Source organism: Pseudomonas cremoris, assembly GCF_014230465.1.
Genome location: NZ_JAAXCY010000001.1, coordinates 1 through 115,343, shown reverse-complemented (window position 1 = coordinate 115,343; position 115,343 = coordinate 1). Strand labels below are relative to the sequence as shown.

Annotated in this window: 96 protein-coding genes, 1 tRNA gene and 1 pseudogene (1 of these 98 running past the window's edge); 79 read left to right on the top strand and 19 right to left on the bottom strand. The window is 60.6% G+C overall.

Annotated features, from left to right (window positions below):
* The 3 genes in view from rbsK to HF257_RS00480 are tightly spaced (at most 26 nt apart) and all read left to right on the top strand, a layout consistent with a single transcriptional unit that may run on beyond the window.
* Positions 1-132: the end of a ribokinase gene (gene rbsK / locus HF257_RS00490; protein ID WP_185704156.1), read on the top strand. The gene continues 786 nt to the left of window position 1, outside the view; 132 of the gene's 918 nt are visible here — the last part of the coding sequence; the start codon falls outside the window, past its left edge; its stop codon occupies positions 130-132.
* On the top strand, positions 129-533 hold the full coding sequence (gene rbsD, locus HF257_RS00485; protein ID WP_185704158.1) for a D-ribose pyranase: 405 nt from the start codon (positions 129-131) through the stop codon (positions 531-533). The genes rbsK and rbsD overlap by 4 nt, the downstream gene beginning before the upstream one ends.
* Positions 534-559: 26 nt before the next feature.
* Positions 560-1,588, top strand: a complete 1,029-nt coding sequence (locus HF257_RS00480) for a nucleoside hydrolase (protein WP_185704160.1) — start codon at positions 560-562, stop codon at positions 1,586-1,588.
* Positions 1,589-1,621: 33 nt separating this feature from the next.
* Here the strand turns inward: HF257_RS00480 and HF257_RS00475 are convergent, their stop codons facing one another.
* Positions 1,622-1,834, bottom strand: a complete 213-nt coding sequence (locus HF257_RS00475; protein WP_185704162.1) for a hypothetical protein — start codon at positions 1,832-1,834, stop codon at positions 1,622-1,624.
* 171 nt (positions 1,835-2,005) lie between these two features.
* On the opposite strand from HF257_RS00475, the gene HF257_RS00470 reads away from it, so the two are divergent.
* Both HF257_RS00470 and HF257_RS00465 read left to right on the top strand, forming a co-directional pair.
* Positions 2,006-2,314, top strand: coding sequence for a hypothetical protein (locus HF257_RS00470; RefSeq protein ID WP_185704164.1), 309 nt, complete (start codon positions 2,006-2,008; stop codon positions 2,312-2,314).
* Between the two features lie 144 nt (positions 2,315-2,458).
* Positions 2,459-2,779, top strand: coding sequence for an I78 family peptidase inhibitor (locus tag HF257_RS00465; RefSeq protein ID WP_185704166.1), 321 nt, complete (start codon positions 2,459-2,461; stop codon positions 2,777-2,779).
* A gap of 74 nt (positions 2,780-2,853) precedes the next feature.
* Here the strand turns inward: HF257_RS00465 and HF257_RS00460 are convergent, their stop codons facing one another.
* On the bottom strand, positions 2,854-3,066 hold the full coding sequence (locus HF257_RS00460) for a cold-shock protein (RefSeq protein WP_003234260.1): 213 nt from the start codon (positions 3,064-3,066) through the stop codon (positions 2,854-2,856).
* A gap of 289 nt (positions 3,067-3,355) precedes the next feature.
* A complete protein-coding gene (locus tag HF257_RS00455; RefSeq protein ID WP_185704168.1) occupies positions 3,356-3,670 on the bottom strand; it encodes a hypothetical protein in 315 nt (104 codons plus the stop codon).
* Positions 3,671-4,036: 366 nt separating this feature from the next.
* On the opposite strand from HF257_RS00455, the gene thrS reads away from it, so the two are divergent.
* The 9 genes from thrS (at position 4,037) to HF257_RS00410 (ending at position 11,493) form a co-directional block, all read left to right on the top strand.
* The gene (gene thrS / locus HF257_RS00450; RefSeq protein ID WP_185704170.1) at positions 4,037-5,959 is read left to right on the top strand and encodes a threonine--tRNA ligase; all 1,923 of its coding nucleotides are present in this window, start codon (positions 4,037-4,039) and stop codon (positions 5,957-5,959) included.
* On the top strand, positions 5,959-6,510 hold the full coding sequence (infC, locus tag HF257_RS00445; protein WP_169850653.1) for a translation initiation factor IF-3: 552 nt from the start codon (positions 5,959-5,961) through the stop codon (positions 6,508-6,510). The genes thrS and infC overlap by 1 nt, the downstream gene beginning before the upstream one ends.
* Positions 6,511-6,570: 60 nt before the next feature.
* On the top strand, positions 6,571-6,765 hold the full coding sequence (gene rpmI / locus HF257_RS00440; protein WP_002553160.1) for a 50S ribosomal protein L35: 195 nt from the start codon (positions 6,571-6,573) through the stop codon (positions 6,763-6,765).
* A 30-nt stretch (positions 6,766-6,795) separates the two neighbouring features.
* Complete coding sequence (rplT, locus tag HF257_RS00435; protein WP_007913489.1) at positions 6,796-7,152, top strand: 50S ribosomal protein L20; 357 nt, start codon at positions 6,796-6,798, stop codon at positions 7,150-7,152.
* A 109-nt stretch (positions 7,153-7,261) separates the two neighbouring features.
* Positions 7,262-8,278 carry a phenylalanine--tRNA ligase subunit alpha gene (pheS, locus tag HF257_RS00430; protein ID WP_017737822.1) on the top strand — a complete coding sequence of 339 codons (1,017 nt, stop codon included), beginning with the start codon at positions 7,262-7,264 and terminating at the stop codon, positions 8,276-8,278.
* Positions 8,279-8,304: 26 nt separating this feature from the next.
* A complete protein-coding gene (pheT, locus tag HF257_RS00425; RefSeq protein ID WP_185704172.1) occupies positions 8,305-10,683 on the top strand; it encodes a phenylalanine--tRNA ligase subunit beta in 2,379 nt (792 codons plus the stop codon).
* Positions 10,684-10,686: 3 nt separating this feature from the next.
* The gene (gene ihfA, locus HF257_RS00420) at positions 10,687-10,989 is read left to right on the top strand and encodes an integration host factor subunit alpha (RefSeq protein WP_002553164.1); all 303 of its coding nucleotides are present in this window, start codon (positions 10,687-10,689) and stop codon (positions 10,987-10,989) included.
* On the top strand, positions 10,970-11,326 hold the full coding sequence (locus tag HF257_RS00415) for a MerR family transcriptional regulator (RefSeq protein ID WP_003174972.1): 357 nt from the start codon (positions 10,970-10,972) through the stop codon (positions 11,324-11,326). The genes ihfA and HF257_RS00415 overlap by 20 nt, the downstream gene beginning before the upstream one ends.
* A gap of 90 nt (positions 11,327-11,416) precedes the next feature.
* Positions 11,417-11,493, top strand: a tRNA-Pro gene (locus HF257_RS00410).
* Positions 11,494-11,842: 349 nt separating this feature from the next.
* Here the strand turns inward: HF257_RS00410 and HF257_RS00405 are convergent.
* The gene (locus HF257_RS00405; protein WP_185704175.1) at positions 11,843-15,847 is read right to left on the bottom strand and encodes an autotransporter domain-containing protein; all 4,005 of its coding nucleotides are present in this window, start codon (positions 15,845-15,847) and stop codon (positions 11,843-11,845) included.
* A 1,137-nt stretch (positions 15,848-16,984) separates the two neighbouring features.
* On the opposite strand from HF257_RS00405, the gene HF257_RS00400 reads away from it, so the two are divergent.
* The 5 genes from HF257_RS00400 (at position 16,985) to HF257_RS00380 (ending at position 24,787) form a co-directional block, all read left to right on the top strand.
* A complete protein-coding gene (locus tag HF257_RS00400; RefSeq protein WP_185704177.1) occupies positions 16,985-18,022 on the top strand; it encodes an AraC family transcriptional regulator in 1,038 nt (345 codons plus the stop codon).
* Positions 18,023-18,460: 438 nt separating this feature from the next.
* Positions 18,461-19,777 (top strand): LLM class flavin-dependent oxidoreductase, encoded by a 1,317-nt coding sequence (locus HF257_RS00395; RefSeq protein WP_198913445.1) that lies wholly within the window; start codon positions 18,461-18,463, stop codon positions 19,775-19,777.
* Positions 19,778-19,832: 55 nt separating this feature from the next.
* Entirely contained in the window at positions 19,833-20,954 is a 1,122-nt protein-coding gene (locus HF257_RS00390) for a dipeptidase (RefSeq protein WP_185704181.1), read from the top strand.
* A 71-nt stretch (positions 20,955-21,025) separates the two neighbouring features.
* The gene (locus HF257_RS00385; protein WP_185704183.1) at positions 21,026-22,366 is read left to right on the top strand and encodes an MFS transporter; all 1,341 of its coding nucleotides are present in this window, start codon (positions 21,026-21,028) and stop codon (positions 22,364-22,366) included.
* Positions 22,367-22,600: 234 nt separating this feature from the next.
* Positions 22,601-24,787: a TonB-dependent receptor gene (locus tag HF257_RS00380; protein WP_185704185.1), complete on the top strand. Its 2,187-nt coding sequence runs from the start codon at positions 22,601-22,603 to the stop codon at positions 24,785-24,787.
* Between the two features lie 117 nt (positions 24,788-24,904).
* Here the strand turns inward: HF257_RS00380 and HF257_RS00375 are convergent, their stop codons facing one another.
* Positions 24,905-25,852, bottom strand: a complete 948-nt coding sequence (locus tag HF257_RS00375) for a LysR substrate-binding domain-containing protein (protein WP_185704187.1) — start codon at positions 25,850-25,852, stop codon at positions 24,905-24,907.
* A 438-nt stretch (positions 25,853-26,290) separates the two neighbouring features.
* Between HF257_RS00375 and HF257_RS00370 the strand changes: the two genes are divergently transcribed.
* From HF257_RS00370 to HF257_RS00300, 15 genes are all read left to right on the top strand, one after another.
* A complete protein-coding gene (locus HF257_RS00370) occupies positions 26,291-27,904 on the top strand; it encodes a rhodanese-like domain-containing protein (protein ID WP_185704190.1) in 1,614 nt (537 codons plus the stop codon).
* Between the two features lie 128 nt (positions 27,905-28,032).
* Complete coding sequence (locus HF257_RS00365) at positions 28,033-28,836, top strand: MetQ/NlpA family ABC transporter substrate-binding protein (protein WP_185704192.1); 804 nt, start codon at positions 28,033-28,035, stop codon at positions 28,834-28,836.
* Positions 28,837-28,928: 92 nt separating this feature from the next.
* The gene (locus HF257_RS00360) at positions 28,929-30,323 is read left to right on the top strand and encodes an LLM class flavin-dependent oxidoreductase (protein WP_185704194.1); all 1,395 of its coding nucleotides are present in this window, start codon (positions 28,929-28,931) and stop codon (positions 30,321-30,323) included.
* Between the two features lie 107 nt (positions 30,324-30,430).
* Positions 30,431-31,477: a methionine ABC transporter ATP-binding protein gene (locus HF257_RS00355; RefSeq protein WP_185704378.1), complete on the top strand. Its 1,047-nt coding sequence runs from the start codon at positions 30,431-30,433 to the stop codon at positions 31,475-31,477.
* Positions 31,467-32,126 (top strand): methionine ABC transporter permease, encoded by a 660-nt coding sequence (locus HF257_RS00350; protein ID WP_408635588.1) that lies wholly within the window; start codon positions 31,467-31,469, stop codon positions 32,124-32,126. Before HF257_RS00355 ends, HF257_RS00350 begins: the two co-directional genes overlap by 11 nt.
* Positions 32,127-32,237: 111 nt before the next feature.
* On the top strand, positions 32,238-33,491 hold the full coding sequence (locus HF257_RS00345; protein WP_185704198.1) for an acyl-CoA dehydrogenase family protein: 1,254 nt from the start codon (positions 32,238-32,240) through the stop codon (positions 33,489-33,491).
* Positions 33,492-33,593: 102 nt separating this feature from the next.
* Positions 33,594-34,487 carry an ABC transporter substrate-binding protein gene (locus tag HF257_RS00340; protein WP_185704201.1) on the top strand — a complete coding sequence of 298 codons (894 nt, stop codon included), beginning with the start codon at positions 33,594-33,596 and terminating at the stop codon, positions 34,485-34,487.
* A 34-nt stretch (positions 34,488-34,521) separates the two neighbouring features.
* Positions 34,522-35,424: an amino acid ABC transporter permease gene (locus HF257_RS00335; RefSeq protein WP_198913446.1), complete on the top strand. Its 903-nt coding sequence runs from the start codon at positions 34,522-34,524 to the stop codon at positions 35,422-35,424.
* Positions 35,421-36,227: an amino acid ABC transporter ATP-binding protein gene (locus HF257_RS00330; RefSeq protein WP_198913447.1), complete on the top strand. Its 807-nt coding sequence runs from the start codon at positions 35,421-35,423 to the stop codon at positions 36,225-36,227. Before HF257_RS00335 ends, HF257_RS00330 begins: the two co-directional genes overlap by 4 nt.
* Positions 36,228-36,543: 316 nt before the next feature.
* Entirely contained in the window at positions 36,544-37,983 is a 1,440-nt protein-coding gene (locus HF257_RS00325; protein ID WP_185704203.1) for an APC family permease, read from the top strand.
* A gap of 5 nt (positions 37,984-37,988) precedes the next feature.
* On the top strand, positions 37,989-38,945 hold the full coding sequence (speB, locus tag HF257_RS00320; RefSeq protein ID WP_185704205.1) for an agmatinase: 957 nt from the start codon (positions 37,989-37,991) through the stop codon (positions 38,943-38,945).
* Positions 38,946-38,958: 13 nt separating this feature from the next.
* Complete coding sequence (locus HF257_RS00315) at positions 38,959-39,789, top strand: polysaccharide deacetylase family protein (RefSeq protein ID WP_185704208.1); 831 nt, start codon at positions 38,959-38,961, stop codon at positions 39,787-39,789.
* Between the two features lie 9 nt (positions 39,790-39,798).
* Positions 39,799-40,722, top strand: a complete 924-nt coding sequence (locus tag HF257_RS00310; RefSeq protein ID WP_185704210.1) for an NAD-dependent epimerase/dehydratase family protein — start codon at positions 39,799-39,801, stop codon at positions 40,720-40,722.
* A 23-nt stretch (positions 40,723-40,745) separates the two neighbouring features.
* Complete coding sequence (locus tag HF257_RS00305; RefSeq protein ID WP_185704213.1) at positions 40,746-41,471, top strand: SDR family NAD(P)-dependent oxidoreductase; 726 nt, start codon at positions 40,746-40,748, stop codon at positions 41,469-41,471.
* Between the two features lie 33 nt (positions 41,472-41,504).
* Complete coding sequence (locus tag HF257_RS00300) at positions 41,505-42,416, top strand: LysR family transcriptional regulator (RefSeq protein WP_185704215.1); 912 nt, start codon at positions 41,505-41,507, stop codon at positions 42,414-42,416.
* A gap of 3 nt (positions 42,417-42,419) precedes the next feature.
* On the opposite strand, the gene HF257_RS00295 is transcribed toward HF257_RS00300, so the two are convergent.
* Both HF257_RS00295 and bamA read right to left on the bottom strand, forming a co-directional pair.
* Entirely contained in the window at positions 42,420-43,271 is an 852-nt protein-coding gene (locus HF257_RS00295) for a lipopolysaccharide biosynthesis protein (RefSeq protein WP_233081214.1), read from the bottom strand.
* A 138-nt stretch (positions 43,272-43,409) separates the two neighbouring features.
* Positions 43,410-45,798 (bottom strand): annotated as a pseudogene (gene bamA, locus HF257_RS00290) (outer membrane protein assembly factor BamA).
* Positions 45,799-45,951: 153 nt separating this feature from the next.
* Here bamA and HF257_RS00285 point away from each other — a divergent pair.
* Genes HF257_RS00285 through HF257_RS00275 form a run of 3 tightly spaced genes read left to right on the top strand, consistent with a single transcriptional unit; the run spans position 45,952 to position 48,422 of the window.
* Positions 45,952-46,635 carry a response regulator transcription factor gene (locus HF257_RS00285; RefSeq protein WP_185704219.1) on the top strand — a complete coding sequence of 228 codons (684 nt, stop codon included), beginning with the start codon at positions 45,952-45,954 and terminating at the stop codon, positions 46,633-46,635.
* The gene (locus tag HF257_RS00280; RefSeq protein ID WP_185704222.1) at positions 46,632-47,915 is read left to right on the top strand and encodes a HAMP domain-containing sensor histidine kinase; all 1,284 of its coding nucleotides are present in this window, start codon (positions 46,632-46,634) and stop codon (positions 47,913-47,915) included. Before HF257_RS00285 ends, HF257_RS00280 begins: the two co-directional genes overlap by 4 nt.
* Positions 47,916-47,972: 57 nt before the next feature.
* Positions 47,973-48,422, top strand: a complete 450-nt coding sequence (locus HF257_RS00275) for a hypothetical protein (protein ID WP_185704224.1) — start codon at positions 47,973-47,975, stop codon at positions 48,420-48,422.
* Here HF257_RS00275 and HF257_RS00270 read toward each other — a convergent pair.
* The 5 genes from HF257_RS00270 to HF257_RS00250 form a co-directional block, all read right to left on the bottom strand.
* Positions 48,392-49,711, bottom strand: a complete 1,320-nt coding sequence (locus HF257_RS00270; protein WP_185704226.1) for an amidohydrolase — start codon at positions 49,709-49,711, stop codon at positions 48,392-48,394. The genes HF257_RS00275 and HF257_RS00270 overlap by 31 nt on opposite strands.
* Before the next feature lie 9 nt (positions 49,712-49,720).
* Positions 49,721-50,905: an acyl-CoA dehydrogenase family protein gene (locus tag HF257_RS00265; protein ID WP_185704229.1), complete on the bottom strand. Its 1,185-nt coding sequence runs from the start codon at positions 50,903-50,905 to the stop codon at positions 49,721-49,723.
* 20 nt (positions 50,906-50,925) lie between these two features.
* On the bottom strand, positions 50,926-52,239 hold the full coding sequence (locus HF257_RS00260; RefSeq protein ID WP_185704231.1) for an MFS transporter: 1,314 nt from the start codon (positions 52,237-52,239) through the stop codon (positions 50,926-50,928).
* On the bottom strand, positions 52,239-54,752 hold the full coding sequence (locus HF257_RS00255; protein ID WP_185704234.1) for a TonB-dependent receptor plug domain-containing protein: 2,514 nt from the start codon (positions 54,750-54,752) through the stop codon (positions 52,239-52,241). The genes HF257_RS00260 and HF257_RS00255 overlap by 1 nt, the downstream gene beginning before the upstream one ends.
* A 107-nt stretch (positions 54,753-54,859) precedes the next feature.
* Complete coding sequence (locus HF257_RS00250; protein ID WP_185704236.1) at positions 54,860-55,561, bottom strand: enoyl-CoA hydratase/isomerase family protein; 702 nt, start codon at positions 55,559-55,561, stop codon at positions 54,860-54,862.
* Between the two features lie 148 nt (positions 55,562-55,709).
* Here HF257_RS00250 and HF257_RS00245 point away from each other — a divergent pair, with 148 nt between their 5' ends.
* Both HF257_RS00245 and HF257_RS00240 read left to right on the top strand, forming a co-directional pair.
* The gene (locus tag HF257_RS00245; RefSeq protein ID WP_185704238.1) at positions 55,710-56,732 is read left to right on the top strand and encodes an alcohol dehydrogenase catalytic domain-containing protein; all 1,023 of its coding nucleotides are present in this window, start codon (positions 55,710-55,712) and stop codon (positions 56,730-56,732) included.
* Between the two features lie 2 nt (positions 56,733-56,734).
* Entirely contained in the window at positions 56,735-58,213 is a 1,479-nt protein-coding gene (locus tag HF257_RS00240; RefSeq protein WP_185704241.1) for a class I adenylate-forming enzyme family protein, read from the top strand.
* Here the strand turns inward: HF257_RS00240 and HF257_RS00235 are convergent.
* From HF257_RS00235 to HF257_RS00225, 3 genes are read right to left on the bottom strand one after another with little or no spacing between them, the layout of a single operon-like run.
* On the bottom strand, positions 58,210-59,058 hold the full coding sequence (locus HF257_RS00235; protein WP_233081216.1) for an IclR family transcriptional regulator: 849 nt from the start codon (positions 59,056-59,058) through the stop codon (positions 58,210-58,212). The two genes, HF257_RS00240 and HF257_RS00235, sit on opposite strands and share 4 nt — an antisense overlap.
* A gap of 36 nt (positions 59,059-59,094) precedes the next feature.
* On the bottom strand, positions 59,095-59,928 hold the full coding sequence (locus HF257_RS00230; RefSeq protein WP_185704243.1) for a CmcJ/NvfI family oxidoreductase: 834 nt from the start codon (positions 59,926-59,928) through the stop codon (positions 59,095-59,097).
* A 15-nt stretch (positions 59,929-59,943) separates the two neighbouring features.
* A complete protein-coding gene (locus HF257_RS00225) occupies positions 59,944-60,672 on the bottom strand; it encodes an SDR family NAD(P)-dependent oxidoreductase (protein ID WP_185704245.1) in 729 nt (242 codons plus the stop codon).
* Positions 60,673-60,965: 293 nt separating this feature from the next.
* Here HF257_RS00225 and HF257_RS00220 point away from each other — a divergent pair, with 293 nt between their 5' ends.
* From HF257_RS00220 to fecE, 10 genes are all read left to right on the top strand, one after another.
* Positions 60,966-61,634 (top strand): GntR family transcriptional regulator, encoded by a 669-nt coding sequence (locus tag HF257_RS00220; protein WP_185704247.1) that lies wholly within the window; start codon positions 60,966-60,968, stop codon positions 61,632-61,634.
* A gap of 77 nt (positions 61,635-61,711) precedes the next feature.
* Complete coding sequence (locus HF257_RS00215; protein WP_185704249.1) at positions 61,712-62,518, top strand: ABC transporter substrate-binding protein; 807 nt, start codon at positions 61,712-61,714, stop codon at positions 62,516-62,518.
* Between the two features lie 11 nt (positions 62,519-62,529).
* Complete coding sequence (locus HF257_RS00210; protein ID WP_185704251.1) at positions 62,530-63,306, top strand: amino acid ABC transporter permease; 777 nt, start codon at positions 62,530-62,532, stop codon at positions 63,304-63,306.
* Positions 63,307-63,308: 2 nt separating this feature from the next.
* Positions 63,309-64,088 carry an amino acid ABC transporter ATP-binding protein gene (locus tag HF257_RS00205; protein WP_185704253.1) on the top strand — a complete coding sequence of 260 codons (780 nt, stop codon included), beginning with the start codon at positions 63,309-63,311 and terminating at the stop codon, positions 64,086-64,088.
* A 30-nt stretch (positions 64,089-64,118) separates the two neighbouring features.
* Positions 64,119-65,729 carry a gamma-glutamyltransferase family protein gene (locus HF257_RS00200; RefSeq protein ID WP_185704255.1) on the top strand — a complete coding sequence of 537 codons (1,611 nt, stop codon included), beginning with the start codon at positions 64,119-64,121 and terminating at the stop codon, positions 65,727-65,729.
* 228 nt (positions 65,730-65,957) lie between these two features.
* The gene (locus tag HF257_RS00195; protein WP_185704257.1) at positions 65,958-68,348 is read left to right on the top strand and encodes a TonB-dependent receptor; all 2,391 of its coding nucleotides are present in this window, start codon (positions 65,958-65,960) and stop codon (positions 68,346-68,348) included.
* A 232-nt stretch (positions 68,349-68,580) separates the two neighbouring features.
* Entirely contained in the window at positions 68,581-69,501 is a 921-nt protein-coding gene (locus HF257_RS00190; RefSeq protein WP_185704259.1) for a Fe(3+) dicitrate ABC transporter substrate-binding protein FecB, read from the top strand.
* A 2-nt stretch (positions 69,502-69,503) separates the two neighbouring features.
* On the top strand, positions 69,504-70,493 hold the full coding sequence (gene fecC, locus HF257_RS00185) for an iron-dicitrate ABC transporter permease FecC (protein WP_185704261.1): 990 nt from the start codon (positions 69,504-69,506) through the stop codon (positions 70,491-70,493).
* Complete coding sequence (locus tag HF257_RS00180) at positions 70,490-71,458, top strand: iron chelate uptake ABC transporter family permease subunit (RefSeq protein WP_185704264.1); 969 nt, start codon at positions 70,490-70,492, stop codon at positions 71,456-71,458. Before fecC ends, HF257_RS00180 begins: the two co-directional genes overlap by 4 nt.
* Before the next feature lie 4 nt (positions 71,459-71,462).
* The gene (gene fecE / locus HF257_RS00175; protein ID WP_185704266.1) at positions 71,463-72,254 is read left to right on the top strand and encodes a Fe(3+) dicitrate ABC transporter ATP-binding protein FecE; all 792 of its coding nucleotides are present in this window, start codon (positions 71,463-71,465) and stop codon (positions 72,252-72,254) included.
* A gap of 44 nt (positions 72,255-72,298) precedes the next feature.
* Here fecE and HF257_RS00170 read toward each other — a convergent pair whose 3' ends face one another.
* From HF257_RS00170 to HF257_RS00160, 3 genes are read right to left on the bottom strand one after another with little or no spacing between them, the layout of a single operon-like run.
* Positions 72,299-73,231, bottom strand: a complete 933-nt coding sequence (locus tag HF257_RS00170) for a sulfonate ABC transporter substrate-binding protein (RefSeq protein WP_185704268.1) — start codon at positions 73,229-73,231, stop codon at positions 72,299-72,301.
* Entirely contained in the window at positions 73,228-74,559 is a 1,332-nt protein-coding gene (locus tag HF257_RS00165) for an LLM class flavin-dependent oxidoreductase (protein WP_185704270.1), read from the bottom strand. Before HF257_RS00165 ends, HF257_RS00170 begins: the two co-directional genes overlap by 4 nt.
* 2 nt (positions 74,560-74,561) lie before the next feature.
* Positions 74,562-76,742 carry a TonB-dependent receptor gene (locus tag HF257_RS00160; RefSeq protein WP_185704272.1) on the bottom strand — a complete coding sequence of 727 codons (2,181 nt, stop codon included), beginning with the start codon at positions 76,740-76,742 and terminating at the stop codon, positions 74,562-74,564.
* A 207-nt stretch (positions 76,743-76,949) separates the two neighbouring features.
* On the opposite strand from HF257_RS00160, the gene HF257_RS00155 reads away from it, so the two are divergent.
* Both HF257_RS00155 and HF257_RS00150 read left to right on the top strand, forming a co-directional pair.
* Positions 76,950-78,002 (top strand): LacI family DNA-binding transcriptional regulator, encoded by a 1,053-nt coding sequence (locus HF257_RS00155; RefSeq protein WP_185704274.1) that lies wholly within the window; start codon positions 76,950-76,952, stop codon positions 78,000-78,002.
* Positions 77,999-78,613: a TetR/AcrR family transcriptional regulator gene (locus tag HF257_RS00150; RefSeq protein WP_185704276.1), complete on the top strand. Its 615-nt coding sequence runs from the start codon at positions 77,999-78,001 to the stop codon at positions 78,611-78,613. Before HF257_RS00155 ends, HF257_RS00150 begins: the two co-directional genes overlap by 4 nt.
* A gap of 686 nt (positions 78,614-79,299) precedes the next feature.
* Here the strand turns inward: HF257_RS00150 and HF257_RS00145 are convergent.
* On the bottom strand, positions 79,300-82,053 hold the full coding sequence (locus HF257_RS00145; protein WP_185704278.1) for a beta-glucosidase: 2,754 nt from the start codon (positions 82,051-82,053) through the stop codon (positions 79,300-79,302).
* A 497-nt stretch (positions 82,054-82,550) separates the two neighbouring features.
* Here HF257_RS00145 and HF257_RS00140 point away from each other — a divergent pair, with 497 nt between their 5' ends.
* From HF257_RS00140 to HF257_RS00005, 28 genes are all read left to right on the top strand, one after another.
* On the top strand, positions 82,551-82,769 hold the full coding sequence (locus HF257_RS00140) for a hypothetical protein (protein ID WP_185704280.1): 219 nt from the start codon (positions 82,551-82,553) through the stop codon (positions 82,767-82,769).
* A 142-nt stretch (positions 82,770-82,911) separates the two neighbouring features.
* Positions 82,912-84,630 (top strand): type II secretion system ATPase GspE, encoded by a 1,719-nt coding sequence (gene gspE / locus HF257_RS00135; protein WP_456300214.1) that lies wholly within the window; start codon positions 82,912-82,914, stop codon positions 84,628-84,630.
* Positions 84,627-85,829 carry a type II secretion system inner membrane protein GspF gene (gene gspF / locus HF257_RS00130; RefSeq protein ID WP_185704282.1) on the top strand — a complete coding sequence of 401 codons (1,203 nt, stop codon included), beginning with the start codon at positions 84,627-84,629 and terminating at the stop codon, positions 85,827-85,829. Before gspE ends, gspF begins: the two co-directional genes overlap by 4 nt.
* 20 nt (positions 85,830-85,849) lie before the next feature.
* The gene (gene gspG, locus HF257_RS00125) at positions 85,850-86,266 is read left to right on the top strand and encodes a type II secretion system major pseudopilin GspG (protein ID WP_408635580.1); all 417 of its coding nucleotides are present in this window, start codon (positions 85,850-85,852) and stop codon (positions 86,264-86,266) included.
* A 9-nt stretch (positions 86,267-86,275) separates the two neighbouring features.
* The gene (locus HF257_RS00120) at positions 86,276-86,707 is read left to right on the top strand and encodes a type II secretion system protein (protein ID WP_185704286.1); all 432 of its coding nucleotides are present in this window, start codon (positions 86,276-86,278) and stop codon (positions 86,705-86,707) included.
* Positions 86,704-87,075: a prepilin-type N-terminal cleavage/methylation domain-containing protein gene (locus HF257_RS00115; protein WP_185704288.1), complete on the top strand. Its 372-nt coding sequence runs from the start codon at positions 86,704-86,706 to the stop codon at positions 87,073-87,075. The genes HF257_RS00120 and HF257_RS00115 overlap by 4 nt, the downstream gene beginning before the upstream one ends.
* On the top strand, positions 87,072-87,692 hold the full coding sequence (locus HF257_RS00110; protein WP_185704291.1) for a prepilin-type N-terminal cleavage/methylation domain-containing protein: 621 nt from the start codon (positions 87,072-87,074) through the stop codon (positions 87,690-87,692). The genes HF257_RS00115 and HF257_RS00110 overlap by 4 nt, the downstream gene beginning before the upstream one ends.
* The gene (locus HF257_RS00105; protein WP_185704293.1) at positions 87,689-88,411 is read left to right on the top strand and encodes a general secretion pathway protein GspK; all 723 of its coding nucleotides are present in this window, start codon (positions 87,689-87,691) and stop codon (positions 88,409-88,411) included. Before HF257_RS00110 ends, HF257_RS00105 begins: the two co-directional genes overlap by 4 nt.
* On the top strand, positions 88,408-89,433 hold the full coding sequence (locus tag HF257_RS00100) for a type II secretion system protein GspL (RefSeq protein ID WP_185704295.1): 1,026 nt from the start codon (positions 88,408-88,410) through the stop codon (positions 89,431-89,433). The genes HF257_RS00105 and HF257_RS00100 overlap by 4 nt, the downstream gene beginning before the upstream one ends.
* The gene (gene gspM / locus HF257_RS00095) at positions 89,408-90,019 is read left to right on the top strand and encodes a type II secretion system protein GspM (protein WP_185704298.1); all 612 of its coding nucleotides are present in this window, start codon (positions 89,408-89,410) and stop codon (positions 90,017-90,019) included. Before HF257_RS00100 ends, gspM begins: the two co-directional genes overlap by 26 nt.
* The gene (locus HF257_RS00090; RefSeq protein ID WP_185704300.1) at positions 90,016-90,540 is read left to right on the top strand and encodes a general secretion pathway protein GspN; all 525 of its coding nucleotides are present in this window, start codon (positions 90,016-90,018) and stop codon (positions 90,538-90,540) included. The genes gspM and HF257_RS00090 overlap by 4 nt, the downstream gene beginning before the upstream one ends.
* Positions 90,537-92,735, top strand: a complete 2,199-nt coding sequence (gene gspD / locus HF257_RS00085; RefSeq protein ID WP_185704302.1) for a type II secretion system secretin GspD — start codon at positions 90,537-90,539, stop codon at positions 92,733-92,735. The genes HF257_RS00090 and gspD overlap by 4 nt, the downstream gene beginning before the upstream one ends.
* Positions 92,736-93,975: 1,240 nt before the next feature.
* Positions 93,976-96,366, top strand: a complete 2,391-nt coding sequence (locus HF257_RS00080; RefSeq protein ID WP_185704304.1) for a TonB-dependent receptor plug domain-containing protein — start codon at positions 93,976-93,978, stop codon at positions 96,364-96,366.
* Positions 96,367-96,391: 25 nt separating this feature from the next.
* Complete coding sequence (locus HF257_RS00075; RefSeq protein ID WP_185704306.1) at positions 96,392-97,357, top strand: amino acid ABC transporter permease; 966 nt, start codon at positions 96,392-96,394, stop codon at positions 97,355-97,357.
* Positions 97,350-98,123 carry an amino acid ABC transporter ATP-binding protein gene (locus tag HF257_RS00070; protein ID WP_185704308.1) on the top strand — a complete coding sequence of 258 codons (774 nt, stop codon included), beginning with the start codon at positions 97,350-97,352 and terminating at the stop codon, positions 98,121-98,123. Before HF257_RS00075 ends, HF257_RS00070 begins: the two co-directional genes overlap by 8 nt.
* Positions 98,124-98,141: 18 nt before the next feature.
* Positions 98,142-99,065, top strand: coding sequence for an ABC transporter substrate-binding protein (locus HF257_RS00065; RefSeq protein WP_185704310.1), 924 nt, complete (start codon positions 98,142-98,144; stop codon positions 99,063-99,065).
* A gap of 12 nt (positions 99,066-99,077) precedes the next feature.
* The gene (locus HF257_RS00060) at positions 99,078-100,661 is read left to right on the top strand and encodes a flavin monoamine oxidase family protein (protein WP_185704312.1); all 1,584 of its coding nucleotides are present in this window, start codon (positions 99,078-99,080) and stop codon (positions 100,659-100,661) included.
* A gap of 11 nt (positions 100,662-100,672) precedes the next feature.
* On the top strand, positions 100,673-101,107 hold the full coding sequence (locus HF257_RS00055; RefSeq protein WP_185704314.1) for a RidA family protein: 435 nt from the start codon (positions 100,673-100,675) through the stop codon (positions 101,105-101,107).
* Between the two features lie 155 nt (positions 101,108-101,262).
* Complete coding sequence (locus HF257_RS00050) at positions 101,263-102,615, top strand: LLM class flavin-dependent oxidoreductase (protein WP_185704316.1); 1,353 nt, start codon at positions 101,263-101,265, stop codon at positions 102,613-102,615.
* Positions 102,616-102,629: 14 nt separating this feature from the next.
* Positions 102,630-104,000 (top strand): MFS transporter, encoded by a 1,371-nt coding sequence (locus HF257_RS00045; protein ID WP_332872197.1) that lies wholly within the window; start codon positions 102,630-102,632, stop codon positions 103,998-104,000.
* 454 nt (positions 104,001-104,454) lie between these two features.
* Positions 104,455-105,288, top strand: a complete 834-nt coding sequence (locus HF257_RS00040; RefSeq protein ID WP_185704318.1) for a class II aldolase/adducin family protein — start codon at positions 104,455-104,457, stop codon at positions 105,286-105,288.
* Positions 105,289-105,298: 10 nt separating this feature from the next.
* Positions 105,299-106,261, top strand: coding sequence for an ABC transporter substrate-binding protein (locus tag HF257_RS00035; protein ID WP_185704320.1), 963 nt, complete (start codon positions 105,299-105,301; stop codon positions 106,259-106,261).
* A 6-nt stretch (positions 106,262-106,267) separates the two neighbouring features.
* On the top strand, positions 106,268-108,712 hold the full coding sequence (locus HF257_RS00030) for a TonB-dependent receptor plug domain-containing protein (RefSeq protein WP_185704322.1): 2,445 nt from the start codon (positions 106,268-106,270) through the stop codon (positions 108,710-108,712).
* Positions 108,713-108,725: 13 nt separating this feature from the next.
* A complete protein-coding gene (locus HF257_RS00025) occupies positions 108,726-110,069 on the top strand; it encodes an LLM class flavin-dependent oxidoreductase (protein ID WP_185704324.1) in 1,344 nt (447 codons plus the stop codon).
* On the top strand, positions 110,066-111,640 hold the full coding sequence (locus HF257_RS00020) for an ABC transporter substrate-binding protein (protein ID WP_185704326.1): 1,575 nt from the start codon (positions 110,066-110,068) through the stop codon (positions 111,638-111,640). The genes HF257_RS00025 and HF257_RS00020 overlap by 4 nt, the downstream gene beginning before the upstream one ends.
* Positions 111,637-112,587: an ABC transporter permease gene (locus HF257_RS00015; protein ID WP_185704328.1), complete on the top strand. Its 951-nt coding sequence runs from the start codon at positions 111,637-111,639 to the stop codon at positions 112,585-112,587. The genes HF257_RS00020 and HF257_RS00015 overlap by 4 nt, the downstream gene beginning before the upstream one ends.
* The gene (locus HF257_RS00010) at positions 112,584-113,438 is read left to right on the top strand and encodes an ABC transporter permease (RefSeq protein WP_185704330.1); all 855 of its coding nucleotides are present in this window, start codon (positions 112,584-112,586) and stop codon (positions 113,436-113,438) included. Before HF257_RS00015 ends, HF257_RS00010 begins: the two co-directional genes overlap by 4 nt.
* A complete protein-coding gene (locus HF257_RS00005) occupies positions 113,435-115,045 on the top strand; it encodes a dipeptide ABC transporter ATP-binding protein (protein ID WP_185704332.1) in 1,611 nt (536 codons plus the stop codon). Before HF257_RS00010 ends, HF257_RS00005 begins: the two co-directional genes overlap by 4 nt.
* Positions 115,046-115,343 lie beyond the last annotated feature (298 nt).

Genomic DNA, 115,343 nt, shown 5'->3' with positions numbered 1-115,343 from the left:
TTGGCCGGCGGAAAAAGCGAAGCCGAAGCCATTCGCTTCGGTCAGGTCGCGGCGGCGTTGTCAGTGACCCGTGCCGGTGCGCAACCCTCTATTCCTACGTTGCACGACGTACAAGGTTTTGTGTCCCCATGAAAAAGACCCCTCTGCTCAATATTGCCCTGTCGCGTGTGATCGCCTCCCTGGGCCACGGCGATATCTTGGTGATCGGCGATGCTGGCCTGCCGGTGCCGCCGGGCGTCGAGTTGATCGACCTTGCATTGACTCAAGGCATCCCGGACTTCATCAGCACGTTGCGCGTTGTGCTCAGCGAAATGCAGGTGGAAAGCCATGTACTGGCTGAAGAAATTCTGCTCAAGCAGCCGCCGGCCCTGAGTGACCTGAATACCCTCACAGAGCACGCGGCTCTGGGTGATCGGCGCCTGGTCAGCCACGAGGAGTTCAAGCAGCTCAGTCGCAAGGCGCGGGCCGTGGTACGTACTGGCGAGTGTCAGCCTTACTGCAATATTGCGCTGGTGTCCGGCGTAACGTTCTAGCCTTTTCCAACGACAAGGAGTGCTTTATGCAACGTGGTCTCCCAACCCTGAGAAATCTGTTCCGGAGTGTTTTGCTTTTGTCCGCACTCACCGCAGCAAGCGCCCAAGCGGCGGAAAAAATCGACTTGATCATCGACACTGACCCAGGCGCCGACGATGTGGTGGCCTTGTTGTTTGCCATGGCCTCTCCGGAGGAACTGAGCATTCGGGCGTTGACCACTGTCGCTGGCAACGTGCGTCTGGACAAGACTTCCCGCAACGCAAGGCTAGCCCGCGAGTGGGCAGGGCGGGAGGACATTCCGGTGTATGCCGGTGCGCCGAAACCGCTGCTGCGCACACCGATCTACGCTGAAAATATCCACGGCAAGGAAGGTATTTCCGGCGTCACCGTACACGAGCCGAAAAAAGGCCTGGCCGAAGGCAATGCCGTTGATTACCTGGTCAAGACATTGAGCACTGCCAAGCCGCACAGCATCACGATTGCGATGTTGGGCCCGCAGACCAACCTGGCGCTGGCGCTTACCCAGGCTCCTGAAATCACCCAAGGCATCAAGGAAGTGGTGGTGATGGGCGGTGCACACTTCAACGGTGGCAATATCACGCCGGTGGCCGAGTTCAACCTGTTTGCCGATCCGGTTGCGGCTGAGATCGTGCTCAAGAGTGGAGTCAAGCTGACGTACCTGCCGCTGGACGTGACGCACAAGGTGCTGACCAGTGAAGCGCGCTTGAAAAAGATCGCCGATCTGAACAATAACGCCAGTAAAGTCGTCAGCAATATTCTCAACGAATACGTCAAGGGTGACATGGAGCACTACGGCATCCCAGGCGGGCCGGTGCATGACGCAACCGTCGTTGGCTATCTGCTCAAGCCATCGCTGTTCAGTGGCCGCCAGGTCAACATGGTGGTGGATAGTCGCGAAGGCCCGACGTTTGGTCAGACCATCGTCGATTGGTACGACGGCTTGAAGCAGGAAAAGAATGTGTTCTGGGTTGAAAACGGTGACGCCCAGGGCTTCTTCGATCTGCTGACCGAGCGCCTGGCGCGCCTGAAATAAGCGGTTTTCCGGTCGGCGTTCGCCGGCCGGTTCTTATTCGCGCTCGGGGTTGTGGGCGCCCATGTGATCGGCCGGGTATTTTTCGAATACCTGGCCGATAAACGCTTGTGCCGCTTGGGTCCCGAGTTCCTTGACCAGTAGGTCGATGCCGATGATTGCCAATTCCTCTGTGCTGCCGGGGCTGTAGGAACTCTGTCCTTGGGGCCACTTGGCTTTGATATCGGCTTGGAGCGTTACGGTGGTCATGGAGGTCTCACGGGGCTAAAAGTGCAGGGTAGTGCGCTAAAACGCGGTTCTTGCCGGCGCAGTTAACCATTTTGTATCGGGTTTGGCACTGATACTTAGGCATAAGTCACTTCGGCAAGAGGGCGTCGCTGTGCGACACTGTCTCCTTGTTTAATCACCGGGGAACACCGCGTGCAGATTGATTTGAACAACCCCGAGAGCTTGACCCTGGCCGCTGTGCGTCAGCTGATCGCGAGCGCCAGTGACGACGAACATACCCAGTTGCGGGTAACCAAGGGGGGCATTGCCTATATTTCGTCCGGGAAGGCCGTAGGCGGTGTGGATATTGATGGGCTGCTGTTTCGCCTGGAAACCTGGGCCAAGGGCTCTGGTTATGTGGGTAACGTGGCTGCCAGTGACGAAGTCTGGGTTACGCAGATTTTCAATGCGCTGAAGCAGAATTGGCCAAAACCGCCGTTTGACTACATCGATATCTACTGATCACGTTCATATCTGGTCACGATTGCCCAAGCGATTGCCGGTCGAGAGTCAGGCAGACTTGCGCATCGGCAGTTTACGTCTTGAAACCAATTCGCCAGACCGCTGTCGCACGATCTCTGTCCATTTTTTATCATAGGAGGCTTCATGCCTTGGAAGCTCGCATCATTCGGTACTTTGTTGGCAGCACTCGCGTTGGCGGGTTGCAGCACCCCGGGTGCCTCTGAGCCAGCCAAAGACGCCACCGTGGCCGATGCCGGTCATAGCCGCTGTGAGTCGAAGGCCGCCGAATTCACTATCGGCCAGAAAGCCTCGCCCCAGTTGCTTGAGCAGGCCCGTACTCGCGCCGGTGCGCAGAACGCCCGGATCCTCAAGCCCAACGACATGATCACCCTGGAGTACCGCTCCGACCGTCTCAACCTGAACACCGACGACAACCTGGTGATCACGCGGGTCAATTGCGGCTAAGTCTCCCCAGGTTTTTGCAGCGCCCATAAAAAACCCCGTCACATGGACGGGGTTTTTTTTAGCTCAGCGGAGAATTACTCGCCGCGAACCTGTGCAGCTTGCATACCCTTTTGGCCTTTCTCAGCCACGAAGGAAACGGTTTGGCCTTCTTTCAGGCTTTTGAAACCGTCGCTTTCGATAGCTTTGAAGTGTACGAACAGGTCGTCACCGCCACCTTGAGGAGTGATGAAGCCGAAGCCTTTTTCATCGTTGAACCATTTAACGGTGCCGGTTTGGCGATTAGACATGGTGTATCTCCAAGAAACATATATTTTCAGTAGTGCTGTGCTGCTCAGGCCAACTGGGCACACCGGGCTATCATAGTCGAAATGTTCGGCTTGGGAGCCCCCCCAAGGCATTGTTTGCTAATCAATAGCGTTGCGTTTAGTGCTTGGTTCAGCTGAAAGCCCCGGTCTACGGGGCTTTGCTGCGAAATATCAGCTGGTAAAAAAAGCCGTAAAAGCTGCGTAATTTGTGAGAAATGGCAGTTTTCAGGCTGTTTTTTCAGCAAAACGACCGTCTGATCATTGGCCAATCTTACTTTTTCTGCACGACTTTGCAGGACGAAATAGCAGCAACTGCTTTGTTTTTCAGTTCGGGCTTGGCGTTCTGGTTGGTCATCAGTTCCTTGATCTCCGCCGTGGTCAGTTCGGCATTGATCTTGTCGGCGCCACATTCACAGTGGTCTTTGGCCGTTTTGGCGTCGACGCTCTGCTGAGCCGCTGCACTGCAATCTTTGACAAAGCTGTCGCGAGCTCCGGCTGGCCAGTTCGACGGCGCTGCTGCCTGTGCGCCGAGAGAAAGTAGGGTCAGGGAAGCGGCGAGAGCGAGGGTCGAGGTAAAACGCATCATGGGATGCTCCTTTGGGTCGAGGACGAACGGCGATTCTCAGTGGGTTTGAGGTATTGCGTACAGCTCAAGTTCACTTTTGCAGCGTTGAAACCAGGAATTTGTCATTACATAACGTGGCGTCGGCGCGATGACCGTTCATCTGTGCTAGCATCGATGCCCTGGCTATTCCCAGGCGCGCCATTTGCCGCCTTGCCATGTTCTTTTTAGCTCACTCCAGTCACTCTGGTTCGATTATCGGTTGGCCGAAAGGCTCCTGCCGCTGTAAGGCAGGCGTTCATCAATGAACGGCCTGGTATTGGATCTTGTACTGGCTCATCCCAACCCACGTGACCTTTGGTAGGGGTCACCACTAGGAGAGGAGGCGCCATGCCAACTATTACTCTTCCCGACGGTAGTCAACGTTCATTCGATCATCCGGTTTCCGTAGCTGAGGTCGCCGCATCCATTGGTGCCGGCTTGGCCAAGGCCACTGTGGCCGGCAAGGTCGACGGCAAGCTGGTTGACGCCAGCGACCTGATCACCACTGACGCCAGCCTGCAAATCATCACGCCCAAGGATCAAGAGGGCCTGGAGATCATTCGTCACTCTTGCGCTCACCTGATTGGCCACGCGGTCAAACAGTTGTACCCAACGGCGAAAATGGTAATCGGCCCGGTCATCGACGAAGGCTTCTATTACGACATCGCCTACGAGCGTCCTTTCACGCCGGACGACCTCGCGGCCATCGAGCAGCGCATGCACGCGCTGATCGAAAAAGATTACGACGTGATCAAAAAAGTTACGCCGCGCGCCGAAGTGATCGACGTGTTCACTGCCCGTGGCGAAGACTACAAGCTGCGTCTGGTAGAAGACATGCCGGAAGAACAGGCCATGGGCCTGTACTACCACGAAGAATATGTCGACATGTGCCGTGGCCCGCACGTGCCGAACACGCGCTTCCTTAAATCGTTCAAGCTGACCAAGTTGTCCGGTGCCTACTGGCGTGGCGATGCGAAGAACGAGCAACTGCAGCGGATCTACGGAACTGCCTGGGCTGACAAGAAGCAACTGGCCGCCTACATCCAGCGCATCGAAGAAGCCGAGAAGCGCGATCACCGCAAGATCGGCAAGCGCCTGAACCTGTTCCACCTCCAGGAAGAAGCGCCGGGCATGGTGTTCTGGCACCCGAACGGCTGGACCCTGTACCAGGTGCTTGAGCAGTACATGCGCAAGGTTCAGCGTGAAAACGGCTACCTGGAGATCAAGACTCCGCAGGTCGTTGACCGTAGCCTGTGGGAGAAATCCGGGCACTGGGCCAACTACGCCGACAACATGTTCACCACTCAGTCGGAAAACCGCGACTACGCCATCAAGCCCATGAACTGCCCATGCCACGTGCAGGTGTTCAACCAGGGCCTGAAGAGCTACCGCGAGTTGCCGATGCGCCTGGCCGAGTTCGGTGCTTGCCACCGCAACGAGCCATCGGGTGCGCTGCACGGCATCATGCGCGTGCGTGGCTTCACCCAGGATGACGCCCACATCTTCTGCACCGAAGAGCAGATGCAGGCCGAATCCGCTGCGTTCATCAAGCTGACCATGGACGTTTATCGTGATTTCGGTTTCACCGAAGTCGAGATGAAGCTGTCCACTCGTCCGGAAAAACGCGTCGGTTCCGACGAGCTGTGGGATCGCGCTGAAGCTGCGTTGGCCGCAGCACTGGACAGTGCGGGCCTTGCGTACGATCTGCAGCCGGGCGAGGGCGCCTTCTACGGTCCGAAGATCGAGTTCTCGCTGAAAGATTGCCTTGGCCGCGTCTGGCAGTGTGGTACCCTGCAGCTCGATTTTAACCTGCCGATCCGTCTGGGAGCCGAATACGTCTCCGAAGACAACAGCCGTAAACACCCGGTTATGCTGCACCGGGCGATCCTCGGTTCGTTCGAACGGTTCGTCGGGATCCTGATCGAGCACTACGAGGGTGCATTCCCTGCGTGGCTGGCTCCGACCCAGGCAGTGATCATGAATATCACTGATAAACAGGCAGATTTTGCCGCTGAAGTTGAAAAAACTCTCAACGAAAGCGGGTTTCGTGCCAAGTCCGACTTGAGAAATGAAAAGATCGGCTTTAAAATCCGCGAGCATACTTTGCTCAAGGTTCCCTATCTTTTGGTTATCGGAGATCGGGAAGTCGAGATGCAGACTGTCGCTGTGCGTACTCGTGAAGGTGCTGACCTGGGCTCGATGCCCGTCGCCCAGTTCGCTGAGTTCCTCGCGCAAGCGGTTTCCCGGCGTGGTCGCCCAGATTCGGAGTAATTATTATTAAGCGTGAAATGAGACAAGATAAACGAGCTGCACCGAAAGCCCCGATCAACGAGAATATCTCGGCACGCGAGGTTCGGTTAATTGGCGCTGACGGCGAGCAGATTGGCATCGTCTCGATTGATGAAGCGCTTCGTATCGCTGAAGAGTCCAAATTGGACCTGGTGGAAATCTCCGCCGACGCAGTCCCGCCTGTTTGCCGGGTGATGGACTACGGCAAATCGATCTTCGAAAAGAAGAAGCAGATTGCTGCGGCGAAGAAGAACCAAAAGCAGATTCAAGTAAAAGAAATCAAGTTTCGTCCAGGGACGGAGGAAGGGGATTACCAGGTAAAACTGCGCAACCTGGTACGTTTCCTGAGTGATGGGGACAGGGCCAAGGTATCCTTGCGATTCCGCGGCCGTGAGATGGCCCACCAGGAGCTGGGGATGGAACTCCTCAAGCGGGTTGAAGCTGACCTGCTCGAGTACGGTTCGGTCGAACAGCATCCTAAGATGGAAGGACGCCAGCTGATCATGGTCATCGCCCCGAAAAAGAAGAAGTAATCAACAGGGCACGGCAGGCCTTCTGATTATGTTTATCAACTGAATGCGGAGTATCCGAACATGCCAAAGATGAAGACTAAAAGTGGTGCTGCTAAGCGGTTTCTGAAAACTGCTAACGGTATCAAGCACAAGCACGCTTTCAAGAGCCACATCCTGACCAAAATGTCGACCAAGCGTAAGCGTCAACTGCGCGGTAGCAGCTTGCTGCATCCGTCTGACGTGGCAAAAGTCGAGCGCATGCTGCGCCTTCGTTAATTTTTGGATCAAGAATAGAGGAAGTAACTCATGGCTCGTGTAAAGCGTGGCGTCATTGCCCGTAAGCGTCACAAAAAAATTCTGAAACTTGCTAAAGGCTACTACGGCGCGCGTTCACGCGTATTCCGTGTTGCCAAGCAAGCGGTAATCAAGGCAGGCCAATACGCCTACCGTGACCGTCGTCAGAAAAAACGTCAGTTCCGCGCTCTGTGGATCGCTCGTATCAACGCTGGTGCACGTGTTAACGGTCTGTCCTACAGCCGTTTCATCGCTGGCCTGAAAAAAGCGTCCATCGAGATCGACCGTAAGGTTCTGGCTGATCTGGCAGTGAACGAAAAAGCGGTGTTTGCCGCGATTGTCGAGAAAGCTAAAGCCACCTTGGCTTAAGTACCCCCGACAGTCACCCTGGGTTGCTCCTGCAGCCCAAGGTGGTGAACGTCTTAAATAGGGGAAGAGCCTTCAAGCTCTTCCCCTATTTTGTATCTGGAGTCTGTACATGGAAAACCTGGACGCGCTCGTCGCTCAAGCTCTTGAGGCTGTGCAAAGCGCTGAAGATATCAATGCCCTGGAGCAAATCCGGGTTCACTACCTTGGCAAAAAGGGTGAATTGACTCAGGTGATGAAGACCCTGGGGAATTTGCCGGCTGAAGAGCGTCCGCAGGTCGGTGCGCTGATCAACGTCGCCAAGGAGCGTGTCACAGAGGTTCTCAATGCGCGCAAGGCAACGATGGAGGAGGCTGATCTTGCGGCCAAACTCGCTGCCGAGTCCATTGACGTAACCCTGCCTGGCCGTGGCCAGGCCTCGGGCGGCCTGCATCCGATCACCCGGACTCTGGAACGTATCGAGCAGTTCTTCACCCATATTGGCTACGGCATTGCCGAAGGCCCTGAGGTCGAAGACGACTATCACAACTTCGAGGCGCTCAACATCCCAGGCCATCACCCGGCCCGGTCGATGCACGACACCTTCTATTTCAACGCGAACATGCTGTTGCGCACCCATACCTCGCCGGTACAGGTCCGCACCATGGAAGCGAACAAGCCGCCGATCCGCATCGTCTGCCCAGGCCGTGTGTACCGTAGCGACTCCGATATCACCCACTCGCCGATGTTCCACCAGGTCGAAGGCCTGCTGGTTGATCGCGATATCAACTTCGCCGACCTTAAAGGCACCATCGAAGAATTCCTGCGGGTGTTCTTCGAAAAAGAGCTGGCGGTGCGGTTCCGTCCATCGTTCTTCCCGTTCACCGAGCCTTCCGCTGAAGTCGACATGGAATGCGTGATGTGCAGCGGTAAAGGCTGCCGCGTCTGCAAGCAGACCGGCTGGCTGGAAGTGATGGGCTGCGGCATGGTTCACCCTAACGTGCTGCGCATGTCCGGGATCGATCCAGAAGAGTTCTCGGGCTTTGCCTTCGGCATGGGCGTTGAACGTCTGGCCATGCTGCGTTACGGCGTGAACGACTTGCGTCTGTTCTTCGACAACGACTTGCGGTTCCTCGCGCAATTTCGCTAGTCGTAACGAATCTTTAGGAGAGCAGGATGAAATTCAGTGAACAATGGCTGCGTGGCTGGGTAAGCCCGCAGGTAGATCGCGACGAGCTGGTTGCACGTCTGTCGATGGCCGGTCTTGAGGTCGATAGCGTTACGCCGGCCGCCGGCGTTTTCAGCGGCGTGGTAGTGGGCGAGGTGCTGAGCACCGAGCAACACCCGGACGCCGACAAATTGCGTGTGTGCCAAGTCAGCAATGGCGCGCAAACCTTCCAGGTCGTGTGCGGAGCGCCTAACGTGCGCCCGGGCCTGAAGATCCCGTTCGCCATGATCGGCGCCGAGCTGCCAGGTGACTTCAAGATCAAGAAGGCCAAGCTGCGTGGTGTTGAGTCCAACGGCATGCTGTGCTCCCAGGCTGAGCTGCAAGTAGGCGAGGGCAACGATGGCCTGATGGAACTGCCGGCCGACGCGCCAGTGGGCCAGGACATCCGCGTTTACCTGGAACTGGAAGACGCAAGCATCGAGGTCGACCTGACCCCGAACCGCGGCGACTGCTTGTCCCTGGCTGGCTTGGCCCGTGAAGTGGGCGCGCTGTACAACGCGCCGGTCACCCGTCCAGTAGTTGCCGCTGTGCCAGCTGTGCACGACGAAGTGCGCCCGATCGAAGTCATCGCACCAAACGCCTGCCCACGTTACCTGGGCCGTGTGATACGTAACGTCGACCTGTCCAAGCCTACGCCGCTGTGGATGGTTGAGCGTCTGCGTCGCGCCGACGTACGCAGCATCGATGCTGCTGTCGACATCACCAACTACGTAATGTTGGAGCTGGGTCAACCGCTGCACGCCTTCGATCTCGCCGAAATCAACGGCGGCATCCGCGTGCGTATGGCTGAAGAAGGCGAGAAGCTGGTATTGCTCGATGGCCAGGAAGTCAGCCTGCGTGCCGACACCCTGGTGATCGCCGACCATTCCCGCGCCCTGGCGATTGCCGGCGTGATGGGTGGCGAACACAGTGGCGTGTCCGCTACCACTCGCGATGTATTTCTTGAAAGCGCCTTTTTCGACCAGATCGCCATCGCCGGCAAGGCTCGTTCCTACGGCCTGCACACCGATGCCTCGCACCGCTACGAGCGTGGCGTGGACTGGAAGCTGGCCCGTGAAGCCATGGAGCGCGCCACTGGCCTGCTGCTGGAAATCACCGGCGGCGAAGCCGGCCCGATTACCGAGACCGTCAACGAACAGCACCTGCCGTCCGTTGCGCCGATCACGTTGCGTGCTAAAAGTGTCGAGCAAATGCTCGGCCTGGTGATCGCACCTGCTGAAATCGAGCAGTACCTGTCGGCCCTTGGCTTGGTTATTACCAAGGGTGAGGAAGGGCAGTGGAACGTAGCGGTGCCAAGCCATCGTTTCGATATCAGCCTGGAAGTCGACCTGATCGAAGAACTGGCCCGTCTGTACGGTTACAACCGCCTGCCGGTTCGTTACCCGCAAGCCCGCCTGGCGCCGCAACCGAAGGCCGAGGCGCGTGCGCATTTGCCTGAGCTGCGTCGTCTGCTGGTTGCCCGTGGTTATCAGGAAGCGGTGACCTACAGCTTCATCGATCCCAAGCAGTTCGAGCTGTTCAGCCCTGGTGTCGAGCCGCTGTTGCTGGCCAACCCGATCTCCAACGACATGGCAGCCATGCGTTCGTCCCTGTGGCCAGGCCTGGTGAAAGCACTTTCCCATAACCTGAACCGTCAGCAAGACCGCGTGCGCATGTTCGAAAGTGGCCTGCGTTTTGTCGGTCAGTTGGATGGCTTGAAGCAAGAGCCGATGCTGGCGGGCGTGGTGTGCGGTAGCCGCCTGCCGGAAGGTTGGGCGCAGGGCCGCGACGCCGTGGACTTCTTTGACGTCAAGGCTGACGTAGAAGCGGTATTGGGCTTCGCCGGTGCACTCGATGACTTCACCTTCCTGCCAGGCAGCCATCCGGCGCTGCACCCGGGCCAGACGGCACGCATTGAACGTGAAGGTCGGTTGGTTGGTTTCGTCGGTGCCATCCACCCAGAACTGTCGAAAACCCTCGGTCTTGACCGTCCGGTGTTCGTGTTCGAGTTGGTCCTGGCGGAAGTTGCTTCGGGCAAGATGCCGAAATTCAGCGAGCTGTCGCGCTTCCCTGAAGTACGCCGTGACCTGGCGCTGATCGCTGACCGTGAAGTGGCCGCCACTGCAGTTCTGGATGTAATCCGTGAAAATGCAGGGGAATGGCTGACAGACCTCAGGCTATTTGACGTCTATCAGGGTAAAGGTATTGATCCGCATAGAAAAAGCCTTGCAGTTGGCTTGACCTGGCAGCATCCATCGCGCACTCTTAATGACGATGAGGTGAATACCACGACACAAAATATCCTCACCTCGCTCGAACAAAGGTTGAACGCCACGTTAAGGAAGTGACGTATGGGGGCTTTGACGAAAGCTGAGATGGCGGAACGTCTGTACGAAGAGTTGGGTCTGAACAAGCGCGAGGCCAAGGAATTGGTCGAGTTGTTCTTTGAAGAAATCAGACACGCTCTGGAAGACAACGAACAGGTCAAATTGTCCGGTTTCGGCAATTTTGACCTGCGGGACAAACGCCAGCGGCCTGGCCGCAATCCAAAAACGGGAGAAGAAATCCCGATCACGGCTCGCCGTGTGGTCACCTTTCGTCCAGGGCAGAAGTTGAAGGCCCGAGTTGAGGCTTATGCTGGAACCAAGTCATAACGACGAGCTACCCGTCATCCCAGGCAAACGCTACTTCACCATTGGTGAAGTTAGCGAGCTGTGTGCGGTTAAACCGCACGTGCTGCGCTATTGGGAGCAGGAGTTTCCTCAACTCAACCCCGTCAAACGCACCGGGAACCGTCGGTATTATCAGCGCCAGGATGTGCTGATGATCCGACAGATCCGCGCATTGCTGTACGACCAGGGGTTCACCATCAGTGGCGCGCGCCAGCGTATGTCCGGTGATGAAGCCAAAGACGACACCACCCAATACAAGCAACTGATCCGCCAGATGATCTCCGAACTCGAAGATGTGCTGGTGGTTTTGAAGAAATAATTCCGGCTTTTAAAATACTTCCACATTTCAAAAGCTTGCGGTATATTCCTGATCGCTTCGTTGCGAAGCGAACCCAGTAACACGCCTAGTCGGGGCGTAGCGCAGTCCGGTAGCGCACTAGCATGGGGTGCTAGGGGTCGAGTGTTCGAATCACTCCGTCCCGACCATTATTCCTGAGTAAAATCAGACACTTGAGCCGATCAGCTAGATCGGCTTTTTTGTGCCTACGTAAAACCCGCGCAAAACTACCCGGTGATTTCGCTGATATTCAGGTCCGGAATCGCCTCGGACTAGATAATGTCATCGAGCTCTCGCTGGTAGTGCTTAGTTAGGCCCGCGCTCGCATGGTCCACAATCTTCTGCCCATCCTTACCGGCTTTCTTACACAGGTGCAGCGACAGCGCGACATCGGGATGTATGAACGCCGAGTGAAACCCCACGGCATCTCTCCCAAAACTGTCGAGCAGGCGCGGTGTATGACCGCGCCTGCGCTCTACCAGCCGCGTGAATAGGCGCTTAGAACGGTTTTTCCAGGTTGAACAGCAGCGATTGTGCCTGTTGATCACCTGAGCTGAGGGTGAATTGATATTCCATGCGCAGGCTCCAGTTGGAAGTGGTGCGCAGGCCGAGCCCGAGGCCTAGCAGGCCGCGGTCCTGGCCCAAGGCATCGAGTTTGGCGTGATATTGCTGGCCGCCACTGAAGTCGGCATAGCGCATTGATGCATCGCCGGCGCCCTGGAAGTCGTGCTGGAATTCCAGGCGCACGCTCGGTGTCAGCTCGCCAAGCGTGCTGGTGAACGCATATTGGCTGCGCAGGCCCAGGCTGCTGCTACTTGTTTTGACGGTCTGCTGGCTGTAGTACAGGGCATACAGGCTGTCGCCGTTTTCCTTGTAGCTGTCCAGTCTCGCATCGGCGACATCCAGGCGCAGGTAAGGGTTCAGCAGCCAGAGGCCTTTGTGGTACTCATAGCCCGCTGCCAGCGAGGCGAATAACTGTTTGCCATCGCGATCCCCTTTGGCCCGACCACCGTTGTCGGTGATATAGCGACGGGTATCGAAGCTGAGGCGCTGATAGCCGAGTACCGCGTCCAGGTAGATGTCCTTCAGGGGGCGGTAGCTGCCATAGAAGGCCACGCTGTAGCTGTCGGCTTCGCTGCGGCTGCCGTTGTCACCGATATCGGTCTTGTCGTGCCCATAGCCGAAACCTAGGCCCAGTGTCAGTTGGGGCGACCATCGATAGTCGACACCTGCCGAAAGCCCCGACGTGACGAAGTCCTGATCCTGGCTGGCAGAACCTCGCGCATCGTTACCAACGCTGATGGTGCCGGCGGTCCAGAACGCCAGGGGCGAGGCGGGGGCCGAGCCGGGCTGATTGTTCAGGGCGGGGGTGGAGTCGTCTGTGGCTTGGGCACGCAGCGTATCGCGGTCCTTGTCGTTGGCGTTCCTGACCTGCTGCCACTGTTGCATCACATCGGGCTCATCGTGTCCGCGCTGGCGGCGCAGGCCGTTCGAGGTCAGGTTGAAGCCATTGCTGAAACTGCTGACGTTGCCATTGTGAAGGGCCTCCAGGCGTTGCTGGAAGTTGCTGATCTGGCCGCTGGCGAAGCGCCGACTGCTATTTGCCTGGGCGTTAATCAGGCCTTGCACCTCGGCGTCCTTGCTGGGGTCGCTGCGTGCGATCACGTTGAAAGTGATGACACCCGCTGCCGAGGTGCCGAAGGCGTTGCTCAGGATGTAGCTCACCGCCACGCTGCCGGCTATGTTCGCATTGGCTAAGAAGCGCAGTTTATAGCTGTTGCCACTGCCGCTGATCACGGCGCTGGCGGCGTTGGCCGGTGTGATCGAGACCACGCTCGCCGCGGAAAATGGCCCGCCGGTGGCACCCGTGGTGAGGTCTATGTCGATTGGCTGTCCGGGAACAGCACTGAGTGTCTGCGAGGGCGCCAGCGGTACAGCGCCGGCTGCGTTGATGGTGAAGCTCTGGCTCACCTGAGTGGCGGGCAAATAGACACTGTCCCCAGGTTGGTTAGCATTAATGGTGCAGGTGCCGGCCGTGATGAAGGTCAGCGCACCGCCCGGTGTGATGCTGCATACGCCGGGGGTTGCCGAGCTAAAGAGCGCAGGCAACCCGGAGTCGGTCGTGGCGGTCAGGGTCGGCGGGGTATTGAAATTCTGTGTCCCCGGGTTGTTAAAGGTGATGATTTGATTGGCGGTGGGGACGACAGTACTTGAAGCGGACGACGCAGGGCCGGTGCCGGCACTGTTGGTGGCGGTGACGGTGAAGCTGTAGGCAACACCATGGGTCAGGCCGTTGACGGTGATCGGGCTGCTGGCACCGGTAGCGGTGATGCCCCCTGGATTTGAGGTAACGGTGTAGGTGGTGATGGCGGCTCCACCAGTCACCACAGGAGGGGTAAAGCTCACCTGCGCGCTGGTGTTGCCGGCAGTGGCGACAGGTGAGGTTGGCGCGCCGGGGACGATGGCATTGACGAGGAAGCTGTGGCTCACTTGCGGGGCGGACAGATAAGTACCATTGCCAGCCTGGTCGGCATTGATGGTGCAGGTGCCGGCTGTAATGAATGTCAGCGCACCATTCGAGGTGATGGTGCAAACGCCGGTGGTCGATGAGGTAAAGGTCGGCGTCAGGCCAGAGTCGGAGGTTGCCGTCAAGGTCGGTGTTGTACCGAAATTCTGCGCGCCGGGGTTGGCGAACGTGATGGTCTGGGAGGCCGGCGCACCCACGGTAATGGTAACGGTTGCTGGAGCTGAGGTGCCGGCGCCATTGGTCGCGGTATAGGTAAAGCTGTCCTGGCCGGAATAACCGGTGGTCGGCGTGTAGGTGATGCTGGTACCGCTGGCCGTTGCCGTGCCGTGCTGGGGGGGGGATGCCACGGCTACCGAGGTCGCCGCGCCGCCGCTCAGGTTCAGGTTAATCAAATTGGCGGTACTGCCATATGCCACCGGGGCACTGACGGCGCCGGTAACGGGAGCACCCGCCGCCACAGTGCCGGAATAGGTCCGCGAACCGGTGAAAGGAGCATTTGTACCGGTGCTGCTGTCGGTGGCGGTGACTGTGAAGTTATAGGGCCCCGCCGCCGTTGGCGTGCCAGACAGGGTACCGTCCGGCGCCAGGCTCAGTCCCGTCGGCACGCTGCCGGCGGTGATGGCATAGCTATAGGGGGTCGTACCGCCAGTGGCGACAATGCCCTGGCTGTAGGCGACGCCGGTCGTCATCGTAGGTAAAGCCGTTGGTGCCACCGAGATCGTCGGTGCACTGACCGTCATCGTATAGGCCTGCGCACCTGAATACGGGCCGCTGCCCGTCGAGCTGTCCGTTGCGCCCACGGTGAAGTTGAAGCTGCCCGCGGCCGTCGGTGTGCCAGACAGCAAACCGGTGGTGGCATTAATATTCATACCGGTCGGCACGCTGCCGGAGGTGATCGCGTACGTGTACGGCGCGAAGCCGTTCGCGGCAGTTATGGCTTGGCTGTAGGCCGTGCTTACGGTGGTTGAGGGCAAGGTGAACGGCGTAATCGTTACGGTCGGCGCGCTGACCGTGATGGTAACGGTAGCCGGCGCTGAGGTGCCGGCGCCATTGGTGGCGGTGTAGGTAAAGCTGTCTTGCCCGCCATAACCGGCTGTCGGGGTGTAGGTGATGCTGGTTCCGCTGGCCGTTGCCGTGCCGTGCTGGGCGCTCGATGCCACTGCCACCGAGGTCGCCGCGCCGCCGCTCAGGTTCAGGGTAATCGGGTTGGCGGTACTGCCATAAGTTATCGGGGCACTGACGGCGCCGGCGATGGCCGGCGCCGGCTGGGCGCTGACAACGATCGAATAGCTTATCGTCTTGCTATATGGCCCGCCGCCACCGGTGATGTCAGTGGATTTCACCACAAAATTATAGGTGCCCAAGTTGTTGGGCGTGCCCGACAGCAAACCGCTGGGCGACAAGTTCAGGCCGGGCGGCAACGTGCCGGATTCCACTGCGTAGGTGTAGGGCGCGGTGCCCCCGGAGGTGGATAGCTGTTGGCTGTAGGCCACTGACTGTCCCGCTGCCGTAAGGCTGGCGGGTGTGATGGCCAGTGTGGGGTGGGCGACCGTCACGGAATAGTTCTTGGTGACGATCAATGGTGCGCCTGCGGTCGAGTCGGTCACCGTTACGGCAAAAACAAAGACACCGGTGGCGGTCGCGGTTCCGGAAATCACCCCATTCGTCGACACGCTGATGCCTGCAGGCAGCTTGGTGGGGTTATACGTATAGGTGTAGGGCGCGACACCGCCAGTCGAACTCATGCTCTGACTGTAAGGCACGCCGATCAGGGGGGCGGGCACGTTGGAAGGTGTCACCGTGAAGGCGTCGTTGGCTGGCAAGACGGTGACCGTGAAGATAATGTCGCCCGCTAAGTCATCGCGCAGGGTAAAGGTGTCGCTTGTAGCGCCATCGCCATTATTCGTATAGAACACGATGCCATCGCCGTTCCCTGCCACGTTGGGGATATCCCCGTGCGAGGGCGGTACCGGCATTCCGGTGAAACCAAATGGCGTACAGCCCGACAGGTCGATTGTATGAGTCTTGCCTGAACCGACGGTGAAGCTTTGATTAGGAGGGCATTCGGTGCTTGGGCCGGCGAGCGCTGAATTCCCCAGCATCAGCAAGCATAGCCATACGATCCACTGTAAAAGGCGGCGGTTCGCTGAAGAATTGCCCGCCCCGTGAGAGGAGCGTGGTTGGCGGTTACTGAAAAATAAAGTCGAGAATAACCATGCCGAATGACCGGCCACAGCGTTGCAAAGTGGCAACATAAGTTCTCCAGTAGAGAGTAGTCGTGCTTATTGTTAAAGAGCGTTGGGCTTGGGTGTGGCGTGTACCGTGAGGCATAGGTTGGCTAGCAAACTTGCCAGCAGAGGCGTGAACACGTGGCGGGTACGGCCCAATTGTCGAAGCATTGCATTCCCCTTCCTTGAGTAGATTGCGCGCGATTAGCCGAGAGCCTAGTCCAGATTTTTTTACCTGCTGCCTAGCCTGCAAAGACTTTGGGCCCAGAGTTTTTTAATCAGGTGGCACGAACTCGCAAGATAAGGACTTCCTTGGTTGGTCTTGTCATTTTTTCGTTATAGTCGCTTTTTTTAAGCCGAAACCGAGCGTTCCAGGCAATAAATAATTGCCTGCTATTCACCGTCCAGTGCTGCGCAATGGCGCTTTTTTAATTGCAATATTCAGCCCCGGGCGTGCGCCGTGGTCACTGTAGCTGTCGCCGACCTGCCCGAGGTAACCGAGGTCTAGCGTGGCCAATCGGGCGCCCACCCCGAATAGGGCCACTGCCGAGTTCTAGGTCAGGGCGATGCCTTTGACGGTGAAGTCGAAGGGGATATATAAATATGCGACAACGATATAATCAAACGGTTGAAAGAACTTGAGCCGGCGTTCGCCGGCCAGTTAGTATTCTTTTTTTCTTATGGGGGCGACGTGTGCACGTAAGTCATCAGTTATGAGAGGGCTCCTTTGAATGATGCAGTGGCTCGATGGCAGTTTTAAAGTGATTATCCTGCACTCTTAGTTCTTCTTTATAGCGGATGTAATAAGGACTTACCACTTGGCTTGCAACCTTGTAACAGGGCAGTTTTTAGTCCTAGATGGACAGCTCATAAGGGTAATTGGCTATGCTTCCAAAAATTCAAGTGTTCTCGAAGCAAAAAGTATTTGCTCCGTATAAAATCGCAGCACTCATCAATACCGTCGCTGAGCAAGGCATCCCTTCCGATGTCGTCCTGCAAGGCACCCAGCTTGATATTACCCATATTAATGATTTGACTACGTTGACCTCCATTCGTCAGTACATCGACGCGTGCGACAATGTGATCGCGGCATCGGCAGATGCCGCAACCGCTTTCCAAGTGGGTAGGCGCCTGCACTTGTCAGCTTACGGCGTTTATGGGCACGGGTTGATGTCCAGTTCAACACTCCGCGATTTTTTTGATTTCTCCGTAACGTATCAAGCATTGGCGACGCCGGCAGTGCGCTTCAATTGGCGGGAGGAGGCTGATGTTGCCGTTTGGGTATTTTTCGACACCTACGGCCACTTGATTACCCAGCGCGCACGCGAGTTTCTGATTCGCCAGCAAATGGCACAACAGATGACCCACCTTCTGGATACGGCGGGTGAGGGGTGTCGGCCGATCAAGGCGCTGTTTGCATTTCCTGACGCCGGTGATAAAGCTATTTATGAGCAGTTCTTGGGGTGTGAGTGTGTGTTTGATTGCCCTGTGAGCGAACTGCACTATCCCCCATCGACCCTCTCCCAGGTCCCCCAGTTCGCGAATCGACTCACACACGCGTCATTGCGGGACGCATGTGATCGTTTGATGCGTCAAACCAACGCCCATTCGGGCGTGACAGGCGAGGTGCATCAGATGCTTCGGTTGACCCCTGAGCAGTTTCCAACAATGGAACAGATCGCTTCGCAGATGCACATTACCACCCGGACATTGCGCCGAAAGCTCGAAGCCGAAGGAACGGACTACGGGACGATCCTGGATGGTGTCAGAGGCAGCCTTGCGATGGAGTATCTGCAAACCACAAAGATGAGCACTGAGGACATTGCGGTAAAAGTAGGATTCAGTGATGGCTCTAATTTTCGACGGGCGTTCAAGCGCTGGACCGGGAAAACCACGCGTCAGATGCGCTATGGCGGGCTGTAGCTGAGGCCTCGATAAATGTCCGTTTATGACTTCTTTTGTTCCATTATGGATCTCGTATTGGCCCTGGGCGATTCGTAACATTGCCTGAAGAGGAGCGTGTCGGGTGGCGTATGGCTCAGTCGCTTTTTGAATAACCGATGCGTGTCAGGCGCCAGTTTTTGCGTACTAACTTATTAGAGTGCTTTGGGTAAGTTCCGCGCGAAAGTGTGCGCGTGAGTGTGCTGTTGACCCACACTAACGCTTTTGTACTCAGCCTTTAAATATGCGCTATGCCTATTTAATAACGGGGTTGGTACGCCCGCGCCGAACTTGCTGTTGCCCGTTCAGGCTGTGTTTTATCGGGACTCATAACTATTTTATAACGGAGCGCTACATGCGTTTTTCAATATGTGGGTTTTATCGATATTACCCAAGTGGGCGAGCACTATGATGCATATCATGACGTTACTTACCAATGTCGGCATGCACCTTAACGGCTGGCGACACCCCGACGCCTGGGATGACACTGTTCTTAACTTTGACCAACTGGTCGAATGCGCGCAAATGGCTGAACACGCCAAAATCGACATGGTATTCCTGCCCGACGGCAGTGGTGTTCGTGAGATGCACAATCGCGAACTCTTCGAAGCCATGACACCAACTTCCAGGCCCGCGGTGTTCGAACCGGTCACGTTGTTATCGGCCCTGTCGGCGGTCACTACTCGCATCGGTTTAGTCGCGACTGCCTCTACTACTTACGATGAGCCGTTCCATGTCGCCCGTCGCTACGCCTCACTCGACCACCTGAGCAAGGGGCGGGCGGGGTGGAACGTCGTCACGGGCTCAAATGAAGGGGATGCTCCCAACTTCAGCAGTGAACAGCATCTCGCCAAAGATCTGCGTTACGAAAGGGCTCGCGAATTCGTTGATGTAGTACTGGGCCTATGGGATAGCTGGGCGGACGACGCCTTTCTCCAAGACAAGCAAAGTGGTCGTTATCTCAATGCTGATCGGGTACGTCCGCTCGACCATGTCGGCGAATACTTCCAGGTGAAGGGGCCGTTGAACGTCGCGCGCTCGCCGCAGGGACGACCGGTGGTTTTTCATGCCGGGCAGTCAGAGTCGGGACTCGAGTTGGCTGCGCACGCTGCTGATTGTGTGTTCGCCGTTGGCGGCACCCTGCAACAGGCACAGCGCATCACTGCCGACTTGAAGGCTCGTGCGGTCAGTCATGGTCGCTCGGCAGACAGCCTCAAGGTATTGATGTCGGCGTCCATTTATCCAGGCGCTACGCAGCAGCGAGCGGATGAGTTATGTCACACGCTCGATGCGCTGACGTCGCCCGCTGTTGCGCTCGGCAACCTGTCCAAACTGGTCTCTGCCGACCTCACCGGGTATGACGTCGACGGGCCCATGCCGGAACTGCCCGAGGAAATGGAAGGTGCCAGTGCACCAAGGAAGATTATCAACGAATGGGTGCGCAAGGACTCTCCCAGCATTCGCGAAGTTTACCTGCGCTATTCGCGCACCCTCGGCAGCCCAATCTTCCATGGCAGCCCGATACAAATTGCTGATCAGTTGGAGGAGTGGTACCGCGCCGGCGCTTGCGACGGATTCCTGATCGGGCCAGCCGTCATGCCCACCAGCCTTCAACTGTTTACCAGCCAGGTGATTCCCGAACTCCAACGCCGCGGTCTGTTCCGTACCGAATACCCGGGAAAGACCTTGCGAGACATTCTTAATTTGCCAGCGCCCCCCAATAAGTTTTTCAACTGAACGCTAGCAACGCGTCACGGCAAAAATGTGTTCGCAATAAGGGCGGAGAGTACACATGGCAATTGAAAGTTATGACGGAACTTCTTTATTCATTATCGACGGTCACGCCGATGTACCCAACCCGCTGGTGGTCACTGCGCAAGGGACCATTGATACGGGAACAGCAGTAGACGTGGACTTGCTTCGCGCGGGAGGCGTTGCTGGCGTCGTACTCGCCGCCAATGTAGTGCCGGGTGAGGGCGGCGCCGGAGTGGCGTCGGACCTGGCGATCATTGACGCGAAGATCAGTGCGATCAAACAGATGTGTGCCGTTAACGCCAGCAAGGTTGGGTTGGCACTGTCTGCTGACGAGCTAATACGCATCGCCAGCGAAAGCAGAACGGCCATCATGATCGAATTGCTGGGCACACACGCCATCGGCACTGACTTGGAGGCGATAGATCGGTACTACCGCGATGGCGTTCGGGTACTGGGGCTCGCCCACGTGGGCAACAACGCATTTGCCGACTCGTCCCGTCCGCTGTCCAGCCAGCGCCCCAACGAGCATGGAGGGCTGTCGGCACTGGGCCTTGCAGCCGTTGAGAGGGCCAACGACCTTGGCTTATTGCTCGATGTATCGCACTTGTCGAGTGATGCGCTTTTTCAGGTGCTGAAGACCAGTCGCGTACCGGTGATAGCGTCCCATTCCGGGGTTCGTAGCCTGGTGGATAACCCTCGCAACCTGTCGGACCCAGAGTTGGGCGCGATTGCCCAGGCGGGTGGCGTCGTCGGCATTGTTGCTTTCGGCCCCTACCTGCGAAACCTGAGCCCGGATGAAATACAGGCCCGCGAGGCCATCGCGCAAGCCTATGGCGGGATGAAGGAAGGTTATGCGGGGCTGACGCTGGAGCAGCGCAAAGCCTATTACCAGGCAATTATCGCGGCCACCCAACCTGCCGGGTTGGATGATCTGCTCCGGGCTGTCGACTATGCGGTAGCACTCATCGGTATCGACCACGTGAGTCTGGCCTCGGACTTCAACCAGGGCGGTGGCGTCGAGGGCTGGGCACGCGCAGACCAGGCGCCGCACGTCAGCACGGCGCTGCGCGAGCGCGGCTACAGCGAAGTGGACATCGCCAAACTGTGGGGCGCCAACATCCTGCGCGTGTTGCGTGCTGCCGAGGCGGGTGCGCGGTAGATACCACCGGCAATACATCCTGACCTTCCATTTTCGCGACCTTGAATAAGGGTCGCCTTGCGAGCGCAACAATGACCACAGTCCCTGTAGATCCGGACAGCTCCACGTCCAATACGCCTCTTTCAGTGATCGACCGCGCGCCCGTCAATGGCCGTCATCGGCTGTTCATCACGCTGATTGCGTTGGCTGTTTTCTTCGACTTCTTCGATCTCATGCTGTCGGGTAGCGTGACTGCAGCCCTGCTGTCCAGCGGTTGGTCGACGCGCGAACTCAACGTTATATTTTTGTCGGTCACCGGGGTTGGCGGTGTCATCAGTAATCTGGTTTCTGGCACGCTCGCCGATCGTTTTGGTCGCCTACGCGTCTTTCGCGGCGCGTTGCTTTTGTTGGGGCTCGGCACGCTGGCGTGTGCTGCCGCACCCACGATGGAACTGTTGATCGTCGCTCGCTTCGTGGCCAGCTTGGGCATCGCGGCGGTTCCGGGAGTGGGTTTGACGCTGATGATCGAATTGCTTCCGGTGGCCGTGCGTGGACGCTGGGTGGGCATCAGCGGAGTGATCAGCAAATCCTCGTTGTTTGGTGCGGCGTTGGCCGCTTACCTGTTGCTGCCTTGGGGGGGCTGGGAGTGGATGTTCATCATTCCCGGTGCGGGCTGCGTCGTGTTGTATTTCCTGACGGCAGTGCTGCCGGAATCCCCCCGATGGCTGGCGACCCGCGGCCGGCATGTAGCCGCTCGGGAGGCGTTATCGAAGATGGGCATCGAAGAGGAGGGGCCGATTATGGCGCCCCCTACGCCTGGGCTGCCCAGCGAGGCAACGGCTGATGGGTTATTCACCGCCACCCTGGCCAGGCCTCTCATCCTGGGAGTGGTTTTGGCCGTTGGTTTTAATGTGGCGACAACCGGCTTCCTGACGTGGCTGCCCACCCTGCTGCTTGAGCGCCAGTTCTCAATCTCGAACACCTTGGCCTACAACCTGGTGATGTCCTTGGGGATTCCTCTCGGTGGGGTGGTCTGCACCTTCTTCGTCGATCACATCAGCAGGAAGGCAAGCATCGTCGGCCCCGCCGTTGTTGCATTGCTGTTGGCTGCAGCGTTTCCCTTTACCGATGGCTATACCCTGCTCGGCGTCGGGTTTCTGCTCCAGGTCACCCTCGGCGCACTGAGCAGCGTGATTATGGGGCTCTATCTGCCAGAGCTGTATCCAACCAACGTCAGGGCGCGCGCCACCTCGCTTTCGATGGCCGCCGTGCGCCTGTCGATGGTGTTTCTGCCTTTCTTGTTACTTGCGCTAATCAACGTCGCCGGTGTGGCCGGCGTGATGGCGGTGGTTGGCATCTGCTTGCTGGCCATCGTGTTTGTGATGCTCACGCTGGGTATCGAAACGTCGGGGAAATCCCTTGATCGTTTGTAACCGCTGAGCGCACTGCCCAAACCTCTCGAGAAGGCGGGTGTTGAGTGCCATGCCAATGGCCTGTGTAAGCCAGTTCACGACCGGCTATGCGCCCTACCTCTCTCGCAGCTTCGGCTTTATCAACGGCTCTTTTGAGGCGCCCCTTAAGGCGTCCTGAGCCTGTTGAACCGTGCCCGGCATCCGCTGGATCAAGGGCATGTACTTCAAAAAAACTTAGTCAATTTGGGGGGCTTCATGCGTTATACGGTTGATCGCAGTATCTTGGTTTGCAGCTTGCTCACGGCGTTATCCGTGGGGTCTTCACAGACGTTGGCCGCCGAGGCCAAGGAGCCGGACGAGGCGCAGAGCAACGATAAAAAAACAACGCTGCCGGTGGGAGCGCTGGAGACGGTGACGGTCACAGCGCAACGGCGCAGCGAAGATTTGCAGAAGGTGCCAATCACCGTGCAATCCTTTGATGCCCAGCAGTTGCAAAACGCGGGTGTCACCAGCACGGTTGACCTTGGCCGCCTGACGCCAGGGCTGGTCTACGGACGCGGAGTGGGCTTGGGCTCGCCCTTCCTGCGCGGCGTGGGCACGTCCAGTAACGGTCCTGGGGTTGAGAACTCGGTTGCCGTCTACGTGGACGGGGTTTATCAAGCGTCCAAGTCAGCCGCGATCTCGGACATCACCGACGTCGAACGGGTCGAGGTGCTCAAAGGACCCCAGGGCACGCTCTTTGGGCGTAACGCCTCCGGCGGCCTGATAAACATCATGACCAAGGACCCGACCCACGACCCCGAAGGCCGGATCAAAGTCGGTTACGGCAACTACGATACCCGAACCACAAGCGGTTACGGCAGCACGGGCCTAAGTGAGAATGTCGCTGCCAATCTGTCCTTTTCTGTGTCCGATCAGGGCAAGGGCTGGGGCAAGAACCAATTCAACGGCAAGGACGTCAACGCTACCGACAAGGGCAACGTGCGCAGCAAGCTCCTGTGGGACATCGATGATTCGACCAGCCTGCTGTTGTCGGCGGACTACGCCAAGTTCGACACGTCGGTCGGGCTGGCTATCCGACCGTTTGACGGGCTCAAACCGAGGTGGGGCAGTGTCTATACAGGTGGCGATGACGACGTCAACTCGGACGCCCAGCCCTCGCTCAAATCAAACTCCGGCGGCGTCAGTGCAAAGCTCCAGCATTATTTTGATTCCGCCGTCTTAACCAGCACCACGGCCTGGCGTGATGGTAATTACACGTTCGAGGCAGAGGGTGACGTAACACCGACACCTTTCCTTCAGACAAACATCAAGGTCAACGAGAAACAGTTCTCCCAAGAGCTGCAGCTCAGCGCGGGTGATGCCTCATCGTTGCAATGGACGACCGGGGTTTACTACTTCAACTACAGCGGCGACCAGTTGTCCGTGAGAAAGGGGCTGAACTTTCCGACGCTGCAGAGCAGCGTCACGCATGGCTGGCAAGATGCCGAGTCATTTGCCGTTTACGGCCAGGCAACGCTGCCCATCACTAGCAGCGACCGTATCACTTTCGGCAGCCGTTACACGTGGGAGTGGCGCGAGCTTTCTGGCTACACCCAGAACAACTTCCCTGACGGGCAAGCCACGCGGTCACGCGTACCCGGGCAAGATGAGACCTTCAAAGAGCCAAGCTGGCGCGTGGCGTATGAACACGACTTCTCTGAAGATGTGCTCGGCTATATCAGTTACAACCGTGGGTTCAAGAGCGGTACCTTCAACGTCTTGAGTCTCACCGCCCCTGCGGTAAAACCAGAGATCGTCGACGCTTACGAAACAGGGCTCAAGACGGTATGGGCAGACAACAGGGTTCGGCTCAACGCGTCGGTGTTCTACTACGACTTCAAGAACATCCAGTTGAGTTCTTTCACCCCCAGCGGGCAAACCCTGCGCAACGCTGCGGCAGCCGACATCTACGGTGCCGATGTTGACCTGGAAGTGGCTCCCGTTTCTCAACTGCGCCTGACCCTTTCCGGCGAATGGCTGCATGCGCGCTACACATCGTTCCCGGATGCACCGGGCGCGCGGCCGTTGTCGGGCGGTGGCAACCTAGTGACTGCCACCGATGCGTCCGGAAACGATATGGTCCGTGCTCCGCGTGTGAGTGCCAATGCCGGGATCCACTACAGCATTCCGGTCGGCACCGGCGCGGTCGATCTAAGCGCAAACTACAGCTACACCGCCAAGGTGTATCACGAGGCTGATAACTATCTCTACCAACCCTCGCTGAGCCTGGTGGGTGCAGACGTCTCCTGGTCACCGGACAACACGTTCAAAGTCTCGCTGTGGGGGCAGAACCTCACGAACAGAACCTACTACAGCCTCATCTCCGCCAACCCATTGGCCTCGCTCGCAGCGGTGGGCGAACCCAGGACGTTTGGCGTTTCTGTGGAGCAGAAATTCTAGGCGCGGTAAGAGGAGAGACTCGTAAACACTGCATGGTGCAGGACAGAGGAGCCCATGGATGGGCGATGTTCCAGCGATGGGGGGCGCTCGAGTTGCGAGTGAGCGCCAACAGGGCGATCAATATGAAACCAGTTCTGCGGGCATCGGCCGCATATGCTTGGGCAACTTGATCTCTTTTTTGCAGTGGTTCACAAATTCAGTCGTGAGGCGCGTAAGGTCTTTGTCTCTATTCCATGCCACCACGGTGCTCGACGCCACCAATGGATCGCTGAGCGACAGGGTGACGACCTTTTTACCGCTGGGGGTCTGAATCTGCTCGGGTAACGTCACCAGGGTAGACACGCCAAGTCCCTGCCCAACAAAGGCTGTGACGAGTTCAATCGACGGCACTTTATAGGCGATATTGGGCTGTAAGCCCGCGGCCTTGAACTGATCAAGGAAGTACTGATTGCTGGGCCAGATATCGAGCAAGATGAGCGGCTCGTCGGCGATCATCGCTAATGAAATTTCATCGTAAGAGGCCAGGCGATGATCGGCGGGCAGTACCGCGCGTGGATAAAGGTCTGGCAGCAGCGCGATGTATTTATGCGTGTCTCTTAACCCTGCCGAATAGGTCAACGCCAAGTCGTAGGCTCCGGACCTTAAACCGTCCGCTATTTTGTGTTGATGAACGACATGCAGCGCAATTTTGACCGCCGGGAAACGCTCTTTAAATGAAGCCAAGAGCTCCGGCAAATAGCAGGAAGCAATCGGGTCATAGCAGGCCAGTACAATTTCCCCGCTAATTTCTCCACTGTCGCCTTTCACCTGCTGTTCAAACTCTCGCGCATCGCGAAGTAAACTTATCGCGCGATCAAAGAAGCTGGAGCCTTCTGGAGTCAAAATCAACCCATTTGATTTATGGCGAATAAAAATCTGCAGGTTAAATCGACTTTCGAGGTCTTTGATGGCCGTTGAAATCGCTGGGTTAGAAATATTAAGGCGTCGAGAAGCCTCGGAGATGCTCCCACATTCAATGGTCGTGACGAGGTAGCGCAGTTGTTTAAGTGAGTAGTTAAACGCCATGACGGCCTCTTGGTGTTGCGGATACAAGCGCAATCCCCTGGGTTGACGGGATCAGCCCCTCGATGCTGTTGCCCTTTGAGTTGCTGCTCATGGCAGCAAGCAACGCCTGTGCAAAGCTGCGTGGCGTGGGTTACTCATTGTGGAAATAGTCATCAACGCGAGAACCGGTACACGAATTGCCCGCGATTATAGGAATTTCTCATATTTTATAGAAAGGCTGTTGAGAGCTATTTTTATTCCATAAAGGAATAAGTGGGCGCGGCAAAAAATGGGTGCTCCCTTCGATGCTTGGCCTGGGATACCTCGCCCTTCGGGCCGACGTTCCAGAGCGGCCCAACAGAATTTCCGATGCCTGAGAACAGAATATTCGAGTTGCTACGCAAGCGTTGTTCCCTATAAAAATGATCGACGATGAGTAGAACTTTCGGGCGACGTAATATGAAGCGGTTGCAAGTAATAAATTTCATTTCAGCCACTGATCTTCACCATGCGTTACTGCAGCGTTCCGAAATTGCAGTAATCGATGTGCGCGAAGCCAAGTTTTATGCTCAGGGCCATATCAATCTTTCTGCGCACGTTGCATTAAGCAGCCTTGAACCACAGTTGTTGACCACTGTGCCACGTCGAAGTGTTTCACTTATTGTTGTTGATGATAAGGGCGCAGTGGGAGGCACCGCCGAACGCGCGATAGAATTATTAAGCGCGCTGTCGTTCACTGATATACGTAAGCTCGAAGGTGGCCTCGGCGCATGGATTGAAAACGGCTGTCCGTTGGGCACGGGTTACAACACATTGGTTAAGACATTTTCGGACTTGGCCCATGCCCATTACGCAACGCCGACGATAACGCCCGAACAACTTCACGCGCGTCTGATTAGCGGGCAGCCCACCACGGTTATTGATTGCCGCCCCGAACAGGAATATCAAAAGACCACCGTGACCGGCGCCCATAACGTACCCGGCGTCGAACTTGCGCTTTACCATCTGAACCGGGTTGAGGCAGGGCACCTTTACGTCATTAGTTGCTTTAGCCGTACACGCGGTATTGTCGCGACCACCACACTGGCCCGTCTTAATGATGTGCCAAACGTGGTGTTCCTTGAAGACGGAATCATGGCTTCGTTTCTTCACGGGGTGCCCACGGGGCCTGGAGACTCCCGGTTGCTAGCACCGGGGCACATCGAGTCGGACCCGGTTTTGCGAGGCCACGCTGAAGGCATCATTCAGCGTCATGGTCTGAGCGTGATTGATCAGAGCCAATACAGTCGGTTCGTAGAAGAGCGAGACAGCAGAACACTCTACGTTTTCGATGTCCGCCCAGAGGCTTCCTACCTGGCCGGGCACCTTGAGCAGGCAGTGTCCGCGCCGGGCGGCCAATTGCTGATGACCTACGATGCGCAAGTACCGGTGCGCAATGCGCGGGTCGTGCTTGTAGACGATGCCCATTTAAAGCGCGCTGCGGTCAGCGCGTTCTGGCTATCACACTTCGACAACGCTGACATTCATGTACTTGCAGTGGGTTCGGAGGACTTCAACCTGGTCGGCGGGGCAAGCACCGTCGCCCTGCCGGAAAATCTTCAGTGGCTAACCTCTCAGGACGTCCATAAACGTCTCGACAGCTTCTGTGTGCTGGATGTTGGGCCGAGCTTGAATTACGAACAGGGGCATCTTCCCGGCGCGAAGTTTGTGTTGCGCCCCTCACTGTACGCATGGCTTGAAACCCAGCCACAGGGCCCATTCCTTTTCACTTCCCCCGACGGGGTCAATGCGGCCTATGCCGCGTCTGAATTCACACGGGCCTTCGGGATTGAAGCCTACGTGCTGGAGGGTGGAACCGAGGCCTGGCGCAAGGCGGGTCTTGCACTGGAAGTTGATGTCCAACCTCAACAGTTGATATCGCCTTTTGATGATGACTGGGGATCAACCATGCGCGCCAAAGTGAACCGCGAACAGATGTTCCGTAATTACCTGACGTGGGAGCGAAACCTGGGGCATGAGGTCCCCCAAGATGAAACGGTTAAATTTCTTTGGCCCTCCGTATCGAATAACTAATCGCCTCATTGCTCCAGGTAAGTTGGTGATTGGCCACGGTATAACAAGCAGTATTTAACACTTGCCTAATAGCGCGACGTCATGCCTGTAACGTCGATGCTTAACTTTATAATCAAAGGTATTCAACTATGATTTCTCGTCGCACACTTGGCGCGTTTGTCTTGGCTGCCAGTCTTGGTGGTCTGGCGATAAGCGGCGTTACCAGCGCTGAAGAAAAGCCATTAAAGATTGGCCTGGCAGCGAGCCCGGCGAACGAAGCTGTTCGTTATGCCGCACAACTTGCCGAACAGAAAGGCCTGCATGTCAAACTCTATGAGTTTACTGATTGGGTCACGCCTAACCGCGCGCTGGCCAATGGTGACGTCGATGTCAACTACTTCCAACACCTCCCGTTTCTTGAGAATGCGCAAAAAGCCAATGGCTGGAAGTTCTCCGCGGTTGCGCCCGGTTATATCAGTTGGCTCGGTGCTTATACGGAAAAACTTAAGTCGATTAACGATCTGAAGGACGGTGCGAAAATTTCGTTCGCCAATGACCCCGTCAACACCGGCCGCTCCTTGCTGTTCCTGCAATCTTTAGGCTTGGTCAAACTCAAGGAAGGCGCCAGCTACGACGCGACTTGGCAAGACGTCGTCGAGAACCCCAAGAAGCTTAAATTTATTCAGGTCGAGGCGCAGCAGGTCGTCCGCTCGCTCCCAGACGTGGACGTCGGGCTGACATTTGCCTCCTTCGTCAAACTGGCGGGCAAGGACCCTGCCGATGCGCTGGTGTTCGAGAAGCCAGACAACCTCTATGCGATCCATTGGGTCGCGCGTGCAGAAGATGCCAACGACCCGCGCATCGCCGAGTTCATCAATATCTACAACACCGCGCCCGATGTGAAAAAGATCCTGACTGACCTGTACAGCGGGCAAGTCGGGTTTTCCTGGTAAATGCAGTTGCGAAGTATCAGTGGTTGTTTGGGTCATACGGAATCACACCGATATTGGCCCGTACCACTGGCGTTCAATCGTTGGAGTACGTCATGCAATCAGGTAAAAAATTACTGCTCAACGCGTTCAACATGAACAGCGTTGGCCATATTTCCCATGGCATGTGGACGCACCCGCAAGACCAGTCGCCGAGTTATTCGAGTCTGGAATATTGGGTCTCACTGGCAAAAACACTCGAGCGCGGCAAGTTCGACGGGCTGTTTTTAGCCGACGTTATTGGCACTAACGATGTGTTTGGTGGGTCGCCAGATGCTGCGTTGCACGGGGCGGTGCAAGTACCGATTAATGATCCCATTATCCCTATTTCGGCAATGGCCTATGCAACCCAGCACCTCAGCTTCAACGTCACGGCCAACCTGACCTATGAAAAACCCTACCTGCTGGCCAGACGCTTTTCCACGCTCGACCACCTAACCAACGGCCGTATTGGTTGGAATATCGTGACCGGTTATCTGGACAGCGCGGCACGTGCGATGGGCCTGACGGAACAGATTCGACATGACAATCGCTATGACATGGCCGATGACTACCTGGATCTCGTTTACAAACTGTGGGAAGGCAGCTGGGAAGACGACGCTGTAGAGCGCGACCGCAAGACCGGGCGATTCACCGATCCTCAAAAGGTGCACCGCGTCAGGCACAACGGCCCGTTCTATCAACTGGACGCTATTCATCTGTGCGAACCATCGCCCCAGCGCACCCCGGTGCTGTTTCAGGCGGGTACCTCATCGCGTGGTCGTGACTTCGCGGCGCGACATGCAGAGTGCATCTTCATGTCGTCGAATAACCAAAACGTCGGCGTGACGAAGAGCATCGTTGACGATTTGCGACGCCGGGCAGTGGCCAACGGACGGGCTGCCGACGACATCAAGATCTTCGTCGGCGTGGTTGTGGTCGTGGACAAAACCGAGGCTGGCGCCCAGGAAAAGCTTTTGGAGTTCCAACAGTACGCCAGTGCGGCAGGCGGTTTGACGCACTTTAGTGCCTCGATTGGGGAAGACCTTTCCCGCTATGCGCTCGATGAGCCGATCACACTCCAGAGCACGCAAGCCATGGGCGCAATACTCGATTCGATCACTCGCTACAACCCCGGCGCCCCTTGGACTGTGCGGCGACTGCTAGAGCAAATGAAGCTCGGCTCGCGCAATCTGCCCCTCGTCGGTTCAGGCTCCCAGGTGGCTGATCAGTTAGCAGCTTTCGCACGAGAAACAGGTATCGATGGCTTTAACCTCATGCGTGTTGTGACCCCCCAAAGCTATGACGATTTCGTCGACCTTGTAGTCCCGGAGTTGCAACAACGCGGGGTCTATAAGACCGACTATGCCGACGGCACGCTGCGCGAAAAATTGTTCGGAAAGCATGCCGCGCATCTTTCGCATCGCCACTACGGCAGACAGTTTCGTTATGCGCCTGAGGGCAATAACTGATGGCAAGCGACTTTGCAAACGGCCACTTCGCTGCACGGGCCGGATTGCCGACGATCACCTCTCAGCCTTGTTCCGCAGCCAGCGCTCGCATCCCTCCAGAAGTCAGCATGACGTTTGTGGACATCAGCAAACGCTATGCGACGCCGTCGGGTGAGGTGAATGCCTTGGCCAACATCAATCTCTCGATCAAAAGAGCTGAAGTGTTCGGCTTTATCGGGCGCAGCGGCGCGGGTAAGTCGACGCTGATCAGGCTGATCAATCTGCTGGAGAAGCCCACACGCGGCACGATCACCGTAAATGGCACATCTACCCAAAACCTCGCAGGCGAAGGCCTGGTGCAGTTGCGTCGAGGCATTGGAATGATTTTCCAGCATTTCAACCTGATGTCGGCGAAGACCGTTGCACACAACATCGCGTTGCCACTGATCATGGCCGGCGTTCCAAAACCTCAAATCGACGCCAAAGTCACCGAGTTGTTGGCGTTGGTCGGGCTGTCGGAAAAACGCGACGCGTATCCGGCGCAACTGTCGGGCGGGCAAAAGCAACGGGTGGGCATAGCCCGCGCACTGGTGCATGACCCTCAGATACTGCTTTGCGATGAAGCAACCTCGGCGCTAGATCCGGAGAACACCCGTTCCATCCTTGAACTGCTGCGCGAGATCAACCGGCGCAATGGAATCACCGTCGTCCTTATCACGCATGAGATGGCGGTGATTCGCCAGATTTGCGACCGCGTCGCGGTGCTTGATCATGGTGAGATCGTGGAGTCTGGCGATGTATGGAAGGTTTTCGGCAGCCCTCAGCACGCGGTGACGAAATCGTTGCTGGGGCAACTCGACCACGCCATTCCCGATGACTTGGTTGCCCACCTCAGGCCCGGCTATCCGACCGGTGAAGGCACCTTGCTGATTCGCGCAACGCTGCGCCCCGACACTCCCGGCGCGCCCGATCTGCAGGCGGTTTTTCAGGTGATCAACGGGCCGCTCAAGTTGCTGGACAGTGCGGTTGATCGAATCAGCGGCCATTCGTTTGGACGGCTGTTGGTGTGCGCACCTTCGCGGGAAAACGCCCTCGAAGACATTGAACGGCGACTCAGCGCGCTTCCCTATACCGTTGATGTCGAGGTGCTTGGCCATGTTACAACTGACGTTTGATGCGCTGATCGAGATGATATTCAGCGCCGCTTGGGAAACACTCCAAATGGTCGCCGTGGCCGGCCTGCTGACACTGCTGTTCGGTTTGCCGATTGCGCTATTGCTGATCGTCACCGGTCGCGGCGGCGTGTGCGAGGCGCCAGGCCTGCACCGAATTGTCGGCTGGACCGTCAACGCCTTTCGATCAACCCCGTTCATCATTTTGCTGGTCGCACTGATTCCGGTCACGCGGTTGTTGGTTGGCACGTCGATAGGCCTATGGGCTGCAGTTGTGCCTATCACCGTGGCCGCCACGCCGTATTTTGCGCGCATCGCCGAAGTGGGGCTGCGGGAGATCGACCCCGGTCTCATCGAAGCCGCAGAAGCCATGGGTGCGCGCAACTGGCAGATCGTATGGCATGTGCTCTTGCCCGAGGGCCTGCCGGCAATTATTGGCGGATTTACGGTGACCCTGGTGTCGGTCACGGGCATGTCGGCCATGGCTGGAGTGGTCGGCGGCGGTGGCCTTGGTGACCTGGCCATTCGGTACGGCTATCAGCGATTCGACACGACCGTGATGGTCAGCGTCATCGTCATCCTGATCGCCATGGTGAGCACCATCCAATACGCCGGTAACCGGTTATCCAGCGCACTTAATCACCGTCACTAACCCTCACTACTCGCACGTGCGTGGGCACACCTTTGTCCCCTCGGCGGCCCAACATCGCTTGCTTTATAGATGCAACGTCAAGTGTGTACAACTCCGTTAAGGATGCTATCAATGACCGCTACAAAACATAAATACACCACCCACGAACTGCTTGCGATATTCAAGCCCATCTTTGAAAAAATACGCACGGATGCCTCATCGCGAGAGCGCAGTCGGACATTGCTTTTCGAACAAATTGGCTGGTTGCGAGATGCACGCTTTGGCGCACTAAGAGTTCCTGTAAGCCAAGGAGGGTACGGTGCATCAATCGTTCAGCTATTTGAAGTGCTCATTGAGTTGGCTGCTGCCGACTCCAACATTCCTCAAGCGTTGAGGCTGCACTTCTCTCGGGTCGAGCGTTTGATGGTTGGCAATGAACTCGACAAACAAAAAGTGTGGATTGAACGCGTTGCACGCGGAGAGCTCTTTGGAAACGCCACTACAGAGCCACCTGGAACACCGATAGGGGAAATTCGCACCCAGGTTCTTCCTCATGCTGATGGAAACTTTCGACTGAATGGGAAAAAGGCCTACGGGACCGGAAGCTTGTATGCGCAGTGGATCCCGGTGATTGGGGTCGACGAGCAGGGCAACCGCGTGATCATTACCGTTCCTGCAGAAAGAAAAGGCGTCACTTTGCTCGATGATTGGGATGGGTTTGGGCAACGTCTGACGGCCACTGGATCGTCGATTTTCGAGGATGTGGTGGTCTATGCCGACGAAATTTCAGCGCATATCAAAAAAACGCTGAGGGCCGGCAGTGGTTTTGCACAATTAGTACACCTTGCAACCATTGCCGGGGTAGCGCGGGCGATTGCGCGTGATGTGTCTGAAAAGGTCGCGGCACGCCAGCGGGTTTACTACACAGGCCCGGGCGGCTTGCCACGCCACGATCCGATTATTCAAATGCAAGTGGGCAAGATCGGCGCAGTCGCAAGCTCGGCTCGCGCCATTGTGCTGGGAGCTGCTCAGGCGCTTCAGGATGCCTGGCATATCTGGAACGTAGAAGGCGAAGACTCAGCCGCCACCGACGAGGCTTATGTTAAAGCCGACATCGAAATTTCATCTGCTCAAGTGACCTTAATCCCGCTGGTTCTTACTGCGGCTACGGAGCTCTTTGACACGCTCGGTGCGACTGCGATCGACGTGAAAGGGGGGTTGGACCGGCATTGGCGAAACGCCCGCGCCCTGTCATCGCATAACCCTCATCTTTATAAAGCCAGAGTGATCGGTGATTACCTTTTGAATGAAGAACTGCCGCCTATTTTTGTCGCTGGCGACGATGTGGGGGTAATCGCTGATCCGGCAGTTGCAGCATCACGTTGAATGGCAAGAAGTCACTGTCGATAACGCTGGAACGTGCGACTGAAAACACTCGCCAACTATAAACACGTGGCGCGGGAGAGCCTGCGCCACCAGGAAAGAATCATGAACATAATGAATTCGCATTGCTTTGCATCGTTTGCAAAAAAAATCGTCGTTTCGTCAGCCCTTATTGGCTCACTGGGTGTTTCACTGGGGGCTGCAGCGAGCACAGAGCCGTTGAGTACATTGTTGCCAATCGATATTAGAAACTCGAAAGTTATTAATGTGGTCACGGAGGCCAAGTGGCCGCCCTTTACGTTCGTGGGAGAAGACGGAAAGACATTCGAAGGCTTCGAAGTCGACATCCTTAAAGCCATCGGCGACACACTGGGCGTGGACATCAAGGAAACATCGATTGATTTCGCGGGCATGATCCCAGGCGTTCAGGCCAAGCGTTACGACATCGCCATGATGGCTGTCTCAGAAACCCCAGAGCGCCGCAAGACGCTGAGCTTTGTTGATTATGCCTACCTCACGATGGGGGCGTTCACGTTGGTCGACAACCCAGGCACGGAGGTGGAGCTGAGTGCTCTTTGCAATAAGACGGTGGGTGTGCAGTCAGGTACTAACTTTGTGGATTTTGTAGAACAGGATTTCTCGACGTACTGCAAATCCCTTGGCAAAGACGTGCCTAAAAAACTGGAGTTCGCGTCGGCCGATGCCGTCTATTTGTCGCTCTATTCGGGGCGTGCGGATTTCATCGTCGCCGCGACCTCCATTGCCGGCGATATCAGTGCAAAAGCCCCGCGTCCGGTTCGTGTTGTCACGGGTGAGGTCTTTCCTAAGAACCTGATTGGTATTGCGTACCTGAAGGAAAATACGCAACTGGGCGAGGCGCTTCTGGCCGGCCTTAAAGCCATCCAGGCCGATGGGACTTACGACAGGATTTTGAAAAAGTGGAACGTCGAAACCATGAGTTTGCCCGCGCCAGGTATCAACCTCGGCGCACTGCAGTAACAAGGGGCAACATCGTGTTGGGAGACGCAAAGGTATGAGCGCGGGTGAGTTGAAAACCAGGCTGAAAGACGATCCGTTCGCGGCGAGTATCCAGCCGCGAGCGAGTCTGGACGATGTGGTCTACGTGCCGGCTCGTCGTTATGGGCAATGGGCGTTGATTGTCGTCATGTTGGTTGTACTGGGGACGGTCGCTTGGGCGGTCGTCTCAAATCCGAAGATGTCCTGGGATATTGTCGGGCAGTATGTGTTTCATCCGGCGATCTTGAACGGGCTTGTCCTCACGTGTTGGCTGACGGTTGTCACGACTTTTCTGGGGCTTATTGTTGGTGTAGTGCTTGCGGTTATGCGCATGTCTCCAAATATCTTTGTTTCAGGCATGTCGGGTTTATATGTCTGGTTTTTCAGGGGGACGCCTCTGCTGGTACAGCTAATAATGCTCTACAACCTGGCGTCGCTGTTTCCCACATTGTCGGTCAGCATTCCGTTTGGCCCTACATTGTTCAGCGCCAATACAAACGCCGTTATCACGCCTTATGTCGCAGCGATATTAGGTTTATGCCTGCACGAGGCTGCCTATATGGCAGAGATTGTGCGAGGAGGTTTGCTCTCGTTCGACAAGGGCCAACGACACGCCGCGGACGCACTGGGCATGACCACGTCGCAGAAGTTTGTGCACATCGTGCTACCGCAGGTCATGCCCTCGATTATTCCTCCCATAGGCAATCAACTGATCGGCATGCTCAAGATGACCTCGTTGGTCAGCGTTATCGCGCTCTCGGACCTGCTCTATTCCGTGCAACTGATCTATTCACGAAACTACCAGACTCTTCCACTGCTCCTGGTTGCTTGTTTTTGGTACTTGGTCGCAACGACGGCTTTGTCCGGCGTGCAGCGGCTGGTTGAAAGCCGGTTTGGTAAAGGGCTCGGAGCAAGATGAAAACGTCCAATGAACGTGCGGGCTTTGCGCCTGTGACTCGGTGTGATCCGCCGGTGCTGTGTGCTGAGCGCATTTATAAACGGTATGGGAATACCGAAGTTTTGAAAGGCATTAGTTTGACCGTTGAGCGTGGCGACGTGCTTTGCTTGATCGGCCCTTCGGGCTCAGGTAAATCAACATTTCTGCGTTGTATCAACCAGCTTGAAACGCCGGACAGCGGGTTTATCCATGTTGACGGGGAGCTTGTTGGCTACACGCGCAAAGGCAATCGTTTTTATGGCCTTAAGCCTCGTGCCATTGCTCGACAGCGTGAAAAGACGGGCATGGTGTTTCAGAATTTCAACGTGTTCGGTCACTTGACGGTGCTTGAGAACCTTATAAAGGCTCCGATGCTTGTGCAGCGAAAAAGTAGAGCGGAGGCGACCGAGACTGCGCTCGCTCTTTTGAAACGTGTAGGGCTCGCCGAAAAAGTTGATGCGTATCCTCATCTTCTTTCCGGCGGGCAACAGCAGCGCGTAGCTATTGCACGAGCCCTTGCAATGAAGCCTTCGCTGATGCTTTTTGATGAGCCCACAAGCGCTCTGGACCCAGAGTTGGTAGGGGAAGTTTTAGCTGTTATGCGTGATCTTGCGGCCGAAGGGATGACCATGATTGTTGTGACCCACGAATTGCGGTTTGCGCAGGAAGTGGCTACCCAGGTTGCCTTCATGGACCAAGGTGTCATCGTCGAGGCTGGAACGCCCAGCGAAGTACTGTTGCATCCCAAGCAAGCGCGTACTCAAGCGTTCGTCGCGCGAACTTAGGATCATTTGTGAACCTGGCCAGGTGGTGTTTGGCATTGAACTGACAGAATGTGCTCAGTCCTTCCCAGCCCTTCACTTAATGACTCAGCCCAATCTGAAAGGATTGGGCTTTTTTATGCCTGGAAAATACCTGCGCATTGCATCCATGCAGATTTACGCAAGTCAGCTTTCGTCTTTGGTAATTGGTCTCCCCCCGCCATCCCCCTATCTTGAACCGGCGATAACACTCGGCAACGATCGGGTGTTGCTCAAGCGCTCAGTCCTACAAAAAGCATTTTTCGCTACCTGCCCATAAAAAACGAGCCTGGGATCAATCATGAAACTCTACGAGCTTTTCGGTTACGACCGTCACGGTACCGTCAGCGAACTCAATACGGCACTCAGCAAGGGAAAACTGGGGACCAAGGACGTCAGCTTTTCCGCACTGGGTTTCAACGCACCGGCCTGGGTGGCCGCGTCTTCGATGTCGATCCTCTATTCGATTTCCGGCCATCAGGCTCCCCTGGCGATATTGATTGCGTTCTTTTTTCCGATGTTGGTGCTGGCCGTGTGCATGGTTTCGTTGACACGCCAGGCACCGTCGGCAGGGGGCATCTTTACCTTTTGTTCGCGTTTCCTGCACCCGGATATCGGCTGCATCCTCGGCTGGACCTACGCGGTGGCCTGCATCGCGGTAACGCCGATGTGCGCGCTGATTGGTTCCGAATACATCCAGGCGCTGATTCCCTCGCTTGCGGGTGAACTCAACGCGAAGATCATCGGCACGCTGTTGATCGTGACGTTCTTTGCGGTGTCGGTGCGCGGGGTTGGGGTGACGGCGAAACTTGCCAGTACCTTTCTGATTTTCGAAATCGCCGTGGTCGCAGGGCTCGGCTTCATGGGCTTGATCCATCCCCAGGTCGAGAACCTGTCGTTTGCCTCGATGTATTCCCTGCAAGACGCGGGTGGCTTGGCGGCGATTGGTCCGGGCGTGCTGTTTGGGGTGTGGATGCTGGCGAACTTCGATTCAGCCATCAACTACATCGAAGAGGCGCGCGTGCCGGTGCGCACGGTGCAGCGTTCGTTGCTGATCGTGCTGACGTCGGCGTTTGTGATCTACAGCCTGGCGGCCATCGGCTGGCAATACGCGGTACCGGTAGAGCACTTGGCGTCCATTGTTGAAAACGGCAACGGTGGGCCGATCGCGGCGGTCGCCAATGTCTACCTGCCGCCGGCCATGGCCTGGCTGGCGCTGTTTGTGGTGATTACTTCGGCCTGTGCCGGCTTGCAGATTTCCTCCAACTCATCGGCGCGCACCCTGTATCGGATGAGTGAGGAGGGGCATTTACCCGGCGCGTTCAGCGCGGTCAATCGCTTCAAGGCGCCGTGGTTCACCCTGGGCCTGGTATCGCTGCTCGGCATCGCGCTGCTCTGGTGGAAGCCCTTGGACAAGATCGTCTGGTACTACGACGTGGTCACCATCACTCTGGTGCTGTCCTACATCTCGGCGCTGGCAGCGTTCATGGTCATGACCTGGAAGCAGCACAAGGCGTTCACCGCAACACTGCTGTCGATCCCCGCACTGCTGGCGCTCTTGGTGCTCGCCTACATCGGCTACACCGCCGGTGCCAACCCGGTTTCCCCTGACGATCTGTACACCGCCTGGTACTTGGGCGCGCTGTCGCTGTTGAGTGGCGCGCTCATCGTGCTCTCGGGCAAGCGTCGTCGCAAAGCTGCCTCTTTTACCGTCAACACATCCGCGTTTACCCAGGAGTAATACCGATGCCCCAAGATTTTCCGCAACCCATGGACGCCGCGGTCATCCCCCGGTTTGCCGGTATCCCGAGCTTTATGCGCCTGCCGATATTCTCCAACCCGGCCGACGTGCAGATAGCCTTGCTGGGGATCCCTTGGGACGGTGGCACCACCAACCGCGCCGGTGCCCGGCATGGCCCTCGAGAGGTGCGCAACCAGTCGAGCATGATGCGCAAGGTTCACCACGTCAGTCACATCGCCCCCTACGACCTGGTGCGGGTCGGCGACCTGGGCGATGCCCCCGTCAACCCGATTGACCTGCTCGATTCGCTCAAGCGCATCGAAGGGTTTTATCGAGAGGTCCATGAGGCCGGTACCGTGCCGCTGTCCGTGGGGGGGGATCACTTGGTGACGTTGCCGATCTTTCGCGCGATTGCCCGGGACCGGCCTGTCGGCATGGTGCATTTCGATGCTCACTCCGACACCAACGACCGTTACTTCGGCGACAACCTTTATACCCACGGCACGCCGTTTCGCCGGGCCATCGAGGAGGGGCTGCTAGACCCTAAACGCACGGTGCAGATTGGTATTCGCGGTTCAATCTATTCGGCAGAAGACGAAGACTTCGCCAAGGACTGCGGTATCCGCGTGATCCACATGGAGGAGTTCGCCGACATCGGCGTGGCCGCAACCATTGCCGAGGCGCGCCGTATCGTCGGTGATGAGCCGACCTATATCACCTTCGATGTCGATGTGTTGGACCCGGCATTTGCCCCGGGCACCGGCACCCCCGAGATAGGCGGCATCACCACGTTGCAGGCGCAGCAACTGATCCGTGGCCTGCAGGGCTTGAACCTGGTGGGCGCCGATGTGGTGGAAGTGTCGCCGCCCTTCGACGTGGGCGGGGCCACGGCGTTAGTGGGCGCAACCATGATGTTCGAGTTGCTGTGCATTCTTGCCGACTCAATCAAGCGTCGCTCGTGAAGGAGCCGAATGAATGACTCACTGGCCTGACAACAAACGCTTTGCCGTGACCTTGAGTTTTGACCTGGATGCAGAAAGTGCCTGGGAACCGTCCAGCCTCGGCGGCCGCCGGCTTTCACTGCTGTCGATGGGGGCCTACGGACGCCGCGTTGGCGTGCCGCGCTTGCTGGAGTTGCTGGCCCGCTACGGTGTTCGGGCGCAGTTCTACATTCCTGCCCGCGTGGCCGAAATCGACCCGCAGGTGGTACGCAACATTGCCGCAGCGGGCCATGGCATAGGTTGCCACGGCTACTTCCATGAGCGTGTCGACGAACAGACGCCGGAGCAAAACCTGCAGATTCTCAAGGACGCCAAGGCGTTGCTCGAAGCGCTCATCAACCGGCCAGTCACTCACTACCGCGCACCGCTGTGGGAGTTGACGCCGGACGTTGTTGAATCGCTGATTGCCTTGGGCTTTCACAGCGACAGCAGCTTGATGGGCGATGACCGGCCGTACCGCGTCGGCAGCGCTGGCAAGGGCCTGCTAGAGCTGCCCGTCAGTTGGTTGCTCGATGACTGGGAGCAGTTTGCCTATTCGGCAGAGCCTGCGGTTGGCAGCGTGATCGAAGACCCGGACAAGGTCTTTCGACTGTGGTCGACGGAACTGGAAGGCATGCGTCACTACGGCAGCCATTTCATCCTGACCATGCACCCGCAATTGATCGGGCGCGCCTCGCGTATCGCCATGCTGGAGCGGCTGATCCAGCAGATTCAAGGCTATGACGATGCCTGGATCTGCACGCCTGACGACGTCTATTCACACTGGCAGGCGGGCGGTTTGGCCATGCCGCTGCATCCTTACTGAGGACAGGTCATGAATATATTGGTAACCGGAGCCAACGGGTTTCTAGGCCAGGAAGTGGTGCGCCAGCTATTGGCTCAGGGCAATGAAGTGGTGGGTTATGACCGCAGCCTGGTGTGCGCGATCGAGCACGCTGCGTATCGTTACGTGCAAGGCGACCTAGCCGACCTGGCCAGTTTGCTGGAAAGCTGCCGCAGCCGGCCGATCAGCGCGATCATCCACACGGCGGCGATCTCGCACCCGGTGGACTCGCGGCGTATCCCCTTGCAAACGGTGCTGACCAATGCACTGGGCACCACCCATGTGTTTGAGTGCGCCCGGCTTAGCGGTATCTCCCGAGTGGTCAACCTCAGCTCCGAATGCGCCTACGGCCCCAATCGGGACATGGGTGTAATCGATGAGCGCGCACCGCTTGAGCCGACCACGCCGTATGGCTGTACCAAGGTGTTTACCGAAAAACTCGGCCAGGTCTACAGCGACCTGTATCAAGTCAGCGTGGTGTCGTTGCGCCCGGGCTGGATCTACGGGCCTGGCCAGTTCATGCAGTGCTACCTCAAGAGCATGCTCAGGAGTGCGATCGATAACGCGCCGTGGCATGAGGAGGAGGGCGGCGACTACCGCTTTCAATACGTGCATGTGGTGGATGTCGCCCACGCGTGTGTGCTGGCGGCCAGCGTGCAGGAAGAACGCTTGCAACAGCGGGTGTTCAATGTGACGGCCGGTGAGCAGGACAGTTACAGGTCGGTCGCGGCGCGCATTCGCAAGGTCTATCCCCATGCCCAGCTCAGCATCGGCCCCGGCACCTTGGGCGTGCTGGATGAAAACGCGCGCTTCGACATCACGGCGGCGGGCGAACAACTGGGCTACCGCCCGCAGTTCGATCTGCACGAAGGCATTGCCATGTATGCGCAGTGGCTGGAACAGCATCCTTACTAATGATCTGAAGGCCAAGGTGATTGATGAAAACCTATCTGGTAACCGGCGCTGCCCAAGGCATTGGCCGTGCGGTCGCGGTCGCGCTCGGCGAACAAGGCAGCCTCGCCGTTCTCAACGATTTGCACGAGAGCCCGGCCCTGCTGGGCCTGGCCGATGAACTGAAGGAAAAAGGTGTGCACGTGCGCTTGGCACTGGGTGATGTGTCGGATCCAGCAACCGCGGAGCGCGCCTTTGCCGGCCTCGAACGCTTGGATGTACTGGTCAACAATGCCGGGTTCTTGCAGGAGTCGCCGCTGAGCGAGATGAGCTTTGAGGCGTGGGACCGGATGATCCGTGTGCATCTCTACGGGGCGTTCCTGTTCTGCAAGCCGGCAGCGGCGCTGATGACACTCCAGGGCAGTGGCGCCATCGTCAATATCGCTTCAGACCTTGGGCAACTCGGGTGCGCGAATCTCTGCCATTATTCCGCTGCCAAAGGCGCAATCATTGCGTTGACCAAGTCGTTGGCGCGAGAGTTGGCGGCCCATGGCATACGGGTCAACGGCGTGGCCCCTGGCGGCACGCTGACGCCGATGGTCGAACGCCTGGGCGAGGCTTATATTCGTGAAGAAGCGCTGCGTTACCCCATGCAGAGGCTGGGAACGGCGCAAGAGATTGCGGCTGCGGTGATCTTTCTCGCCTCGCAGCAGGCCAGTTTCATGACCGGGCAGATACTCGGCGTCAACGGCGGCGGCGTCATGAGCGGCTGATGAGTTGGCCCCACCACACGAGGAGCAGGCAGCATGCTGGTGAATTTGACGGATGTGGACCTGCGCATGCTGCGTATTTTTTGCGCGATTGTGGATGCCGGTGGTTTTACAGCGGCACAGGTTCCGTTGAATACCAGCCTGTCGCGCCTTAGCGTGCTGGTTCGAGACCTTGAGGTCAGGCTCGGCTATTCGTTGTGCAAACGCGGGAAAAGCGGTTTCCAGTTGACCGAAGAGGGTGAAGAAACCTACGCCGCCGCCCAGGAACTGTTCGCCAACATCGGTCATTTCCGCCAGCGTACGGCGATGCTCAGTGGGCGCCATCGGGAGTTGTTGCGCATCGGCACCGTCGACAGCCTGATCACCCTTGAACACAGCCCGGTACCGGCGGCCATTGCCCAACTGCGCGCAGAACTCCCTGGCGTGCATATCGACTTGCACGTCATGCGCCCCGACGAGCTTGAGCAGGCCGTGCTTGAGGAGCGTATCCAGGTGGCTGTCGGCGCGTTTCACCACCGCTTGTCCGGGCTTCACTATCAAGCGCTGTTCGAAGAGGAACAGCATCTGTATTGCGGTAGCGGGCATCCATTTTTCACGCGACTGGACCAGAACCTGACATATGAAGAGTTGAGCACAGCGGACTATGTCGACAGAGGGTATGTCGCCGAAAACAAACGCCCGTGCGAGCTAAGGTTCGCCAGCGCGGTCAGCGCGTTTTCCATGGAGGCCATCGCGTTGCTGGTCTTTTCCGACACCTACATCGGTTACCTGCCCACGCACTACGCCGCAAGTTGGGTTGAACGCGGCAGGCTTCGATCGATCATGCCGCAACGCTTGGCTTATTCTTCAGCCTTTCATTGCATTACCCGCCAAGGCGTCGATCAGAACAGTACGGTGAGCCGGTTTCTTGAAAAGCTCATCGCTCATGCAAGCCTTCATCTGCCTTGAAGCCTAGAGGCGCATCGCCTCAACTTGTGCCAACGTCACCCGAGGAACGACACTCTCCGGAATTCTTGAACAATCAGAAAGGTTATAGACCCTGAAGTCATCCCCCATGACCTTGTGTGACATCAACTCCAACGACGGCAGTATTCGGGTGTAATAGTGCTGGTCCAGGCCGCAAGGGGAATGAGCGGATTCGCGGTTTTCATAAAACCTTCCAGACTTTTCGTTCAGATCAACGCCAACCATAAACACCTTGGAGAAGCCGAGGTGGTAGGCCAACTGAAGCGTCACGTAGGCCACGGTTCGTGCATCAAAAAAACCTTCGCTCATGTCCTTGCTGAACCCCAGAGGGCGTTGGCCAGAGCCGGGCATGGGGTGGTTGGTAACCAGCGCCGTGTGCTTGCCTCGCATCGCGTCGAGCCAGGAGGGGCGTTTGGCCTTGGACAGCGGGTACAGCGCTCCTGAAGGGCGAATGCCTGACGAGCGTGCGTGATCTTCCCAAAGCGCGACGTTCTGGCTGACAGCCATTGCGTATTTGAATAATTCCGGCTGTTGTTCCGAGAAGCTATCGTCGGTGCACGCGTAAAAGCAAGGTTTGATGTCGGTGCCCAAAAACATCGAAATAGCACCGTTCATCGTGATCATCGGCACGTGCGCAAATTGTTCCAGTGGAAACGACTTGGCCGACATGCCCGAGGCGATAATGAAAACAGCGCCTGATTCGGTGTTCCGACAATTATTAAAGTCGTGCAGGGTCAGGCGGGACCTCTGTGATCGCCACGATCCTGACACGGGTGCATACACCGCCTGCTCAGTGTTGCCAGCGTGCTTGGCGTCGACGAGGGGCATAGGTTTCATCGGACCCTACCGTGCAGTGAAATAGAAATACGTACATCAGTTGATCTTAGGTCGGTTGCAGGGTTCCATTTATGAAGAAGGTGTCAGAATCGGTCCTATACCCGAACGCCATATAACTACTGGGAATGGTTATTGTCTTCAAAACGTCTGCCCCATAGAGAACTGAAACACCTGCTTATCCGCGTTCTCAGGCGTTTTGATCGGGTAAGCCAGGTTCACGCTCAACGGCCCCAACGGGCTGTACCACGTCACGCCCACCCCCACCGAACTGGCCATCTGGCTCAGGTCCACACTGCCGCAACCTTGCGTGGAGCTGAGGTAGCACTTGTCCGAATACACCGTGCCCACGTCCCAGAACAGTGAGGTGCGTACCGACTTGTTGTCCTTGATGAACGGCACCGGGAACAGGTACTCCGCGCCGCCGGTGATCAGGATATTGCCGCCCAGCGCATCGGTGTCCCGGTCTGAGTAGTACGCTTGGCCAGCACTCGCATAGGCGCCGGTGGCCGGGGTGCTGCGCGGCCCGAGCGTGCCGCTTTCGAAGCCGCGTACCGATCCTTCGCCACCCGCAGTGTAGTTTTCGTAAAAAGGCAGACCGTCCGTCGAGCCATAGCCGTTGCCGTAGCCAAGCTTGGTATGAAAGCGCAGCGTGGTGGAATTGGTGACGGGAATGTAGGCCTGCCCCGTATAGTCGATCTTGTAGAAACTCAGGTCGCTACCCGGCACGGTTGTCGTCAAGTTGAGGTTCTGCGAGTAACCACGGGTGGGCAGCACGCCCTTGTTCAGCGTGGACTCCGACCAGCCCAGGTTGGCCTTGAAGTTGGTGAACTCCTTGCCTTCACGTTCGACAAAATCGTAGATCTCATCCGCGCTGTAGGTGCCTGGCTCGATGCTGTCGTGCTGCACCGTCAGGCCGAAGCTCAGGCGCGAGGTTTCGTTGATCGGGTAACCGAGGGTGGCGCCAAGGCCATAGCTGTTGATCGAGTAATACGACACCCCATCGTCGTAGTACTTGTTGTAATCGGTGTTGCTGTAGAACGCGTTGTACCCCAGGCTCACACCGTCGGCGGTGAAGTAGGGATCGGTAAAACCGATGTTGTACTTGCTCTGGTACGACGAACGCGTCAGCCCCAGGCTGGCGTAGTTACCGGTGCCGAGGAAGTTGTTCTGGGTGATCGAGCCACCGAGGATCAAACCCGCGCTCTGGGCGAAACCGACACTGGCGGTGATCGAGCCGGAGGCTTGTTCCTCCACGGCGTAGTTCACATCCAGCTGATCATCCACACCCGCGACCGCCGGGGTTTCGACGTTGACCTCCTTGAAATAGCCCAGGCGCTCAAGGCGCACCTTGGATTGGTCGATCAGGTAGGTCGACGCCCAGCCACCTTCCATCTGGCGCATTTCGCGGCGTAGCACCTTGTCGTCGGTCTTGGTATTGCCACGGAAATTGATCCGGTCGACATACGCCCGCTTGCCGGGGTCGACTGAGAACGTGACGTCGACAGTGTGGTCCTCATCGTGCGCCTGGGGCACGCCGTTGACGTTGGCGAAGGTGTAGCCTTCGTTGCCCAATCGGCGGGTGATCAGCTCCGAGGTGGTGGTCATCAGCTTGCGCGAAAATACCTGGCCTTTTTGTACCAGCAACAACGACTGAACCTGGTCTTGCGGGACTTTCAGCTCGCCGCTGAGCGTCACATCGCGCACCGTGTATTTCTGGCCTTCCTGGATATTCACGGTGATGTAGACGTGCTTTTTATCCGGGGTCATGGAGACCTGGGTCGAGGCGATCTCCATATTGATATAGCCACGGTCCAGGTAGTACGAGCGCAGCCGTTCCAGATCGCCGGTGAGTTTCTCCCGTGCGTATTTATCGTCGTTCTTGAAAAACGACAGCCAGTTGCTGGTCTTGAGGGTGAACTGGTCAAGCAGCACATCGTCGGGGAATACCGTATTGCCCACCACGTTGATGTGTTGGATCGCCGCCACTTCGCCCTCGTTGATCTTGATCTTCACGCCCACCCGGTTGCGTGGCTGGGCCACCACTTCGGTGTCGACCGACGCCGAATAACGCCCCTGGGCCACGTACTGGCGCTGCAACTCGTTGCGCACACCTTCCAGGGTCGCGCGCTGGAAAATCTCGCCTTCAGCCAGGCCAGACTGCTTCATGCCTTTCATCAAATCGTCGGTGGAGATCGCCTTGTTGCCCTCGAACTCGATACTGGCAACCGAAGGACGCTCGACTACATTGATAATCAGCACATCGCCTTCGCGGCTCAGGTGGATGTCCTGGAAGTAGCCGGTCTTGAATAACGCACGGGTGGAGTCCACCAAACGCCGGTCATCCGCCTCGTCGCCAACATTGAGCGGCAGAGCGCCAAACACGCTGCCTGCCGACACCCGTTGCAGGCCGTTGATTCGGATATCCGAGATTTTGAAACCTTGGGCGAGTACCACAGAGGCATTGAGCAGCAGCGCAACCGAGCAGAGCAGGCGCGAAAAATTCATCAAGATCTTTTCCAGAACACATCGACAAGCAGCGCCGGCGCGGCCGGACTGGTGAACATCCAGCTTAAGAGCGCCAGGCGTTTGGTGCGGTTAACCGAATGTCAAGTTAGGTAAAGGTTGGCCTGCAACCCACACGCAAGGCTGATAATGCGCAGCCCCCACTAACGAGCCCGCGATGATTTCCGTACTGTTGGTTGACGATGACCAGGAACTGACTGCAATGCTGAGCCAATACCTGGCCAGCGAAGGCTTTGCGGCGACTGCTGTGCACACCGGCGAGGAGGGCGAGGTCGAGGCGCTGTCGGGGCGCTACAGCGTCGTGGTGCTGGACGTCATGCTGCCCAAACGCTCGGGTATCGAGGTGCAGCGGCGCATCCGTGCGGTCAGCCAGGTGCCGGTGGTGTTGCTCACCGCCCGTGGCGATAACATCGACCGCATCACCGGGCTTGAGCTCGGCGCCGATGACTACGTGCCCAAGCCCAGCTCCCCTGGCGAACTGGTCGCACGCCTGCGCGCGATCATGCGCAGGGTGCAGCCGGTGGGCCAGCCGACCACGGAAGAGATCAGGACCGGTGCGCTGGTGCTCTGGCCCGGCAAGCGCCAGGCCCTGTGGCACGGCGTCGAGTTGGGCGTGACCAGCACCGAATTCAGCTTGCTCGAAGAATTGGCCCGCAGCGCCGGCCAGGTGGTGAGCAAAAAGGACCTGTCGCTCAACGCCCTCGGTTGCCCGCTGACCCGCTATGACCGGCGCATCGACGTGCATATCAGCAGCATCCGGCAAAAGCTCGGGCCGCGTCCGGACGCCAAGGCCTGGATCCAGAGCGTGCGCGGCCTCGGTTACTTGTTGATTGCCGAATGACCAAGCCCAGCTTGTTGTTCTGGAAACTGTTCCTGGCGTTCTGGCTGGCCACGACGTTGACGTTCCTGGTGGGGATTGGCGTTCTGGAGCTGGGTCGTTTCCGCCCGAACGACCCCCATGTGGAAGCCATCCTGTCGGCTGAGGAGAAGTTACTGCAGCAATTCGGTATCGAGGCGGCTGGCGAGCTCCTTACGGTGTGGGAGCGCCCGTCCGACGAGGGAATCGGCGTTTATGACAGTGCAGGCCAACTGCTGGTTGGGGCACCGGTTACCCACGTGGCCCATGAACGATCAGTCATCAGCAAGGAAGGCCTGGTGCTGTCGATTCGTTCCACCCATGCACCTGGCAAGGACCCCGGTCGGCCCTGGCACGAGATCCCGCTGATCATTGGTACGGTGATGAGTGCGCTATTCAGTGGTTACATGGCCTATTACCTGGCGTGGCCGCTGGCTCACCTGCGCCGTGCAATGAGTGATGCTGCCCAGGGGCGCTTCGAAACCCGAGTCAAGCCCGCCATGGGCAAGCGTCGCGATGAAATCGTCGACTTGGCCGAAGATTGCGACCGTATGGCCAACCAATTGAAGGTGTTGGTGAGTGCCCAGCAACAATTGTTGCATGACATTTCTCATGAGCTGCGCTCCCCGCTGACGCGCATTCAAGCGGCCATCGGTTTGTTTCGCCAGGATTGCACAAGGGTGGAAATGCTCGAACGCATTGAGCGCGAATCCGAGCGTATGGACACGCTGATTGAGGCGTTACTGACCCTGGCACGTCTTCAGGGCCGGCCCGAAAGCATCGAGCGCGAGTCTCTGGATATCGTCGAATTGCTAAGAATGATTGTCGAGGATGCTCAGTTCGAAGCCACGATCAAAGGCTGTCGCGTCGAGCTGCAAGCCTGCCCGCCGTTTATTGCCTGTGTCAGCGGCGAATTGCTGTATCGCTGTTTCGAAAACGTGATCCGTAACGCCGTTCGTTATACCCGCCAGGACTCCACGGTGCGGGTATCGGCCCAGACCAGCGCCGAAGGCAACCGTTTGAACGTGCGCATCACCGACCAAGGCCCAGGCGTCGCAAACGACCGCCTGCAAAGCATCTTTCACCCCTTCGAACGCGGCGTGGGCGATGCCAGCGTAGGCTTCGGCCTGGGCCTGGCCATCGCGGCCAGGGCCGTGCAAATGCACGGCGGCAGCATCGTCGCACGCAACGAGGTGGGCGGTGGTCTGACGGTTGAGATCAACCTGCACAGCGCGCGATCTTTACACGACATTACATTGGCTTGACCGCCCTGTACGTCACGCCTGATTAGACTTGCCATCACTGATTGAGTGGAGGTGGCGATGTTTCAGGTGCATAAAAAGGGCTTCGTGTCCGGCAGGAAAATGGTCGACGGCCTGGTCCCCTACGACTTCTTTTGCGAAGACAGCCCGGCGATCAACCTCTTCGTCTTTACCGGTGCAGCCACGCCGGATGCGACCGTCGAGGAACAGACCCTGTGGGGCTTCACCCGCCTTGAGCGCTTCGAAGCGATGACCAGCGCCCTGGTCACCCACAAGAAGCATGCCGGTTGGTTCCAGAGCGTCAGCGTCCTCACCGGTCCGAATCAGAACGGCACGCAAAGTGTGAAATTCCAGCGTGTGCTCAAGATCATCAAACACGCCAGCGCTACGCGCAAAGTCGACTACGAGATTCTGACCGATGAAGGCGACACCTACTTCACCCGACAATCCGTCGCCCCCGACAGCGCTCAAACCATCATCTATTCAGCAGAACCTGCGGTTGCCATGTAACTCAAGGTCATGCGGCTCAACGCCCGAATGCCTACGGCCAGGCTCGGGTCATCCACCTGGAAACCCGGCGAGTGCGTCGGCCAGACGGTCTTGCCTTCCAGCGCGGGCGGCGTCACGCCCATGCGCATGAATATCCCCGGCACTCGGCGCGCGTACTCGGCGAAATCATCAGCACCGTAGGTGCCGTTGTCGATGCGCACCGGGGTGGTCGACACCTGTTGCAGCACCGGCAGCAACTGGTCCACCAGCGCCGTGTTGTTGTAGCCGGCGCGGTAGTTTCCGGGCAGGTATTCGACCTTGGCCGACGCCCCCGAGGCCTCGGCGATTTTCTCGGCGGTGCGGGTCATGCGGTGCAGCACGTCCTCGCGCTGTTCATCGCTGACGGTGCGAATCGAGCCTTCCAGGCGCACCTCGGCGGGGATGATGTTGTGCCGGTCTCCGGCCTCGATGCGGCCCACGGAAATCACCGGCGCCGGTAACAGGCTGAGGTTCGACTGGCGGCTGGGAATGGTCTGCCACGCCAGGATCACCTGGGCTGCCACCGGCACCGGGTCGATGCCGGTCCACGGGAACGCGGCGTGGGTCTGGCGACCGATGATGTGCGCGACAAAGGTGTCCGCCGCTGCTGTGGTGCGTTGCCGACTGAGGGTGAAGGTGCCCGCTGTCCCCGCTGTCACGTGAATGCCAAAGATCACCGCCGGTACCGGGTTCTGCAGCGCGCCTTCCTTGATCATCAATTGCGCGCCGCCTTGTTCGCCCAGTGGCGGGCCTTCCTCGGCCGGCTGGAAGATCAATTTAAGCGTGCCCGGCAGTTGATCACGATGGGCCGCCAACACTTCGGCGACCCCCAGTGCCATCGCCATATGCGCATCGTGGCCGCAGGCGTGCATCACCCCAACCTCGTTGCCCCGGCTGCGAAAGTCACCGCCTTCATCTTTGCTGCGCACCGTCGAGGCGTAGGGCAGCCCGGTGTGCTCGGTCAACGGCAGCGCATCCAGCTCCGCCCGAATCGCCACCACCGGGCCGGGTTTGCCACCGCGCAAAATACCGATCACTCCGGTGTGGGCGATGCCGGTCTGCACCTCCAACCCCAGTTCGCGCAGGCGCTGGGCGATACGCTCACTGGTGTGGAACTCGCGATTGCCCAACTCCGGTTGTTGGTGAATGGCATGGCGCAGTTCTATGACGCCGGGCAATACCTGGCTGATCTGTGCATCCAGGTCCTTCCAAGGCTCGGTGGCGGACACGGAGCCGGACAGAAGCAGCAGGAACATCGGTAGCTTCGACATCGCCAGGGCTCAGTAAGTAAACGCGATCGGTGGCGCTTTCGCGTTCAGCAGGTAGTCGCCGATCGCTTTGTACTTGTAGGCCAGGGCGTCATGGGTGGTGTGGGTGCGCGCATTGCGCCAGTGCCGGTCGAAGTTGTAGCGCGATTGGGTGGTAGCGGCGCCGCCGACTTCATACAGGCGCTCGCACACAAACAACGCAGCACGGGTCGAGGCAATTTTGGCTTCCGCCACCGCAATCGAGGACTTCACCAGGATGGCTTCTAGTTCCTCACCCTCGGCCAACCCTTGCAACTGCGTACGCGCCGCCAGGTCCACCGCGCCGGCGGCTTTCTCCACCAGCGCTTCGGCGCCGTGAATGCGAGCCGCCAAGTCGCCCAGGGTGTGCAGGATGTACGGATCGTTGCGTGCCGAGTCCACGCCACTTTCCCGCACTGGCCGCGTACCGCTGCGTGCCCACGCCACTGCGTCATCCAGTGCCGCCAAGCCGATGCCGACATCCAGGGCGCAGTGGATCAACTGCGCGCTGGCGCCGATGTAGTTGCGGCGCTGGTACCACTGCGCCAGAGGGATCACCTGCTCCGGGCGCACCGGCACATTCTCCAGCAAGGTGCTGCCGCTGGCGGTAACGCGTTGGCCCATGCCGTCCCAGTCATCCAGCAGGGTAATGCCGGCGGTGTCGGCGGGCAGCATCACGTACACCGCGTTGCCGGCCTCGTCCACCGCCTGGATTTTCAGCAGGTCGGCAAACAGGCACCCGGTGCTGTAGAACTTGCTGCCGTTGAGCAGCAGTTGGTCGCCGCGACGTTCCAGGCGCGTGTGGATCTCACCGCGAAAGGTGCCGCTACGTTCGGCAATCGCCCCCGACGACAACTGGCGCTCGGCAAACGCGCCGAGGTACTCGCGCTGCTGTGCCGGGTTGGCGATCAGGCGCAGATGCTCGACAGTCGCGAAGTGCGGAAACAACGCCTGCGCCACACTCGGGTCGGCCTTGGCCAGGGTGATGAAAATCTGCGCTACTTGCAGCTGGCTGACGTCGCCGCCGCCCCACTCGATGGGCACCCGCGCGGCGCCCAGGCCCGACTCGCGGATCAGGTCGAGCTGGGCGTACGGCAAAATCCGCCCCGCGTCGCGGTCGGCGGCACCGGGTTGGATCTGCGCGGCGAGTTGGTGGGCGAGGGCAAGGTAATCGGTCATGGAAGTGTCCATCAAAAAGGTCAGGAAGCGTCGCGCAGGGCGCTGCGTGGAACGCCGAACAACAGGATCAATGTGCCGCCAGCCACCAGCGCCGCGACGATGTACAGCGCCAAGCTGATGCTGCCGGTGGAGGTCTTGATCGCACCGATCATGATCGGCGTGAGCAGGCTGCTGATCTGCCCGCAGCAATTGACCAGCGCCAGGCCAGCGGCCTTGGCGTGGTCCGACAGGTAGTACGTGGGGATGGTCCAGAAAATCGCCGTGGCCACCAGGTAGCCGCTGGTCATCAGGGTCAGCACGGCAATCGCCGAATACGGGCTGAACAGGAAGTTGGGCAGCACCAGCATCGCCAACGCCGCCGTCAGGCCGCCCAACGCGAAGTGCCAACGCCGTTCCTGGTGCACATCCGAATGACGGCACGCCCACAACATTGCGCACACGCCAACCACGTAGGGCAGGGCCGACAGCAAGCCCAGTTGCCCCAGGTTGCTCACTCCCGAATCACGGATGATCGACGGCGCCCAGATATTGGTGACGTTGCCGGTGCACATGATGGTCAGGCAGTACGCCAGGGTGATGAACCACACCTTGCGGTCCTTCAGCGCTTCGACAAAACGCGTATGCCCGCCGGGTTTTCGCTGCTGGCGTTCATGGGCCAGGGCCCGTTCGATGGCGGCTTTTTCATCCGCGCTCAGCCACTTGGCCGACGCCGGTTTATCGTCCAGCCAGTACCAGGCAAACAACCCCGCGAGCACCGGCGGAATGCCGGTGATCACGAACAGCCATTGCCAGCCGGTAAACCCGCCGACGCCTGCGAAGTGCCCCATGATGCTGGTCGACAGCGGCCCGCCGATGATCCCGCACACCGCAATCGCCATGATGAAGCGCGAGGTGATGCGCGCCCGATGGCTGGCCGGGAACCAGTAGGTGAGGTACAGGATCACCCCCGGAAAGAACCCGGCCTCGGCCGCCCCCAACAACACCCGCAGCACATAGAACTGCGCCGGGGTCTGGGCAAACGCGGTGGCGATGGTCACCAGTCCCCACAACACCATGATGCGCATCATGGTTTTTTTTGCGCCGATCTTTTCCAGCAGCAGGTTGCTGGGAATCTCGAACAGCAGGTAGCCGATGGAGAACACCCCGACGATGATGCCGAACGTGGCGTCGCTGATGTTCAGGTCGGTCTTGAACTGCAAGTGCGCAAAGCTGATGTTGACCCGGTCCAGCCAATTGAGCACGAAGCACAGGAACAGGAACGGCATGATCCGCCACGCCAGTTTGCGGTACAGGCGCTGGTCGAAGGCAGCTTGCGGGCGTTCGAAGTTAGTCATTACCAGCTCACGTCGACTTTAGCGAAGTAGTACGCGCCTTCCAGGCCGTAGGGCGAGTACCAGCTGTAGGTCGGGTTGTCGGTGGGGAAGAAATAGAAGCGCTTGGCCTCGTCATTCAACTGCTCGGGGCGTTTGTCGAAGATGTTCTCGCCGCCCACGGTGACTTTCACGGTGTCGCTCAACCAGTAACCCACGCTCAGGTCGGTAATGAACGCTGGCTTGACCACTTCATCGCGGCTGGCCGCAATCTGGTTGCGCCCGGTGACCTTGGAGTAACGGGTTTCCTTGAGATTGACCTCGAAATTCCCCAGTTGCCAGGCGGCATTCAGCGAGGTGGTGTTCTTCGGATACGCCGAGGTCAGGTTGCCCTGGCGGTCGCGGCCCACGGCGCTGACACCGGTACCGGCCAGCGCTGCCGGCTCCTTGATTTTCTCGATGGTCTGCAGGCTCTGGTTGCTGAGCAAGGTCCACTTGGTCTTGCCGTAGCGGCCCAAGTCATAGCGATAGTCCGCCACCAGGTCGATGCCACGGGTGCGGGTGTCGGCCAGGTTGCCGAAGTACGAGACGATCTGGTTCGGGTTCAGGCCGTTGGCAGCGAGCACATTGGACACGGCGGTGCCTTGCAGGTTACTGGTCTGCAGGATGCGGTCCTTGATGTCGATCTGGTACAGGTCGACGGTGACGTCCAGGTTCTCGGTGGGCGTGGCGACAAACCCGAGGCTGTAGTTCATCGAGCGTTCAGGCTTGAGCTGCTTGGCGCCCAGCGCCTGGCCGGCGGCGTCGTTGACCGTCACGTAGCGCGTGGTGGCCTGTTCCAATTGCCCGTTGAGGGGGCTGGTGCGCCAGGCCGTCAGCGACGACGAATAGAACTGCTGTTGCAGGGACGGCGCACGGAAACCGTTGCTCACCGTACCGCGCATGGCGAACTGTGGAGTGAACGCATAGCGAGTAGAGAACTTACCGCTGCCGGTGTCGCCAAAATCGCTGTAGTGCTCAAAACGCCCGGCCAGGCTGACGTCCCACTTATCGGTGACGCTCTGGCTGAAATCCACATAGCCTGCGGTGTTGGTACGCGAGTAGTTGTGCGCGTCCGCCGGGGTGAAACCTACCAACCCAGGCGCGCCGGGGTTGGGACGTTGACCGGCCAGCGGGCTGCCAGCTGGGAACACATAGCCGCCGTCGGCATAGGAGGCGTAATCGCCGGCCTGGATCTCAAAGCCGTCGCGGCGGAACTCAAGGCCGGTGGACACGTTCAGTGGCTTGGCGAACAAGCCGGTATCGAACGCGCGGGTCAGGTCGAGGTTGTTGGTCCACTGGCTGGCGATCAGGTTACCGCCGTCCATATTCTGTGGGCTGTTCGGCCCCAGTGACGGGTTCAGCGAACGTTCGTTGCGGGTGTTGGCGTTGTTGTAGCCATAACTGGTGCTCAGGTCCCAGGCCCAGCCGAGCAGGTCGTCGTTGCGCACGCCGAACACGCTCTGGAAGTCGTCTTCTTCCACGACGAAACGCGGCGAGAAACCGTCCGGGTACACCGAGACAATATTCTGTGGCGAGTTGGCCGTGCGGTAGGTGCCCCAACTGGTGGAGTTGCGATGGCTGAGGGTCGAGAACGAGTACAGCGTGTAGTCCTCATTCAGCGGCAGCTCGGCGTTGTAGCCGAAGTTATAGGTTTGCGAACGCGGCTGGCCCAACTGCTGGCGATAGCGGCTCTCGCTGGTCTCGCGCGGGTCGGGCTGGCCGTTCTGGCGGAAATAGATGCTGGTGCGATCCGGCACCGCGCCGGCCACGTTGGAGCTTTCCTGGATGCCGACGTCGGCACTGAGGCTGAAGAAACCGTCATTGGGCAACTCGAAACCCTGGTTGACCTGGCCTTGGCCCCGCGCACCGAAGTTGCCCTTGCCACCCACACGGTTGGCGTATTGACCGTACAACGCGCTGCCGCTGCCGCCGGAATGGTTGCGCTTGAGGATGATGTTGATCACCCCCGCAATCGCATCCGACCCGTACTGCGCCGCTGCGCCGTCACGCAGCACTTCGACGTGGTCTACCGCCGCGATAGGGATCAGGTCGAGGTCGGCAGGCGATTGGCCGCTGGACGTGGCGGCGGTCTGCACAAAGATCAGCGACGTGTTGTGGCGGCGCTTGCCGTTGACCAGCACCAACACATGGTTGCCGCCCAGGCCGCGCAGGGTTGCGGATTTGACCGACAGCCCGGTGCCGCCGGTAAAACCTGCCGCGTTGGTATAGGACGGAACGCTGGCGGCCAGGGCATCGCGCAGGTTCTGCTTGCCGGAACGGGCGAGGTCGTCGGCGCTGATCACGTCGATCGGCGCCAGGCTCTTGGCCACGGTGCGGCCGCTGTCACGGGCACCGGTGACCACCACGGTTTGCAGGGCGGTGTCGCTGCTCAGGGATTTATCTTCAGCCTGGGCCGCGTGTTGGGCACACAGCCCAAGGATGCCAACAGTCAGCAGGCTGAGCCTGGGACGAAAGCGGGTGTAAGGGCGAGACATGGTGAGGCTCCAATGTTTAGGTGCCGCTTTCCATTCCTGGTGGTGGGAGTTCCTGACAGTACTGGGGAGGCTTAGGTGTTGGCTGTTTCTAGTTATAGGGTGTGGGGTTAGCGCCCCAGCATCACGTCCTGGCGGGCCTGGTCGACCAGTGCCATCTGCCGGGTGAGGCGGGCCTTGCGTTCGGCCAGCAGCAGAATCTTGGTCCACTCCACCGCTTTGCCGGAGTGGCTGGCCAGTCGTGCAGCCAGTTCCAGTGAACTGGCGTAGGCGTCGTCCACCACTTGGTTGACCAGGCCGAGGGCCAAGGCCTCCTGGGCGTCGAATTTTCGCGCGCTGAGCATGATGTCCAGGGCTGCTGCTTCACCGATCAGGCTGGGCAGGGTGATCGCACTGAAGCCGGACAACATGCCGTGCTGCACTTCCGGGAAGTGAAAACGCGTGTCGTGGCGCGCAATGCGGAAATCGCAATGAATCGCCAGGCTGATGCCCAGGCCCAGGGTGTGACCGTGCAATGCGGCGATCACCGGTTTACTCAGGTCGTTGCCGACGCCGGGCAGGGCGCGGGCCAGTACGTCACTGCTGACGGTCTCGCCCGTGGCTTCAATTTCCTTGAGGTCGGAGCCGGCGCAAAACGCTCGTTCCCCAGCACCGCGCAACACGATGGCGCGCACGCCGGTGTCGGCCTGGGCACGCTGCCAGACCTCTGCCAATTCGTGTTTGGCCTGGCTGTCCAGCGCGTTGAGGCGCTCCTGGCGGTTAAGCGTGACCACCAGGATGCCATCGCCAATAGGTTGGTATTCGACTGTCATGAAGGGCTTTTCATCCGGTGTGAAAGAAAGACGCGATTGCCCCTTGAGGTCCGCGTCAAAGTGAGGAAAACTTAAAGCATGTGCACAATGCAAACAATATGTTTGTTATATGAACATATTCTTATCAGGTCAGAAACGGTTATAAAAGATGAAAGCCATAGTTCTAAAAGCCTTCGGTGGACCGGAGCAATTGCAGGTCGAGGAGGTGCCCACCCCCCAGGTTGGTGCGGGTGAAGTATTGGTCAGAGTCGAGGCCGCCGGGGTTTGCCACCATGATTTGCTGCACCGCGCCGGGCATCTCCCGGGGGCGCACACCGGCGTGGTGCTGGGCCATGAAGTGGCGGGTGAAGTGGTCGAGGTGGGCGCCGGTGTTCATCATTTGGCGGTTGGCGCCAGGGTTGTGGTGTATCAGCGCCGCTTCTGTGGCCAGTGCCGCGACTGCCTGCGCGGTCGCCAAGACCTGTGCCGCGCCCTCGGCCTGCCGTCGGTAGACACCGAGGGCGCTTACGCCGAATACCTGCGGGTGCCGGCGATTTCCGCGATTGAACTGCCCGATGGCCTGGATTACGTCCAAGCCGCTTTGGCCTCCTGCCCCATCGGCACCAGCGTCCGCGCACTGCTCGGTGAAGCCGCGCTCAAGCCCGGTGAAACGGTATTGATCAACGGTGCCAGCGGTGGCCTGGGGGCGCATCAGATTCAACTGGCGAAAGCCTATGGTGCGCGGGTGATCGCGGTAACCGGCAGCGCCGACAAGCGCGAGCTCCTGCACAACCTGGGGGCTGATGACGTCATCGTCGCCAACGGCAACTACAGCGCCGAGGTGTGGGCACTCACCGGCAAGCGCGGTGTGGACGTGGCCATGGAAAACCTCGGCAGCACCCTTGAAGACACCCTGCGCAGCATGGCCCTCGGTGGTCGCGTGGTGGTGTTGGGCAATGTCGCGCCCGCCAGCGTGCCGGTCAACCCCGGCTTGTTGATCGGCCGGCGGATTCGGCTGCAGGGCTCAGGCAGTGCCACCTTGGAAGAGGTGCGCGTGGCCTTGGCGTTGATCAAAGGTGGGCAGGTCAAGCCGCTGATTGACCGCGTGCTGCCGTTTCATCAAGTGGCCGAGGCCCATGCGCTGCTGGAATCACGCCAGGTCACTGGGCGCATTGTGTTGAGCGGGTGGTAAGCATGGATATCAGTACGCTGCTGAGCCAGGCAGCCTTCAAATGGCCTGACCGGGTCGCGTTGCAGGAAGCCGCCAGCCAAAGAACACTGAGCTTTGCCGAACTGGATCGCGCCCTCAGCGGCGTCGGCCAGGCGTTGGATCAATTGCTCATCCCGGCCGGTGCGCGGGTGGCTTTGTTGGCCGACGCCAGCCTCGATTATCTGCTGGCCGATTATGGCTGCATGGCCAACGGCCGCGTGCGCGTGCCGCTGGACCCGGCGTTGGCGCCTGACGAATTAGTCGCCCAGCTGAACGATGCGGGCGCCGCCTTGCTGCTGTATTCCGAGGCGTATGCCGAGGTGGCGCACGGCTTGGGCATTCGTTGCCTGCCCCTGCAGGCCGTCACCGACACTCAAGCCGTCGACGTCGTTACGCGCCCCGCGCAATCGCCCCAGGCGTTGGCCTCGCTCAACTACACCGGCGGCACCACCGGCACACCCAAGGCCGTGATGCACCGGCATGCCAGCCTGTGCGCGGTGTTGCAGAACATTGTCATGGGCCGAGGCGCCGCCGTGGGGGATGTCCTGCTCAATGTGCGCCCGCTGTGGCCGATTGCAGCGGTGGCGGTGTTCGCCCATGTGCTCAGCGGTGGCCAGGTGGTGCTCGGTGGGCGTTTCGATGGCAAGACCTTCATCGCCCAACTCACCGAATACAACGTGGCGTTCAGTTCCCTGGTGCCGACGCAACTGCTGCGGTTGCTGCGTGAAACCGGCTCGACGCCCGCCGATCTACCGGCGTTCAAGAGCCTCGACGTTGGCGCTGCCGCGTTGACCGGCGAAGTGCTGGAAGGCTCCTGCCGCCTGTTCAGCGAACGTATCGGCGTGCTCTACGGCATGACGGAGGCACCCTGGAGTTGCTACCTCTCGCCCGCGCAGATGCAAGCGGTGCGTGCGACCGGCGACAGTGGTGAAGGCGTGGTCGGCCGCCCGCTGTTCAGTGCCGCCATCCGAGTCGACCGGCCAGACGCCAATGGCCTCGGCGAGATCCTGCTGGGCGGTCCGCAATTGATGAGCGGCTACTGGAAGCTTGAAGCGCTCAGCGCCAAGACCCTCGACAACGGCTGGCTGCGCAGCGGTGACCTGGGCTGTATTGGCAGCGATGGGTTGCTCAAGGTACTGGGGCGCTGCAAGGACATCATCCGCACGGGTGGCAAATCCGTGCAGCCCGGCGAGGTCGAGCAGAACCTCATGAGCCACCCCGGCGTGCAGGACGTGCACGTATTCGGCCTGGCGGACCTGGAGTGGGGCGAGCAAGTGTGTGCAGCGGTGGTAGTGGACGGTTCGCAGCCACTGTCAGCGCAGCAGTTGATGGACCACTGCCGCGCTGGGCTGTCGCGCTACAAGGTGCCGCGCCGCGTCTACTTCATCGACGAACTGCCGCGCTCGCACTACGGCAAGGTCCAGAAAAACCGCCTGCTTGCCGCACTGGACCTCAAGCCCTAGAGGTTGCCCAATTGCGCCGCGATGCCTTCACAGGCGCGGCGCACGTGGCTGGCCAGGGACGAGGCGGGGTGGGTTTCGTCTTCCATCTCAAGCCCGGCGACGACCACTGCGCCGATGGCTTGGCCGGTGTCCACACGAATTGGAAACGCCACCGAGGACAGTCCCGGCTTGAACTCTCCATGGCCAAATGCAAAGTCCTGCTGGCTGCGGATCTGCTCCAACGCGGGCCGCGCCTTGGCGTAACGCGCTTCACCGAGAATCGCCTGCGCTGCCGCTTCGCTGTAGGTGGCAAGCACCGCGCGGCCACTGGGGCTGCCGTCGATGGGGAATTGGTCGGCCAGGTCGACAATCACGTTGAGCGGCGTGGTCGGCGTCCACATCCGCTCGATCAGCACCACTTGGTCGCCCACCGGCACCGACAGCGACACAATTGCCTGGCGCTCGCCGATCACCCGTTGCAGCTCAATCGCGTAGGGCAGGGCGATCTTGCGCAGGTTCAGGCGGTTCAAATACGCCGCCGAATAGATCAGGCACTCAGGCCCGATGCGATAGGTACCGCCCTGGGATTCGATCAGGCTCCAGTGGGTGAGGGTCTTGAGCAAGCGGTGGATGGTGGTGCGGTCAATGCCGGTCAGCCGCGCCAGGTCCAGCGCGCTGGCGCCGTGCTTGAGGCCCGAGAGGGTGCGCAACAGCACAATCGAACGGTCGATGACCTGAACGCGTCCGCCAGCATTTTCCTTGTTGCTGGCGGGCGGGGGAGGAGTCGAGGAAATATCCATGGTGGCAGCAGCTTCCGAAATCATGAAGTTCGGCAAGCGCGGATCGCAGGCTTGGCCGGTGGCCAAGGTTAGCCGCGATCCGTTGCGGGGTGAAGCCTTGATTTAGCTGTCGAAGAACACCAGTGCCCGCAGTTCGATACTGCGCCGGGGTGGCGCATCCTTTTGCGTGGTGGGGTCATCGAACGCGGTGTGCGCACTCAGCCTGGCCACGTCCTGCCGCGAATCATGGATCTTCAACAGCAAGGCCTCATCCGGCCGCAACAGTGGGTAGTAAAACCAGCGGTGCGCCGGGTTGGCCTTGACCGAGAACGTCTCGCCGACCTTGTCGCGGTACACCAGGTCGCTGGGCAACAGGTCACCGTCGGCCATGCTGCGCGCATCGCACAGGGCCAGGGGCGTGCTCTGGACCGCCGCGCCGATAGGGCGCCAGACGTTGATGATCGCAAAGCGCTTGAGCAGGCGTTGTTCGGCTTCATCCGCCGGCAAGTGGTCGCGCACGCGGCGGATGGCCGAGCGTTCGGTCTGGTCGTTGTGCACGTAGCGCACCGGTTCGCGCAGGCCGCGTGCTTCGCGGCCAGGGTCATCGACGCGGATTGTATGATCGAATATCACCACCTTCACCGCGCCGGTCTGCTGTTTGAGCAGGGCTTCGGTTTCCGGGTAGTAATGCAGGCGTACCTGCTCGTCATCTTCCAGGTTGGCCACGGCGCTGGCGTGATCGATTCGCTCGAAGCCTTGGCGATTGATGCTCGCCGGCTCATCCAACAGCCGTGCGTTATGGATGCTCACCTCGGTAGGGTCCAGCACTCCACTGCGCTGGGCCTCTCCGTCGGGTGGCGGGTAGGTGTAGTTCACCGGGCGCTGGCCGGTGTCCTGCAAGTAATTGAGCACGCCGCGCACGGAGGCGGGGGTGAGTTGAGTCTGGTGCGTTCCCATAAAACCACCTCCAGGTCAAAACGGTTCCTTGAACGGCCGCAGGTCCAGCTCCTGGGTCCAGGCGCTACGCGGTTGGGTGTGCAGGTACCAATAGGCATCGGCGATATCGTCGAGTTTCAACGAGCCGTCTTCGCCCAGCTTGGCCAGGTACTCCGGTGCGCGGCTTTTAATGCGTTCGCCGTCGATGGAACCGTCGATGACCACATGGGCCACGTGCACGTTTTTCGGGCCGAATTCACGGGCGAACGACTGCGCTATCGAACGCAAACCCGCCTTGCCCGCTGCGAACGCGGTGTACGGTGGCTTGCCGCGTAATGACGCGGTGGCCCCGGTAAACAGCAAGCTGCCGCCGCCATTGGCGAGCAAGGCGCGAGTGGCTTCACGGGCAAACAGAAAACCGCCCAGCGTGGAGGCGCGCCAGGTTTGCTCGAACAGTTCGGCGCTCAACTCCAGGGCCGGTGCAGACACCGCGTTGCCCACATTGAAGATCGCTGCCTTGAGCGTGCCGAGCTGATTGACCTGCGCGATCGCTGCGAGCACATCGGCTTCAACACCGGAGTCGGCCACCACCGCATTCGCCTTGCCGCCGCTGGCTTCGATCTGCGCGACCACCGCCTGCAACTTGTCCAGGCTCCTGCCGCTGACCGCCACGCGATACCCCTCGCGGGCAAAGCGCCGCGCCAACGCCGCCCCCAGCCCTGCGACCGCGCCGACCCCGGCCACCCACACCACTGACTCAGTCATTTGCCACATCCTCTGAAAGACACGTGGCTATCAATCTACTCATCGGCGAGCGTGAGGAATAAGAACATCGACAGCTAAGGTTATGCCCGCAGCCCGTTACTTCTGCCCACAGATGGGGCGTTTTCTGAGCTATTTGGTAGCAATTTCCTACGCGCGTCTTCCGCTCACTCATTGGCCATTCCCGGCTATTTCATCCGAATCAATCACTTGGCTCTGCATTGAGGCAGTTGGCACGCATTCTGCTGTTTTGCATTCGTGGATAATTGGATACAAAAATTCAAAAGGTGCTGCCGATGCAATTTGCTCCCACTTACGTTGACCGCCAGCCCCTCACCGCCGAGGAGGAGGCCTACAACTTCCTGCTCGATGCCATTTGCAGCGGGCGCTACCGCAAGGGTGACCGGCTGATTGCCGAGGACATCGCCAGTGAGATCGGCATGAGCCGCATGCCGGTGCGCGAAGCCTTCCGTCGCTTGGATGCCCAGGGCCTGGTGACCCTGCGGCCCAATCGCGGCGCCATCGTCAGCGGCCTGGATATCGACGAATTGCACGAAGTGTTCGAGATGCGCAGCGCCCTCGAAGGCCTGGCGGTGCGCGTCGCGGTGGGGCGGATTGGCGAGCGTCAGTTGGCCGCGCTGGAACGCATGCTCGACGAGATGGACGACTACCGCGACGAAAGCGCCGCCTGGGTCAGTCGCCACCGCGCGTTCCACGAATACCTGTGCAGCCTCAGCGGTCGCCCGCGCTTGATGAAACAAATCTCGGCGCTCTATTCGCTGGTGGAAGCGCCCATGCGCCTGTGGTTGCAGCACGGCGACAAACCCCTCAGCGCGCGCCAGGAACATGCGGTGATCCTCGATGCGATTCGCGCCGGCGACGCCGCCCGCGCCGAAGCCGTGGTGCGCGAGCACATCGAAGGCACCGTGCCGGCGCTGATCCAGTTTTTGCAATCGGAAAAATAATCAGAGGTGGGCCCAAGCCCGCCCGTGTTTTGACTTTGAGTCCTGCCCCGTTAACCAACGAACTGGAGTGTCTGGTCATGCATAAACGCCGCGCCTTGCTGGTGGCTCTCTCCCTCTGCCTCTGTACCCAATGGGCAACTGCTGCGCCCCAGGTACCGGAGCGCTTGCAGAAAGTCGACAAACTCACCTACTGCTCGGGGATGGACTCACCGCCTTTGGTGTCCTTCGATGAGTCCCAGAAACCACGGGGGCTCACCGTTGACCTTGGCTTGGAAATCGCCAAGCGCCTGGGCGACAAACAGGTGCAATGGCGGGTGATTCCGTTCTCCGGCCTGGTGCCTGCATTGCTTGCCCAGCAGTGCGACATGATCGTCGACCAACTGTTCGACAAGCCCGAGCGGCGCCAGGTGATCGACATCGTCAACTACATGTATTCCAGCCAGTCGGTGGTGGTGCCCAAGGGCAACCCCAAAGGCATCAAGGCGCTGGATGACTTGTCCGGGCACAAGGTCGCGGTGCTCAACGGCTCCACCATCAAGACCCTGCTGGACACGCAAAACGAAAGCCTGGCCAAGGCCGGCAAGCCACCGATGAAACTGGTGGTCTACAACACCGACACCGATGCCTTCCAGGCCCTGCGCATCAGCCAGGTCGACGCCTACGGCACCACCGTGGAAACCGCCGGTTACTACGCGGCGATGGCCCCGGACCTCTTCCAGGAAGGTGTGCCGGCATTCAGCCGCATCCTCACCGGCCTGGGCATGCGCAAGGACGACCCGCAACTCACCGCCGCCGTGCAACAGGTGATCAGCGACATGCGCAGCGACGGCAGCTATGTGGCGTTGCTGAATAAATGGCATGTCAGCAGCGACACTCTCGACTGAGGTTTCCCGCAATGAACTTCAATTGGGATGTGTTCTGGCAGTACCTGTTGCAGCCCAGCGGGGTGTACCTCACCGGGCTCTGGCTGACCTGCCTGATCAGCGTATTGGCGATGTTGTTGGGCTGCGCGCTGGGGTTGGCGGCGGCGCTGTTGCGTCTGTCGAAGAACCCACTGCTGCACCTGCCGGTGCGTTTTTATGTGTGGCTGATGCGCGGTACGCCGCTGTTGGTGCAGATCGTGTTCCTGTACACGGCGCTGGCGGCGGGCGGGCTTTTCCGCTTCGAGGATATTGAACTGTTCGGTCTGATCGTGCCGGGCAATATCCAGGCCGCCATCATCGCCCTGGGCCTAAACGAAGGCGCATACATGGCCGAGATCATCCGCGCCGGCATCGGCGCGGTGGACAAGGGCCAATACGAAGCCGGGCGTTCCCTGGGCATGGGCTTCGCCAAGCTGATGCGGCGCATCGTGCTGCCCCAGGCGTTCCGCGTGATCGTGCCGCCGCTGGGCAACGAGTTCAACGTGATGCTCAAGAACACCACGCTGGTCAGCGTGATCGGCGTGCAGGAGTTGCTGCTCAGTACGCAAATGGTCACCTCGGCGACGTTTCGCGTGTTCGAGTTGTACCTGGTGGTCGCCATCTACTTCTTGATGCTCACCACCTTGTGGGGCTTCTTCCAGCGTTGGCTGGAGGCACGTTTCGGCCAGTCCGACCGGCCTTCGGCACCGCCGCCCGCGTCCAGCCGCATGTTCGGGCGCAGCACCTTGAAACTGCTGAGGGGACGCTAACCATGGCGCACAAAAGTGACGAACTGATCATCGAAGCCCTGGACCTGCACAAGTCGTTCGGCGACTTGCAGATTCTCAAGGGCATCTCCCTGCAAGTGCGGCGCGGCGAAGTGGTGGTGCTGATCGGTGCCTCGGGCTCGGGCAAGACCACCTTCATTCGCTGCATCAACCTGCTGGAGGACATCCAGGGCGGGCGCATTCGTGTCAACGGCCGTGCCATGGGCTATCGCGAACGCAGCGACGGCAGCCTGGTGCGCGATTCGGAGCGCAACATTGCTCGCCAGCGCCGCGACATCGGCATGGTGTTCCAGCGCTTCAACCTGTTCCCCCACATGACCGCGCTGGAAAACATCATCGAAGCACCGATCCACGTGCTCGGCACACCGCGCGCCGAAGCCTTGGAACAGGCGCGTGCCCTGCTGGCACGGGTGGGCCTGGCGGACAAGGCCAGCCATTACCCCTCGATGCTTTCCGGCGGCCAGCAGCAACGAGTCGCCATCGCCCGCGCCCTCGCGATGAAACCCCAGGCGATGCTGTTCGACGAACCCACCAGCGCCCTCGACCCGGAAACCGTCGGCGAAGTGCTGCAAGTGATGAAGGAGCTGGCCGAGGAGGGCATGACCATGGTGGTGGTCACCCACGAAATGGGCTTTGCCCGTGAAGTGGCCGACCGCGTGGTGGTGCTCGACCAGGGCGAACTCATCGAACAAGGACCGCCAGAGCAGATTTTCAGCCACCCCAGCCATCCCCGCACGCGTGCGTTTCTCAGCCGCGTGTTATGACCTGAAGCCTTGTGTGGAAGCCTCTTTGCCATGATGAAATTTTCTGCTCACGAGTATCCCTATCCGTCGCAGCGCCAGAGCGTGTTTGCCCAGCGCGGCATGGTCGCGGCGTCCCAACCGTTGGCCGCCCAGGCCGGTATCGAGGTCATGCAAAAGGGCGGCAACGCCATTGATGCGGCCATCGCCACAGCCGCCGCCTTGACCGTGGTGGAGCCCACCGGCTGTGGCTTGGGCGGCGATGCGTTTGCCTTGGTCTGGTGCAAGGGCCAGTTGCACGGTTTGAACGGCAACGGCCACGCGCCGGCGGCCTTGAGCATCGAGGCGGTCAAGGCGGCAGGGCATGACCAGATGCCGCTGTATGGCTGGACTCCAGTCACCGTGCCCGGTTGCCCATCGGCCTGGGCCGAGCTGTCGCAACGCTTCGGCGCGCTACCGTTTGCCGAGCTGCTGCAACCGGCCATCCGCCTCGCGCGGGACGGGTTCCCGCTGTCGCCGGTGGTCGCCCACCAATGGCAGAACGCATTGAATGAATTCACCCCCCATCGCGACACGGTGCTGGACGCCTGGTTTGACACCTTCCTGATTGAAGGCCGCGCGCCTCGGGCCGGGGAGATGTTCCGCAACCCGGCCCAGGCCCGGACGCTTGAAGAACTGGCCGCAACCCGTTGCGAAAGCCTGTATCGCGGCGCCCTGGCCGAACGCCTGGACGCCCATTCACGTGCCAGCGGTGGCTACCTGCGCGCCAGTGATCTCAAGGATTACCGTGCGCAGTGGGTTGAGCCGATCCACGTCAATTACCGGGGCGTGGACGTCTGGGAGATTCCTCCCAGTGGCCAGGGCCTGGTGGCGTTGATGGCGCTGAAAATCCTCGAAGGCTTCGAGTTCGATCATCGTGACAGCCAGCAGACCTGGCACCGCCAGTTGGAGGCGATGAAACTCGCCTACAGCGACGGCCTGCACTACATCACCGACCCGCAGCACATGCGCGTCGCTGTTGCCGATCTGCTCAGCGACGACTACAGCCGCCGCCGTCGCGCGCAGATCGGCGAACAGGCGCAGCCGCCCAAGCCCGGCGACCCCCACGCCAGCGGCACGGTGTACCTGGCCACGGCAGATGCCGAAGGCAATATGGTGTCGTTTATCCAGAGCAACTACCACGGCTTTGGCTCCGGCGTGGTGCTACCCGACAGCGGCATCGCCTTGCAGAATCGCGGGCAGGAATTCAGCCTCGACCCGGCCCACGCCAACTGCCTGGCGCCGGGCAAAAAAACCTTTCACACCATCATCCCCGGCTTCCTTACCAAGGACGGCCAGGCACTGGGGCCGTTCGGCGTAATGGGCGGCTATATGCAGCCCCAGGGGCATGTGCAGATGGTGATGAACCTGGTGGATTTTGGCCTCAACCCACAAGCGGCCTTGGACGCGCCGCGTTGGCAATGGTTGGGTGATATGAAGGTGGGGATCGAGCAGGGCGCCTCCCGAGACCTGGCCAACGCCTTGGCGCGGCGGGGGCATCACGTGCAGATTGCCAGTGATCTCACAGAATACGGGCGTGGCCAGATCATCCTGCGTGATCCGGTTAGCGGGGTGCTGTGCGGCGGCACCGAGCCGCGGGCGGACTCGCATATTGCCGTGTGGTGAGTGCGAGATGGCGGCATGTCAGTCGGCCCATATGCCAGCTGACGCGCCGCCTTCGCAGGCAAGCCAGCTCCCACATTTTATCTGCGTCCAGCCGGGAAACTGCGCGCACCGCTAGTCTCTGGTGATCGAGGTATTTGGCCGCGTTGAAAAATAATTAAATAAACCTGTCCCTTTTTTTTGCGTCGCCGGTCATTCCAGGTATGTGAACAAAATCGAGAGCTTCCTCCCATGCCCGTCGTCCGTCCCTTGCTCAAGCTGAGCCTGTTGCTGAGCCTCAGCGCCAGTCCATTTTTCACCGCCGTCAGTTTCGCCGAAGACACCGCCGCCCGCCGCAGCTACCAAGTGCCAGCCGGCAGCCTGAGCGCGGCGTTGACCCGTTTTGCTGGCTTGGCCGGGGTTAATCTGTCGGTGGACCCGGCGCTGGTGAGCGGGCGCAGCAGCAGTGGTTTATCCGGAGAGTATGGCGTGGAAGAGGGCTTTGCCCGGTTGCTGCAAGGTTCTGGCCTGCAACTGCAGGCCATGGGTGAACAGGCCTACAGGCTGGTGCCGGTGCCGGAGGGCAGTACGCTGGAGTTGGCGCCGACCTCGATCCTCGGCACCACCGGCCTGTACGACGGCGATACCTACGCCGGTGGCCAAGTGGCACGACGCACTGCGCAGGGCATGCTGGGCACGCGGGACTTCATGGAGACCCCGTTCAGCATCACCACCTACACCGCAGAAGCGGTGAAGAACCAGCAGGCGCGCACCTTGGGCGACCTGATCGCCGCCGACCCTTCGGTACGCGCCACCAACCCGGCCGGTGGGCGTTACGAGCAGTTCACTATTCGTGGCTTCAGCCTGTTCAACAGCGATGTGGCCTACAACGGTCTGTACGGCGTGTTGCCGACTTACACCATCGATATGGAAATGGCCGACCGCGTCGACATCCTCAAGGGCCCGAGCCAGTTGATCAATGGCATCTCGCCCCGTGGCAGCGTGGGCGGTGGGATCAACGTGGTGCCCAAGCGCGCCACCGACAAGGACATCAATTCGTTCACCGGCACCTGGGCCTCTGGCAGCCAGGCCGGCGGCGCGGTGGACGTAGGGCGGCGCTTTGGCGAAGACAACAAGTTTGGCATCCGCTTCAACGGCGTGAAGCAGTCCGGCGATACCGAATGGGATCACCAAACCGTCGACCGCGAAATGGCCGTGCTGGGCCTGGATTTCCGTGGCGAGCGCCTGCGCCTTTCCACCGATATCGGCCACACCGAACGCGACACCGATGCCCCCCAGGAACGCGTGCAGGTGGCAGCCGCCGCACCGGTGCCCAGCGCCAACGATGTGCGCCGCAACTATGCGCAATCCTGGAGCAAGGCCCGCACCCACGACACCTTTGGTACGGTCAACGCTGAATACGACCTCAGCGACAACGTGATGCTGTACGGCGGTGTCGGCGCACGTAAAAGCAACCACGACTTCCTGCGTCATGCAGTCTCCGTGAGCAATGCGGCTGGGGATTTCAGTGTGCAGCCCCGCGACTTCACCCGCGATGAAAACGTGCGCACCTACACCGCCGGCGTGCGTAACTGGTTCCATACCGGGCCGGTGAGCCACGAAGTCAACCTGGCGGCCAGCTACTTCTACATGGACTTCACCAACGGCGGCGCACGGTATGCAGCGGCGCCGAGCAATTTGTACAACCCGGTGCAAACTCCGACGCCGTCCACGGCAACGCGCCAGGACGCCAAGGTTTATACCGAGAACGCCTTCAGCGGTGTGGCCCTGTCCGACACCCTCGGCTTCTTCGACGACCGCCTGTTGCTAACCCTCGGCGCGCGCTGGCAGCGGGTCAAGGTGGATGACTGGAGCGACGGCATCAAAGGCAAGACCAACTACGACGAAGAAAAACTCTCGCCGTCGGGCGGCCTCCTGTTCAAGGCCACCGACAAACTGTCGTTGTACGCCAACTACATGGAAGGCCTGAGCCAGGGCAAGATCGCGCCGTCCACCTCGCGTAACGAGGATGAGATCTTCCCGCCGTTCATCAGCCGCCAGGTGGAAGTCGGCGCCAAATACGACGCCGGCGCCTTCGCCGTGACCGCCGCCGTGTTCCGTATCAAGCAGCCGGCCTATGAGACCAACGCCACCACGCGGTTGTTCGGCCCCAATGGCAAGCGCGAAAACACCGGTGCGGAGCTGAGCGTATTCGGCGAACCGCTCAAGGGCGTGCGCCTGCTGGGCGGGGTGATGTACATCGACAGCAAACTCAAAGACACCACCAACGGCACCTGGGACGGCAACCGTGCTCCGGCAACGCCAGAGTACAACGTCAACCTGGGCGCCGAATGGGACGTGCCGGGGCTTGAAGGCTTGACCCTGACCAGCCGTGGCATCCATTCCAGCTCGCAGTACCTGGACCAGTCCAACGTCAAGGAAATCGACGCCTGGAACCGTATCGACGTGGGTGCGCGCTATGCCTTCAAAGTGGACGACAAGCACGTGACCCTGCGCGCGAATGTGGAAAACGTGGCGGACAAGCGCTACTGGAGCTCGGCCGGCGCGTCGGATGACAGCGAGCCGGGGCTGACCCTGGCGACACCGCGTACTTACCTGTTGTCGGCCACTGTCGATTTTTAACGGGTGTACACAGATCCCAGTGTGGGAGCGGGCTTGCTCGCGAAAGCGGTGTATCAGTCACTGGATGTATTGACTGACACAATGCATTCGCGAGCAAGCCCGCTCCCACATTTGAGCTGCGGTGTCAGGGCTAATGAGAATGTTTTTTGATTGCGCCGCCCCGATATGGAATAGTACCCGCCGTTTTCCCCGGTCTGTCTAGCTGGGGTGTTTTAACGCCGAGGTCCTTGTCATGCGATTGCTGCGCTCCATCCCCACCCTGGCCGCCTGCCTGCTGGCGTTCTCTTCAAGCGTGTTGAGCGCTGCTCCCATCGACCTCAACGACGGCCAGCACGCCGTGCACCTGCCGGATGCGCCCAAGCGCGTGGTGGTGCTGGAGTTTTCCTTTCTTGATAGCCTCGCCGCCGTTGACGTCACCCCGGTAGGCGCTGCCGATGATGGCGATGCCAACCGCGTATTGCCGCGCGTGCGTCAGGCCATCGGCCAGTGGAAGTCGGTGGGCTTGCGCTCGCAGCCAAGCATCGAGGAAATCGCCCGGCTCAAGCCGGACCTGATTGTCGCCGACCTCAACCGTCATCAAGCCTTGTACAGCGACCTGGCGAGCATCGCGCCGACCCTGTTGCTGCCGTCACGTGGTGAGGACTACGAAGGCAGCCTGAAATCCGCCGAGCTGATCGGCAAGGCCCTGGGCAAGAGCCCGCAGATGCAAGCGCGTATCCAGAAGAACCGCGACAATCTGAAAGCCATCGCGCAACAGATTCCCGCCGGCGCCAGCGTGTTGTTTGGCGTTGCCCGTGAAGACAGCTTCTCGGTGCACGGCCCCGACTCCTACGCCGGTAGCGTGCTGCAAGCCATCGGCCTGAAAGTGCCGTCGGTACGCGCCAATGCTGCGCCCACCGAGTTTGTCAGCCTGGAACAACTGCTCGCACTGGACCCGGGCTGGCTGCTGGTCGGCCACTACCGCCGCCCGAGCATCGTCGACACCTGGAGCAAGCAGCCGCTGTGGCAAGTACTTGGCGCTGTGCGTAACAAACACGTAGCCGAAGTCGACGGCGACAGCTGGGCGCGTAACCGGGGCGTGCTGGCCTCGGAGCAGATCGCCGAAGATGCGCTGGCGATTCTCAAAGGCGGCAAAGCCGTACTGAGCCACTAAGCGTGCCGCGCAGTTTCGCCGCCGTCAGCATTGTGTTGCTGGGGGCCGTGTTGTTCTGGTTCTCGCTGTACAGCTGGTCGCCGTTCACGCTTACCGCAACGGATGCATGGAATGGCCTGGTTCACCAGGGCAGCGTGGGCGGCAATATGGCGTATATCGTCGCCCAATTGCGGGTGCCGCGTGCCGTATGTGCAGCGCTGGTGGGTGCTTGCCTGGGCCTGGCCGGTGCGCTGATGCAGGGCATCACCCGTAACCGCCTGGCCTCGCCATCATTGTTCGGCGTGACGGCGGGAGCGGCGTTGGGCCTGGCGTTGTTCTCGACAGGCTTGGTTGCGCCACCGTTTGCCGGTGGCGCGTTGTTGATGACCTGCCTGGGCGGCGCGTTGGCCTGGGTCACGGTGTTCAGTCTCGGTGGTGCCTGGTCGCCGACTACCGCCCAAGGCCGCTTGGTGCTGGCCGGTGTGGCGGTTGCGGCATTGTGCGCGGCATTGACCCGCCTCACGGTGATCCTGGTCGAAGCCCAGGCGCAAAGTGTGCTGAATTGGCTGGCCGGTTCGTTGGCCAATGTCGGCGCCGCGCAGGTGCAATTGCTCTGGCCGTGCACCCTGATCGGCGGCCTGTGGGCGCTCTGGTGTGCGCCGCGCTTGAACCTGATCAACCTCGGTGAAGACGCCGCGCGCTCCTTGGGCGTGGGCATCGCCAGCCTGCGTTTGCAGGTGTTTGTCGCCAGCCTGTTGCTGGTGGGGGCGAGTGTCTGCGCGGTGGGGCCGATTGGGTTTGTCGGGCTGATTGCGCCGAATATCCTTCGCCAGTATCTGGGCAATGACTACCGCTGGCTGATCCCGTTGAGCGCGGCATTGGGCGCGGTGATCGTGCTGGGTGCCGACTTGCTTAGCCGCGCCGTGGCGTTTCCAGTCGAAACCCCGGCGGGTGTGGTGACTGCATTGATCGGTGCACCGTTCTTCCTCTTTCTTGCCAGGCGCGCCCTATGATCCGCCCACGATTGCGCCTTTGGTTGCTGCTGGGCCTGTTGCTGCTCGCCACGTTCATCAGCCTCAGCGCCGGTACCCAGTGGCTCAAGCCTGAAACCGTGCTCGAGCGCCTGCTGGCCCACGACGCCCTCGACTTCGAAGTATGGAACCATCGCCTGCCGCGCAGCCTGATCGCGATTCTCGCAGGTGCTGCCTTCGGCCTGGCCGGGGCGATTGTGCAGGGCGTGATCCGCAACCCGCTGGCCTCGCCGGAAATCCTCGGTGTGACCCAGGGCGCAGGCTTGGCGCTGACCGTGGCGATCATCAGTTGGCCGCAGCTGCCGATTGCCTGGCTGCCGCTGGTGGCGTGCCTGGGCGGTGCCGGCGGCGCGTTGCTGCTGGCGCTGTACAACACCGGAGTGAGTTTTTCCGGAGTGCGCTTTGCGCTGTCCGGGGTGGCGATTGCGGTGACGTTGTCCAGTGTCACCGAGTTTCTAATTCTGTCCCATCCGCTGGACATCAACACCGCGTTGCTCGCGCTCACGGGCAGCCTGTGGAGCCGCAACTGGCACCACGTGGCGTTGGTGTTGCCGTTTTTGGTGTTGATTCCGCTAGGCCTGTGCCTGGCCAAGCCGCTGAACCTGATCGCCCTTGGCGATGAGGCGGCCCACAGCCTGGGTACGGCGCTGAACCGCACGCGTTGGTTGGCGATGGCGTGTGCGGTGCTGCTGACCAGCCTGGGCGTGGGCGTGATCGGGCCGATTGGTTTTATCGGCCTGGTCGCGCCGCATATGGCGCGGCGCTTGGTGGGCGGGCATCACCAGTACCTGCTGCCGGCCGCGATGGTGATCGGTGCGCTGTTGCTGGTGCTGGCCGACACGCTGGGGCGTACGTTGATCGCGCCCAGCGAAATCCCCGCAGGGGTGCTCACAGCGGTGATTGGCGCACCGTATTTTCTTTGGTTGCTGGCACGGTTCAAGGGCTGATGACATGAGTATTTTGCAGGCACATCAGCTCGATATTGGCTACGGTGCGACGCGCATCGTGCAAGGCCTGTCGTTCACGCCGCCGGCCGGGAAGGTCACCGCATTGATCGGGCCGAACGGCTGTGGCAAGTCGACCTTGCTCAAGGCGTTTGCGCGCATTCTCAAACCGACCCAGGGCGAACTGACGCTGGATGGGCAATCCTACGCCAGCCTGTCCGCCCGCCAATTGGCGCGGCAGATCGCATTCTTGCCCCAAGTGTTGCCGGTACCGGAAGGCGTCAGCGTGCGCCAATTGGTGGCTTATGGGCGCAGCCCGCACAACGCGTTGTGGGGACGGCTGAGCGGCAACGACCAAGCCCATGTGACCCAAGCCATGCAGCGTCTGGAACTGGACGTGTTGGCGGATCGCGCGTTGGCGGACTTGTCCGGTGGCCAGCGCCAACGGGCGTGGCTGGCAATGGTGCTGGCGCAAAACGCGCCGGTGGTGTTGCTGGATGAGCCGACCACTTACCTCGACATCAGTCATCAGGTTGAGCTGTTGGACTTGATGAGGGAATTGGCGGCAGAGGGCAAGACGGTGATGACGGTGTTGCACGATATCAACCAGGCCTGCCGTTATGCCGATCACCTGGCGGTGATGCACGGCGGCAGGCTGGTGGCGCATGGTGCGCCGGGGGAAGTGATCAGTGCCGAGTTGATGCGCCAGGTATTTGATGTGCAGGTGCAGGTGATGCAAGAGCCGATTGCCGGAACCCCCATGTGCCTGATCAAGAAAAGTACCCGTAATCACGCCTGACGCGGTAAAAACTGTGGGAGCGGGCTTGCTCCCACATTTGGAGATCAGTTGGCTTCTGATCTCCACACGGCTTTTTTCACGTCGATGGCCTTGGGCAACAAGCGATTCTGGTAGAACAAATCCGCCGTCGCCTGCTGCGCCTGGATGATCTTCTCGTCAATCGGCAGGATCGGCGAAGGCGGGCGGTTGTCCATGTAGCGCGCGATCACATCCGCTGGCAGCCCCATGAAACGGGTCAACACCTTCAAACTGTCTTCACGCTGACTACGGGTCAACGCTTCTGCCGCAGTCAGTTCGCCCAGCAGGTCATGCACAAACGTGTCATTGGCCTTGGCATACTCGCGCCGCGCCGTGTACACCGGCCCCGACAATCCCACCCCTTCACCGTTGGCCAGCACATGGCTTGGGCTCTGGCTTAGCGCCAGGGATGAATAGGGTTCCCAGATCGCCCACGCATCCACGCTGCCTTGTTCGAACGCCGCACGGGCGTCGGCGGGCGGCAGGTACACCGGCTGGATATCCTTGTAGCTCAGGCCAGCCTTGTTCAACGCACGCAGGATCAGGTTGTGTGAGCTGGAGCCTTTCTGGAACGCGACTTTCTTGCCTTTGAGGTCCGCCACTGAGTGCAGCGGGCTGTCGTTGCGCACCAGGATCGTTTCGGCAGTGGGTTTGGGCGGTTCGGCGCCGATGTAGACCAGGTCCGCGCCTGCCGCCTGTGCGAACAGGGGGGGGATGTCGCCGGTGGAACCCACGTCCAGTGCGCCGACGTTGAGGGCTTCAAGCATCTGCGGGCCAGCGGGGAATTCGACCCACTTCACATCGGTCTGCGGGAAGCGTTTTTCCAGCAGGCCGTGTTCCTTGGCCAACACCAGGGCGATTGAGCCTTTTTGGTAGCCGATGCGCAGGGTGACAGGATCGGCGGCCAGGGCGGTTTGGGTCACCGCCAGCAGGGCCAGTAACAGCGCCGAAATTTTCATGCGTCGTCCTTTTTAAAGCGGTTTTCGGGGCGTGCCAAACCGAGGTTTTCACGCAAGGTAGAGCCAGTGTATTCGGTACGGAACAGGCCGCGCCGTTGCAGCTCGGGCACCACCCATTGGGCGAAATCTTCCAGCCCACCGGGCAGGTGCGGTACCAGGATATTGAAACCATCGGCCGCGCCGTTTTCGAACCAGCGTTGCAGCTCATCGGCGATCTGCGCAGGTGTGCCGATCAGGCTGTAATGCCCGCGCCCGCCGGCGATGCGCCGGCCCAGTTGTGCCAAGGTCAGGTTCTCGCGGTTGGCCAGGTCACTGAGTAACTGCTGACGGCTGCGCTGCCCGCTGTCGGTCAAGGGCAGCTCCGGCAACGGCCCGTCCAGCGGATAGGCGGACAGGTCGAAATTACCCAGCATACGGCCCAGCAATGCAACGCCGACTGCTGGTTCGACCAGATCCTGGAACGCCTCGAATTTTGCCTGTGCCTCTGCTTCGGTCTGCCCGACCACCACAAACACGCCGGGCATGATTTTCAGCGAGTCCGCGTCACGTCCGTACTGCAAGAGACGGCGCTTGAGGTCGGCATAAAACGCTTGGGCATTTTCCAGCGAGGTCTGTGCGGTAAACACCACTTCGGCGGTTTGCGCTGCCAACTCACGGCCAGCTTGCGAAGAACCGGCCTGCACGATCACCGGCTGGCCCTGGGGCGAACGCGCCACGTTGAGTGGGCCTTTGACACGAAAATGTTCGCCGACGTGATCCAGCACATGCACTTTGGCCGAATCGTAGTAGGTGCCGCTGGCCTTGTCGCGCACAAAGGCATCGTCTTCCCAGCTGTCCCAGAGCCCGGTCACCACCTGATGAAACTCCCGAGCGCGGCTGTAGCGTTCGCCATGACCAAGGTGTTCATCGCGGCCAAAATTTTGCGCTTCGGCGGCGGCGTCCGAGGTCACCAGGTTCCAGCCCGCTCGCCCGCCGGAGAGGTGATCCAGCGAGGCGAATTTACGCGCCACGTGGTAAGGCTCGTTGTAGGTGGTGGTCGCCGTGGCGATCAGGCCGATGTTATCCGTCACTGCACTCAACGCCGAGAGCAAGGTCAGCGGCTCGAAATGATCCGAACGCGCCATATGGCTGGCAATCTCACCAGTGGCCGCGGCAATGCTGTCAGCCACGAACAGCGCATCGAACTTCGCCCCTTCGGCCACGCGTGCCAGGTGTTTGTACTGGGCGAAATCCAGCCCGGCGTTCGCCGGCACGTCCGGGTGGCGCCAGGCGGCGACATGGTGACCGGTGGCCATGAGAAAGGCGCCGAGTTTCATTTGACGGCTCATGCTTAGAAGTCCTTGCGCAGTTGCACGCCGAAGTAACGTTCATCGTCACGGGGTACGGCGCGGTAGATGTAGTTGCCACCGCTGGCCAGCAGCGGCGAGTAAGACTTGTCGGCGAGGTTTTTGGCCAGCAAGGCGACGCGCCAGCCGTTGCTGTAGTCGGCCAGGGCCGCGCTGGCGTTCCAGATGCCGTAGGCGCCTTGCTGGGTGTCGACGTTCTGGCTGATGTCGTACTGCACTTCGCTTTGCCAGCTGTAATCGGTGCCCAGTTCAATGTCCAGGCCGTTATCCAGCGGGATGGTGTAGTCGGCACGTACGTAGCTTTTCCAGTCCGGGCTGAAGGGCAGGGGCTTGCCGTTCACGTTGCAGGTGGCGGCTGCACCTGCTGGGCAGGCGAACTCGTCGATGCGCGCACGGGTGTAGGCCAGCGCCCCGGAGAACTTCAGTTGCTGGGTGGCCTGCAAGGCATAGTCCAGCTCGACGCCTTCGGTGCTGACGCTGCCGGCGTTGATCAAGCGCGTTACCACTTGGCCGGCCACGGTATCGAAGAAGTTGGCCTGGTAGTTGTCGTAGTCGCTGTGGAATACCGCCAGGTTAGTGGTCAGGCGGTTGTTCCAGGCCGTGGCCTTGATCCCGGCTTCCCAGGTGTTGGAGGTTTCTGGCTTGAGCGCGTCGGTATCACGCGGCTGCATGTTGAAGAATACGTTGTACGCCGGGCCCTTGTAGCCACGCGAATAGGTCAGGTAGCTGGTGACGTTGTCCGTGATGTCGTACTGCACGCCCAGGCGGCCAGACCAACCGTCTTCATCCACCGAACCCGAGCTGGACGTGGCCGGTTGAATCCCGCTGACCGTGGTGGCTGAAGTCGAGGCACGGCGGTGATCGTATTTCAGGTCGTCACGGGTGTAGCGCAAGCCGGCGATGCCGCGAAAGCGCGAGGTGAAGTTCAGCGTGGTTTCGCCGAACACCGCGTAGCTGTCGTTGGTGGTGCTGTAGTCGGCGATGCCACGGTCGGTGCGCGTGGTGGTGGTGAGCGTGCGCTGGTAGGTTTCCTCATCCTTGCCGTGCATGTAGAACAGGCCGCCGACGTACTCCAGAAACTCACCTTTGGGCGAGGCCAAGCGCAGTTCCTGGGAGTACTGGTTGAACTCCAACTGACCCTTGTCGGCGGTTCCGGGGAAGGCAGCGGTCACGGTGCCCAGGCGGTCGCCGTCCTGGTACTGGGTGTTGTCCCAACCGCGCCAGGCGGTGATCGACGTGAGGGTGTAGTCGCCGAGGTTCCAGTCCAACTGCGCCGACAGGCCCTTGTTGGTGTCTTCCACATGGCTGCGGGTGTCGGTGTTGATGTCGCGGTTGTCGCTGGAGGCGCGCACCGGGCTCAGCGCGTTGGCGAACGCAGGCGTCAGGGACTTACTCACCACGCCATTGGGCGCGTCGTCGTGGGATTGCATGTAGTCGGCGATCAGGGTCAGCTTCACGTCGTCGTTGGGGGTGAACTCCAACTTGCCGCGAATGCCCTTGTGGTTGTAGCCGTTGACCTCCTGGCCGTTGTGCTGGTTGTCGACGTTACCGTCGTAGCTGCCGAACAAGGTGCTGACTGAACCCTTCAACACATCCGGCACCAGGCTGCCGCCGATGCCGAAGCGGGTGCGGCTTTCATTGCCGCTGTAGTAGGACTGGTCGATATAACCGTGGGTCTCGGCGGTGGGCGCCTTGCTGGTGATGTTCAACACACCGGCCGAAGCGTTTTTGCCGAACAGCGTGCCCTGGGGGCCGCGCAGCACTTCGATGCGCTCCAGGTCGAGCAGGTCGAGGGTGGCCTGGCCGGGACGGGCGTAGACCACGCCGTCGATCACCGTGGCCACCGTTGGCTCCACGCCGGGGGAGGTGGAGATGGTGCCCACGCCACGCACGAACAACGAGGTGTCCTTGTTGGACGCGCCGGTGCGGAAGTTCAGCGAGGGCACCTGCTGGGCGATGCTGGCCACGCCGTTGCGGTTGTCGCGCTCCAGCTGTTCGCCATCAAGCACCGAGACCGCCACCGGGACTTTTTGCAGCGACTCTTCGCGGCGGGTGGCGGTGACGGTCACGGATTTGAGCGTCGGCTCCTGCTCGTCAGCCGCAAAGGTGGGCAGGGCCGTCAACCCGGCCAGGATCAATAACGTAGTGCGTTGGACGTTGTACATGGTATGCCCGCTCGAAAAAAATGCCCTGAACCGTTACCGTTCTGCGACGGCGACGCCTGTGAATTCGTCTCTGGCATTCGCTTGAGCGAGTAGCAGACAAAGCGCTTTGTTAGCGCTAACATCGGCATTATTGGTAGGTCTGGTTTAGAACGTCAAATACTGAAAAATTAGTCCTATATTCCTTTTTGTTGTTAACAGGATTTCCCCGTGAGCGAAGACAAACCGCGCAAACGTCGTGGCGCCGGGCGCGTGACCCTCAACACCGTGGCGCGTCAGGCCGGGGTCTCGGCGATTACCGTTTCGCGTTACTTCAACCAGCCGGAGCAGGTTTCGCCCGAGCGTCGCGAACGCATCGCCGAGGTAGTGGCCGAGTTGGGTTACGTGCCCAACTTGGTGGCGGGTGGGCTGGCCTCGGCGCGTGGACGCATCGTGGCGATGGTGATCCCGAACATCTCCGGGCCGATTTTTGCCAATACCATCCAGGGCTTCAGCGACACCCTCAGTCGCCATGGCTATCAGCTGTTGTTGGCATCGAGTTACTTCAGTGCCGAGCAGGAGGAAAGCGCAGTGCGCGCGTTCCTCGGCTGGTCGCCGGCAGCGCTGGTGCTGACCAGCCGCTTTCACAGCGCGGGCACCGAAAAAATGATCGCCGACGCCGATATCCCGGTGGTGGAAACCTGGGACTACGTGCCTGAACGCGAGCCGTTGCAGATCGGTTTCTCCCACTACGAAGTGGGCGTCACCGCCGCGCGCTACCTGCATGGCCAGGGCTATCGGCGCATTGCCTTCGTGCAGAACAGCGCGGCCGGCGACTTCAGCGCGATGGAGCGCGGGGAGGGGTTTGCTGCCACGCTGACCGAGTTGGGTGTGCAACCCTGGGCTTTCGCCCCGGACGCCGACCGTGCGCCGTTCGAAGCTGGCAAGCAGGCAATGGAGGCGCTGATGAGCCACGCCACACCGCCCGACGCGATCTTCTTCGCCAACGACAACCTGGCCGCCGGCGGCCTGCTGGCCGGGCAGCGTGCCGGCTTGAAGATTCCCCAGGACTGCGCGGTGCTGGGCTTTGGCGATTACCCCTTCGCTGAAATGTTGCTGCCGAGCCTAAGCACCATCAAGCCACCGGCCCTGGAGATCGGCGTGCTGGCGGCGACCCGTGTGCTGGAAAGCCTCGGCGTGCTGCCGGTTGAGGATGAAGTCCAACGGTTGAACCTGTTGGACTGCCGCCTGATCGAACGGGAAAGCTCAAGGATTTCTCCATGACCGAACCCACCCCCAAGACGCGTCGCGCACCCAAGGGCGAAAGGCGTCGCGAAGAACTGCTCGACGCGGCCCTGCAGGTATTTTCCCTGGAAGGCTACGGCGGCGCCTCCATGGCCCAGGTGGCGGCGATTGTCGGCATATCCGTGGCGGGTTTGCTGCATCACTTTCCGAGCAAGATCTCGTTGTTGATGGGGGTGTTGCAGCGTCGGGATGAGGTCAATCAACGGATTGCCGATGAAGTGCGGGCGGAAAAGTCTCTGAATGGCTTGCTTGGCAGCCTGCGGGCGATCAACCGCTCGAACGCCACGGCGCCGGGGGTGGTGCGGGCGTTTACCATTTTGAATGCCGAGAGTTTGTTGGATACGCACCCGGCGTGGGGATGGTTTCAGGCGCGGTATTCGGCGATTCATCAGCGTATGCAGGGGCAGTTTGCTGAACTCGTGGCGATGGGGGAGGTGCGGGGGGATGTGGATCTTGCGGGGTTGGTGGAGGAGATTCTGGCGATGATGGATGGGTTGCAGGTTCAGTGGTTGCGGTTTCCTGAGCAGGTGGATTTGGTGGGGCGGTTTGATACGTATATTGCTCGGGTTGAGGCGGCGATCAGGGCTTGATGCCTACTGAGTGTCGGTGGGGGTACATATCCGTTGCTGCGGTAACGGCTACTTAGGGTTCCGCTCTTACAGCGGGTCACTTTTGGAAGAGCGCCAAAAGTAACCAAAAGCGCTTCGCCCCACCACTCGGTGCCTCGCCTAGGCTCGGTGTGCCCTCACTCCGGCCAGCGTGTTTGACGGGGCGCTCCTAGATCAAAAGCAAGATCGCGGCGGCCTTAGAGCCGACCGAGATTGTCAGTGGTACGGAGCTCTCACAGAAAAGCAGATTTCACAGGGTAAGGAAGCCGGACACGGTCAAAAATGTGGGAGCGGGCTTGCTCGCGAATGCGGTGGATCAGCAATGAATTTGTTGACTGACACACTGCATTCGCGAGCAAGCCCGCTCCCACATTTGGATCTCTATTTGTCAGGTAGACAGTGGTCTGCTCTGGCTCTGTTTTTGATCTTGATCTTGATCCTAGGCGCCCCGTTAAACCACGCTGGCCGGAGTTGAGGGCATGCCGAGCCTAGGCGAGGCACCGAGTGGTGGGGCAAGAGCCCTTTGCTTACTTTGGGCTGGGCCGGCATTCCGGCTTTTCCAAAGTGAGCCGCCGTAAGGGCGGAACCATAAGCAGGCGTTACCTAAATAACGGATATACACACCGCCCTCGTGAGCAAACCCCACCCAAAAACATCCCGCCTACCGCTTAGTTCCCGGCAGCACTCCCCTGAGCACTGTCATCACTCATGTCATACCCATCACCCGCGCTGGTGCCGCTATCACCTTCGTTCTGATGCAACACCCCACCCGTCTTCACCTGCGGCAACTCCCGCAACGTCGAATTCAACGCCGAGCGTGGCAGCGGATTACTGGTGGTAGTCGACAGCTCCTGACGGAACGGGTTAACCAGCTTGGCATTCAGACGAATATCCTGAGACGAAGCCCCCACCGACAGATTGAAGCTGTCAGCATCCACCACCCACTGCTTGCTCTTCACATCGTAGTAAGCCAACGAGCGGTCGTTAAGTTCGATGGTCACACGCTTGCTCTCACCCGGCTTCAAGAACACCTTCTTGTAGCCCTTGAGTTCCTTAAGCGCACGCTCGACTTTCGGATGATTCTGGCCCACATACAGCTCAGCCACTTCCGCACCCGCCACCTTGCCGGTATTGGTCAGGTCAAACGACACCTTGATCGGCGCACCCGCCACCGCGACTCCAGGGGTTACGCTGATGTTGCTGTAACCGAAGGTGGTGTACGACAAACCATAACCGAATGGATACAGCGGCTTGATGCCCTTCTTCTCATACCCGCGATAGCCCAGGAACAGATCGTCCTTATAGCTCATCGTGTCCAGAGTTTCCTGGTTGTCGAATTTGGGGAAAGTCGCATAGATCGGGTTGTCTTCGATGTTGCGCTCGATGCTGATCGGCAGCTTGGCCGACGGGTTGACCTTGCCCAGCAAGATCTCCGCCAGCGCCTGCCCACCGTTCTGCCCAGGGTAGAACGCATGCAGCGCCGCCGGTACCTGGTCGATCCAATCGCTCATCTTCAAGCCGGTGCCGCCGTGCAAGGTGACCACAGTGTGTGGGTTGACCTTGGCGATGCTCTGGATCAGTTGGCTCTGGAACTCCGGCAAATCGAAGCTGTGATCGAAGCCTTCGCCTTCGTATTCGTTGCTATTACCGGCGGCCACCAGCACCGCGTCGTACTGCGCCAGATCCTTGGGCGCCACCAGCGAGGCCCAGCTCATCTGCACGCCTACCAGGCCGCCCATGGTCGAGAGGTAGCCGTTGCGGCGCGAGTATTCAAGCTTGATGTCCACCGCCTTGCCGGCCTGCAGGTTGACCTTGGCGAACACCGGTATGGTCGGCGGGATGCTGTTGTTCGGCAGTGGCTTACCGTCACCGTTGTCGAGGATTTTCTTGCCGTCGACGTACAGGCGCACGGCCCCGTCGGCGCGGATCTTGAACACCTGCTCGCCGCTGACCGTCGGGGTGACCTGGCCGCTGTAGCGAATCGAAGTGGCCGCAGTGTCGCCGTTGACCGGCAGGCTGTCAGTGGACCAGTCCAGGTCGACGTGGCTGTCGGTACGGCTGGCAGCGGCGTCACCGGACCAGTTGGTGTTGCTGAAGAACTCGGTCTTCAAGCCCTTGGCACTGTTGCCGGCGCTGTCGGTGTGGGTCCATACCGAGGCGCTCGGGTCCAGGGACAGGCCGTCGATAAACTCGACCTTGGCCCCTGGCGCCAGTTGCTGCAGACCACTCAGTTCGCTGATGTAGTTGGCCGCCATCACGTTGGCGCTGCCGAACCCGGTGGGTGGCGCGTACTTGGCCAGGTTGCCGACCACGGCGATGCGCTTGGCTTTCTTGGCATCCAGTGGCAGCAGGTTGTCCTGGTTTTTCAGCAGCACGATGCCTTCACGGGCGGCATTCAGTGCCACGCGGTTGCTGGTGGCGCTGTTCATGTTGTGGTTGGTCAGCGGTGCCTTGCTGTCGAACTTGAACAGGTAGATCTGCTTGAGGATGCGCCGCACCTTGTCATCCAGGGTCGCGCCGCTCAGCTCGCCACTGTCCAGGTACGGCTTGAGCACCGTGCTGTTCATCTGGTAGCCCATCATGTCCAGGTCGGTGCCGGCCTGGGCGGCGGGCAAACCGTTGACCACCGCGTTGTAGTCGCTCTGCACGAAGCCCGCGTAGCCCCATTCGGTTTTCAGGATTTCGTGGATCAGGTGCGAGTTCTCGCAGGCGAATTCGCCGTTCACCTTCTGGAACGCACACATCATCATCGCCACCTTGCTGTTCTTCGAGGCGGACTCGAACGGCGGCAGGGTCATCTCGCGCAGCACGCGTTCACTGATGGTTTCGTCGAGGTGGAAGCGGTTGCTTTCCTGGTCATTGGCCGCGTAATGCTTGGCGTTGGCCCACACCCCGCGCGATTGAATGCCGTTGATCAACGCCGGCCCCAGGCTCGCGCCGAGGAACGGGTCTTCACCGGACAGGTATTCGAACGCCCGTCCGCTGTACGGCATGCGATACAGGTTCACGCCGGGGCCGGTGACGAACTGGTAGCCGCCGCTGGCAGTGTCGTAGCCCAGCGCACGGCCGACGTCGATGGCGCGGCGCGGGTTCCAGCTGGCCGCCACGTTCGGGCCGGACGGGTACACCACGCCTTGGTCGTTGCCTTCACTGGTGTAACGCACGCCCACACCGCCGTCGGCGCCGTGAATCTGCGGGATGCCGTACTGGCTCAGCGGCTTCACGTCCCAACCACCGATACCGCCGATATAGGCGAGCTTCTCTTCCTGGGTCATCTTCGCCAGGGTCTTGTCCGCCGCCTTTTCTGCGCGGCTCACCATGCCTTCATCCAGGGCCGGGCTGGTCGCCGCGTGTGCATGGGATACGGCCAGCGCCAGGAGGGCAAAAGCCGACTGGGCACCAATCATCTTGCGTTTATTCATGGGACTCTCCAACAACTGTTTATTAAACATGGCGCGCTAACAAGTGCGCGTTCGTCACTTTTCTGCAGGCAATAGTTGGCCTTTGTCGCAATTTTTGGCCGATGGCTAATTGCAATTACTTGGCGAATTTCGCTATTTTATTAGTGTAAAAATTGTATGTCTTGTTGTTGTAAGTAATGTCTATGCGATATCACACGATGGCGTTTTGAATCGCAAAAGGCCAATAATTAAGGCAATTCTTGCGGTTATAAGTCAAACAAAAGCTATTTTTTGCGTTAAATAAGAAATATTTCATTACGATTCTGAACTAAGACTAAACCTACCAGTCGATTGGTTTAACAAAATTCATGGCGGCATGGCGAACTAGTGGCTTTGCTCAATAGTTCTAAATGGCCATGTTTTATACACGCTGTCATACACAACGCTTTGGTGTAGGGTCTTGACCGAATTCAAGGCGCCACTTGAGCAATCTGCTGTTTTTGATCTGGAGAAAGTTGATGAAGATTTCCCTGTTGGGTGCCGGTGTTGTCCTGGGCGTTGCACTGACTGGTGCGGCACTGGCTGCTGAGTCCACCGACGCCGATGCCAAGTCCGGCGCTGCCGATTCCACGGTAATAACCCAGGCTCACGACGCCAAGGCGGTGAAAAAGCAGAAGGCTGAAACTACCAAGGGTGGGCGGCCGTTGCAGGATAGCCAGGCCAAGACGCCGAACTAACGGCCAGCACACAACCCCCTTGTGGGAGCGGGCTTGCTCGCGAAGGCGGAGTGTCAGCCTCCGGATTCACCGACTGATACACCGCCTTCGCGAGCAAGCCCGCTCCCACAGGAGGCTTTCATTGCTCTTCAGATAGCTGCTCATGACCCCTCTCAACGCCTCCCAGATGCACATCCCCGACACCGAACAGGTGTGCGCCTGGTTGATGCAGCAAGCCGGCTTGAAAACCGTCGACCTGGAGCGCGCCCGGCGTTTGTCCCAGGAGTCCGACGACACCGAACTGCTCGGCCTGCTTACGCGCCTGGGGCTGGTCTCCGAGGTCGAGCTGGCGCGGGCCTGGGCCGGTTTGCTCGGTGCGCCGCTGTTGCTTGCCGACGCCGCGCCGCCGCTGCTGGACCCGTTGCCGCCGCTGACCGAACGCTTCATGCGCCACTACCAGGTGGTGCCGGTGGGCTGGAACCACGGCGGCCTGCGCGTGCTGGCGGCCAACCCATCGCAGCTGTATCCGTTCCAGGCCGTGGCCTACGCCTGCGGTGTACCGGTGTGGTTGGCGATCGGCCCGCGCAATGAAGTCGACACACTGATCGAGCGCTACTACGGCCAGGGCCGCTCGGCGATGGGCACGCTGATCGAAAACCTCGACGAGCAAGGCGGCGCGCTGGAAGACATCGAACACCTCAAGGACATGGCCTCCGAGGCGCCGGTGATCCGCCTGGTCAACTTGATCCTGCAGCGCGCGGTGGAACATCGCGCCTCGGACATCCATATCGAACCCTTCGAAAGCCAGCTCAAGGTGCGCTACCGCATCGACGGCGTGTTGCACGAAGCCGAAGCGCCGCCGTCCAGTTCCTCGGCAGCGGTGATTTCGCGGGTGAAGATCATGGCGCGGCTCGACATCGCCGAGCGGCGCCTGCCCCAGGACGGGCGAATCATGTTGCGCATCCAGGGCAAGGAATTGGACCTGCGGGTGTCCACGGTGCCCACCAGCTTCGGCGAGTCAGTGGTCATGCGTTTGCTCGACCGCCAGACCGTGAGCTTCGACTTCCAGAGCCTGGGTTTCGACGGCCAGCGGCTCGCGACGTTTCTTGAAGTGCTGGAACGGCCCCACGGCATCCTACTGGTCACCGGGCCTACCGGCTCGGGCAAGACCACCACGCTTTATACCGCGTTGTCGCGGCTCAACACCGCCGAGCGCAAGATCATCACCGTGGAAGATCCGGTGGAGTACCAGCTCGAAGGCATCAACCAGATCCAGGTCAAACCCGCCATTGGCCTGGACTTCGCGGGCGCCTTGCGCTCCATCGTGCGACAGGACCCGGACGTGATCATGATCGGCGAGATCCGTGACCTGGAGACCTGTCGCATCGCAATCCAGTCGTCGCTGACCGGCCACTTGGTGCTCTCGACACTGCACACCAACAGCGCCTCGGCGAGTATCACGCGGCTGCTGGACATGGGCGTGGAAAGCTACCTGATTGCCTCGACCGTCAACGGCATTCTGGCTCAGCGCCTGGTTCGGCGGTTGGACCCGACTACCCGCGAAGCCTTTGAAGCACCGCCCGAACTGATTGCCGAGCACGGCCTCGATCGCTTCACTGACCAGCGTCCGATCAAACTCTACAGGCCGCGTGCCGACGCACCGGGCGGCGGCTATCACGGCCGCAGTGCAATCACCGAACTGCTGGTGATGAACGACGAGTTGCGCAGCCTGCTGATGCGCCAGGCCGACGCCGCCACCCTTGAACAAGCGGCCCGCCGAGGCGGTTTGCGCACCCTGCATGAGGAGGGCTTGCGCCAGGCCGTGGCCGGCGTGACCTCGCTGGAAGAAGTGCTGCGCGTCACCCGAGGCGAAGGCACGTGAGCCTGTTCAAATACCGCGCCCTGGACAGCCAGGGCACGCCGCAAAACGGCACCCTGGAAGCCAAGGACCAGGCCGCCGCCGTCGCCGCCTTGCACAAGCGCGGCCTGCTGTTGTTGCAGATCGACCCCGCCGGCAGCCAGGTTTTGCGCAACGCCTTGGGCCGCGGCCAACTGAACGGTGCGGCGCTGGTGAGTTTCACCCAGCAACTGGCCACGTTGCTCGGCGCCGGCCAGCCGCTGGAGCGTTCGTTGGGCATCCTGCTAAAACAGCCCGGCCAACCTCAAGTGCGCGCCTTGATCGAGCGCATCCGCGAACACGTCAAGGCCGGTAAACCCCTGTCCAAAGCGTTGGAAGAAGAGGGCAGCCAGTTCTCGCCGCTGTACCTGAGCATGGTCCGCGCCGGTGAAGCCGGTGGTGCGTTGGAACATACCCTGCGCCAGCTCAGCGATTACCTGGAGCGCAGCCAATTATTGAGGGGCGAAGTGATCAATGCCCTGATCTATCCGGCGTTTCTGGTGGTTGGCGTGTTGGGTTCGCTGGCGTTGCTGCTGGCGTATGTGGTGCCGCAGTTCGTGCCGATCTTCAAAGACCTTGGCGTGCCCATCCCGCTGATCACCGAAGTGATCCTCGGCCTCGGCCAGTTTCTCGGCGCCTACGGTTTGGCGGTGCTTGCCGGGTTGATCGTGACCGCCTGGACCCTGGCCGCACGCCTGCGCAATCCCCTTCGCCGTGAACGTTATGACCGCCGCGTACTCGGCATTCGCCTCATCGGCCCGCTGTTGCAGAGGGTCGAAGCCGCACGTCTGGCGCGCACCCTTGGCACCTTGCTCAGCAATGGCGTGGCCTTGCTGCAAGCGTTGGTGATCGCCCGCCAGGTCTGCACCAACCGCGCGTTGCAAGCCCAGGTGGCCCAGGCCGCCGAGTCGGTCAAGGGGGGTGGCACCCTGGCGAGTGCATTTGGCAGTGAGCCACTGCTGCCGGACCTGGCCCTGCAAATGATTGAAGTCGGCGAACAGGCCGGCGAACTCGACAGCATGCTGCTCAAGGTCGCCGACGTATTCGACGTCGAAGCCAAGCGCGGCATCGACCGCCTGCTTGCCGCCCTGGTGCCGTCCCTGACCGTGGTCATGGCGGTGCTGGTGGCGGTGATCATGTTGGCGATCATGCTGCCGCTGATGAGCCTGACCAGCAATATATGAACCCCCGAGGACTACTCCCCATGCGCTCCAAACCTGCACGCCGCCAAGGCGGTTTCACCCTGTTGGAAATGCTCGCCGTGATCGTGCTGCTGGGCATCGTCGCGACCATCGTGGTGCGCCAGGTCGGCGGCAACGTCGACAAGGGCAAATACGGCGCGGGCAAGGCGCAGCTGGCCAGCCTGTCGATGAAGATCGAAAGCTACGGCCTGGACGTCGGTTCGCCGCCCAAGGCCTTGCAACAACTGGTGGACAAGCCTGCCAACGCCGCCGGATGGGCGGGCCCGTACGCCAAGCCGTCGGACCTCAAAGACCCGTTTGGCCACGCCTTCGGCTACCGCTTCCCCGGTGAGCATGGCGCCTTCGACCTGATCTTCTATGGCCAGGATGGCCAGCCCGGCGGCGAAGGCTACAGCGCCGACCTGGGCAACTGGGAATAACCCGCGACCATGCCCGACGCCCAACGTGGTTTTACCCTGCTGGAGATGCTGGTGGTGATCGTCTTGATCAGCATCGCTGCCGGCCTGATGGGGTTTGGCCTGCAACAAGGGCTCAAGGCTGCCAAGGAACGCCAGGTGGTCGGGCAGATGGTCGATGCCCTGCGCAGCACGCGGGCACGTGCGATTGTCAGCGGCGACACGGCCAAGACCGTGTTCGACCTGCACGCCTTGAGCTTCCAGGCGCCGGATCGGCCGCTCAAGCACTGGCCGGCTGACTTGCAAGTGACCCTGCACACCGCCGAACACGCCGGCGCCGCCGTTGCGTTCTACCCCGATGGCAGTTCCACCGGCGGCAACCTGGTGTTGGCCAACGGCACGCGGCGTTGGCGCATCGATATTGGCTGGCTGACCGGCAGCGTGCAGTCCAAGGCTTTGCCATGAAGCACCAGTCGGGATTCACGCTGTTGGAGATGCTGGCCGCTCTGATGCTGATGGCGATCTGCAGCACGGTGCTGTTGGTCGCCTTTGGGCAGAGTGCGCGTTCGTTGGCGCAGGTCAATCACAGCGATCGCCTGACCCACGCCGCACTGAGCGTGCTGGATCAGGAAACCACGGGGCCGCTCGCCAGTGGCGTACATCAGGGCAGTCTGGAGGAGGGTATCCATTGGCAATTGCGCATCGCCCAGCAACCGACGCGCATCGGCCAGCCGCGCTTGTTTCGCCTCGACCTGACGGTCAGCGAAGGCCCGCGCCAGGCGCATTTCAGCACGCTTAAGTTGCGTGCCGTGAATGACAGGGCGCCGCTGTGAATCGACGCCAACACGGCTTCACCTTGCTCGAAATCATGATCGTGCTCAGCTTGCTCGGTGTGCTGCTGACCCTGGTCAGCGGTGCATTGTTGGGGGCCAATCGCGCGGTGCAAAAGGCCCAGCGCTATACGGACAGCCTGGATCAAATGCGCGCCGCACAGCAGTTCTTGCGCACCGCCATCAGCGAAGCGCTGCCGCTGGACGTGACCGAAGACGACAGCCAGACCCCCGGTTTTTTTGTCGGGGCCGCACAACGGATGCAATTTGTCGCGACGTTGCCCGGTGTACTCGGCGGCGGGATTCAGCGTTTCACCCTGCAACGGGTCGGCGGCGATTTGCAGGTGGCGTTCGCGCAATTTGAATCCGCAGCCCAGGTCAGCGTACCGGCCTCGCGCAGTGAGCCGCAGGTGCTGCTGCAAAATGTCGACGATCTGCAATTCAGCTATCGCGGTGTCTCGCCCAAAGGCCAAGCCACTGGCTGGATCAGTGATTGGCCGTGGACCAAGCGCCTGCCCTATGCGGTACGCATCGACGCGACGGTCAGCGGGCCGGTGCCGTGGGTCAGCCAGGTGGTGGCGTTGCGCTTGAACCTGTCGGGCGGGGCGTCGGATCAATGAAGCATCAACGCGGTGTCGCCTTGTTGCTGGTGCTGTGGGTTTTGGCGCTGCTGAGCCTGTTGCTCGGCGGCCTGGCCGGCTGGGTGCAGTTGGAAGCGCGTCAGGCGGCGTGGCATCGCCAGCATACCCAGGCGGCGTTGGCGGCGGAGGCGGGTGTGGCGTTGGTCATGCAGGCGCTGGCCGATCCGCTGCAGCGCAAGCAGTGGGTCGCCGATGGCCGCGAAATGCCCTGGGTATTTGACGATGCACAGTTGCACGTCAGCCTGCGCAGCGAGCGCGGCAAGTTGTATTTGAACAGCGCCGAGCCCGCCGATTTCGCCCGCGTGGCCCTGGCTTGCGGCGCCACTCCAGCCCAGGCCAGCCGCTTGGCCAAAGACCTGGAAAGCCGGCGCAACGAAGGCCTGGCGCCGTTTCGTGTGGTCGAAGAATTACGCCAGTTGCCAGGCATGAGCCAAGCGCTGTACCGCCGGTTGGTGCCGCAGATCACCTTGTGGAGTGGCCTGGATCGGCCCGATCCGGCCTTTGCCAGTGCCCTGATGCGCAAGGCCTTGAACTTGCCGCAGCAAAGCGCGGTGGGCGCCGATCCCGGCGAAGTGCTGGTTATCAGCAGCCGCGCCGAACGCCCCGGCGGTTACCACGCACAGTTGCATATCACTGTCCTATTGAGCCCCGCGCAGGGAAGCGCACAACCGTATCGGGTACTGCGTTGGCAAGAATGAATCGACTGTTATCCAAACCCCTGGCGCAGCTTGAACCGTTGGCCGAACGCTGGCGTGGCAGCGTGCTGCAGCAAGGCTGGCGCCTGTGGCTTAAGGAACTGCGGGGTTGCCTGCCGGTTTGGTTGCGGCAAAGCGAACAGCCCGAGCAGGTCTATCACTGGCCATTGACTGAGCCTGTGATGGTCGTGCCCGACAACGTGCGCCAGGTGCTGGTGCTCGCGCCCTCGGCGGTGCTGGTGCAAAGCCTGCAACTACCGCTGGCTGCGGCGCGCAACCTGACGACGGTGGTCGGTTATGAACTTGACCGCTTCACCCCGTTCGACGCCGATCAGCTGTACTTCGTCGCACGCCAGGAGCGCCGTACACCCATGCACCTCAAGGTGACACTGGTGGCGATCCTGCGCGAACGCCTTGACCAGATTCTGCTCGACTGCGCTGCCCTTGGGCTGCAACCCCACCAAGTGGATGTGCACGGCCTGGGCATCGACCTGTTGCCCGCGCCGTTGCGCCCGCGCCAGCGCACCGCCGGCAAGGGCTTGCAACGCAGCTTGCCGTGGTTGTGTGGGGCCTTGCTGATTGCAGCGATGCTGCTGTGGCTCAACGACCGCCAACGGGTGCTCGACGCGATGCACGCGCGTGTCCAGCAGCAAAAGGCCGAGGTGACCGAGGTGCAGCGCCTGCGCCAGCAACTGCTCAACACGCGGGGTGCGGCGCAGTACCTGATCCGCCGCAAAGCCGCGCAGCCACCCCTGGCGGCACTGCTCAATGAACTCACGCGCTGCCTGCCCGCCGACACCTGGATCGATCAATTGGAAATCACCGACGGCGCCGACGTGTCGTTCTCAGGGCAAAGCGCCAAGGCCAGTGCGCTGATTACGCGGATCAAGGCTTGCCACAGCCTGGAAAATGCCCAGTTCGAAGGGGTGATCCAACCCGATGCGCAAACCGGCAAGGACCAGTTTTCCTTGCGCGCCCACTTGCACCAGGAGACCGCGGATGCGCCGACCACTGACACCCCGTGAACGTCGCGGCGGCGCATTATTGCTGCTGGCATTGGTGCTGGGCGCGGCGTACTGGCTGTTGATCGACAGCTGGTTCGCCGGCCCCTTGCGCAGTATGGGCGAGCAAGCCGAGCAACTGCGCGAGCAGCAACAACGCTACGCCGGCCTGCTACAGCAAGGCGCTTCACTGCGTGAGCAACTGGAGCAGGCGCGTCAGGACCCGGCCAGCAGCACCAGTTTGTTGCCCGGCGATGACCCCAGCGCCGTGGCCGCCGACTTGATGCAACGCGTCGCCGACCTGATCGGCAGCCAGGCCAACCTGGGCGGCGGCTGCAAGTTGACCCAACGTATGCCGATCACCCCGGAGCAAGACGACAGCGAACCCTACCGCCAGGTCAAGGTTAGCCTGACCCTGGACTGCGCCATCGAGCCGCTGACCGCAATCTTGCACGCGCTGGAGTACCAGCGACCGTTCCTGTTCGTGGATGAGATGAGTATTCGGCGCCGACCGGATGCCCCCGCCAGCGGCGGAGCCGGCAAACTGGTGGTGCACCTGCTGGTGCGCGGCTATCTGCAACCGGTGAGCGCCAAGCAGGTGAGCCGATGATCCCGGTATTGCGCCCCGTCGAGTGGGGATTGCTCGGCTTGTCCGGTGTGCTGGGCGTGCTGATGCTGGTGATCTTGAGCAGCGTCGGCGATGCGCCGCAGTGGCTGCCTGAGCCCGAACCCATGGCCGCCACGAATGCCTCAGCCAAGGTGCTGAGCGCGCCGGATGCCACCCTCGAAAGCCTGGCCGGCACCTGGCAGGCGCCGTTGTTCAGTCCCGACCGCAGCCCGGATCACGCCGTTGGCCAGGCGCAAGCGTCGAGTCTGTCGAGCCTGGTATTGACCGGTGTTGTCCTCAATGACGCGCTGCGCGTGGCGCTACTCAAACCTGCCGATGGCCCCGCGTTGAAAGTCCACCAAGGCCAGACCCTGCCCAACGGCTGGCGACTGGAACACCTCACACCCCGCGATGCCCGTTTCGTGCTGGACGGCCGCACGCAAACCCTGAGCCTCAAGGCCCTGCGTTTGCCGCCGCCGTCCACCACACCCCCGATTACCCTTCCTCACGAGCCCACCCCTTGATCGATACCGTCCCCGGCGCCTTGCGCACCACCGTGTTTTGCCTGGCCACCGCCGTTGCCCTCGGCGGCTGCGGCTCACTGCCCGACCACCTCGACCCGGACGCCGCGCTGATGCACGAGGCCATGCAGGGCACCGGCTCGCAGCGTCCGCCGGTCGAGCCCGCCAGCGAACCGCCGCCACAGCCCCAGGCCAAGACTGCACCGCAACGGCAACTGGTCCGTGGCAACCAGCAGTTCGTGCGCCCGCCCACTGCAACGACGGCAGGCGAGCAGGGCGGTGGCGACATCGTGTTCAACTTCGCCGACCAGCCCATCGAAGCGGTGATCAACAGCGTGATGGGCGACCTGCTGCACGAAAACTACAGCATCGGTCAGGGCGTGAAGGGCAACGTCAGCTTCTCCACCTCCAAACCGGTGAACAAGCAGCAGGCGTTGTCGATCTTAGAAACCCTGCTGTCCTGGACTGACAACGCCATGATCAAGCAGGGCAACCGCTACGTGATCCTGCCCGCCAACCAGGCGGTCGCGGGCAAGCTGGTGCCGCAGATGCGCGTCGCCCAGCCTTCCAGTGGCTTGTCGGCGCGGCTGTTCCCGCTGCGCTATATCTCGGCCACCGAAATGCAAAAACTGCTCAAGCCCTTCGCCCGGGAAAATGCGTTCTTGCTGGTGGACCCGGCGCGTAACGTGCTGAGCCTGGCAGGCACCCCGGAAGAACTGGCCAACTACCAGGACACCATCGACACCTTTGATGTGGACTGGCTCAAGGGCATGTCGGTCGGCGTGTTCGGCCTGCAACGTGCGTCGGTCGCCGAGCTGATGCCCGAGCTGCAAAAAATGTTCGGTCCCGACAGCGGCATGCCCCTGGCGGGCATGGTGCGGTTCCTGCCCATCGAGCGTACCAACTCGGTGGTGGCGATCTCTTCGCAGCCGCAGTACTTGAGTGAGGTTGGCGATTGGATTCACACCATCGACGAAGGCGGCGGCAACGAGCCGCAGATGTACGTGTACGACGTGCGCAACATGAAGGCCACTGACCTGGCCAAGTACCTGCGACAGATCTACGGCACTGGTGCGATCAAGGACGACGCACCGGCCAAGGTTGCGCCGGGCTTGCGCACCGCGACCTTGTCGTCGCCGGGCACCAACAGCACTTCCGGTAGCACGCCGGGTGGGTTGAGTAACAACCTGAACAACAGCCAACCCGCTGCCGATGACGAGGAACCCGAGGTCGAACAAGACAACGCCGAGCAAGGCACAGTCGAAGACGCCCCGACCAAAAGCCTCGACGCCGGCACCCGCATCACCGCGCAGAAAAGCAGTAACCAGTTGCTGGTGCGCACGCGCCCGGTGCAATGGAAGGAGATCGAATCGGCGATCAAGCGTCTCGACAACCCGCCGCTGCAAGTACAGATCGAAACGCGCATCCTCGAAGTCAAACTCAGCGGGGAACTGGACCTTGGCGTGCAGTGGTACCTCGGGCGGCTGGCAGGCAATTCCGCCAGCACCACCGTGGCTAATACGTCCGGCAGCCAAGGCGCCTTGGGCGGTGGCGGGGCAGGGCTGGGGGCGGCCGATTCGTTGTTCTATTCGTTCGTGAGTTCCAACCTGCAAGTGGCCTTGCATGCGCTGGAAACCAACGGCCGCACCCAGGTGCTGTCGGCGCCGTCGCTGGTGGTGATGAACAACCAGCCGGCGCAGATCCAGGTGGGTGACAACATTCCCATCAGCCAGACCACGGTGAATACCGGCACCTCGGATACCACGTTGAGCAGTGTTGAGTATGTGCAGACCGGGGTGATTCTGGACGTGGTGCCGCGGATCAATCCGGGTGGGTTGGTGTACATGGATATCCAGCAGCAGGTCAGTGATGCCGAGGCGCAGACGGCCAATAGCGAGACGCAGAATAATCCGCGTATCTCGACGCGATCAGTGTCCACGCAGGTGGCGGTGCAGAGTGGGCAGACGGTGTTGTTGGGGGGGTTGATCAAGCAGGACAACGCTGAATCTGTGAGCGCGGTGCCTTATTTGGGGAAGATTCCGGGGTTGCGGTGGTTGTTTGGCAACACGAGCAAGTCCAAGGATAGGACGGAGTTGATTGTGTTGATTACGCCGAGGGTGATTACCAGTGGGAGCCAGGCGCGGCAGGTGACGGATGATTATCGGCAGCAGATGCAGCTGCTGCGGCCTGGGGGGTGAGTGTGTATATCCGTTGTTTGGGTGATGTCTGATATTGGTTCCGCTCTTACAGCGGCTCACTTTTGAAAAGCGCAAAAGTAAGCAAAACGCTCTTGCCCCAACACTCGGCACCTCGCCTAGGCTCGGTGTGCCCTCACTCCGGCTTTGGAGCATGGGCCGCCGCGATGGGCCATCCCTGGCCCAGCGCGGCTAACCCGGCGTCCTGCCGGGTTACCCACGCTCCAAAGCCTGCGTTCGGCCAGCGTGTTTGACGGGGCGCTTCTAGATCAAAAGCGAGAGCGCGGCGGCCTTAGAGCCGACCGGTTTTTTGTGCCGATCATCGTTCAAACTGTGGGAGCTGGCTTGCCCGCGATGGCATCTACTGGGTGTGTCTGATGTACCGAGTTGTCCGCATCGCAGCGGTGCGGCGATCCGACAAGCCAGCTCCCACAGAAGAGCAGATTTCACAGGGTCAGGAAGCCGAACACGGTCAAAAATGTGGGAGCGGGCTTGCTCGCGAATGCAGTGGATCAGCCAATGAATTTGTTGACTGACACACCGCATTCGCGAGCAAGCCCGCTCCCACATTTGGATCTCCATGTATCAGGCAGACAGCGGTCTGCTCTGGCTTTTGATCTTGATCTTAGGCGCCCCGTTAAACCACGCTGGCCGAACGCAGGCTTGAATCCGTGGGTAACCCGGCAGGACGCCGGGTTAGCCGCCCCGCGCCATGGATGGCGCGTGGCGGCGGCCCACGGATTCAAGCCTTCGTTCGGGCACACCGAGCCTGAGCGAGGTGCCGAGTGGTGGGGCAAGAGCCCTTTGCTTACTTTGAGGCTTTTCCAAAGTGAGCCGCCGTAAGGGCGGAACCATAATCAGCCATCACCAAAAAAACGGATATGCACCCAAACAATTCCAAAAAGACATCATTAAAATGAATAACCACATAAGAAAATAATGAAATCCAAGAATATTAGCTTAGACCAAAACAGCATTATATTTTCAAAACCCATTCCGTTATGTTTGATCGCAACAGCCTACCCCTGACCCTGGATGGTACCCATCGTGATTCAGATTCTGCTCCCATAACCGGGTAACCATCCCCGCCGCAGAATCGTTGGAAGGGAATTCAACGTATGTTGCCGATTCAAACCCCACACGCGCCTTAGCCCCAAATCGCCGCAATACCCCCGAAAAAATTCGAGCGCCGCGCACGACGCGTGACTGCCCGACTTCGCGATTTGGACATGCAGGCAAGCCTATGAAGCAAACGTTAGCACCCACCGCCCTACTGGCCCTGGCACTCTTGGCCAACACCGCCCAGGCCCAGGACGACACCCTCTCCACCGTAGTCGTCACCGGAAACCGTGGCGCCGAGCAGCGCACCGTCACCAGCAGCCCGGTGCCAATCGATGTGGTCAGCGCCAAACAACTGCAAAGCACCGGCAAGCCCGGTTTGATGGAGGCGCTCAGTGCTGTGATTCCGTCGCTGACCCTGCCGGAAAAAACCGGTTGGGACGCCAGCGGCATTGCCCGTGCCCCCAACCTGCGTGGCCTGAGTGCCGCCGAAGTGCTGGTGCTGGTCAACGGCAAGCGGCGCCACACCAGCGCCACCCTGAACATCAACGGGATCAACACCGGCGCTGCGCCGGCCGACCTGGACCTGATCCCCATCAGTGCCATCGACCATGTCGAGGTACTGCGCGACGGCGCCGCTGCCCAATACGGTTCCGATGCCATCGCCGGGGTGATCAACGTGATCCTCAAGGCGGATACCAGCGGCACTTCGGTGACCAACGTCGGCCAGGGCTACGACGGCAAGAAGCAAACCGTGCAACAAAGCCTCAACAAGGGTTTCGAAATCGGCAACGGCGGTATCGTGCAATTGGCGCTGGATGCGCGCAGCCAGAACGATGACAACAAGGCCAGTGCCAACGGCTACACCTACGCCCAGGCCTATGAGCAGGCGGGTCGTTCGACCTACGGCGGCTATGGCACGCCCAAGACCAACCTGCTGACCCTCGGCTACAACGCCGAGCTGCCGATCGATGACAGTTTCAGCCTGTACTCCTTCACTACCTATTCGCGACGCAAGGCCGAGCAGGGCCAGAACTTCCGCCTGCCGACCATCACCAACACGATTACCACCGGGCCTAACGGCTACCCTGGCGGCTACACGCCCACCTGGTTTATCGACGAGGATGATTTCCAGGCAGCGTTCGGCGGCAAAGGTACCGTCGGCGAGTGGGACTGGGATTTGTCCACCACCTACGGACGTAACGACGCTGAGCAGGGCACCACCCACAACCAGAACCCGTCCCTGGGCGAAGCCACGCCGAACCACTTCACTTCCGGTACGTGGATTTCCACCGAGCTGACCACCAACCTCGACTTCAAGCGCGGCTTTGACGTCGGCCTGCAAAAGCCGCTGGACCTGAGCTACGGCTTTGAGCACCGCCGCGACACCTACGAGGTGCAGGCCGGTGACTACGCGTCCTATGCCAACGGCGGCTACTGCGTGGCACCGGGAAATTGCGCATCAAGCGGGGCCCAGGTCACCAACGGTATCTCGCCGGATGAAGAAAGCAGCGCCTCGCGCAACAGCCTGGCCAGTTACGTGGATGTAGGCTTCAACCCGGTGCCGGACTGGTACATCGGCACCGCGTTTCGCTACGAGCATTACAACGAAGGCGTGGGCGCTACCCGCAGCGGCAAGCTGACCACGCGGTACGACTTCACCCCGCAATTCGCCGTGCGGGCCACGGTGAGCAATGGCTTCCGCGCGCCGTCCCTGGCCAACAGCCTGTTCAGTGCGCGCTCCACTACGTATGGCGTGGTGGATGGGGTGTATCAGTCGATCAACTATGGCGTGTTGCCGGTGAGTTCCGCCGCTGCCAAAGCCTTGGGCGCCCAGGAACTCAAGCCCGAGCGCTCGACCAACTTCAGCCTCGGTTTCACCCTCACGCCCACCGACCGCCTGAGCTTCACCGCCGACGCCTACGTGATCAACCTGCGTGACCGCATCACCCTCACTGGCACCTTGCTCGGCCCGGAAATCACCCAGGTGCTGCAGGGCAACGGCATCACTTCCACTTCCGGCGGGCAGTACTTTATCAACGGTGCCGACACCCGCACCAAGGGCCTGGACCTGGTCAGCAACTACAGCCAGGACCTGGGCCAGTACGGCTCGCTGAAGTGGACTGCCGCGTTCAACTGGAACCAGACCACCATCCTTAACTACAAGGAATCCACCACGATCCTTGGCAAGGCCTACGACCTGATGGATCGCCAGGCCCGCAACTTGATCACCGGCGTGCAGCCCAGCACCAAGCTGATCCTGGGCGGTGACTGGAGCATTGACCGCTTCAACCTCAACCTGGCCCTGACCCGCTACGGTTCCTACAAAGAAGTCAACGTCTCCACCGACCGCAGCCTGGATCGGGTCTACAGCGCCAAATGGATCACCGACCTCGACCTTGGCTACAACCTCACCAAAGACCTCAATGTCGCCATCGGCGCCAAGAACCTGTTCGACGTGTACCCGAAAAAACAAGGCGTGCCCAGCAGCACCATGGTCAGCAGCTACGGCACCTATTCGCCCTTCGGTTTTACCGGCGGTTACTACTACACCCGGCTGACTTACGCCTTCTAAGGCCGCAACCCGCGAGGAAGAGAACATGCCCATCGTCGCCAAACCCTATGACCTGATAGATCAGGCCAGCCCGGCTCGCCCGGTCCGTGTCTCCACACCGATCAAGACCCTGCAGGTGGTGCCCGCGCGGCATCCCTGGCGCTGGGCGGGGTCGATCTTCGCCGCGCTGGTGCTGTTGGGCATCGTGCATTCGCTGGCCACCAACCCGCGTTGGGAGTGGGGCGTGTTCGGCCAGTGGTTCTTCTCGCCGTCAGTGCTGCGCGGTCTTGGGCAGACGCTGTTGCTGACCTTGTTGAGTACGGTGTTCAGCATCCTGCTCGGCACTGCATTGGCGTTGGCGCGGCTGTCGGGCTCACCGCTGCTGGCGGCGCTGGCCTGGGGGTACATCTGGTTTTTCCGCTCAATGCCGGCGTTACTGGTGCTGATCATCCTGTACAACTTTGCTTATCTGTATGACCACATCGTGCTCGGCGTGCCGTTCACCGACGTGGTGTTCGCCGAGTGGTCCACCGTGGATGTGCTCAGCCAGTTCACCGTGGCGGTGCTGGGCTTGAGCCTGATGCAAGCGGCGTATGCGGCGGAGATCATTCGCGGCGGCCTGATCGGCGTCGACGCCGGCCAGCATGAAGCGGCGGCGGCCCTCGGTTTGCCGGCTTCGCGACGCATCTTCCGGATCATCCTGCCCCAGGCGCTGCGTTCGATCTTGCCGTCGGGTTTCAACGAGATCATCGGCCTGGTCAAGGGCACCTCCATCGTCTACGTGTTGGCCCTGCCGGAGCTGTTCTACACCGTGCAGGTCATCTACAACCGCACCCAGGCGGTGATTCCGCTGCTGATCGTGGCCACCGTGTGGTACCTGATCATCACCACCGTGCTCACCAGCGCGCAGTACTACGTCGAGCGCTACTTCGCCCGTGGCACTGCGCGCGTGCTGCCGCCCACACCGTTGCAACGCATCCGCCGCTGGCTCAAGGAGAAAAGCCATGAGTGACGCACGCGCCGGCCGCATTCAGATCCAGGGCGTGGGCAAGCGCTTTGGCAACCAGCAGGTGTTGAAAGACATCGACCTGACCATCGACCCAGGCAAGGTCACGGTGATTCTCGGGCCTTCCGGCTCAGGCAAGTCGACCTTGCTGCGCACGATCAACCACCTGGAAAAGATCGACAGCGGGCACATCACCATCGACGGTGAATACGTCGGCTACCGGCGCAAGGGTGACCTGCTCTATGAGTTGAAAGAGCGCGAAATTCTCAAGCGCCGTATCGACGTCGGCTTTGTATTCCAGAACTTCAACCTGTTTCCGCACCTCACCGCCTGGGAAAACATCGCCGAAGCGCCCCTGGCCCACAAGCGCTGGAGCAAGGCCGAGGCGCAAACCAAGGCGGGCGAGTTGCTGGCCAAGGTTGGCCTGGCGGACAAGGTCGACGCCTACCCACGCCAGCTCTCCGGCGGCCAGCAACAGCGCGTCGCAATCGCACGTGCCCTGGCGCTGGACCCCAAAGTGCTGCTGTTCGACGAACCCACCTCGGCCCTCGACCCGGAGCTGGTGGGCGAAGTGCTCGACGTGATCAAGGGCCTGACCCAACTGGGCGTGACCCTGGTGATCGTCACCCACGAAATCGGCTTTGCCCGCGAAGTCGCCGACCACGTGGTGTTCCTCTGCGACGGCCAGTTGATCGAAGAAGGGCCGCCAGAACAGGTTTTCCGCCAACCCCGACATCCCCGCACCGTGGCCTTTCTCGGCAAGGTGCTTTAGTTCAAGGAGTGACTGCCCATGTTTATTTCTACTGCCCGCGTGGCCCTGCTGGCACTCGCCGTCAGCACTGCGCAAAGTGCTTTCGCCGTGCAACAGGTCGACCTCAGCCCCGACCGCGTGCGCATCCATGTGCCGCGTAACGAAGCGGCTATCGCGCAGATTCCGCCAGGCTTCAAGTTCGCCCAGCCGGGCAAGTTCACCGTGGCCGTGTCCGGCGTGGCCGGGCCACCGCTGGCGCTGTTGGCCAATGACGACAAGACCACCATCGGCAGCGAAGCCGACACCGCGCAGTTGGTGGCCGACAGTCTAGGCCTGCAACTCAACGTGGTGCAGACCAGTTGGGAAGACTGGCCGCTGGGCGTCAGCTCGGGCAAATACGATGCGGTGATCAGCAACGTTACGGTGACCGAGGCGCGCAAGAAACGCTTCGACTTCGCTACCTATCGCCAGGATGTGCTCGGGTTCTATGTGAAGAGCACCAGCAAGATCACTGAGATCAAACAGGCCCCGGACATCGCCGGCTTGAAGATCATCGTGGGCTCCGGCACCAACCAGGAAAAAGTCCTGCTGGCCTGGAACGACGCCAACGAGAAAGCCGGTCTCAAGCCTGCGCTGTTGCAGTACTTCGACGACCAGGCCGCCGCGCAACTGGCGGTGCAATCCGGGCGCAGTGATGCGCTGTTCGGGCCCAACTCGGTGTACGCCTATTCGGCGGCGATCACCGGCGGCATCAAGCGCGTCGGCACCGTCAACGGCGGCTGGCCGTTGCAGGCGGATATCGCCGTGACCACGCGCAAGGACAACGGCCTGGTCAAGCCGATCCACACCGCATTGGAGGGCGCGATTGCTGGCGGCCAATACGAGCAGGTGCTGCAACGCTGGGGCCTGGATGTAGAACGCGTCGACAAGTCGCTGATCAACCCACCGGGCCTGCCGGATTAAGGAGCGTCGCACATGGGACTGACACGACGTGAAGCGCTGTCGAGCATCGCTGCAGTAGGCGGCGAAAAGGCCGTCAAGGATGCATTGGCGGTACTGGGCCTGGGGCCTTCGTCGCACCGCCGCCCGCAACCGCTGAAACTCAAGGACGGCCTGGGGCAGGGCACCCGCGTGCTGGTGCTGGGCGCCGGGATTGCCGGGCTGGTGACCGCCCTGGAACTGACCCGCGCTGGGTTCGAGGTGCAAGTGCTGGAGGCCCGTGATCGGGTCGGCGGGCGGACCTGGACGATTCGTAACGGCGACCGCGTGGACTACAAGGACGGTCGCACGCAAACCGCCGCATTTGATCAAGGCCACTACTTCAACGCCGGGCCTGCGCGCATACCCAGCCAGCACCGCACGATTCTCGACTATTGCAGCGAGCTGGGCGTTCCGCTGGAAGTGCTGGTCAACAGCAGCCACGGCGCCCAGGTACGGCCGGATATCACCCAGCCCGCGTTCAGCGTCGGCCAGGCGATCAACGATGCGCGCGGACACTTGTCCGGCTTGCTGGCCAAGGCTGTGCAACGCGATGCCCTCGACGATGTGCTGAGCAGCGAGGAACGCACGCGCTTGCTGGCGTTCTTGCAGGTGTACGGCGACTTGTCGCAAGAGCTGGCCTTTGAAGGCACGATTCGTTCGGGGCACCTGGAGTCACCCGCTCACCCCGGCGCTTTACCGGCCAGCCGCAGCCCGCTGTCGTTGGATCAACTGCTGCATCCAGAGCTGTGGGGCGCGTTGCTGCACACCGAATTCCCGGAGTTCTCCGCCACCATGTTCCAACCGGTGGGCGGCATGGACCGCATCACCGATGCCTTTTACGCACGGGTGCGCGATCACATTCAATTGGGCGCCCATGTGCGGCAGATCCGCCAGTTGGAAGACGGCGTGGCGGTGACCTACCACGACAAGCACAGTGGCCGTGAACACGTGGTGCGTGCCGACTACCTGGTCTCGACCCTGCCACTGCCGCTGCTGGCCAAGCTCGACACGGATTTCAGCGACCCGATCAAGGCCGCCTTGCTCAGTACCCGCAGCGACCAGGCGACCAAAGTGGCGTGGCAATCGCCGCGCTTCTGGGAAACCGACTACCGCACCTACGGCGGCCTGTCCTGGATCGAACACCCGGCGCGCCTGCTGTGGTACCCGAGCAACGACCTCAACACCCGCGAAGGCTTGCTGGTGGCGGGCTACGTGACTGGAGAGGGCGCGGACGTATTTGGCGCGCAGCCTTTCGACAAACAGTACGCCACCTCCAAAGAGGCCGTGGAACTGCTGCACCCCGGCTATTCCAAACACCTGCGCAACCCGCTGGCGGTGTCCTGGGAACAGATCCCCTACAGCGAAGGCCCGTGGCTGCAACGCGAACACTTCCCGGCGGACGCCAGCGCCTTGCTCGAAGCCGGGCATGGCCGCGTGTACTTCGCCGGTGATGGTTTGGTGCAGAGCGGGGTGGGCATCTGGCAGGAATCGGCGGCCAACTCGGCGCGCCATGTGGTCGGGCAACTGGCCGAACGCGTGACCCAACAACGACAGATTGCGGCAGTGGCCGCTTCTTAAGGAGATTCACCATGAGCGACAGCATTCAGCGCACCAGCGTCGGTAATTTCCCGATCTCGCAGACCGTCACCGTGCCGGCCTCCGCCAGCCTGATTTTCGTCAGCGGCACCTTGCCCGACCTGCACGATGCCAACGCCCCGGCGGGTACGCCTGCGGCCTATGGCAATACCGAAGTGCAGACGGTGTCGGTGTTCAACAAGATCCGCCAGATCCTGCGCCAGCAAGACCTGGACCTGGGGGACATCGTGCAGTTGCGCGTGTTCCTGGTGGGCGCCGAAGAGACCGGTGGCAAGCTGGATTTTGCCGGGCTGCAGGCGGGGTATACGCAGTTTTTCGGCACGCCTGAGCAACCGAACAAGCCAGCGCGGACGGCGTTGCAAGTGGTGGCGTTGCCACTGCCCGGTGCCTTGGTGGAAGTCGAAGCCATCGCCGCCAGAACTAACTGACTGACTCGGTCAAAACTGTGGGAGCGGGCTGGCTCGCGAAAGCGGTGGGTCAGTCAGCAAATCTGGTACCTGATACACCGCATTCGCGAGCAAGCCCGCTCCCACATTTTGGTCCGCTTTCTCCAGTTATATCCAATTATTTCAGGAGTGTTCCCATGTCCACCTCACCCCGGCAACTCAAATTCGGCGCCATCCTTACCGGCGTCGGCACAGCACAAAACGAATGGCTGCACCCGCAGATCCCCGGCAATGCCAGCGTCGATATCGATTGGTATCGCGCCCAGGCCAAACAGGCGGAGGCCGCCAAGTTTGACCTGGTGTTTATCGTCGACAGTCCCTACATCACCCCGGATTCGGCGCCGCACTTCCTCAACCGCCTGGAGCCGTTAACCCTGCTCTCGGCCATCGCCGGCGCCACCTCGAAAATCGGCCTGGTGGCGACCCTCACCACCTCGTACACCGAACCCTTCAACGTGGCGCGCCAGTTCGCCTCGCTGGATCACATCAGCGGCGGCCGCGCCGGTTGGAACGTGGTTACCACCGGCCTTGAAGGCGCTGCCGGCAACTTCGGGCTTGAGCAACATATCGACCACACTGAGCGCTACCGCCGCGCTGCCGAGCACCTGGATGTGGTGCAGGGCCTGTGGGACTCCTACGAAGACGACGCCTTTGTGCGCGACAAGCAGAGCAAGGTGTTCCTCGACCCGCAACGCCAACATCGTCTCGACCACCACGGCGAGTTTTTCTCGGTGACCGGGCCGTTGAACATCGAGCGTTCGGCCCAGGGCCAACCGGTGATTTTCCAGGCCGGTATTTCCGAGTCCGGGCGTAGCCTGGCGGCCAGCTATGCCGAGGGGATCTTTGCCGGCGTGGGTAATTTCGAAGATGCCCAGGCGTACTACAGCGACATCAAAAAACGTACGGCTGCTGCCGGGCGCAACCCCGATCACGTGACGATCTTGCCGGGTATCTCACCGATCATTGCCGACACCGACGAACAGGCCCAGGCCATCGACCGTGAACGCAACGGTGAACTGGACCTGAACAAGGCGCTGGTGCAACTGGGGCGGCCGTTCAACTACCACGATTTCAGCCAGTACCCACTGGACGAACCCTTCCCCGAACTGGGCGATTTGGGCAGCAATGGCTATCGCGGCCATGCCGAGAACATCAAGCAAGTCGCCCGTGACCAAGGCTTGACCTTACGCCAGGCGGCGTTGCGTTTTGCCAAGCCGTTCTCCAGCTTTGTCGGCTCGCCCAAGACCGTCGCGGATGAGATTGAGCGCTGGTTTGTCGAAGGTGCCGTGGACGGCTTCAACATCCATGTGGGCGCCCCGGATGACTTCGCCAAATTTACCGACCAGGTGCTGCCGTTGCTGCGTGAGCGCGGGTTGTTCCGCAGCGAGTACAGCCACAGCACCTTGCGCGGGCACCTGGGCCTGCCGGTGCCGGTCAACCGCCACACCGCCGCGCGCGCGGTTCAACCCCTGCAAGCGGTAGGTGCATAAATGTCTCCAACAGCGTGAGCGCGGCGTTCGATTACCGCGTGCCGGCGATTGCCGGGTGTGCCTTGTTCATGGAGTTGCTCGACGCCACGGCGGTGCTGACCGCATTGCCGCAAATGGCCACCGACTTCGGCGAGCCGGCGTTGCGCATGAACCTGGTGGTGTCGTTGTACCTGTTGGCGGCAGCGGTGTTCGTGCCGGCCAGCGGCTGGGCGGCGGACCGTTATGGGCCGCGCCGGGTGTTCCTCACGGCGATTGCGTTGTTCACCTGCGCCTCCCTGGCCTGTGCGTTGTCCAGTTCATTGCTGCAACTGTCACTGGCGCGCCTGGCCCAGGGGGCGGGCGGGGCGATGATGGTCCCGGTGGGGCAGGTGATCCTGCTGCGCTGGGCCTCGCGGGACAACCTGCTGCGCGCCATGGCCTTTCTTACCGCCCCCGCGTTGTTGGGGCCGGTGATCGGGCCACCGTTGGGCGGGGTGCTGGTGACGTATGCGGCCTGGCAGTGGATTTTCCTGATCAACCTGCCCATCGGCGTGTTGGGGTTGTGGCTGGTGTGGCGCTACATCCCGGACTATCCGCCGGGTGAAGCGGGGCCGTTTGATGCACGGGGGTTGCTACTGAGTGCGGCCAGCCTGGCGTGCCTGGTGTTTGCGTTTGAGGCATTGGGGCATGGACTGCTTGAGGCGTTGCCGATTGTTGGGTTGGTGGTGGCCGGTGCGCTGTTCGCCTGGCTCTACGTGGTGCATGCGCGGCGTTGTGAACGGCCGTTGCTGGACCTGACGTTGTTGCGCATTCCGACTTTTTCCATCGCGATCTGGGGCGGGAATGTGTTCCGTCTTGGCAGCGGTGCGTTGCCGTTTCTGTTGGTGTTGTTGTTCCAGTTGGGGTTTGGCTTGAGCCCGCTGGAGGCGGGGTTGCTGACGTTTGCCGGTGGCGCGGGGGCGTTGGCGATCAAGTTCGTGGCGGCGCCGATTGTGCAGCGGTTCGGGTTTCGCCAGACGTTGGTGGGCAATGCGTGTTTGTGTGGGCTGTCGATTATCGGGTGCGCGGTGTTTCGCGCTGATACGCCGTATCTGGTGATAGTGGGCGTGTTGTTTTTTGGCGGCGTGGCGCGATCGCTGCAGATGAGTACGTTGGGGGCGTTGACCTATGCCGACGTGCCGGCGGCGTTGTCCAGCCGCGCGAGTAGTTTGGCGGCGATGACGATGCAGTTGAGTTTGAGTTTGTCGGTGGGGGTGGCGGCGACGGTGCTTGGGGTGGTGCAGCGGTGGCGGGGGGAATCGGTCGCTACGGTTGAGAGTATTGTTGTGGTGGTGGTTTTTAGTGGGGTGGTGTGTGGGGCTTCGGTGGTGGTGTTTCGGCGGTTGCGGTCTGGGGTTGGGCTTTGAGTACATATCCATTGCTGCGGTAACGGCCACTTATGGTTCCGCTCTTACAGCGGCTCACTTTTGGAAGGACCGGAATGCCGGCCCAGCCAAAAGTGAGCCGCCGTAAGGGCGGAACCCATATCAGCCATCACCCAAACAACGGATATGTACTCAACCAAAAAATGCAATTCTCTGATCATAAAAATAAGAAATATTAAAAATCCTGATTATTAGCATATGACTACAAAGCCTTTTACAGACGTTTCTTAGACGAATACCTTTCAGTACAGAGACAACACACTCGACCCGACCCCTCGCATGGTGGAGGTGAGCACCGACCCAACCCAACTGCGAGGGGCCCCCTGATCATGACAACCTGACCGCTTTCCCCGCCGCCACACCGTCCTTGCGTTTCCACCGCCGGCCAAGCCGAGCCACGGATTCGCTCGCCCAAAAAAAAGATCAGGGTCACCGTATGAGCCATTCCACACTGTTCCCCCAAACCATCTACACCTTGCCCTACGACAACAACCGCCTAGCCCTGGGCGCAGTGCCCAAGCTGGACGACCCCCTGCAAGAACGCGTAAACCGCAAGCAAAAACTCGCCGCCGCCTACCGCCTGTTCGGGCGCCTGGGCTACGAAGTCGGCGTGGCAGGGCACTTCACCGCCCGCGACCCGGTGCACCCGAACCACTACTGGATCAACCCACTGGGCGTACCGTTCTCGCAAATCACCGTCTCGCACCTGCTGCGTGTGGACAGCAACGGCCAAGTCGTCGAAGGCGAAGGCCTGCTCAACACCAGCGCCCTGGAACTGCACCACGACTTGCAACAGGCGCGTCCTGAAGTGGTCGGCATTGCCCACCTGCACGGCTTCCACGGTCGAGTGTGGTCGTCTCTGGGCCGCTTGTTTGACCCGATCACCGCCGAGTCCGGCGCGTTCCTCGATGACCAGGTGATCTTCCCGCGCCACGCCCTACGCACCGCCACTGGCGCGCTGGAACAAGACCGCAAGATCGTCGCCCAGGCCTTTGTCGAAACCTTCGCCCAGAACAACCTGCTGGTGTGGCAGAACCACGGCCTGTGGGTCACTGGCGAGACTGTGGAAAGCGCCGCCTGGCGTTTCATCCTCGCCGAAGACACCGCTCGTGTGCACCTGCTGGCGCACTCGGCGGGTGCACCGTTGATTCCTGCGCCGGATGCACTGGAAGGCGGTATCGACAGGGCGCGGCATGAGTTTTTCGCCTGGCTCAACTTCCTGCCGCTGTGGGACCAGATCCGCACTGAAGAACCCGACCTGCTCAACTAAGGCGCCCACCATGCACAGTCTTTCCCGACGGCAATTGCTGCTGGCCGGTGGCGTGCTTGCAGCCGGTTCCTTGCTGGGCCGTCAAGCCCATGCCGCCGAACCGTTGCGTGTCTGGCGCTACAAAGGCATGGCCGCGTCGTTCATGGCCGATGCCGGCCAGGCGGATACGCCGTACCCGGTGGAGTGGGTCGACGTCAGCGGCGGCAACCTGGTGTTGGAGGCCTTGAGCAGCGGTCATCTGGATTACGCCTTCATGAGCGAGATTCCGCCGATTTTTGCCTCGATTGCCAAGGTGCCGATTGCGTTGGTTGCGCTGTTTCAAGGCGACCAGAACGACACCAGCCTGGTGGTGAAAAAAGACAGCGGCCTGCGCACGGTCCAGGACCTCAAGGGCAAGACCATCAGCTATGTGCGGGCCACCAACACCCACTACTTCGTGCTGAACATGCTCGCGCAAAACGGCTTGTCCTTGGCCGATGTGAAGGCCGTGCCGCTGCCGGTGCAGGACGCGCTCACCGCGTTTCGCAACGGCCATGTGGATGCCATTGCCACGGGCGGCATCAGCGCCCTGCAAGCCATCAGCCAAATGGACGGCGAGCTGCTGGCGGACGTCAGCCGCTACTACTCCGGCAACTACGTGATTGCGACCACGCAACAGGTATTGGCCAACCCTCAACGCCGCAGCCAGGTAGGCGATTTTTTGCGGCGTGAGAAAGCCACCTGGGACTGGGTCAATGCCCATCCCGAACGCTGGGCCGAGCGCAGTGAAGCGCTGACCGGTATCGACCGCGCGTTGTACCTGCGCCAGTTCCAGCAGCGCAGCCGACCGGCGCGCCTGCTAGGTATCGATACCGACGCCATCAACTCCCAGCAGCAGGTGGCCGACCTGTTTTACCAAAACCATTTGATTAGCCAGAGCGTCGATGCACGACCGCTGTGGCGCGACGACTTCAACCCTATTCTGAACAGTTGACCTGCCATGAAACTCACTGCCTACCGCTCCACCCTGCAACTTGCACCCCTGATGTTCGCCGGCTTCAGCATGCTGCCGGTCTATGCCGCCACCACCGATGACACCCTGGACACGGTGATCGTTACCGGCTCCCGGGGCAGCGAAGCGCGCACCGTCACCAGCAGCCCGGCGCCGATCGATGTGATCAGCGCCCAGCAACTGGAGAAAACCGGCTCCAGCAGCCTGCGTGCCGCGCTGCAGAAAACCTTGCCGTCGTTTTCCCAGCGCCCCTCGGGCACGTCCAACGACAGCGTCGCCCGGCCCTATAGCCTGCGCGGCCTCAACGGTTCCAACGTGCTGGTGCTGGTCAATGGCAAGCGCCGTCACAACAGCGCGGTGATCAACCTCGACTCCACGGCGGCCTACGGCACCAACCCGGTGGACCTGGACATGATCCCGGTCAGTGCCATCGACCATATCGAGGTGCTGCGCGACGGCGCCTCGGCGCAATACGGTTCGGATGCGATTGCGGGGGTGATCAATATCATCCTCAAGCAAAACGACCATGGCGGCTCGGTCAGCACCTCCTACGGCGAATACACCAAGGGCGATGGCGGCACCATTCGCCAGACGCTGAACAGCGGGTTTGCCTTGCCCAATGACGGCTTCTTCAACCTGTCCCTGGATGCCAAGTCCCAGCAGACCGCCGTGCGTGCGCGGGATGCGACGGGCGCGTTCTATTACCGCCAGCCCGACGGCTCGGCCGACCCGCGCGAGGCCAACGACAAGGATGTGCAGAAAAACGGCCTGCCGAAAATCAAGGCGATCAACGTCGCGTACAACGCCGAATTGCCGCTGGACGATGTGACCCTGTATTCGTTCTCCACCCTCAGTAACCGCGATGCGCGCGGTGGGCAGAACTACCGGCGACCGAACTCCACCAACATCATCCCGTCGATCTACCCCGACGGCACCGCGCCGTTCTACACCCTGCGCGAGACCGACTACCAAGTGGCAGCCGGTGGCAAGGGCAAGGTCGCCGAGTGGAACTGGGATTTGAGTTCGACCTTTGGCCGCGACAAGGGCGTGGCCGGTGCCGATGACACCCTCAACGCGTCGCTGGGTCCGTCGAGCCCGACCCACTTCACCACCTACACCAACTACTTCGACCAGTGGACCAACAACCTCGACCTCACCCGCGCTTTTGACGTGGGCCTGAGCAAGCCGCTGCAAATCTCCGGCGGCCTTGAACACCGGCATGAGCGTTACAAGACCGAGTCCGGCAACCCGCTGTCGTACATCAACGGTGGCTATATCTACCCAAGCGGCCCACTGGCCGGGCAGCCTGGCGCAGTGGGCGCGCAGGGTGCGATCACCCTGACGCCGGAAGACGAAGGCCAGGCCAGTCGCAACAGCTACGCCAGTTATGTGGATGTGGGCGTCAACCCCACCGAAAAGCTCTACGTCGGCGTGGCCGGGCGCTTCGAGCATTACGACGACGACTCCGGCAACACCCGCAGCGGCAAGCTGTCGCTGCGTTACGACCTGACCCCAGAGTTCGCCTTGCGCGGCACCCTGAGCAATGGTTTCCGCGCACCGTCGCTGTCGCAGTCGGTGTATGCGCAAACCGCCAACCAGTACACCTCGGTCAACGGCGTGGCGCAGTTCGTCGAGGCCAAGTCGGTACGGGTCGATTCCGTGCTGGGCCAGGCCCTCGGTGCTGAGGCGCTCAAACCGGAGAAGTCGCGCAATATCAGCGTCGGGTTTGCCTGGAAGCCGGTCCAGGAAGCCAACGTGACCCTGGATGCCTACCAGATCGAGATCCGTGACCGCATCGCCCAGACCGGCTTCCTGTATGGCACCGGCGTTGATCAGATCCTGCAAGCCAACGGTTTCCGCCCTGGTTACCGGGTGAAGTACTTCACCAACGCTGCCGACACCACCACGCGCGGTATCGACCTGGTCACCGACTACCGCGTCGATTACGGCGCCCTGGGTACCGTCAAGTACGGCGTCGCGGCGAACTACAACAAAACCACCATCGACAGCATCAAGTCGACGCCTGCCTCCCTCACCGCCGCCGGCAGCAACCTGGTGCTGTTCGACCGCGTGGCCCAGGGTTACCTGACCGTGGCCAACCCCAAGACCAAGCTGATCCTCAGCGCTAACTGGAAGGTCGACAACTTCGACATCAACGCCGGCCTGACCCGCTATGACAAGGTCATCGCCCGCGACGCCAACCCCGCCTATGACGTGACCTACGGCGCCAAATGGCTGACCGACCTGGAGGTGGCCTACAACCTCACCAAGGACCTGAACCTGGCGGTGGGCGCCAACAACATCCTCAACGTCAAGGCCGACAACAACGCGTTCCCCCAAGGCGATATCAACGGTTTTCCGAAGTTCGGCAGCATCTCGCCGTTCGATCCCTACGGTGCGTTCTGGTACACCCGCGCCACCTACAACTTCTGATGAGGACTGCGACATGAGCCAACACGACCGCCAAATCCTGCTCGGCGCCTTCATCCCCAGTGCGGGCATCATGGGCTCCGCGTGGCGCCACCCGAGCGCCGCCACGGACTCGTTCCGCGACTTCGAGCACTACCGCTGGATCGCCGAGAAACTTGAAGCAGCGCGCTTTCATGCGCTGTTCTTCAATGACTCGGTGAACGTCGAACTCGACCTGCAGGCCCTGGCACGCGGGCCCAACAGCGTGCGTTGGGACCCGCTGGTGCTGCTGCCGGCGCTGGCGTTGGTCACGCGCCATATCGGCCTGATCGCGACCGCCAGCACCACCTATAACGAGCCGTACAACATTGCGCGCAAGTTCGCGAATATCGACCACTTGAGCGGTGGTCGGGTGGGCTGGAATCTGGTGACGTCCCTGGGCGGCGGCGAGAATTTCAATCGTGATGATCACATTAAGCATGCCGACCGCTACGAGCGCGCCGAAGAGTTCTATGACGTGGTCACCGGCCTGTGGGACAGCTGGGCCGACGATGCCTTTATCCAGGACAAGGCCAGCGGGAAATGGCTGGATACCGACAAGCTGCATGTGCTCAACCACCACGGCAAACACTTTCAGGTGCAAGGCCCGCTGAACGCTTCGCGGCCAGTGCAGGGGTATCCGGTGATCGCCCAGGCGGGGTCGTCCGACGCCGGTCGGCGGCTGGCTGCGCGGGCAGGGGAGTTGATTTTCACCGCGCAACACACGGTGGAGCAGGGCCTGGCGTTCTACCAGGAGATTAAGCAGACCGCTGCTGCATTGGGGCGCAACCCTGAGCACCTGAAGGTGCTGCCGGGGGTGTCCACTGTGATTGGCCGTACCCAGGCGGAAGCCCAGGCCAAGTACGACCAGTTGCAGGAGCTGCAAGACCCGAAAACCTTCCTCAGTTCGATCTCGCGCTTTACCAGCCTGGGTTTTGACCTGTCGGAGCTGCCGTTCGATTCGCTGGTGCCGCTGCCGCCGGAACACTTCGACACCAACACCCACAAGAGCCGGCAGAAACTGGTGTTCGACCTGATTCGCCGCGAGCGCCCAACGGTGCGCGAGCTGTTCAACAAACTCACCGCGGGTGGCCATCGCATCCTGATCGGTACGCCCGAAAGCGTGGCGGATGACTTCCAGGAGTGGTTCGAAAGCGGCGCTGCCGATGGCTTCAACGTGATGTTCTCCGGGCTGCACCAAAGCATCACGGACTTCACCGAGGGCGTGGTGCCGGAGTTGCAGCGTCGTGGCCTGTTCCGTCGGGAATACCAGGGCCAGACCCTGCGCGAGAACCTTGGGCTGCCGTATATCGCCAACCGTCATCAGGGAGCGCGTACATGAAGCAGCTTTCAGTCGCGATGCTGGCGTTGCTCTTGACGGCGTGCGGCGGGCCGTCCGACAAGGTCACCCAGGCGGATGCCTCCAAACCCCAAAGCGGCGGCACCTTGCGCGTGGCGCTGGACGGCGACCCGCAGTGCGTTGACCCGCAGCAGGCCGGCAACAACACCGCGCTGAACGTGGGGCGGCAACTGGTGGATTCGCTGACCGATCAAGACCCGGTCACCGGCGACATCGTGCCATGGCTGGCCGAGCGTTGGGAGGTGGACGCGGATTCGCGGCGCTTTACCTTCGTGCTGCGCCAAGGCGCCACGTTCAGCGATGGCGCGCCGGTGGACGCGGCTGCCGTCAAGGCCAACCTGGAAGCCATCGTCGCCTTGGGCGCGCGTTCGATACTGGGCTCGACCTACCTGGCGGGCCTCAAAAGCATCGAGACGCCGGACAGCCACACCGTGGTGGTGGCGTTCGAGCAACCCAACGCGCAATTCCTCCAAGCCACCTCGACCATGACCTTGGGGTTGTTGTCGCCGGCCAACCTGGCGCTGCCTTCGGGCGACCGCTGCCAGGGTCAGTTGGTCGGTTCGGGGCCGTTTGTGCTCAAGTCATTCGTGCATAACCAGAAGGTCTCGCTGGTGCGCCGTGACGACTATGCGTGGGGTTCATCGCTGTCGGCGCACAAGGGCAAGGCCTGGCTGGACGCTATCGAGTTCCTGATCATTCCCGAATCCGGCGTGCGCCTGGGCAGCCTGGCTTCCGGGCAGATCGAGGTGAACACCAGCGTGGCACCCCAGGATGAGCCGAGCATCGAAGGGCAAGGCCTGGTGCTGTTGACCCGTGCCAATCCCGGCGTGGTATACAACCTGGCACTGAATGAATCGACGCCGCTGTTCGCCGACGTCAAGGTGCGCCAGGCACTGAGCAAGGCGATTGACCGCGCCGAGTTGCAGCGCATCATTTCACGCTATCAGAAACCGGCGACTGCGTTGCTGGCCACCAGCACGCCGCTGTACCGCGACTTTTCCAGCCTGTTGGCCTATGACCCGGACGGCGCACGCAGACTGCTGGACGAAGCCGGGTGGCAAGTGGGTGCCGACGGCGTGCGGGTCAAGGATGGCAAGCGTCTTTCATTCCGCCTGGACTATTGGCAGCAGACGCCGATCCTGGAACTGGTGCAGCAACAGTTGAAAGGCGTGGGCATCGAGTTCCAGTTGAACAAGTCCACCATCAGCCAGGTCACCGCGATCCAGGCAGGCGGGGATTTCAGTGTGCGTTTCCTCAACCTCACCCGTGCCGACCCCGATGTATTGCGCACGGTGTATTACGCCCAGGGCTACAACATTAACCAACGCCAGCCGAGTGAAGTGGACCGGTTGTTGCGCGAGTCCTCCGAAACCCTCGACGCCGCCAAGCGCCAAGTGCTGGTCGACCAGGCCAGTGAGTTGCTGCTGCGCGACGGCCATGCGATAGCCTTGGTGGAGCTGGCGACGGTGTTGGCCCACGGCAAGAAAGTCCAGGGCCTGCATTACGAAGCGTCGTCACGCCTGCAATTCTTCGACACCTGGTTGCAGCCATGAAAGGCGCGGCGTTTTACCTGTTGGCCCGCGGCGGGCAGGCGTTGTTGGTGTTGTGGGCGGCGTTCAGTCTGTCGTTCGTGATTCTGTATGCGCTGCCCAGCGACCCGGTGAGCATCATGCTGAACCAGAGCGGCGAGCAGAGCACGGTCAACCAGCAGCAAGTGGCGCAGTTGCGTGCGCAGTACCATCTGGATGAACCGCTGGCGGTGCAGTACGGCATTGCGTTGTGGCATGCGGTGCAGCTGGATTTTGGTAACTCGATCCAGAGTGGCCAGCCGGTGTCGGCCTCGCTGGCTGAAGCGTTGCCGAAGACGGCGGCGCTGGCGCTGGTGTCGTTGGTGGTGTCGTTGGTGCTGGGTGTGGGCCTGGCGCTGCTGGCCAGCCTGACCCGCCAGCGTTGGCTGCGCGATTTACTGCTCGGTTTGCCGGCGGTGGCGGTGTCGCTACCGACCTTTTGGGTGGGGTTGCTGCTGTTGCAGTGGTTTTCGTTTGGCTGGCACCTGTTCCCGGCGATGGGCAATCAGGGGCTGGCCTCGTTGGTGCTTCCGACACTGACCTTGGCGATTCCCACCAGCGCAGTGATCGCCCAGGTATTGGCGCGTTCGCTGGCGGCCACCTCGCGGCTGCCCTTCGTCGATGCCCTGCGCGCCAAGGGCCTGAGCCCGTTGCGGGTGCTGCTGACCCATGTGCTGCATAACGCGGTGATCCCGATCCTCAGCCTCAGCGGTGTGATTGTCGGCTCGCTGCTGGCCGGTTCCGTGGTCACCGAAACCGTGTTCTCCCGCGAAGGTATCGGCCGCCTGGCCCAAGGCGCGGTGAGCAGCCAGGACATCCCGGTGGTACAGGGCGTGGTGGTGCTGGCGGCGCTGATATTCATCACGGTCAACCTGTTGGTGGACCTGTTGTATCCCTTGCTCGATCCACGCATTCGCGGAGCCGCACGATGAGCCTTGCATTGACTGCCGTGCTGCCACGGCTGCGTTATTTCACGCTGCTGCGGCGGCGTCCGTTGTTGCCGCTGGGCGTGATCGTGTTGTTGCTGGTACTCGGTTGGGCGCTGTGGCCGCAGTTGTTTACGCATTTCGATCCGTTGCTCGGCGTGCCGGCCAACGCATTGCAAAGCCCCTCGACTACGCATTGGTTCGGCACCGATCACCTGGGGCGTGACCTCTACAGCCGCACCGTATACGGCGCTGGGCTGTCGTTGCGCGCGACGTTACTGGCGGTGTTGATCGCGTTGTTCAGCGGCATTGTGCTGGGTGTATTGGCCGGCTTCTTTGGTGGCTGGGTCGACGCGGTGCTGATGCGCTTGGTGGAAGTACTGATGGCAATCCCCGCGCTATTGCTGGCGATGGCGGTGATCACGGTGCTGGGGTTTGGCACGGTGAATATCGCCTTGGCGGTGGGGTTGTCGTCGGTGGCGACCTTCGCCCGCCTGGTGCGGGGTGAAGTGCTGCGCTGGCGCGCCAGTACCTTTGTCGAAGCGGCGTCGGCCTGTGGCGTGGGGCCGTGGACCATTATCGTGCGGCACATCCTGCCCCACGCCAGCGCGCCGGTGTTGGCCTTGGCGGCGCTGGAATTCGGCAGCGCGGTGCTGTCGGTCTCGGCCCTGAGTTTTCTCGGCTTTGGCGCACCGCCACCGCAACCGGAATGGGGGTTGTTGGTGGCCGAAGGGCGTAACTACATGATCTCCGCCTGGTGGTACACCAGCCTGCCGGGCCTGGTGGTGGCGGCGGTGGTGGTCTCGGCCAACCAACTGGCGCGGGCGTTGCAACAGGATCAAGGAATTGTGAGATGACCGAGCAAGTGTTGTTGGATGTACGCGAACTGCGCATCGCCTACCACGGCCGTGACGGGCGCACCGAAGGCGTGGCGGGTATCGATTTTCAACTCAAGGCCGGGGAAATCCTGGCGATTGTCGGCGAGTCCGGCTCGGGCAAATCCACCACCGCAGCGGCGCTGGTGGGGTTGCTGGCGGGCAATGCGCAGATCGAATCCGGCAGCATTCGCCTGGCGGGGCAGGAACTGACCACTGCCAGCGAGCGCCAATGGCAAAGCATTCGCGGACGCAGCGTGGGGTTTGTGCCCCAGGACCCGGCGTTGTCCCTGGACCCGGTGAAACGCATCGGCCAGCAGTTGGTGGAAGCGTTGACCCTGCACGGCGTACCCAAACCGCTGGCGCGCCAACGCAGCTTGGACCTGCTGCGGGAAGTCGGTTTGGTGGAGGCCGAACGGGTTGCGCGAGGCTATCCCCACCAACTCTCCGGCGGCATGCGCCAACGGGTACTGATCGCCATCGCCCTGGCCAACGACCCACCGCTGGTGATCGCCGACGAACCCACCAGCGCGCTGGATGTGGGCGTGCAGAGGCAGATTCTCGACCGCCTGCAAACCCTGGCCCGCGAGCGCGGCACGGCGGTGCTGTTGATCACCCATGACCTGGGCGTGGCGCTGGACCGGGCGGATCGGCTGCTGGTGATGCACCAGGGCCGGATTGTCGAGACGGGCGCGGCGCGCCAGGTATTCCAGGCGCCGCAGCATGCCTATACGCGGCAACTGCTGGAAGCGGCGCCGAGTTTATTGGTGCAGCAACGGCGGCAGGTGAGTGCAGTGCGCTCTGATGCAACACCACTGTTGACGGTGCAGGGGTTGAGCAAGGACTTCTCCACCTGGCGCCAACCGGGGCCGTTGGCGGTGGACGATGTGTCGTTCCACTTGCCACGCCACGGCACGACCAGCCTGGTCGGCGAGTCGGGCTCGGGCAAATCCACCACGGCGCGGTTGATCCTGGGGCTGGAGCGGTTGGACAGCGGCAGTGTGCTGTTTGACGGGCAAGACATCAGCCGGGTATCGCGGCGCGATTGGCAGGCGTTGCGACGGCGGATTCAGGTGGTGTATCAGAACCCTTATGCGTCGCTGAACCCACGCTTGAGTTTGGAGCAGATCATCAGCGAGCCGTTGCAGGCGTTTGACATCGGCGACGCGGCTTGGCGGCGACAGCGCGCGGCGACGTTGCTGGAGCAGGTGGAGTTACCGGCGCGGTTGCTGGGGAGCCGACCCGTGGAATTGTCCGGTGGGCAACGCCAGCGCGTGGCGATTGCGCGGGCGTTGGCGTTGGAGCCGCAGTTGTTGGTGTTGGATGAGCCGTTGTCGGCGCTGGATGCGTCGATTCAGGGGCAGATCTTGAAGTTGCTGGGGGAGCTGCAGGAGCGGTTGGGGTTGAGCTATTTGTTTATTTCTCATGATTTGGCGGTGGTGCGGCAGATTTCTGATCATGTGGTGGTGATGCGCTCGGGTAGGGTGGTTGAGCAGGGGGATTGTGAGCAGATTTTTACGGCGCCGGGGAGTGGGTATACGCGGAGTTTGTTGGCGGATATTCCGGGGCGGTTGTTGGAGGTTGGGTGATGGGGAGAGATGGGGTACATATCCGTTGCTGCGGTAACGGCTGCTTAGGGTTCCGCTCTTACAGCGGGTCACTTTTGGAAGGACCCAAAAGTAACCAAAAGGTCCTCGCCCCAACACTCGGCACCTCGCCTAGGCTCGGTGTGCCCTCACTCCGGCTTTGGAGCGTACCCACGCTCCAAAGCCTGCGTTCGGCCAGCGTGTTTGACGGGGCGCTTCTAGATCAAAAGCGAGAGCGCGGCGGCCTTAGAGCCGACCGGTTTTTTTGTGCCGATCACCTTTCAAACTGTGGGAGCGGGCT

Bases quoted from the DNA above. Each gene is read 5' to 3' on its own strand.
- rbsD (WP_185704158.1), top strand. From the start codon at position 129: ATGAAAAAGACCCCTCTGCTCAATATTGCCCTGTCGCGTGTGATCGCC.
- HF257_RS00480 (WP_185704160.1), top strand. From the start codon at position 560: ATGCAACGTGGTCTCCCAACCCTGAGAAATCTGTTCCGGAGTGTTTTG.
- HF257_RS00475 (WP_185704162.1), bottom strand. From the start codon at position 1,834: ATGACCACCGTAACGCTCCAAGCCGATATCAAAGCCAAGTGGCCCCAA.
- HF257_RS00465 (WP_185704166.1), top strand. From the start codon at position 2,459: ATGCCTTGGAAGCTCGCATCATTCGGTACTTTGTTGGCAGCACTCGCG.
- HF257_RS00460 (WP_003234260.1), bottom strand. From the start codon at position 3,066: ATGTCTAATCGCCAAACCGGCACCGTTAAATGGTTCAACGATGAAAAA.
- HF257_RS00455 (WP_185704168.1), bottom strand. From the start codon at position 3,670: ATGATGCGTTTTACCTCGACCCTCGCTCTCGCCGCTTCCCTGACCCTA.
- thrS (WP_185704170.1), top strand. From the start codon at position 4,037: ATGCCAACTATTACTCTTCCCGACGGTAGTCAACGTTCATTCGATCAT.
- rpmI (WP_002553160.1), top strand. From the start codon at position 6,571: ATGCCAAAGATGAAGACTAAAAGTGGTGCTGCTAAGCGGTTTCTGAAA.
- rplT (WP_007913489.1), top strand. From the start codon at position 6,796: ATGGCTCGTGTAAAGCGTGGCGTCATTGCCCGTAAGCGTCACAAAAAA.
- pheS (WP_017737822.1), top strand. From the start codon at position 7,262: ATGGAAAACCTGGACGCGCTCGTCGCTCAAGCTCTTGAGGCTGTGCAA.
- pheT (WP_185704172.1), top strand. From the start codon at position 8,305: ATGAAATTCAGTGAACAATGGCTGCGTGGCTGGGTAAGCCCGCAGGTA.
- ihfA (WP_002553164.1), top strand. From the start codon at position 10,687: ATGGGGGCTTTGACGAAAGCTGAGATGGCGGAACGTCTGTACGAAGAG.
- HF257_RS00415 (WP_003174972.1), top strand. From the start codon at position 10,970: ATGCTGGAACCAAGTCATAACGACGAGCTACCCGTCATCCCAGGCAAA.
- HF257_RS00405 (WP_185704175.1), bottom strand. From the start codon at position 15,847: ATGCCGGTACCGCCCTCGCACGGGGATATCCCCAACGTGGCAGGGAAC.
- HF257_RS00400 (WP_185704177.1), top strand. From the start codon at position 16,985: ATGCTTCCAAAAATTCAAGTGTTCTCGAAGCAAAAAGTATTTGCTCCG.
- HF257_RS00395 (WP_198913445.1), top strand. From the start codon at position 18,461: ATGACGTTACTTACCAATGTCGGCATGCACCTTAACGGCTGGCGACAC.
- HF257_RS00390 (WP_185704181.1), top strand. From the start codon at position 19,833: ATGGCAATTGAAAGTTATGACGGAACTTCTTTATTCATTATCGACGGT.
- HF257_RS00385 (WP_185704183.1), top strand. From the start codon at position 21,026: ATGACCACAGTCCCTGTAGATCCGGACAGCTCCACGTCCAATACGCCT.
- HF257_RS00380 (WP_185704185.1), top strand. From the start codon at position 22,601: ATGCGTTATACGGTTGATCGCAGTATCTTGGTTTGCAGCTTGCTCACG.
- HF257_RS00375 (WP_185704187.1), bottom strand. From the start codon at position 25,852: ATGGCGTTTAACTACTCACTTAAACAACTGCGCTACCTCGTCACGACC.
- HF257_RS00370 (WP_185704190.1), top strand. From the start codon at position 26,291: ATGAAGCGGTTGCAAGTAATAAATTTCATTTCAGCCACTGATCTTCAC.
- HF257_RS00365 (WP_185704192.1), top strand. From the start codon at position 28,033: ATGATTTCTCGTCGCACACTTGGCGCGTTTGTCTTGGCTGCCAGTCTT.
- HF257_RS00360 (WP_185704194.1), top strand. From the start codon at position 28,929: ATGCAATCAGGTAAAAAATTACTGCTCAACGCGTTCAACATGAACAGC.
- HF257_RS00355 (WP_185704378.1), top strand. From the start codon at position 30,431: ATGACGTTTGTGGACATCAGCAAACGCTATGCGACGCCGTCGGGTGAG.
- HF257_RS00345 (WP_185704198.1), top strand. From the start codon at position 32,238: ATGACCGCTACAAAACATAAATACACCACCCACGAACTGCTTGCGATA.
- HF257_RS00340 (WP_185704201.1), top strand. From the start codon at position 33,594: ATGAACATAATGAATTCGCATTGCTTTGCATCGTTTGCAAAAAAAATC.
- HF257_RS00335 (WP_198913446.1), top strand. From the start codon at position 34,522: ATGAGCGCGGGTGAGTTGAAAACCAGGCTGAAAGACGATCCGTTCGCG.
- HF257_RS00330 (WP_198913447.1), top strand. From the start codon at position 35,421: ATGAAAACGTCCAATGAACGTGCGGGCTTTGCGCCTGTGACTCGGTGT.
- HF257_RS00325 (WP_185704203.1), top strand. From the start codon at position 36,544: ATGAAACTCTACGAGCTTTTCGGTTACGACCGTCACGGTACCGTCAGC.
- speB (WP_185704205.1), top strand. From the start codon at position 37,989: ATGCCCCAAGATTTTCCGCAACCCATGGACGCCGCGGTCATCCCCCGG.
- HF257_RS00315 (WP_185704208.1), top strand. From the start codon at position 38,959: ATGACTCACTGGCCTGACAACAAACGCTTTGCCGTGACCTTGAGTTTT.
- HF257_RS00310 (WP_185704210.1), top strand. From the start codon at position 39,799: ATGAATATATTGGTAACCGGAGCCAACGGGTTTCTAGGCCAGGAAGTG.
- HF257_RS00305 (WP_185704213.1), top strand. From the start codon at position 40,746: ATGAAAACCTATCTGGTAACCGGCGCTGCCCAAGGCATTGGCCGTGCG.
- HF257_RS00300 (WP_185704215.1), top strand. From the start codon at position 41,505: ATGCTGGTGAATTTGACGGATGTGGACCTGCGCATGCTGCGTATTTTT.
- HF257_RS00295 (WP_233081214.1), bottom strand. From the start codon at position 43,271: ATGAAACCTATGCCCCTCGTCGACGCCAAGCACGCTGGCAACACTGAG.
- HF257_RS00285 (WP_185704219.1), top strand. From the start codon at position 45,952: ATGATTTCCGTACTGTTGGTTGACGATGACCAGGAACTGACTGCAATG.
- HF257_RS00280 (WP_185704222.1), top strand. From the start codon at position 46,632: ATGACCAAGCCCAGCTTGTTGTTCTGGAAACTGTTCCTGGCGTTCTGG.
- HF257_RS00275 (WP_185704224.1), top strand. From the start codon at position 47,973: ATGTTTCAGGTGCATAAAAAGGGCTTCGTGTCCGGCAGGAAAATGGTC.
- HF257_RS00270 (WP_185704226.1), bottom strand. From the start codon at position 49,711: ATGTCGAAGCTACCGATGTTCCTGCTGCTTCTGTCCGGCTCCGTGTCC.
- HF257_RS00265 (WP_185704229.1), bottom strand. From the start codon at position 50,905: ATGACCGATTACCTTGCCCTCGCCCACCAACTCGCCGCGCAGATCCAA.
- HF257_RS00260 (WP_185704231.1), bottom strand. From the start codon at position 52,239: ATGACTAACTTCGAACGCCCGCAAGCTGCCTTCGACCAGCGCCTGTAC.
- HF257_RS00255 (WP_185704234.1), bottom strand. From the start codon at position 54,752: ATGTCTCGCCCTTACACCCGCTTTCGTCCCAGGCTCAGCCTGCTGACT.
- HF257_RS00250 (WP_185704236.1), bottom strand. From the start codon at position 55,561: ATGACAGTCGAATACCAACCTATTGGCGATGGCATCCTGGTGGTCACG.
- HF257_RS00245 (WP_185704238.1), top strand. From the start codon at position 55,710: ATGAAAGCCATAGTTCTAAAAGCCTTCGGTGGACCGGAGCAATTGCAG.
- HF257_RS00240 (WP_185704241.1), top strand. From the start codon at position 56,735: ATGGATATCAGTACGCTGCTGAGCCAGGCAGCCTTCAAATGGCCTGAC.
- HF257_RS00230 (WP_185704243.1), bottom strand. From the start codon at position 59,928: ATGGGAACGCACCAGACTCAACTCACCCCCGCCTCCGTGCGCGGCGTG.
- HF257_RS00225 (WP_185704245.1), bottom strand. From the start codon at position 60,672: ATGACTGAGTCAGTGGTGTGGGTGGCCGGGGTCGGCGCGGTCGCAGGG.
- HF257_RS00220 (WP_185704247.1), top strand. From the start codon at position 60,966: ATGCAATTTGCTCCCACTTACGTTGACCGCCAGCCCCTCACCGCCGAG.
- HF257_RS00215 (WP_185704249.1), top strand. From the start codon at position 61,712: ATGCATAAACGCCGCGCCTTGCTGGTGGCTCTCTCCCTCTGCCTCTGT.
- HF257_RS00210 (WP_185704251.1), top strand. From the start codon at position 62,530: ATGAACTTCAATTGGGATGTGTTCTGGCAGTACCTGTTGCAGCCCAGC.
- HF257_RS00205 (WP_185704253.1), top strand. From the start codon at position 63,309: ATGGCGCACAAAAGTGACGAACTGATCATCGAAGCCCTGGACCTGCAC.
- HF257_RS00200 (WP_185704255.1), top strand. From the start codon at position 64,119: ATGATGAAATTTTCTGCTCACGAGTATCCCTATCCGTCGCAGCGCCAG.
- HF257_RS00195 (WP_185704257.1), top strand. From the start codon at position 65,958: ATGCCCGTCGTCCGTCCCTTGCTCAAGCTGAGCCTGTTGCTGAGCCTC.
- HF257_RS00190 (WP_185704259.1), top strand. From the start codon at position 68,581: ATGCGATTGCTGCGCTCCATCCCCACCCTGGCCGCCTGCCTGCTGGCG.
- HF257_RS00180 (WP_185704264.1), top strand. From the start codon at position 70,490: ATGATCCGCCCACGATTGCGCCTTTGGTTGCTGCTGGGCCTGTTGCTG.
- fecE (WP_185704266.1), top strand. From the start codon at position 71,463: ATGAGTATTTTGCAGGCACATCAGCTCGATATTGGCTACGGTGCGACG.
- HF257_RS00170 (WP_185704268.1), bottom strand. From the start codon at position 73,231: ATGAAAATTTCGGCGCTGTTACTGGCCCTGCTGGCGGTGACCCAAACC.
- HF257_RS00165 (WP_185704270.1), bottom strand. From the start codon at position 74,559: ATGAGCCGTCAAATGAAACTCGGCGCCTTTCTCATGGCCACCGGTCAC.
- HF257_RS00160 (WP_185704272.1), bottom strand. From the start codon at position 76,742: ATGTACAACGTCCAACGCACTACGTTATTGATCCTGGCCGGGTTGACG.
- HF257_RS00150 (WP_185704276.1), top strand. From the start codon at position 77,999: ATGACCGAACCCACCCCCAAGACGCGTCGCGCACCCAAGGGCGAAAGG.
- HF257_RS00145 (WP_185704278.1), bottom strand. From the start codon at position 82,053: ATGAATAAACGCAAGATGATTGGTGCCCAGTCGGCTTTTGCCCTCCTG.
- HF257_RS00140 (WP_185704280.1), top strand. From the start codon at position 82,551: ATGAAGATTTCCCTGTTGGGTGCCGGTGTTGTCCTGGGCGTTGCACTG.
- gspE (WP_456300214.1), top strand. From the start codon at position 82,912: ATGACCCCTCTCAACGCCTCCCAGATGCACATCCCCGACACCGAACAG.
- gspG (WP_408635580.1), top strand. From the start codon at position 85,850: ATGCGCTCCAAACCTGCACGCCGCCAAGGCGGTTTCACCCTGTTGGAA.
- HF257_RS00120 (WP_185704286.1), top strand. From the start codon at position 86,276: ATGCCCGACGCCCAACGTGGTTTTACCCTGCTGGAGATGCTGGTGGTG.
- HF257_RS00115 (WP_185704288.1), top strand. From the start codon at position 86,704: ATGAAGCACCAGTCGGGATTCACGCTGTTGGAGATGCTGGCCGCTCTG.
- HF257_RS00105 (WP_185704293.1), top strand. From the start codon at position 87,689: ATGAAGCATCAACGCGGTGTCGCCTTGTTGCTGGTGCTGTGGGTTTTG.
- HF257_RS00100 (WP_185704295.1), top strand. From the start codon at position 88,408: ATGAATCGACTGTTATCCAAACCCCTGGCGCAGCTTGAACCGTTGGCC.
- gspM (WP_185704298.1), top strand. From the start codon at position 89,408: ATGCGCCGACCACTGACACCCCGTGAACGTCGCGGCGGCGCATTATTG.
- HF257_RS00090 (WP_185704300.1), top strand. From the start codon at position 90,016: ATGATCCCGGTATTGCGCCCCGTCGAGTGGGGATTGCTCGGCTTGTCC.
- HF257_RS00080 (WP_185704304.1), top strand. From the start codon at position 93,976: ATGAAGCAAACGTTAGCACCCACCGCCCTACTGGCCCTGGCACTCTTG.
- HF257_RS00075 (WP_185704306.1), top strand. From the start codon at position 96,392: ATGCCCATCGTCGCCAAACCCTATGACCTGATAGATCAGGCCAGCCCG.
- HF257_RS00070 (WP_185704308.1), top strand. From the start codon at position 97,350: ATGAGTGACGCACGCGCCGGCCGCATTCAGATCCAGGGCGTGGGCAAG.
- HF257_RS00065 (WP_185704310.1), top strand. From the start codon at position 98,142: ATGTTTATTTCTACTGCCCGCGTGGCCCTGCTGGCACTCGCCGTCAGC.
- HF257_RS00060 (WP_185704312.1), top strand. From the start codon at position 99,078: ATGGGACTGACACGACGTGAAGCGCTGTCGAGCATCGCTGCAGTAGGC.
- HF257_RS00055 (WP_185704314.1), top strand. From the start codon at position 100,673: ATGAGCGACAGCATTCAGCGCACCAGCGTCGGTAATTTCCCGATCTCG.
- HF257_RS00050 (WP_185704316.1), top strand. From the start codon at position 101,263: ATGTCCACCTCACCCCGGCAACTCAAATTCGGCGCCATCCTTACCGGC.
- HF257_RS00040 (WP_185704318.1), top strand. From the start codon at position 104,455: ATGAGCCATTCCACACTGTTCCCCCAAACCATCTACACCTTGCCCTAC.
- HF257_RS00035 (WP_185704320.1), top strand. From the start codon at position 105,299: ATGCACAGTCTTTCCCGACGGCAATTGCTGCTGGCCGGTGGCGTGCTT.
- HF257_RS00030 (WP_185704322.1), top strand. From the start codon at position 106,268: ATGAAACTCACTGCCTACCGCTCCACCCTGCAACTTGCACCCCTGATG.
- HF257_RS00025 (WP_185704324.1), top strand. From the start codon at position 108,726: ATGAGCCAACACGACCGCCAAATCCTGCTCGGCGCCTTCATCCCCAGT.
- HF257_RS00020 (WP_185704326.1), top strand. From the start codon at position 110,066: ATGAAGCAGCTTTCAGTCGCGATGCTGGCGTTGCTCTTGACGGCGTGC.
- HF257_RS00015 (WP_185704328.1), top strand. From the start codon at position 111,637: ATGAAAGGCGCGGCGTTTTACCTGTTGGCCCGCGGCGGGCAGGCGTTG.
- HF257_RS00010 (WP_185704330.1), top strand. From the start codon at position 112,584: ATGAGCCTTGCATTGACTGCCGTGCTGCCACGGCTGCGTTATTTCACG.
- HF257_RS00005 (WP_185704332.1), top strand. From the start codon at position 113,435: ATGACCGAGCAAGTGTTGTTGGATGTACGCGAACTGCGCATCGCCTAC.